Source organism: Anaerococcus lactolyticus ATCC 51172 (assembly GCF_000156575.1).
In the GTDB taxonomy this organism is placed as follows: Bacteria; Bacillota; Clostridia; order Tissierellales; family Peptoniphilaceae; genus Anaerococcus; species Anaerococcus lactolyticus.
On the sequence record NZ_GG666049.1, the window covers coordinates 53,241 to 168,583 of the forward strand.

The 115,343-nt window shown below is 36.3% G+C and carries 105 protein-coding genes, 1 tRNA gene and 1 riboswitch (1 of these 107 only partly in view); of the genes, 29 read left to right on the forward strand and 77 right to left on the reverse strand.

Annotation, left to right across the window (positions count from 1 at the left end; all coding sequences use genetic code 11):
* The first annotated feature begins 767 nt into the window (after window positions 1-767).
* The gene (locus HMPREF0072_RS08275; protein WP_004829166.1) at window positions 768-2,402 is read left to right on the forward strand and encodes a hypothetical protein; all 1,635 of its coding nucleotides are present in this window, start codon (window positions 768-770) and stop codon (window positions 2,400-2,402) included.
* A gap of 29 nt (window positions 2,403-2,431) precedes the next feature.
* Here the strand turns inward: HMPREF0072_RS08275 and HMPREF0072_RS08280 are convergent, their stop codons facing one another.
* Entirely contained in the window at window positions 2,432-3,388 is a 957-nt protein-coding gene (locus HMPREF0072_RS08280; protein ID WP_004829169.1) for a DNA cytosine methyltransferase, read from the reverse strand.
* A 1-nt stretch (window position 3,389) separates the two neighbouring features.
* The gene (gene dcm / locus HMPREF0072_RS08285; protein WP_004829170.1) at window positions 3,390-4,466 is read right to left on the reverse strand and encodes a DNA (cytosine-5-)-methyltransferase; all 1,077 of its coding nucleotides are present in this window, start codon (window positions 4,464-4,466) and stop codon (window positions 3,390-3,392) included.
* 853 nt (window positions 4,467-5,319) lie between these two features.
* On the opposite strand from dcm, the gene HMPREF0072_RS08295 reads away from it, so the two are divergent.
* The gene (locus tag HMPREF0072_RS08295) at window positions 5,320-6,489 is read left to right on the forward strand and encodes an IS110 family RNA-guided transposase (protein ID WP_004829174.1); all 1,170 of its coding nucleotides are present in this window, start codon (window positions 5,320-5,322) and stop codon (window positions 6,487-6,489) included.
* Window positions 6,490-6,765: 276 nt separating this feature from the next.
* On the opposite strand, the gene HMPREF0072_RS08300 is transcribed toward HMPREF0072_RS08295, so the two are convergent.
* The 22 genes from HMPREF0072_RS08300 to uvrB form a co-directional block, all read right to left on the reverse strand.
* Entirely contained in the window at window positions 6,766-8,163 is a 1,398-nt protein-coding gene (locus HMPREF0072_RS08300) for a S41 family peptidase (protein ID WP_004829175.1), read from the reverse strand.
* Window positions 8,150-8,497: a hypothetical protein gene (locus HMPREF0072_RS08305; protein WP_004829178.1), complete on the reverse strand. Its 348-nt coding sequence runs from the start codon at window positions 8,495-8,497 to the stop codon at window positions 8,150-8,152. Before HMPREF0072_RS08305 ends, HMPREF0072_RS08300 begins: the two co-directional genes overlap by 14 nt.
* Before the next feature lies 1 nt (window position 8,498).
* A complete protein-coding gene (gene tsaD, locus HMPREF0072_RS08310; RefSeq protein WP_004829181.1) occupies window positions 8,499-9,509 on the reverse strand; it encodes a tRNA (adenosine(37)-N6)-threonylcarbamoyltransferase complex transferase subunit TsaD in 1,011 nt (336 codons plus the stop codon).
* Window positions 9,506-9,943, reverse strand: a complete 438-nt coding sequence (gene rimI, locus HMPREF0072_RS08315; protein WP_004829184.1) for a ribosomal protein S18-alanine N-acetyltransferase — start codon at window positions 9,941-9,943, stop codon at window positions 9,506-9,508. Before rimI ends, tsaD begins: the two co-directional genes overlap by 4 nt.
* On the reverse strand, window positions 9,940-10,602 hold the full coding sequence (gene tsaB / locus HMPREF0072_RS08320) for a tRNA (adenosine(37)-N6)-threonylcarbamoyltransferase complex dimerization subunit type 1 TsaB (RefSeq protein ID WP_004829185.1): 663 nt from the start codon (window positions 10,600-10,602) through the stop codon (window positions 9,940-9,942). Before tsaB ends, rimI begins: the two co-directional genes overlap by 4 nt.
* On the reverse strand, window positions 10,583-11,029 hold the full coding sequence (gene tsaE, locus HMPREF0072_RS08325; protein WP_004829186.1) for a tRNA (adenosine(37)-N6)-threonylcarbamoyltransferase complex ATPase subunit type 1 TsaE: 447 nt from the start codon (window positions 11,027-11,029) through the stop codon (window positions 10,583-10,585). The genes tsaB and tsaE overlap by 20 nt, the downstream gene beginning before the upstream one ends.
* Window positions 11,030-11,172: 143 nt before the next feature.
* Entirely contained in the window at window positions 11,173-11,766 is a 594-nt protein-coding gene (locus tag HMPREF0072_RS08330) for an ECF transporter S component (RefSeq protein ID WP_037326266.1), read from the reverse strand.
* 56 nt (window positions 11,767-11,822) lie between these two features.
* Window positions 11,823-11,938: riboswitch (FMN riboswitch) on the reverse strand.
* Window positions 11,939-12,012: 74 nt separating this feature from the next.
* Window positions 12,013-12,672 (reverse strand): winged helix-turn-helix domain-containing protein, encoded by a 660-nt coding sequence (locus tag HMPREF0072_RS08335; RefSeq protein ID WP_004829188.1) that lies wholly within the window; start codon window positions 12,670-12,672, stop codon window positions 12,013-12,015.
* A 340-nt stretch (window positions 12,673-13,012) separates the two neighbouring features.
* On the reverse strand, window positions 13,013-13,702 hold the full coding sequence (gpmA, locus tag HMPREF0072_RS08340) for a 2,3-diphosphoglycerate-dependent phosphoglycerate mutase (protein ID WP_004829189.1): 690 nt from the start codon (window positions 13,700-13,702) through the stop codon (window positions 13,013-13,015).
* Entirely contained in the window at window positions 13,702-14,751 is a 1,050-nt protein-coding gene (locus HMPREF0072_RS08345) for a rod shape-determining protein (protein ID WP_037326258.1), read from the reverse strand. The genes gpmA and HMPREF0072_RS08345 overlap by 1 nt, the downstream gene beginning before the upstream one ends.
* Before the next feature lie 968 nt (window positions 14,752-15,719).
* A complete protein-coding gene (gene metK / locus HMPREF0072_RS08350; RefSeq protein ID WP_004829192.1) occupies window positions 15,720-16,892 on the reverse strand; it encodes a methionine adenosyltransferase in 1,173 nt (390 codons plus the stop codon).
* The gene (gene ispF, locus HMPREF0072_RS08355) at window positions 16,885-17,364 is read right to left on the reverse strand and encodes a 2-C-methyl-D-erythritol 2,4-cyclodiphosphate synthase (RefSeq protein WP_004829194.1); all 480 of its coding nucleotides are present in this window, start codon (window positions 17,362-17,364) and stop codon (window positions 16,885-16,887) included. The genes metK and ispF overlap by 8 nt, the downstream gene beginning before the upstream one ends.
* On the reverse strand, window positions 17,361-18,062 hold the full coding sequence (gene ispD / locus HMPREF0072_RS08360; RefSeq protein WP_004829196.1) for a 2-C-methyl-D-erythritol 4-phosphate cytidylyltransferase: 702 nt from the start codon (window positions 18,060-18,062) through the stop codon (window positions 17,361-17,363). The genes ispF and ispD overlap by 4 nt, the downstream gene beginning before the upstream one ends.
* Window positions 18,055-19,152: a PIN/TRAM domain-containing protein gene (locus HMPREF0072_RS08365; protein WP_004829198.1), complete on the reverse strand. Its 1,098-nt coding sequence runs from the start codon at window positions 19,150-19,152 to the stop codon at window positions 18,055-18,057. The genes ispD and HMPREF0072_RS08365 overlap by 8 nt, the downstream gene beginning before the upstream one ends.
* A 22-nt stretch (window positions 19,153-19,174) precedes the next feature.
* Window positions 19,175-19,654: a CarD family transcriptional regulator gene (locus HMPREF0072_RS08370; protein ID WP_037326245.1), complete on the reverse strand. Its 480-nt coding sequence runs from the start codon at window positions 19,652-19,654 to the stop codon at window positions 19,175-19,177.
* 92 nt (window positions 19,655-19,746) lie between these two features.
* Window positions 19,747-20,643 carry a diacylglycerol/lipid kinase family protein gene (locus tag HMPREF0072_RS08375; protein WP_004829202.1) on the reverse strand — a complete coding sequence of 299 codons (897 nt, stop codon included), beginning with the start codon at window positions 20,641-20,643 and terminating at the stop codon, window positions 19,747-19,749.
* Between the two features lie 74 nt (window positions 20,644-20,717).
* A complete protein-coding gene (locus HMPREF0072_RS08380) occupies window positions 20,718-21,350 on the reverse strand; it encodes a hypothetical protein (protein ID WP_004829205.1) in 633 nt (210 codons plus the stop codon).
* Entirely contained in the window at window positions 21,347-21,886 is a 540-nt protein-coding gene (locus tag HMPREF0072_RS08385; RefSeq protein WP_004829207.1) for a DUF4256 domain-containing protein, read from the reverse strand. The genes HMPREF0072_RS08380 and HMPREF0072_RS08385 overlap by 4 nt, the downstream gene beginning before the upstream one ends.
* Window positions 21,886-22,182: a nitrous oxide-stimulated promoter family protein gene (locus tag HMPREF0072_RS08390; RefSeq protein ID WP_004829209.1), complete on the reverse strand. Its 297-nt coding sequence runs from the start codon at window positions 22,180-22,182 to the stop codon at window positions 21,886-21,888. The genes HMPREF0072_RS08385 and HMPREF0072_RS08390 overlap by 1 nt, the downstream gene beginning before the upstream one ends.
* Window positions 22,179-22,469, reverse strand: coding sequence for a hypothetical protein (locus HMPREF0072_RS08395; RefSeq protein ID WP_004829212.1), 291 nt, complete (start codon window positions 22,467-22,469; stop codon window positions 22,179-22,181). The genes HMPREF0072_RS08390 and HMPREF0072_RS08395 overlap by 4 nt, the downstream gene beginning before the upstream one ends.
* A 102-nt stretch (window positions 22,470-22,571) precedes the next feature.
* Window positions 22,572-25,391, reverse strand: coding sequence for an excinuclease ABC subunit UvrA (gene uvrA, locus HMPREF0072_RS08400; protein ID WP_004829213.1), 2,820 nt, complete (start codon window positions 25,389-25,391; stop codon window positions 22,572-22,574).
* A 1,056-nt stretch (window positions 25,392-26,447) separates the two neighbouring features.
* Complete coding sequence (uvrB, locus tag HMPREF0072_RS08405) at window positions 26,448-28,403, reverse strand: excinuclease ABC subunit UvrB (RefSeq protein ID WP_004829217.1); 1,956 nt, start codon at window positions 28,401-28,403, stop codon at window positions 26,448-26,450.
* A gap of 268 nt (window positions 28,404-28,671) precedes the next feature.
* Between uvrB and thiT the strand changes: the two genes are divergently transcribed.
* Window positions 28,672-29,220 carry an energy-coupled thiamine transporter ThiT gene (thiT, locus tag HMPREF0072_RS08410; protein WP_004829219.1) on the forward strand — a complete coding sequence of 183 codons (549 nt, stop codon included), beginning with the start codon at window positions 28,672-28,674 and terminating at the stop codon, window positions 29,218-29,220.
* A gap of 920 nt (window positions 29,221-30,140) precedes the next feature.
* Here the strand turns inward: thiT and HMPREF0072_RS08415 are convergent.
* Together HMPREF0072_RS08415 and HMPREF0072_RS08420 are read right to left on the reverse strand one after the other, a co-directional pair.
* Complete coding sequence (locus HMPREF0072_RS08415; protein WP_004829223.1) at window positions 30,141-31,781, reverse strand: hypothetical protein; 1,641 nt, start codon at window positions 31,779-31,781, stop codon at window positions 30,141-30,143.
* Window positions 31,774-32,499 carry an ABC transporter ATP-binding protein gene (locus HMPREF0072_RS08420; RefSeq protein ID WP_004829226.1) on the reverse strand — a complete coding sequence of 242 codons (726 nt, stop codon included), beginning with the start codon at window positions 32,497-32,499 and terminating at the stop codon, window positions 31,774-31,776. The genes HMPREF0072_RS08415 and HMPREF0072_RS08420 overlap by 8 nt, the downstream gene beginning before the upstream one ends.
* Before the next feature lie 140 nt (window positions 32,500-32,639).
* On the opposite strand from HMPREF0072_RS08420, the gene HMPREF0072_RS08425 reads away from it, so the two are divergent.
* Genes HMPREF0072_RS08425 through HMPREF0072_RS08440 form a run of 4 tightly spaced genes read left to right on the forward strand, consistent with a single transcriptional unit; the run spans window position 32,640 to window position 35,107 of the window.
* Complete coding sequence (locus HMPREF0072_RS08425) at window positions 32,640-32,999, forward strand: GntR family transcriptional regulator (RefSeq protein WP_004829227.1); 360 nt, start codon at window positions 32,640-32,642, stop codon at window positions 32,997-32,999.
* The gene (locus HMPREF0072_RS08430; protein WP_004829229.1) at window positions 32,996-33,679 is read left to right on the forward strand and encodes an ABC transporter ATP-binding protein; all 684 of its coding nucleotides are present in this window, start codon (window positions 32,996-32,998) and stop codon (window positions 33,677-33,679) included. Before HMPREF0072_RS08425 ends, HMPREF0072_RS08430 begins: the two co-directional genes overlap by 4 nt.
* Window positions 33,679-34,473: a hypothetical protein gene (locus HMPREF0072_RS08435; RefSeq protein ID WP_004829231.1), complete on the forward strand. Its 795-nt coding sequence runs from the start codon at window positions 33,679-33,681 to the stop codon at window positions 34,471-34,473. Before HMPREF0072_RS08430 ends, HMPREF0072_RS08435 begins: the two co-directional genes overlap by 1 nt.
* Before the next feature lie 10 nt (window positions 34,474-34,483).
* Window positions 34,484-35,107 carry a hypothetical protein gene (locus tag HMPREF0072_RS08440; RefSeq protein ID WP_004829232.1) on the forward strand — a complete coding sequence of 208 codons (624 nt, stop codon included), beginning with the start codon at window positions 34,484-34,486 and terminating at the stop codon, window positions 35,105-35,107.
* A gap of 34 nt (window positions 35,108-35,141) precedes the next feature.
* On the opposite strand, the gene HMPREF0072_RS08445 is transcribed toward HMPREF0072_RS08440, so the two are convergent.
* The 9 genes from HMPREF0072_RS08445 to HMPREF0072_RS08490 form a co-directional block, all read right to left on the reverse strand.
* Window positions 35,142-35,471 carry a hypothetical protein gene (locus HMPREF0072_RS08445; RefSeq protein ID WP_004829235.1) on the reverse strand — a complete coding sequence of 110 codons (330 nt, stop codon included), beginning with the start codon at window positions 35,469-35,471 and terminating at the stop codon, window positions 35,142-35,144.
* Window positions 35,449-36,594 (reverse strand): YveK family protein, encoded by a 1,146-nt coding sequence (locus tag HMPREF0072_RS08450; protein ID WP_004829237.1) that lies wholly within the window; start codon window positions 36,592-36,594, stop codon window positions 35,449-35,451. The genes HMPREF0072_RS08445 and HMPREF0072_RS08450 overlap by 23 nt, the downstream gene beginning before the upstream one ends.
* Before the next feature lie 12 nt (window positions 36,595-36,606).
* A complete protein-coding gene (locus HMPREF0072_RS08455) occupies window positions 36,607-37,725 on the reverse strand; it encodes an EpsG family protein (RefSeq protein ID WP_004829238.1) in 1,119 nt (372 codons plus the stop codon).
* Window positions 37,726-38,879: 1,154 nt separating this feature from the next.
* Entirely contained in the window at window positions 38,880-39,107 is a 228-nt protein-coding gene (locus HMPREF0072_RS08465) for a hypothetical protein (RefSeq protein ID WP_004829242.1), read from the reverse strand.
* 81 nt (window positions 39,108-39,188) lie between these two features.
* Window positions 39,189-40,241 carry a DUF4097 family beta strand repeat-containing protein gene (locus HMPREF0072_RS08470; RefSeq protein WP_004829244.1) on the reverse strand — a complete coding sequence of 351 codons (1,053 nt, stop codon included), beginning with the start codon at window positions 40,239-40,241 and terminating at the stop codon, window positions 39,189-39,191.
* Window positions 40,234-40,590, reverse strand: coding sequence for a DUF2089 domain-containing protein (locus HMPREF0072_RS08475; protein ID WP_004829246.1), 357 nt, complete (start codon window positions 40,588-40,590; stop codon window positions 40,234-40,236). Before HMPREF0072_RS08475 ends, HMPREF0072_RS08470 begins: the two co-directional genes overlap by 8 nt.
* A 144-nt stretch (window positions 40,591-40,734) precedes the next feature.
* Window positions 40,735-41,427 (reverse strand): hypothetical protein, encoded by a 693-nt coding sequence (locus HMPREF0072_RS08480; protein ID WP_004829247.1) that lies wholly within the window; start codon window positions 41,425-41,427, stop codon window positions 40,735-40,737.
* Window positions 41,411-42,424, reverse strand: a complete 1,014-nt coding sequence (locus tag HMPREF0072_RS08485; protein WP_004829249.1) for an LTA glycolipid anchor biosynthesis glycosyltransferase, IagA/BgsA family — start codon at window positions 42,422-42,424, stop codon at window positions 41,411-41,413. The genes HMPREF0072_RS08480 and HMPREF0072_RS08485 overlap by 17 nt, the downstream gene beginning before the upstream one ends.
* A complete protein-coding gene (locus HMPREF0072_RS08490; RefSeq protein WP_039931296.1) occupies window positions 42,393-43,556 on the reverse strand; it encodes a glycosyltransferase in 1,164 nt (387 codons plus the stop codon). Before HMPREF0072_RS08490 ends, HMPREF0072_RS08485 begins: the two co-directional genes overlap by 32 nt.
* A 1,082-nt stretch (window positions 43,557-44,638) precedes the next feature.
* Between HMPREF0072_RS08490 and HMPREF0072_RS08495 the strand changes: the two genes are divergently transcribed.
* Together HMPREF0072_RS08495 and HMPREF0072_RS08500 are read left to right on the forward strand one after the other, a co-directional pair.
* Window positions 44,639-44,992, forward strand: a complete 354-nt coding sequence (locus HMPREF0072_RS08495) for an SdpI family protein (RefSeq protein ID WP_004829254.1) — start codon at window positions 44,639-44,641, stop codon at window positions 44,990-44,992.
* Between the two features lie 10 nt (window positions 44,993-45,002).
* On the forward strand, window positions 45,003-46,268 hold the full coding sequence (locus tag HMPREF0072_RS08500) for a MerR family transcriptional regulator (RefSeq protein WP_004829255.1): 1,266 nt from the start codon (window positions 45,003-45,005) through the stop codon (window positions 46,266-46,268).
* A gap of 40 nt (window positions 46,269-46,308) precedes the next feature.
* Here HMPREF0072_RS08500 and HMPREF0072_RS08505 read toward each other — a convergent pair whose 3' ends face one another.
* Genes HMPREF0072_RS08505 through HMPREF0072_RS08515 form a run of 3 tightly spaced genes read right to left on the reverse strand, consistent with a single transcriptional unit; the run spans window position 46,309 to window position 50,332 of the window.
* Entirely contained in the window at window positions 46,309-47,151 is an 843-nt protein-coding gene (locus tag HMPREF0072_RS08505) for an SDR family NAD(P)-dependent oxidoreductase (RefSeq protein WP_004829257.1), read from the reverse strand.
* Between the two features lie 28 nt (window positions 47,152-47,179).
* Window positions 47,180-49,099 carry an oxidoreductase gene (locus tag HMPREF0072_RS08510; RefSeq protein WP_004829259.1) on the reverse strand — a complete coding sequence of 640 codons (1,920 nt, stop codon included), beginning with the start codon at window positions 49,097-49,099 and terminating at the stop codon, window positions 47,180-47,182.
* A complete protein-coding gene (locus HMPREF0072_RS08515) occupies window positions 49,100-50,332 on the reverse strand; it encodes an MFS transporter (RefSeq protein WP_004829261.1) in 1,233 nt (410 codons plus the stop codon).
* A 618-nt stretch (window positions 50,333-50,950) separates the two neighbouring features.
* On the opposite strand from HMPREF0072_RS08515, the gene HMPREF0072_RS08520 reads away from it, so the two are divergent.
* Entirely contained in the window at window positions 50,951-53,623 is a 2,673-nt protein-coding gene (locus HMPREF0072_RS08520; protein ID WP_004829263.1) for a cation-translocating P-type ATPase, read from the forward strand.
* Between the two features lie 114 nt (window positions 53,624-53,737).
* On the opposite strand, the gene HMPREF0072_RS08525 is transcribed toward HMPREF0072_RS08520, so the two are convergent.
* The gene (locus HMPREF0072_RS08525) at window positions 53,738-54,064 is read right to left on the reverse strand and encodes a PTS sugar transporter subunit IIA (protein WP_004829265.1); all 327 of its coding nucleotides are present in this window, start codon (window positions 54,062-54,064) and stop codon (window positions 53,738-53,740) included.
* Window positions 54,065-54,255: 191 nt separating this feature from the next.
* Between HMPREF0072_RS08525 and HMPREF0072_RS08530 the strand changes: the two genes are divergently transcribed.
* From HMPREF0072_RS08530 to HMPREF0072_RS08550, 5 genes are read left to right on the forward strand one after another with little or no spacing between them, the layout of a single operon-like run.
* Window positions 54,256-56,232: a BglG family transcription antiterminator gene (locus tag HMPREF0072_RS08530; RefSeq protein ID WP_155811901.1), complete on the forward strand. Its 1,977-nt coding sequence runs from the start codon at window positions 54,256-54,258 to the stop codon at window positions 56,230-56,232.
* A gap of 16 nt (window positions 56,233-56,248) precedes the next feature.
* Window positions 56,249-56,581, forward strand: coding sequence for a PTS sugar transporter subunit IIA (locus HMPREF0072_RS08535; RefSeq protein WP_004829271.1), 333 nt, complete (start codon window positions 56,249-56,251; stop codon window positions 56,579-56,581).
* A 4-nt stretch (window positions 56,582-56,585) separates the two neighbouring features.
* Window positions 56,586-57,914, forward strand: a complete 1,329-nt coding sequence (locus HMPREF0072_RS08540) for a PTS sugar transporter subunit IIC (protein ID WP_004829272.1) — start codon at window positions 56,586-56,588, stop codon at window positions 57,912-57,914.
* Window positions 57,914-58,999, forward strand: coding sequence for a MupG family TIM beta-alpha barrel fold protein (locus HMPREF0072_RS08545; RefSeq protein ID WP_004829274.1), 1,086 nt, complete (start codon window positions 57,914-57,916; stop codon window positions 58,997-58,999). Before HMPREF0072_RS08540 ends, HMPREF0072_RS08545 begins: the two co-directional genes overlap by 1 nt.
* A gap of 10 nt (window positions 59,000-59,009) precedes the next feature.
* The gene (locus HMPREF0072_RS08550) at window positions 59,010-59,333 is read left to right on the forward strand and encodes a PTS sugar transporter subunit IIB (RefSeq protein ID WP_004829276.1); all 324 of its coding nucleotides are present in this window, start codon (window positions 59,010-59,012) and stop codon (window positions 59,331-59,333) included.
* A gap of 91 nt (window positions 59,334-59,424) precedes the next feature.
* Here the strand turns inward: HMPREF0072_RS08550 and HMPREF0072_RS08555 are convergent, their stop codons facing one another.
* Together HMPREF0072_RS08555 and HMPREF0072_RS08560 are read right to left on the reverse strand one after the other, a co-directional pair.
* On the reverse strand, window positions 59,425-59,985 hold the full coding sequence (locus HMPREF0072_RS08555; protein ID WP_004829278.1) for a chromate transporter: 561 nt from the start codon (window positions 59,983-59,985) through the stop codon (window positions 59,425-59,427).
* Window positions 59,978-60,514 (reverse strand): chromate transporter, encoded by a 537-nt coding sequence (locus HMPREF0072_RS08560; protein WP_039931299.1) that lies wholly within the window; start codon window positions 60,512-60,514, stop codon window positions 59,978-59,980. Before HMPREF0072_RS08560 ends, HMPREF0072_RS08555 begins: the two co-directional genes overlap by 8 nt.
* A 260-nt stretch (window positions 60,515-60,774) precedes the next feature.
* Here HMPREF0072_RS08560 and HMPREF0072_RS08565 point away from each other — a divergent pair, with 260 nt between their 5' ends.
* The gene (locus HMPREF0072_RS08565; RefSeq protein WP_004829281.1) at window positions 60,775-61,617 is read left to right on the forward strand and encodes a glucosaminidase domain-containing protein; all 843 of its coding nucleotides are present in this window, start codon (window positions 60,775-60,777) and stop codon (window positions 61,615-61,617) included.
* A 123-nt stretch (window positions 61,618-61,740) separates the two neighbouring features.
* Window positions 61,741-62,400 carry an HAD family hydrolase gene (locus HMPREF0072_RS08570; protein ID WP_004829283.1) on the forward strand — a complete coding sequence of 220 codons (660 nt, stop codon included), beginning with the start codon at window positions 61,741-61,743 and terminating at the stop codon, window positions 62,398-62,400.
* A gap of 169 nt (window positions 62,401-62,569) precedes the next feature.
* Here the strand turns inward: HMPREF0072_RS08570 and larA are convergent, their stop codons facing one another.
* Together larA and HMPREF0072_RS08580 are read right to left on the reverse strand one after the other, a co-directional pair.
* Entirely contained in the window at window positions 62,570-63,847 is a 1,278-nt protein-coding gene (gene larA, locus HMPREF0072_RS08575; RefSeq protein ID WP_004829285.1) for a nickel-dependent lactate racemase, read from the reverse strand.
* 100 nt (window positions 63,848-63,947) lie between these two features.
* Window positions 63,948-65,291 carry an MATE family efflux transporter gene (locus HMPREF0072_RS08580; protein WP_004829287.1) on the reverse strand — a complete coding sequence of 448 codons (1,344 nt, stop codon included), beginning with the start codon at window positions 65,289-65,291 and terminating at the stop codon, window positions 63,948-63,950.
* Window positions 65,292-65,376: 85 nt separating this feature from the next.
* On the opposite strand from HMPREF0072_RS08580, the gene HMPREF0072_RS08585 reads away from it, so the two are divergent.
* The 8 genes from HMPREF0072_RS08585 to HMPREF0072_RS08620 all read left to right on the forward strand — a co-directional run bounded on the left by HMPREF0072_RS08585 (window position 65,377) and on the right by HMPREF0072_RS08620 (window position 73,785).
* Window positions 65,377-65,979 (forward strand): sugar O-acetyltransferase, encoded by a 603-nt coding sequence (locus HMPREF0072_RS08585; protein ID WP_004829288.1) that lies wholly within the window; start codon window positions 65,377-65,379, stop codon window positions 65,977-65,979.
* Between the two features lie 161 nt (window positions 65,980-66,140).
* Window positions 66,141-68,030, forward strand: coding sequence for a BglG family transcription antiterminator (locus HMPREF0072_RS08590; protein ID WP_004829289.1), 1,890 nt, complete (start codon window positions 66,141-66,143; stop codon window positions 68,028-68,030).
* The gene (locus HMPREF0072_RS08595) at window positions 68,023-68,355 is read left to right on the forward strand and encodes a PTS lactose/cellobiose transporter subunit IIA (RefSeq protein WP_004829290.1); all 333 of its coding nucleotides are present in this window, start codon (window positions 68,023-68,025) and stop codon (window positions 68,353-68,355) included. The genes HMPREF0072_RS08590 and HMPREF0072_RS08595 overlap by 8 nt, the downstream gene beginning before the upstream one ends.
* Entirely contained in the window at window positions 68,355-68,672 is a 318-nt protein-coding gene (locus HMPREF0072_RS08600; RefSeq protein ID WP_004829293.1) for a PTS cellobiose transporter subunit IIB, read from the forward strand. Before HMPREF0072_RS08595 ends, HMPREF0072_RS08600 begins: the two co-directional genes overlap by 1 nt.
* A gap of 8 nt (window positions 68,673-68,680) precedes the next feature.
* Window positions 68,681-70,036, forward strand: a complete 1,356-nt coding sequence (locus HMPREF0072_RS08605; protein WP_004829296.1) for a glycoside hydrolase family 1 protein — start codon at window positions 68,681-68,683, stop codon at window positions 70,034-70,036.
* Window positions 70,033-71,343, forward strand: a complete 1,311-nt coding sequence (locus HMPREF0072_RS08610; protein ID WP_004829297.1) for a PTS sugar transporter subunit IIC — start codon at window positions 70,033-70,035, stop codon at window positions 71,341-71,343. The genes HMPREF0072_RS08605 and HMPREF0072_RS08610 overlap by 4 nt, the downstream gene beginning before the upstream one ends.
* Window positions 71,344-71,598: 255 nt before the next feature.
* Window positions 71,599-72,744: an MFS transporter gene (locus HMPREF0072_RS08615; protein ID WP_004829299.1), complete on the forward strand. Its 1,146-nt coding sequence runs from the start codon at window positions 71,599-71,601 to the stop codon at window positions 72,742-72,744.
* A gap of 135 nt (window positions 72,745-72,879) precedes the next feature.
* Entirely contained in the window at window positions 72,880-73,785 is a 906-nt protein-coding gene (locus tag HMPREF0072_RS08620; RefSeq protein ID WP_004829301.1) for an alpha/beta hydrolase, read from the forward strand.
* Between the two features lie 182 nt (window positions 73,786-73,967).
* Here HMPREF0072_RS08620 and sdaAA read toward each other — a convergent pair whose 3' ends face one another.
* From sdaAA to HMPREF0072_RS08750, 27 genes are all read right to left on the reverse strand, one after another.
* On the reverse strand, window positions 73,968-74,858 hold the full coding sequence (sdaAA, locus tag HMPREF0072_RS08625; protein WP_004829302.1) for an L-serine ammonia-lyase, iron-sulfur-dependent, subunit alpha: 891 nt from the start codon (window positions 74,856-74,858) through the stop codon (window positions 73,968-73,970).
* An 8-nt stretch (window positions 74,859-74,866) separates the two neighbouring features.
* Window positions 74,867-75,526, reverse strand: a complete 660-nt coding sequence (gene sdaAB, locus HMPREF0072_RS08630) for an L-serine ammonia-lyase, iron-sulfur-dependent subunit beta (protein WP_039931301.1) — start codon at window positions 75,524-75,526, stop codon at window positions 74,867-74,869.
* Between the two features lie 94 nt (window positions 75,527-75,620).
* A complete protein-coding gene (locus HMPREF0072_RS08635; RefSeq protein WP_004829306.1) occupies window positions 75,621-76,832 on the reverse strand; it encodes a dicarboxylate/amino acid:cation symporter in 1,212 nt (403 codons plus the stop codon).
* A 554-nt stretch (window positions 76,833-77,386) separates the two neighbouring features.
* Window positions 77,387-78,520: an HAD family hydrolase gene (locus HMPREF0072_RS08640; protein WP_004829308.1), complete on the reverse strand. Its 1,134-nt coding sequence runs from the start codon at window positions 78,518-78,520 to the stop codon at window positions 77,387-77,389.
* Window positions 78,521-79,885: a class II fumarate hydratase gene (locus tag HMPREF0072_RS08645; protein ID WP_004829309.1), complete on the reverse strand. Its 1,365-nt coding sequence runs from the start codon at window positions 79,883-79,885 to the stop codon at window positions 78,521-78,523. It lies immediately after the preceding gene.
* A complete protein-coding gene (locus tag HMPREF0072_RS08650) occupies window positions 79,885-81,303 on the reverse strand; it encodes an aspartate ammonia-lyase (RefSeq protein ID WP_004829311.1) in 1,419 nt (472 codons plus the stop codon). The genes HMPREF0072_RS08645 and HMPREF0072_RS08650 overlap by 1 nt, the downstream gene beginning before the upstream one ends.
* Before the next feature lie 127 nt (window positions 81,304-81,430).
* The gene (locus tag HMPREF0072_RS08655; RefSeq protein ID WP_155811902.1) at window positions 81,431-82,561 is read right to left on the reverse strand and encodes a sortase; all 1,131 of its coding nucleotides are present in this window, start codon (window positions 82,559-82,561) and stop codon (window positions 81,431-81,433) included.
* A gap of 175 nt (window positions 82,562-82,736) precedes the next feature.
* Entirely contained in the window at window positions 82,737-83,867 is a 1,131-nt protein-coding gene (nagA, locus tag HMPREF0072_RS08660) for an N-acetylglucosamine-6-phosphate deacetylase (RefSeq protein ID WP_004829316.1), read from the reverse strand.
* Between the two features lie 407 nt (window positions 83,868-84,274).
* Complete coding sequence (locus HMPREF0072_RS08665; protein ID WP_004829317.1) at window positions 84,275-86,212, reverse strand: BglG family transcription antiterminator; 1,938 nt, start codon at window positions 86,210-86,212, stop codon at window positions 84,275-84,277.
* Window positions 86,213-86,225: 13 nt separating this feature from the next.
* Entirely contained in the window at window positions 86,226-86,522 is a 297-nt protein-coding gene (locus tag HMPREF0072_RS08670; RefSeq protein WP_004829319.1) for a PTS sugar transporter subunit IIB, read from the reverse strand.
* Window positions 86,523-86,530: 8 nt separating this feature from the next.
* Window positions 86,531-87,067 carry a 6-phospho-3-hexuloisomerase gene (gene hxlB / locus HMPREF0072_RS08675; protein ID WP_004829321.1) on the reverse strand — a complete coding sequence of 179 codons (537 nt, stop codon included), beginning with the start codon at window positions 87,065-87,067 and terminating at the stop codon, window positions 86,531-86,533.
* A complete protein-coding gene (gene rpe / locus HMPREF0072_RS08680) occupies window positions 87,060-87,716 on the reverse strand; it encodes a ribulose-phosphate 3-epimerase (RefSeq protein WP_004829322.1) in 657 nt (218 codons plus the stop codon). Before rpe ends, hxlB begins: the two co-directional genes overlap by 8 nt.
* A gap of 1 nt (window position 87,717) precedes the next feature.
* Window positions 87,718-88,161, reverse strand: coding sequence for a PTS sugar transporter subunit IIA (locus tag HMPREF0072_RS08685; protein ID WP_004829325.1), 444 nt, complete (start codon window positions 88,159-88,161; stop codon window positions 87,718-87,720).
* Between the two features lie 8 nt (window positions 88,162-88,169).
* Window positions 88,170-89,429: a PTS transporter subunit IIC gene (locus HMPREF0072_RS08690; RefSeq protein WP_039931305.1), complete on the reverse strand. Its 1,260-nt coding sequence runs from the start codon at window positions 89,427-89,429 to the stop codon at window positions 88,170-88,172.
* A 12-nt stretch (window positions 89,430-89,441) separates the two neighbouring features.
* Complete coding sequence (locus HMPREF0072_RS08695; RefSeq protein ID WP_004829329.1) at window positions 89,442-90,191, reverse strand: SDR family NAD(P)-dependent oxidoreductase; 750 nt, start codon at window positions 90,189-90,191, stop codon at window positions 89,442-89,444.
* Window positions 90,192-90,413: 222 nt separating this feature from the next.
* A complete protein-coding gene (locus HMPREF0072_RS12625; protein ID WP_004829331.1) occupies window positions 90,414-90,536 on the reverse strand; it encodes a hypothetical protein in 123 nt (40 codons plus the stop codon).
* 274 nt (window positions 90,537-90,810) lie between these two features.
* Entirely contained in the window at window positions 90,811-91,794 is a 984-nt protein-coding gene (locus tag HMPREF0072_RS08700; protein ID WP_004829334.1) for a tagatose 1,6-diphosphate aldolase, read from the reverse strand.
* Window positions 91,791-92,720 carry a 1-phosphofructokinase family hexose kinase gene (locus HMPREF0072_RS08705; RefSeq protein WP_004829337.1) on the reverse strand — a complete coding sequence of 310 codons (930 nt, stop codon included), beginning with the start codon at window positions 92,718-92,720 and terminating at the stop codon, window positions 91,791-91,793. Before HMPREF0072_RS08705 ends, HMPREF0072_RS08700 begins: the two co-directional genes overlap by 4 nt.
* Window positions 92,721-92,777: 57 nt before the next feature.
* Entirely contained in the window at window positions 92,778-93,527 is a 750-nt protein-coding gene (locus HMPREF0072_RS08710) for a DeoR/GlpR family DNA-binding transcription regulator (RefSeq protein ID WP_004829339.1), read from the reverse strand.
* 36 nt (window positions 93,528-93,563) lie between these two features.
* On the reverse strand, window positions 93,564-94,970 hold the full coding sequence (gene lacG, locus HMPREF0072_RS08715) for a 6-phospho-beta-galactosidase (protein ID WP_004829341.1): 1,407 nt from the start codon (window positions 94,968-94,970) through the stop codon (window positions 93,564-93,566).
* A 172-nt stretch (window positions 94,971-95,142) separates the two neighbouring features.
* Complete coding sequence (gene lacG, locus HMPREF0072_RS08720; RefSeq protein WP_004829343.1) at window positions 95,143-96,543, reverse strand: 6-phospho-beta-galactosidase; 1,401 nt, start codon at window positions 96,541-96,543, stop codon at window positions 95,143-95,145.
* Window positions 96,544-96,566: 23 nt separating this feature from the next.
* Entirely contained in the window at window positions 96,567-98,258 is a 1,692-nt protein-coding gene (locus HMPREF0072_RS08725) for a PTS lactose transporter subunit IIBC (RefSeq protein WP_004829345.1), read from the reverse strand.
* Window positions 98,259-98,278: 20 nt separating this feature from the next.
* A complete protein-coding gene (locus tag HMPREF0072_RS08730; protein ID WP_004829347.1) occupies window positions 98,279-98,605 on the reverse strand; it encodes a PTS lactose/cellobiose transporter subunit IIA in 327 nt (108 codons plus the stop codon).
* A 15-nt stretch (window positions 98,606-98,620) separates the two neighbouring features.
* Window positions 98,621-99,151 carry a galactose-6-phosphate isomerase subunit LacB gene (lacB, locus tag HMPREF0072_RS08735; RefSeq protein ID WP_004829350.1) on the reverse strand — a complete coding sequence of 177 codons (531 nt, stop codon included), beginning with the start codon at window positions 99,149-99,151 and terminating at the stop codon, window positions 98,621-98,623.
* A gap of 11 nt (window positions 99,152-99,162) precedes the next feature.
* The gene (locus HMPREF0072_RS08740) at window positions 99,163-99,615 is read right to left on the reverse strand and encodes an RpiB/LacA/LacB family sugar-phosphate isomerase (protein ID WP_004829352.1); all 453 of its coding nucleotides are present in this window, start codon (window positions 99,613-99,615) and stop codon (window positions 99,163-99,165) included.
* A 9-nt stretch (window positions 99,616-99,624) separates the two neighbouring features.
* Window positions 99,625-101,067 (reverse strand): glycoside hydrolase family 1 protein, encoded by a 1,443-nt coding sequence (locus HMPREF0072_RS08745; RefSeq protein ID WP_004829354.1) that lies wholly within the window; start codon window positions 101,065-101,067, stop codon window positions 99,625-99,627.
* Window positions 101,068-101,174: 107 nt separating this feature from the next.
* Entirely contained in the window at window positions 101,175-102,089 is a 915-nt protein-coding gene (locus HMPREF0072_RS08750) for an N-acetylglucosamine kinase (protein WP_004829356.1), read from the reverse strand.
* 457 nt (window positions 102,090-102,546) lie between these two features.
* Here HMPREF0072_RS08750 and HMPREF0072_RS08755 point away from each other — a divergent pair, with 457 nt between their 5' ends.
* The 3 genes from HMPREF0072_RS08755 (at window position 102,547) to HMPREF0072_RS08765 (ending at window position 106,231) form a co-directional block, all read left to right on the forward strand.
* The gene (locus HMPREF0072_RS08755; protein ID WP_004829358.1) at window positions 102,547-103,629 is read left to right on the forward strand and encodes a galactose ABC transporter substrate-binding protein; all 1,083 of its coding nucleotides are present in this window, start codon (window positions 102,547-102,549) and stop codon (window positions 103,627-103,629) included.
* Between the two features lie 61 nt (window positions 103,630-103,690).
* Window positions 103,691-105,187, forward strand: coding sequence for a sugar ABC transporter ATP-binding protein (locus tag HMPREF0072_RS08760; RefSeq protein WP_004829360.1), 1,497 nt, complete (start codon window positions 103,691-103,693; stop codon window positions 105,185-105,187).
* 9 nt (window positions 105,188-105,196) lie between these two features.
* Window positions 105,197-106,231 carry an ABC transporter permease subunit gene (locus tag HMPREF0072_RS08765; protein ID WP_039931310.1) on the forward strand — a complete coding sequence of 345 codons (1,035 nt, stop codon included), beginning with the start codon at window positions 105,197-105,199 and terminating at the stop codon, window positions 106,229-106,231.
* Window positions 106,232-106,682: 451 nt separating this feature from the next.
* Here the strand turns inward: HMPREF0072_RS08765 and HMPREF0072_RS08770 are convergent, their stop codons facing one another.
* The 4 genes from HMPREF0072_RS08770 to HMPREF0072_RS08785 form a co-directional block, all read right to left on the reverse strand.
* Complete coding sequence (locus HMPREF0072_RS08770; protein ID WP_004829363.1) at window positions 106,683-107,792, reverse strand: acyltransferase; 1,110 nt, start codon at window positions 107,790-107,792, stop codon at window positions 106,683-106,685.
* 63 nt (window positions 107,793-107,855) lie between these two features.
* On the reverse strand, window positions 107,856-109,217 hold the full coding sequence (locus tag HMPREF0072_RS08775) for a citrate/2-methylcitrate synthase (protein WP_004829365.1): 1,362 nt from the start codon (window positions 109,215-109,217) through the stop codon (window positions 107,856-107,858).
* 1 nt (window position 109,218) lies between these two features.
* On the reverse strand, window positions 109,219-110,217 hold the full coding sequence (locus tag HMPREF0072_RS08780) for an isocitrate/isopropylmalate dehydrogenase family protein (RefSeq protein ID WP_004829367.1): 999 nt from the start codon (window positions 110,215-110,217) through the stop codon (window positions 109,219-109,221).
* A complete protein-coding gene (locus HMPREF0072_RS08785) occupies window positions 110,214-112,151 on the reverse strand; it encodes an aconitate hydratase (RefSeq protein ID WP_004829368.1) in 1,938 nt (645 codons plus the stop codon). The genes HMPREF0072_RS08780 and HMPREF0072_RS08785 overlap by 4 nt, the downstream gene beginning before the upstream one ends.
* 263 nt (window positions 112,152-112,414) lie before the next feature.
* Here HMPREF0072_RS08785 and HMPREF0072_RS08790 point away from each other — a divergent pair, with 263 nt between their 5' ends.
* The gene (locus HMPREF0072_RS08790) at window positions 112,415-113,569 is read left to right on the forward strand and encodes an iron-containing alcohol dehydrogenase (RefSeq protein ID WP_004829369.1); all 1,155 of its coding nucleotides are present in this window, start codon (window positions 112,415-112,417) and stop codon (window positions 113,567-113,569) included.
* Between the two features lie 155 nt (window positions 113,570-113,724).
* Here HMPREF0072_RS08790 and HMPREF0072_RS08795 read toward each other — a convergent pair.
* The 3 genes from HMPREF0072_RS08795 to HMPREF0072_RS08805 form a co-directional block, all read right to left on the reverse strand.
* Window positions 113,725-113,800 (reverse strand) — tRNA-Gln (locus tag HMPREF0072_RS08795).
* Between the two features lie 60 nt (window positions 113,801-113,860).
* Window positions 113,861-114,586: a hypothetical protein gene (locus tag HMPREF0072_RS08800; RefSeq protein WP_004829371.1), complete on the reverse strand. Its 726-nt coding sequence runs from the start codon at window positions 114,584-114,586 to the stop codon at window positions 113,861-113,863.
* A gap of 277 nt (window positions 114,587-114,863) precedes the next feature.
* Window positions 114,864-115,343 carry the 3' portion of a DUF5633 domain-containing protein gene (locus HMPREF0072_RS08805; RefSeq protein WP_004829373.1) on the reverse strand. It continues 1,908 nt past the right edge of the window, so only the last 480 of its 2,388 coding nucleotides appear in the window; the start codon falls outside the window, past its right edge; it ends in the stop codon at window positions 114,864-114,866.

The following is a 115,343-nucleotide window of genomic DNA, read 5'->3' on the forward strand; positions in this document are numbered from 1 at the left end:
TACTCTCGCTTTTTTGTGATGGGTGGCCAATCACCACCCCGGCATTGTAAGCTTATTATATCAAAAAGACCACATTTATTAAGTTTTTAAATTGTTCTATATTATAAACCATAAGCCTCGTTAAAATATTTTATTAATTTAAAAAAAGAAATTACTTTTCCTATATTCTATCAAGTAAATGGGGACTTGTCTATTAGTATTAGCTTATTTTGCCTATTTTTGCTTAAATATGATATTAAAAACCCCGGCACATTGAACTGATCTCCAAATGTTAGATCTAAAAACTAGCTAAAGGAAATCAGCTTTTTAATTGTAAAATTACGCTCATTTAGCTTCCACAAAACAAATGAAGAAGATAGAAAATACATAAAACTCCTATCCAAGAAATTTACGACTTGTTCCAGAAATTTGCTAAAAAAAGTAAAGGTAGAGGTTATGAATAACAGAAGAAGACAAGGCAAAAACAGCCGACCCATACACAAACTTAGCAAAAGTAAATCGAAAATCTTCACTATCCTATAGCATTTTAATAAATCCACCCACTATAAATTTTTAAGTTCCATTTTAATATATTAAAAACTTATTTTTTCTATAATTCTCATAAATGATATAATTGTATTATCAATCGATATTAAAAATAATCATTATTTAGTGTATATTTTATATTATACAAACTGAAATTATTTTTCTAAGATTAATTATTCTATAAATATTTATACATACATAAATATAAAATAATTATTAAAATTTAGTAATTGGAGGTAAAAATGAAAAAAGAACATATAACTGGAGATAATTCTCATGGATTTTCTAATGAAAAGGAATTGGTGAACGCATTAAATGAAAAGACATTAAAAAACCTAAATACACATTTAAAAAGATTCATACAACAAATTTGCGAAGATTACAGTATATCTAATAATAATATGACAATTAAAGCATATATAGCAACCAGACAAGTCGACCCATATACAAATAAAAAAATCAATGTTAAGCCAGATTTCTATATTGAAATAGGAAATCAACAATTTGGTATAAGTACCAAAATGGGATCAGGAAATAGTGTACATCAAGAAAGTGTAGATTCATTTATAAGCTGGATAAGGAACAACAAAAATATTATTATTGCTGATGAATCTATTTATAATTGCTTAAAATTATTGATATGGGGCGACGGAACCTTAAATGGTAGCGCCCCAGTAATTAAAGATTCTTATGGTTTTGTTATCGGTCGTTATTCTACTAGAGAATTTAAAAATTTATATCCGAAAGAGCATAAAATTATTCAAAATTTCTTAAACATTAATGCAAAAGAAATAATAAAAAGAGCATTATTTCTTGGCAAAACTAATAATGAGGTCAATTACATTTACCATGGAACCTCAATAAATGGTATATGGATTTCTCAAAAAGATATACTTGATTATAATCTAAATTATTGTTTAAATAGCAACACCTTTAATGTTGGTAGAATGTCTTTACAAATATACAATGCCGATAAAAAAGGAACAGAATCTGGAGCGAGCAAACGTGGAAACATCCAATTTAAATACGGAACCTTAGAAGAAGATATTCAAACCCTAATGTTATCAAAAACATCAAATATAGGCACCTATGAAGGTAATTTAGAAGAATTTAATTTTTCAAAAATGATGAACAAGAATAAAAATCACAAGTTCTGGAGTTTTATAAATACTAAGCTTAATTTAAAAAAATACGGAAACTACTATATCATTAAAGTTGAGGGGCATAAGTATTCTAGAAACGCTAAGAAAAAAGTAATGTGCAAATCTGACAATTACATTATAGAAACTAAAAACCCTTTAAATAAGGATTTTATGCTAAAAAACGAATACCAATTAACAGAATCTGATTTAGCAAATATTTCTAATTACAAAATTATACCAAATTCAGGAATTTCTGTAAAACAAGTTAATTCTAAAAAATATACACTTACAAAACTAACAGTACCTAATTTTATTTCCGCATTCAAAGACTATCTTGAAAATACAAGCTATTTATGCGCCACAATGATTTTTTATTGTACAGAAAATAAGGTCAATGAAAATTCTAGTATTGCAAAGAATCTGAACATAGATGAAATTAAATTTATAGAATTTGCAAAATCTAAATTTAATATAACAGTAAGGAGCTTATTAGATTATGAGTCATTAAAAATTTTAAAAAAATCCACAAAAGAATTGCTTGAGAAAACTATTGAAAATAACAAAAAATTAAAACAAGCCTTATTCACAGGTAAGGGATGGTTTGATGATCCTTATTTTATAAATTTTATTTATAGAAATGGATCATTAACCGACGAATACTATCCTCCATACAAAATTGATAATGGATCCGGACGAAGTAAGGGGAAATATACAATAATAATCAAACCAATTTAAAACAAAGGAGCACACATTACACTGTGCTCCTAATTTATTAATTTCAAAAGTCGTCCCCCTATACTCTCAACAATAGGTACCACAACACTATTTCCTATTTGCTTATAACTTTGACTATAATTAGGTTTTATTTTAAATGTATCTGGAAATCCCATTAATTTCAAACACTCTTCAGTAGTAAGTTTTCTATTTAAATCAACAATTACAGGTACATTATTTCCACCCGTGCCCATTTTTGCAGTTAAACAAGGAGATATACCACTAGAACTAAAGGATACTTTGGATGACCTTATGTTATTAGCTATAATTGGCTCTTCGTCAATAAAAGTTAATTGATTCTTTTCAAGATATAAACCTATATGTTTTTCTATATTATTACGAGCTATTTGTGATATTTGATAATCTTCCTTATATTCGCAATCAATTACATCCTTTAAAGTATATCTAAGCTCACATATACCAGGAAATACATCATCTAAGTTTAATTCTTTGTGATTTTTATCTACTCCAACGCAATACCATCTATTCCTATTTTGTGGTATTCCATAATTTTTAGCATTTAATAATTTCCAAACAACTTTATAATCCAATTCATTAAGTATATTTATAATAGTGCCTAATGTATTTCCATTATCATGACTAACTAAACCTGCAACATTTTCTAATATAAAAGCCTTTGGTCTTTTGGCTTTTAATATACGTGCAACTTCAAAAAATAATGTTCCTCTTGCATCTTCAAATCCCATCCTTTTGCCTGCAATTGAAAATGGCTGACAGGGAAATCCAGCACAAAGGATATCGTGATTAGGAATGGTCTCGGCATCTACCTTAATTATGTCACCTGCAGGATATTCTCCAAAATTATCATTGTAAGTTTCTCTAGCATAAACATCTATATCGCTAGAAAATACACATTTACATCCTAAATTTTCGAATGCTATCCTAAATCCCCCTATGCCACAAAATAAATCTATAAATTTATACATCTTACATATACTCCTCTATTAGCTTTTCTACTATTCCTGCTATCACAGGAGGACTAACAGCATTACCTGATTGCTTATACATTTGAGTATCACTTATACCAGATTTTCTAATATTTTTTATAAATTTTTTATCAAAACCTTGTATAGAAAAATTTTCATCAGGCGTCATTTTTCTTATTTTATATTCTCCATCTTTCATGACCATTATTTTAGCTGAATCAGACCTTGCTAATATAGTGGGAGATATCCCTTTTATAGAGTAAACTCTCCTTTGTCTTTCTAAATCATTATGAATTTCCCTCGGAATATCTAATATCTTAATAATTCTTTTTTCATTTTCTATACCATAATCAATATTATAATTATTGATATATTCATTTAATTTAGGATTGTCTAAATAATATTTTGTATCAACTGATTTATCTATTATATCTTCTATATAAATTTGCTTAGAATCAAATATTAATGAATTAAAAAAGTTAAAACCATTAAAATTCGATTTATTAAGTTTTTCTTTAAGCTTATTAACCTTAAAATTTCTTGAATCTGGCAGATACTTATCATTTTCAAAATTGTATATGCCACAAATATAAGTTCTTTCCCTATTTTGAGGGACACCTGATTCAACAGAATTAATAATTGTAAAATCTACAGTATAATTAAGATCATTTAAGATTTTTAACATTTGTTTAATTGTTCTGCTGCTATCATGGCTGATTAAATTCTTTACATTTTCTAATAGAAATAATTTTGGTTTTTTTTCATTAAGAATTCTTGCAACATCATAAAAAAGCGTTCCTCTTGTGTCCTCAAATCCTTTCCTTTTTCCAGCTATACTGAATGATTGACAAGGGAATCCAGCCAATAACAAATCATGATCTGGTATATTTTTCTCATTAATTTTAGTAATGTCGCCATATAAGTTATCTGTGTCAAAATTAGATGAATAGGACTTTTGAGCAAACCTATCTATTTCAGAAGCAAAAACTAAATCAAAGTCTATTTTAGCTAACCTAAGACCTTCTTCAAAACCTCCCACTCCAGAAAACAAAGATGCAATTTTGATTTCTTTATTCATAAATTTTATACCTATTAATTTTTGTTACAATCAACTTTTTTTAATATCAATTGTAAATTTTTTACATCACAATATATCTTAAATTCCGTAATACCTTCTTTTACTTGTAAATTCTCCACAATGTTTTTAGGTAATCTTATTCTCATATCCTTTTGCAGTACATATGTGTCTAGATAAATTAAATTACTATCGCATTTCATATTAGTCGCTCCTAAATACTATTTTTAGTATTATATTAGTGTATTTATAGTTTAATTTTAGGATTTATTTAGTACCATTATATTGTTGTTATACTAATTTTCAACAATAACTGATAAAATAAAAATTTCAAAGATGAAAAATCCTATAAAAAATCTAACTCGCATGTTAATAAACTATTAAATGTAATTTTTGGAACAATCGCATATCCTGACATTATTATTTATGGGTTTTGTAGCTACAACTAAGATTTACTGGTAGGAAAATTAAATCTTGTGGTTAACATACATTAATTATGCCAACTTTTAGGAATTCCCTAATAGTTCAACTCTTAAGAATTACTTAATAGTTCAGTTATTAAGAAATACTTAATAAGTGGATGGGCTCCTTTGTCCATTCTGGTCCTGAGTTTATGAGGTCCCTTGTATCATATAACCATAGTCATTCTATGGAAAAAACAATGGAATACTATACATTAAACATAGTGTTGTGGAATGTGTATGAGGTCCCTATAGCTTTGACTATTGCGACGAGACTACAACCACATAACTATGTTTTTTTGTTAATTAGTTAGATATCGCTAGACGATTTATTGTACAAGGATACGAGGCATAACTTATGTGGACGCACAACAATAATTTTTAAGGAGTTTTCTATGATCTATTTGGGTATTGATGTTTCTAAGTTTAAGCATAACTGCTATCTTGCTGATGAGAATAACTTTGATAAGGGGGGTCATTTTGAAATTAAGAATTCTAAAGATGGTTTTGAGTATTTGCTGAGAAAACTTTCTGATTTTGATAAGGATAAAATTAGAATAGGATTAGAGTCCACCGGTCACTATCATCTTAATCTTTCAAGATTTCTACTAGATTTGAATTTTAACATTCATTTCTTTAACCCTTATCAAACTAGTCTTTACAGAAAGGCTGATAGTTTTAGAAATACAAAAACCGATAAGGTTGATGCTTTCTTCATTGCAAAGCTTCTAAGAGCTACTGACTCTAATCCTACTCATAATGAATTGTATCATAATTACGAACTTAAGTCACTAACTAGATACAAATCTTCTTTAAAAAATGACAGGATTAAGCTTAAAAATGCTATTGTTGGATACATAGATTTAATATTTCCTGAATTAGCTAAAGTCTGTAAGGATGTATTCTGTAAATACACCTTAGAAGTATTAAAAGAACATCCATCAGCAGATAAGATAGCTAAGGCTAACCTCACTAGAATAACTAACCTAATTAAAAAGGCTTCTAATGGCAATAATTCTAAGGAGAGAGCCATAGAAATTAGGGAGGCTGCAAGGAAGTCTATAGGTATTAATTCACCTGCTGTATCTTTTAGATTAGTTCAAGATATCAAGGCCTTAGAATTTCTAATAGAACAAATTGATGAAGTTAATGAGCAAATCAAACTACTTTTGAATGAAATGGATAATCCAATAATGACTATGCCTGGCGTAGGTATTGAGATAGGACCTAGTCTAATAGCTGAGATAGAAAACATAGATAATTTTGTGAGCCCAAGCAAACTCTTAGCCTATGCAGGACTTGATCCATCAATTAACCAATCAGGAACAATGAATTCATCCTACAGTAGTATGAGTAAAAGAGGAAGTTCATATTTAAGGGATGCTCTATTCCTAGCAGCCTTTCTCATATGCCAAAATGATGAAACGTTTAGACTCTATTACGAGAAAAAGAAAAGCGAAGGCAAACATCATTATGTAGCCTTAACCCATGTGGCTAGGAAATTGACCAGAGTAATATTTCATCTTCTAAAGACTAATCAAAAATTTATAAGTCAAAAAAATTAATGATTTAAAAAATATTATACAATTTTTAAGCTGTCAAAAGTGATAGCTTATTTGTCATGCCCAAATTTCGTTATTCAACCTAACGGAAGTCTATTAGCGTTGAATAATTTAGGATTTTATTCAAATTATTATGTATTTTAATTTATTAATTTTTACTTGACTTCCGATAGTTAGTCTCGTCAGTCGCTTTACTCCTTCTGTCGGGACGGCGCTTGGGCTCTTTGGGTTTATTTGCCTTACTGGACCAAAAAAAGCCCCACTTTCGTGGAACTTTCTTTAATTTTCTATCATGTTTTCGATTGTTTCTATAGATTGCCTATAGGAAGCACTTTCTATGTCCGGTTTGGTTGGGTCTTCTTCGTTGATTTCACCTGATGGGTCGTAGCCTAGGGTGTTAGTGTAGGTAAAGACAAGCCCTGAGTTTGGTAGGACTGAATTTATTACCCCTAGAGTAATCCCATCGCCTCCGGTTTGAGTGCCGACTATGGTGGCAAATTCTGTATGTTTGATGAAGGATGCAAAGCCTTCCGCCGCTGAAAATACATTTTCATCTACCAAAAGAAATATTGGCCCTTCGTAGCCATTATCCCTCTTTGTTTCATCAGGATTTATCGTGATTGTATCCTTGATATAGTAGGCAAAGTCCTTTAGATCTTCGGCGTGGTCGAGCCTTATGCCTGTTATGTCAACATTTGAAAGATTTTCCATGTTGAGGGTGTTATCTTGCAAAAGAAGCCTGGTTTTAGCTGAGTCTTTGAAAAACATATGGTTTATGACTTGCTTAGGATTTTTGGTTAATTTTGGCAAGAGGAAACTCTGCCAATATTCCATGTTTCCACCAACATTGTTTCTAATATCAATGACTAGCGCCTTATACATATGTTTATTTCTCAAAAATTCATCTAGAACCTTTTGGTCCTTTTCGTTATTCATATCACCCATCTGGGAAATTTTCAAAATCGCAAGGTCCCCATGGTCTTCAAGGCTAATATTTGCCTTGCTATCGCCCTTGGACTTTTTTTCCTGCTTTCTTTTGACACTTGCCGATGCACTTTGAGATTGAACACCTTCTAACCCGTACCTATTTCTCACTACCTGCCTATTTAGGTTTAAAAATTCATAGTAGATTGATGGTTGGTTCCAATTTTGAGAATAGTATTTCAAGGTCTGATCTACATATGCCGAGTCGGCGATTTTGGCGTGGTAGTTGTGCAAGTCTGCCATCACTTCATTGAGGACTTTTATAAATTCCCCGTCATTTTTGCAAGCTCTCACCTTTTTTAAGTAGGCATCGTGGTTTTTGAGAAAGTCCACTTCATATTTACGTTTGAGAACTCCAAAAAAAGGATAAGATTCCTTTAATTCCTTAAATAGGTATTCGAAGTCGCCAACCATCTCCGCATTTGTAAGTTTTTTTGGATTTTCAAAGCTTGCTAGCTGAAGGTGGGGTGGCTCTTTGAGGTCCTTATACCATTTTAAATATTCATCAACACTAAAATCGGTGATATTTTCTGGATAAAAAACCCCTGTATGAGTGTCCATAGTCTTGCCAGTATTTTCCTTGGCAAGTTTTTTTCTTTCAAGATAGGCCATTCTTCTTTTGACGCAAGAAGTTGAGATAAGCATAAGCGCAACAAAGAATGTAGCTAGTAAGTATTTCCTAAGCCTTCTCATTGAAGTCTCTCCTCATTGCAAAGTCCCTCTTAAATATGTCAAAGATAATGGCAATATTGCCCAAAGGATTGACTAGGGAATAGATTACTAAAAGCCCTGCCAAGACAAAGAGCCTTCTGTCCTCATAGCGTTTGATTACTGTTGGTTTTTTCCTCACACTAATACTACTTATCCCAATAATGATGGCCAAAAATCCAAAGATTTTTTCGAGGATTTCCTTATAATAGAAGCCAAAACCAATAATACCTATGCCAACCAAAATCCAAATAATGGATGAGGCGAGGTTGATTTTATTATATTTTTTTAAGTCTGTGATTTTTTTCCTTTTTCTCATATCATAGGTCCAAATTTGGATAAACTTTCATAAAGGTGGTGTCACGCACGCCATCCTTGTAGTCTAGGTAGCCTGCCATGGCAATCATTGCTGCGTTGTCTGTGCAAAGGATGAGGTCTGGGTAGTAAAACTTGATGTCTCTTTTCGCTAGTTCTTCTTCCATCCTCGCCCTAAGCCTTGAATTGGCTGCAACACCACCAGATATAGCGAATTGTTTGTAGCCAGTTTCCTCTAGGAGCATGAGAGATTTTTCAACTAGGACATCTACCACTGCATCCTGAAAAGATGCCGCTAGGTCTGCCTTATTTATCTCTTCTCCCTTTTGTTCTTCGTTGTGGGCATAGTTTAAAACTGCTGTTTTAAGGCCCGAAAAAGAAAAATCGTAGGAACCTTTTTCAAGCATGACCCTTGGAAAATCAATAGCTTTTGGATTTCCTTTCTTGGCTAGCTTATCGATTTTTGGACCACCTGGGTAGCCGAGTCCGATTTTCCTTGCGACCTTGTCGAAAGATTCGCCAGCAGCATCGTCCCTGGTCGAACCCACAACTTCTATGTCATTATAGTCCTTCACCTTACACAAATATGTATGGCCTCCTGATACAACTAGGCAGACAAAGGGTGGTTTTAAGTCCTTATTTGAAAGATAGTTTGCACAAATGTGGCCCTTCATGTGGTTGGCACCCACAAGGGGAAGGCCAGTTGCAAGAGCTAGAGCCTTGGCAGCAGATATTCCTACCAAAAGTGAACCAATAAGACCTGGCCCCTTGGTTACAGTTATCAAATCTAGATCAGCATAGGTGATATTTGCCTCTTCCAAAGCCTTATCTATCAAAGGATTTATGGCTTCGAGGTGTTTTCTTGATGCGATTTCTGGCACCACACCACCAAAAAGAGCGTGGATGTCGATTTGACTTGATATTAAATTTGTTAAAACTTCTCTTTCGTTTTTCAAAATTGCCACAGAAGAATCATCGCAAGATGTCTCTATAGCAAGGGTATAAAAATCTTTCATAAAAGAGTCCTTATCATATTATAGGCGTCTTCGCCTGTTTTTTGATAGTAGTTTTTCCTTGTAGACTGGATGTTGAAACCATATTTTTGATAGAGGTTTACTGCAGCTTCATTTCTTGTTGAGGCTTCAAGCCAAATTTCTTTGGCTCCATTATCCTTCGCAACTTGTATCAAATGCTCCAAAAGCTCTGATCCAATTCCCTGGCCCCTGTAGTCCTTATCAATTGCTATGGTGAATATTTCAACCAAGTCTGATATGCAGGAAATTATGTAAAAACCAATAACCTTCCCGTCTTTTTCGTAGACAAAATGTTTGAGGAAGGAGTTTTCTTCAAATTCTTTTAGGAGTCTTTTTTTGCTCCAGGGTTCAAAAAACGATTCATTCTCAATCTGATAGACCCTGTCAGCGTCTTCAAGATTCATTTTTCTAATCATTTCTTTTTAAACTCCCTTTCTGCTTGGCTTTTTCTAAGATAGTTTGGGCTGATTTCATATAGGGGCCTCGCCTCTAAGCCTTCTTCTTGGGCAAGCCTTATAAGGTTTTTGCCTATACAGTTATTAAGGTTGATTGGTGCCTTAAAGGCCCTTTCAAACTTATCAAAATACTTATCATTTAAAAGACCAATCATTTCTATCTCAAGGCCTTTTTCGTTTACAATTTTTGCCAAATCGTCAATTTCATAAAGATTTTCTGGTATGATTTGCTCTAAATTTTGATCATATAATCCAGCATAGACCCTGGTTGCTCTCGCATCAATTAGGGCAAGCTTTGCTCTTTGGGAAATTGATCCTGCTGCCATAGCTTTTAGGGTTGAGATAGTAAGAAGGTCTTTTTTTTCGACCTGGGCTAGGGTTTTGGCAATAGTCATACCTATCCTAAGACCCGTAAAAGAGCCAGGCCCGTCAGCGATTACAAATTTATCAACGTCTGCCACCTTCATACCCAAGAGGTCTAGAAGATTTTCTATCATTGGCACCAGACTTTCTGAATGAGTCTTTGACTGGTTGACATTAAAGTCGCCTATAATTTCCTTATCATCTGCCACAGTCACAGTAGATATCATGGTTGATGTATCAATTGCCAAGTAAATCATTTATCTCTTTCGCCCTTTCTGTATCGTTGAGGATTGTTATTTCTCTAGTAGATGGCCCAAGCTTGTCTATCCTTATATTTATCATATCATCCGGCAAATAACCCTCGCCATTTTCTGCCCATTCTAGGAAAGTAATGGCGGATTCGGGATAAAAATAGGTCTCAAAGTCAATATCCAAGAGGTCATCAGGACTTTCAAACCTGTATAAGTCCAAGTGGTAGATACGTATATCTCCATCATAGATGTTGACTATGGCAAAGGTTGGCGAAGATGAATCGTATATATTAAAAAACCTTGCTAGAGAGTTTACAAGGGTGGTTTTGCCTGCACCCATGTCGCCAATTAAATTTATAACATCGCCCTCTTTTAGGAGGGGCGCTAAGCTATATGCAAATTTTTCTAAATCATTTAAGTTTTCTATTACCATAAAAAGCCTTTCGTTCTAAATATTATACCACTTTTTTCATTAATAATTGTTTTTTTCACATTTTCATGCAAATTCAAAAAGCACCCAGGAGTAGGTGCTTTTCGTTAAACAGAATATTTTGTTGGATAATAATGTAAGATTACTTATTTTAGTTTCAAAATTGGAGAGACCCTCTTGTAGATTAGGTCTGTGACAAAGGCTGCTGCAGTACCCTTAACAATATTAAATGGAACTATTGAAAATAGCATAAGGCTAACATAAGACCTTACTAATGGGTTGCCTGGTACTTGGCCTGCAAAAGCGTTTAGGTCGACGCCCATTGCCTTACCATAGGCTGGGAATACTACAAAAGCATTTGAAAGTGTAGCTATAGCTGTCATTGCTATTACTCCACAGAATAGGGCAAAGATTGCAGTTTTCTTTGTCTTTTTATTTTTATAAATAGAAGCTGCTACAAAAACGAAGCTTGCACCAACTATAAAGTTTGATAATTCACCAACGCCAACAGTTTGTGTCTTTGTTAAGTTGAGGATATTTTTAACTAATTGAATAGCAACTCCTGCCCAAGGTCCCATGGCAAAACCACCAACAAGGGCTGGCACGTCTGCGAGGTCCACTCTCATAAAAGGTGGGGCTATTGGAATTGGCACTTGGAAAAACATCAAAATAAAGGCAAGTGCTGATAAAATACCAATTTTAACTACGTTGTTCAATGAAATAGATTTTGTTTTGTTCATAATACCTCCCTTTGGGCAATAAAAAATGCCCACAAATCAGGGCACGAAAAAAGCTATAATATCTTCTTCCATCCAGACTATACTGTCGGTTTTGGAATTTCACCAAATCGGTCCTAGGACTCGCAGACTATAACTGCCGGTTAAGGAATTGCACCTTTCCCTGAAGAAGCAATGTCATTGCATTGCTAATATCTATTTAATTTCTGCTTATATTATATGAAAACTTTTGCTTTTTGTCAAATTTATTTATTTTCTGGTCAAAGATTCAAGTGCCCACCTATATCCCTTGGCTGTGATGGTGTCGATAGGCTCTAGGTCTGCCTTCTTAAATTCAACTCTAATCTTTCTAATATGTTCTCTAACAGATCTTGGTGTTGTCGCTAGGTTTCTTTTTCCCATTTCCTCGACAATGTCTTCCTTGGATAAGATTTTTGCCATATTGTGGATTAAAATTGAACAAATTTCAAGCTCTGACCTTGTAAGATCAAGAATCTTATTGCCCACTTTAAAGATACCATTCGCCTCATCTAGGGTGCATGCTCCAAGGTCTATCACTTCAGACTTGGATAGCTCCTCCACCTTATTGAAAATATCATCAATAAATTCCTCACGTGTGTAGGAATGGATAACGAAATCCTTATCATCAAGCTCCTGCTCATAAGGATTTTTCTGATATCTTTCTGTTAGGTAGATAACAGGAATATTCATTTTTTGCTTTATGTACTGGATAAATTGAAGGCACCTATTGTGAGTCATGTCCACAAGAATCAAGTCATAGATGCTACAATCCTTAAACAAAAGCTCGTCCATAGATTCAATTTTCTCAACAACAACCTCATTTTTATCAAAATGAGAATTTATTAAACTGGAAACTCCATTTTCATTTTCAATTGATGCTATTCTCATCTCTTCCTCTTTTCATATCACTGTATTAATTATCATATTACCTTAGTAAAATAAAGTCAATGATTTTTTTCGATTTTTTGTAATTATATTTATAAATAAATGAATCCAGATTAAGTTAAAGATTTAAATAGTTCATTTGCTATTTTTTTATAGATTAAGTCCGGCTATTACTGTCCTTATTAAAAATTTTTTATGTAAATTTTTTTTAAAAAAATAGATAAATTTTTGTTTGCTTATCTATAACTTATCTAGTGACAATTTATCCTAACAAAATTTTGAAAACCTGTCAAGAAAAATCTAAAAGACCTTGCAAGTATTATGCAAGGCCCTTATTTTTTTATTATAGGTAATATTTTTTGATTACATTAAGCTCATCATCAAGTTCGTAAACAAGTGGTTGACCAGTTGGGATCTCTAAGTCCATGATGTCATCATCAGAAATCTTTTCAAGGTGTTTTGCTAGGGCTCTTAGGCTGTTGCCGTGAGCTGCTACAAGCACTGTTTCGCCTTCAAGAAGTTCTGGAGCGATTGAGTCAAAATAATATGGTAGCACTCTTTCAAGAGTAACTTTTAAGTTTTCAGCTCCTGGAATAACATCTTTTGGAAGGTGGGCAAACATTGGTAAATGTGCTTGTTTTTCCTTTTCTTCTTCAGAAATTTCTGGTGGAAGAGTATCATAAGATCTTCTCCAAATATGAACTTGTTCGTCACCATATTTTTCTGCTGTTTCTGCCTTGTTTAGGCCTTGAAGAGCACCGTAGTGTCTTTCGTTAAGTCTATAAGTTTTGCTTTGTGGAACATACATTTGATCAGAATATTCTAGAACAAAGTTACAAGTCTTGATTGCTCTTTTTAGAACAGATGTATGAGCGTGGTCAAATCTAATGCCAGCTTCCTTAATTTTTCTACCAGCTTCTTTGGCTTCTTCTACACCCTTGTCAGAAAGGTCTACATCTACCCAACCTGTAAACTTGTTAGCTAGGTTCCATTCACTTTGTCCATGTCTTACTAATACTAATTTTTTTGTCATTATCTTCTCCTAAGTTTTTCAAAAGCTTCTTTTTCTTCTTGCTTCGCTTTCATCGCTTCGTTCCTATTTTCATCTAGACTATCAATCCAATTTAGGGCTTTGGCTGTGCCTTTAATCACACATTCCTGTGGGTTTTCAGCAATTTTCACCCTAATTTGAAACTTCTCTTCTATCCTATCCTTAAGGCCAATTGTATTTGATGCGCCACCAGTTAAGATTATTTCCCTATCGAAAATATCTGATGCTAGCTCTGGTGGTGTCACTTCAAGAACCTTTTTGATTCCCTCTACAACCTTGTCAATCTCGCCCCTAAGGGCATCCTTTAGTTCACTGACTGGTATATAAACCTTGGCTGGAAGAGCGTTGGTCACATTTCTACCCTTAACCTCAAAAGAATCTTCAGGGCCTAGGCTGTCAGCCGCTTCCTTAATAGCTTCTGCAGAAGTATCACCGATTAAAAGTCCATATCGAGACCTAATCATATCTTTAATAATCCTATCAAAGCTCCTACCTGCAGATTCAACTGACCTAGAGGCTATGATTTGTCCCATGGAAATAACTGCTATATCAGAGGTGCCACCACCTACATCCACAACCATAGTTCCCTTAGGATCTGTTATATCAACTCCTGCCCCAAGCGCAGCTGCAAGTGGCTCCTCAATAAGGTAAGTCCTGTGAGCTCCAGCATTTTCAGCAGCCTGGATGACGGCACGCTTCTCGACCTGGGTAGATCTTGCTGGCACACAAATTAAAAGATCAGGCTTAAAAAGAGACTTCTTAACAGACTTATTAAGGAAATAATCAAGCATCCTCTCGGTAGCCTTAAAATCTGCAATAACGCCTTCTCTCATAGGCATAATGCAAGAAACATTGCCACCAGCCCTCCCGATAAGCTTCTTAGCCTCACTACCCACAGCAAGGATTTCATCAGATAGGACATCAATAGCTATGACAGATGGTTCGTTTAAAACTATTCCTTTGTTATTAATAAAAACAAGCACACTTGCTGTACCAAGGTCTATAGCAACCGACCTTCTAAATCTTGACATCTTAATTCCTTTTCTATTATTACTTTTTGTTAGGCACTGAGCCTTATAAGTTTTTGCATTGGGCATTTGACCCTATGATTATATTATATTACTTTTTGTGAATTATTAAACTATTTTATAAAAAATTCGTCCGAGACGAAGCAATCTTTTTTTCGTTAATCCGAGATTAACTGTATCATCTATATTTTCTCAGTCATTTACATGACTGCTCCGTAACTGGGGGAACCCCAAGGGACCTTCCGCAGGTTCCCTCACTGGGTTCCCCCATGCCCCCTTTCCGCTACACCCCCGAGCGGCTCCTTATGCGGAGTGCGGATATAGAAGCTTGCTTATCGCAAGCTTTTTTATGTAGAGAGAATTACCTTGTATAAGATTACGTATTTCCCCAGATATTTCTAATTGTCGAGTTGCTAAAAATCGCAAACTCGGCTTCGCCTCAAACAAGCGATTTTCTTTACGCAACCCTTGATTAGAAATCTTTGCCCGATAAAAGGGAGAATTAGTCTCGTAGTTCTAGAATGTCCCAGGGTCGAGTATTTTAAAATCCCAAGCATCCGTTAAGAAAATTGCACTGACAGCTCTATCAAAATCAAAACACAATAGCTACTGTGAACTAATTTATAAATAAAAAGTTCAAGTCAGACTAGATTGCAATTTTTAGGATGCTTGGGATTTTAAAAAGTTAAACAAATATTATTCCTAAACAAGGGCTCCTACATATCAACAAGTTTGCCGAAGGCAAACACAATATCCCCCGAGAGGGGTCGCCCGGAGGGGGTAACGGAAGGGGTTTTAAAGGGGACCCGATGGGGGAACGTGCGAAACGTTCCCCTGGGGTCCCCTTTTTACGAAGATTCAACTGTAAATAAAATAATCACATATATGATTGATAGCTTATCTCGGATAAGAAAAAATATAATTTATCTAGGATAAAACTACTCTAATGATATTTCATCTCGGATGAATAATTAATATCTTTTAAGGTCTTGGACCTTATCCAACCTTTCCCATGAGAACCCATCTTTTTCTTCCCTACCAAAGTGGCCGTAGGCTGCGGTTTTTTTGTATATTGGGCGTCTTAGGTCTAGTTTGTCTATGATGGCTTGTGGTCTAAAGTCGAAGTTTTCTTCTATGATTTGTTTTAATTTTTCGTCGTCATATTTGCCTGTGCCAAAGCTGTCAACAAAGATTGCTAGTGGTCTTGCTACTCCTATGGCATAGGATACTCCGATTTCTAATTTTTTAGCAAGTCCTGCTGCTACCATATTTTTTGCAGCGTACCTTGCCATGTAGGCTGCTGACCTGTCTACCTTTGTTGGGTCTTTACCAGAAAAGGCTCCGCCACCTGCCTTTGAGTAGCCACCGTAGGAGTCTACGATTATTTTTCTACCTGTAAGGCCAGAATCTCCCTTTGGGCCACCGATTACAAATTTGCCGGTTGGGTTTACAAAAATTTTGGTTTTATCGTCGAGTAGTTTTGCTGGTACTACTTTCTTGATGACTTTTTCTATGACATCCTTACGGATTTGATCCATTGGGATGCCATCTTTGTGTTGGGTTGAGATTACGATTGAGTCAAGTCTTACTAGAGTATCGTCATCGTATTCTACAGTCACAAGACTCTTGCCATCTGGCCTAATGTAGTCGATTATGCCTTCCTTGCGAACTGTGGCGAGTCTTTTTGCCAAATCTTGGGCAAGTTTTACTGACATTGGCAAATATACTTCTGTTTCATCATCTGCATAACCAAAGACCATACCCTGGTCGCCTGCACCGATTTTATCGTAGTCATCATGGCTAGCATCATATTCGCTTGCCTTATCAACTCCCTGGGCAATGTCTGGTGATTGGCTATTGATTGATGTCAAAACTGCCACGTTTTCGTAGTCAAAACCAAGACTTGGGTCGCAGTAGCCGATTTCTCTGATAGTTTGTCTTACAATTTCTTCTATTGGGACGTAGGCTTCAGTGGTCATTTCACCTACAACTAAGACAAGACCTGTTGTTGTGATACATTCTGCTGCCACTCTCGCCTTTGGGTCTTGTTTTAAACATTCGTCTAAAATCGCATCTGAGATTTGATCGCAAACCTTGTCTGGATGACCCTCAGTTACTGATTCGCTTGTAATAAATTTACGCATTTATTTCCTCCAAATATACTATAGCTCTTGCTTCTATCCCTTCGCCCCTACCGGTAAAACCTAATTTCTCGCTGGTAGAAGCCTTTACTGACACATTTGCCTGATCGGTTTTTAGGTGAGAAGCAAGTAAGTTTACAATTTCTTCTCTCTTTGGGGCAACTTTTGGCATTTCACAAATGACAACTGAGTCGAGGTTGCCAATCTTATAGCCCTTTTCAAACATTTTTTCCACCACCCTATCCAAAAGGTCAATCGAATAAATATCCTTGTAGGCAGGGTCTGTATCAGGGAAAAGATTTCCAATATCAGGCAGAGCGAGGGCTCCCAAAATTGCATCCATAATAGCGTGGGTTAGGACGTCTGCATCCGAATGACCCAGGAGTCCTAAATCATAGTCAAATTTTACCCCACCTAAGATTAGGTCCCTATCTTTTACTAACTTATGCACATCGTATCCGATTCCTACTCTCATCTTTCCCCCTTTATAAAAGCCTTGGCAAAGATTATATCTTCTGTAGTTGTCATCTTGATATTAGAGTATTCTCCCTCAACTATCTTTACTGGCTCATCTCTGTCAAAAAATTCAAACAACTGACTGTCGTCAGTGATTTTTGCTTCAGATTCAAAATATTTCTTATAAAGACTTTTTATAAGTCTTGTGTCAAAGCCCTGCGGCGTTTGGATGTTGTAGACAAATTCCCTATTTGGAGTGAAGTCTACCTCGCCATTTTCATTTGCCACCTTCACCGTATCCTTTGATTTGGTTGCAGAAATCGCTGCCTTGTAGGTTTCCATTTCCTTTAAAACTCTCAAAAAAAGACCCCTAGATGCAAATGGTCTTACTCCATCGTGGCTTAAAACCAAGTCTGAATCAGGATTTAGGGCAATTAGTCCATTATAAGTTGATTCTTCTCGGCTAGCACCACCTGCGACCATTTTTATTCTAGGATCTCTAAAAAGAGATAAAATCTCAGTCGCAAGGGAGAAGTCTTCCTCCCTTATAACCAAGATTATCTCGTCAAATTCTTCTATACTTGTTACAGTTGTTAGGCTTAATTCTAGGATTTTTTTACTACCTATTTCTAGATAAGGCTTGTTTATTTCTAAACCCATCCTAGTTCCTGAACCTGCTGCTGTTATTACAGCTGATAAAAATTTTCCTTTATACATCTTCCGCCCTTACAAAAATCATCCTGCCTGCTGAGGTCTGAAGTACTGATGTGACCTTGGCTTTGATGGTCTGATCTATGAGGTCCTGACCGTCTTCAACAACAACCATAGTCCCATCTTCAAGATAGCCCACACCTTGGTTTTTACCCTTACCTTTTTTAATAACTTCTATTTCCATCTTCTCGCCTGGGATTACCACTGGTTTTAGGGAATTGGCAAGGTCATTGATATTAAGGATTGGAATACCCTGAACATCTGCTACCTTGTTTAGGTTATAGTCGTTGGTAAATACCTTGGCCCCAAGATCTAAAGCAAGTTTGAGAAGTTTTGCATCTACTTCTTTGATATCTTTGTAGTCCTTGTTTAGTACTGTAAGCTTGATTTTTTTTGATTCCTTAATCTTATTCATTATATCAAGCCCCCTCCTACCTCTTTCTCTTTTGAGGTCATCAGGAGAATCTGCTATGTGTTGGAGTTCTTCAAGGACGAATTCTGTTACGATTAGTTCCCCTTCTAGGAAGTCTGTATTTATGATATCCAAAATCCTACCGTCAATTATAACTGATGTATCAAGGACCTTAGGACTTGCTGTTAAGTTTGACCTGTCAAAAAATTCTCCGCCATCTTTTTTGATTTCCTTGGACCTAGTCACAAGGGCAAGGAGGTCTTCAGAATTTTTGTAGGCTAGCTTCCATCCTAAATAACCAAAACCAATATATAATAAAATAGATAATAGCACAAAAAATGAATTTCCCATGAATGGTAGGGATAATTTGGTTAGTGGTGTGGATACTAGGGTTGCTATCAAAAATCCTAAGATGATTCCTATAACGCCTATGACCAGGTTGGCAGCAGGTAGTTTGCTTACTCTTTTTTCAAATATCGAAAGGCTCGCTGTGGCACGTTTAGCTATAGGATCTGTTGCAAAATAAAATATTAGTGCAAATAGAGCTGATGAAATGACTTTTGCCCACAGAATTAATTTGCCGCTATTAGGGACAAACCCAAAAGCGGCGTTAACTATTCCGAAGACTACTATGCCAAGAACAGCTCCGATTAGTATAAAAACTAATCTGATTACTCTTTTCATAAAATCTCCTTATATTTATAGACTATAATCCGATTGATTCGTCTATCATTTTCTCTGCTTCTTCTTTTTCTAGAGAACCTGCCATGACAAGCTCACTAGCAAGGATACGCCTTGCCCTATTTAGAAGTTTTTTCTCAGTTGTTGAAAGTCCTTTGTCACTGTCTAGGATAGCTAGATTTCTAACCATTTTTGCTATTTCAAAGATATCGCCAGTCTTTAAAATTTCTTGGTTGTCCCTATATCTCTTGGTCCAATTAGAATTCATTTCAGTTGGCTTATCGTCAAGGATGGCTAGAACTTCTAATCCCTCTTCCTTGCTGATAATAAATCTAATATTAGCATCTTTCATGTTATCCGCAGGAATTGATATGTCCATCTCGCCTATAGGCATTTTTAGGATATAATACTCCCTTTCTTCACCCATAAATTCAATCTTTTCAACTGCATCAATAACCCCTGCACCGTGCATTGGATAAACTATCTTGTCGCCTACTTTAAACATCATAACCTCCTGGGTTTCCTACTTTTATTATACCATAACTTTGAGATTACGCTTATGCTAATCGTTTACTATATCACATTAGAAGTGGTATTTCAATCAATTATGCCAGTTTTCATGTTAATTCTTTTGCCGATTACTTCTATCGTACAGTCAGTAGTCTTGCCTCCAAATTCTCCATCAAGAGACCAAGAAACTTCTTTTTCGGTTTTTATCCTTATTTTTTTAACCTGCCTTTGGATTACCAAATCGCTAGATTCACCAGTTGTTAAGGACTGGATAATCGTATTTAGGTCAACTATGGATTCTGGTTTTTTAACCAGGGTTACCTCAAAAACTCCATCAGTAAGACCGACCTTGTCATCAAAGAGGTTAAAACCTCCTACAGATACAGAATTTGATACCATAAAGTGAATAAATTCGCCTTTGATTAGCTCATCATCAAATTCAATTTCTGCCTTATAAGATTGCATAGATTGGATTGGCAAAAGTTGTTTGATGCCTTCTACGATGTAGGCGGAACGACCCAATATATTTTTTACATCTTGGTCGGTCGAAAAACTAATGTCCGAAAGGGCACCGAAGGCTGCTACATAAACAAAATACTTATCGTCAATTTTGCCTACGTCTATCCTTTTTACCTTGCCCCTAACAGCTGTTTTTGTTGCCTTTTCTATGTCTGATGAAATATTAATTGTCTTTGAAAAATCGTTGGTTGACCCTGTTGGGATATAGGAAATAATTGGATCTATATCTGCCTTAAGGGCACCAGAAACAGCTTCATCAAGAGTTCCGTCCCCACCAGATATTAAAATTTCCTCAAAGTCCTTACCATATTTTTCGACAATTTCCCTGCAATCGCCAGATTTTTGGGTGGCGTAAACTGTAGGAAATATTGACTTTGAAGATAGGTATTCGATTATCCATGACAACTTGTCATTAATGGCCCTTTGGCCGGAGTTTGGATTGTAGATAAATAGTATTTTTTTCATACTTTCAATTCTTTCTTTTCTATTTTATATTTGAGGGTCTTAAATTCGTGTTAAATTTGAATATTTCCTCAAGTTTATGGTTTTTGACTGAAAATTTCACCATCAGTCTTATTAAATATTATAAAGCCCCTAGTTTTTTTACCATCAGGGCTTCCATTTTTTGCGATTTCTATAAGCCTATCATTTTTTTCTAGGTCTTTTATCGGGCAACCTGGCCTATAGAGCAGGTATGAAGCCTCTGGATTTAATCCTAAGGCGAAATCCACATGGTAGTAGATGTCATCATAGGCACCTAGCTTGCTTGTGATTTTAAAATCCTTAAGGCTAAGCTCATAGGTATACTCGTCTATTGCTCCAGTGATTTCAAAAGCTCCTTCAAATTCAGATGAATGGATTTCTTCGCCATGGTAATAAAGCCAAGCTTTGTCTGTTAAGCCATAGTCCTTGCCATCAGAAGCAATTTTACCAAAATAATCTCCCCTAAAAGTACCGTCATTTTCAAAGATGACCTTGGTCTGACCAGTATTTTCGCCATAGGTCCTAGTTAAGGTCTGCCCCTTTAATTTTTCGTAAAACAAATCTTTTATTTGTTTTAAATCAGAAGCTTGCTTGGTTGATTCTTGGTTTTGACTTATATCTTGATGGGGATTTGCTCCAACACAACCTGTTAATGCAAGTAAGGCTAAGATTAGTAAGCTTTTAATCATATTTGTATATAAACTCTAAATCCCCTGTCTTTATAATAAGATTCTGGGCTATTATAATATACAAAAACCCTATCAAAACGCCTACCAGCAAAGAGAGCGCCACCTTTTGCCCTGATATCTTCTGGAGTTTTTATCCACGAAGTTGTTTTTGTATCAAAAGTTGCAATTTCAGCAAGGGCGATATATTTATCTTCGCTTAAGAGTTTTATTCCAAATTCTCCGATTTCTTCCTCAACAGAAGATGCTGGAGGATTTTCCTTCCTTGCTTGTCTAGCTTTTTTATCATAGCAAAGGCTTCTTCTACCAGTTGGGCTCTTATCTGCCAAGTCAACATAGACAAGGCCCTTAAAAATTTCCAAATCTACTAGGTCTGGCTCGCCACCCGTTTCTTCCATGGCATAAATTGCATCATATAGGTCGGGATCATTTAAAATAGAAGACTTGACAAAGTCCCACTTGATAGATGGATGTCTGTCCATGTTTTCCTTAAATCTCTTTTCTAGCTTATCAATAAATTCTTTATCGTGATTTTCCACTAGTTTCTCCTTATATTTTCTAGTAAGTGCCTAAGTGCTACACCTGGTGCATAAAAAATCATGCGAGGTCCGGCGTATTTCATTACCTTCTTGATCATCGTCCTATGATTTTTGTCATAGCAATGAATTTTACACGATGAACAAAAGGGCTTGTCATCCCCATGAGGGCAAAGGGCAAGTCTTTTTGCCGCATAGGCTTTAAGACCTGCTCTTTCGTGGTCTTCATCCTTGTGTTTGTCGTAGTAGAGGTCAATCATGAAATCTACTAGACCCAGACTTCTATCAGACTTTTTCATTCATCATCAGCTTCAGCTTCTGCAAGTTTTTTAAGAGCCTCCATATCAGTTGGATTTTCAATTCCAGCTTCCTTTAAAAGGTCCATAATCGCATCAGTTGACTCGTTTAATTCCTTGGCCAAATCTCCCATCTCGTCATCTAGGCTAGGTTTTGGTGTTGGGGCTTTTTGGGGCTCATCAACATAAAAAACCCTGCCTGTTTTTGGGTCAAAACCAACTGTTCCTGCTGTGTTGTCTTTTATATCTATATCATTTCTATCTTTATTATCGTTTTTTGCTTCTAACATAAGTTCTCCTTATATAAATTATACATTTATTTTATCATTTTTTACCTATAAATTAAAGCTTTTACATTTTTATTAAGAAAATCGCCCCAGCTGGGACGACTTTTATTTTAATAATTTTTTGAGATACTTGCCGGTGTAAGATGCTTTGACCTTGGCAATTTCTTCTGGAGTGCCGGTTGCAACTAAGTTTCCGCCCCCGTCACCACCTTCAGGGCCGAGGTCTATTATATAGTCAGAAACCTTAATCACATCAAGGTTATGCTCAATTACTACTACCGTATTGTTTTGATCAACCAGCCTATTTAACACCTCTATAAGCTTGTGGACATCTGCTGTGTGAAGGCCTGTTGTCGGTTCATCTAGGATATAAAGAGTCTGACCTGTAGAAACTTTTGCAAGTTCTGTCGCAAGTTTGACCCTTTGGGCCTCGCCACCAGATAATTCTGTGGAAGGTTGGCCGATTTTGATGTAGCCAAGACCCACATCGTAGAGGGTTTGAAGTTTCCTCACGATAGCTGGATGATTTTCAAAAAATTCTATTCCTTCCTCAACAGTCATATCGAGCACTTCTGAAATATCCTTGCCCTTAAATTTCACATCCAGAGTCTCTCTGTTATACCTCTTGCCATGGCAAACTTCGCAAGGCACGTAAACATCAGGCAAAAACATCATGTCTACCTTGATTGTGCCGTCCCCCTTGCAGGCCTCGCACCTACCACCTTTAACATTGAAGGAAAATCTTCCCTTTTGGAAGCCCTTCATCTTGGCCTGGTTGGTCATGGCAAAAACGTCACGGATGGCATCAAACACCTTGGTATAGGTCGCAGGATTTGACCTTGGTGTCCTACCTATTGGGGACTGGTCGATAGCGATTACCTTATCAACTTGATCAAGGCCCTTAATTTTTTTGTGGGCTCCAGCGTGGATCTTGGACTTGTTTATTTTCCTGGTTGCCATCTTGTATAAAATCTCATTTACCAATGAAGACTTACCAGAGCCTGACACACCTGTTACGGTTGTAAGAATACCAAGTGGGAATTTTACGTCAATATCCTTAAGGTTGTTTTCAGCCGCACCTATTACTTCTATAAATTTATCAGATTTTCTTCGTTTTTTTGGAACTTCAATTTTTTTCCTACCTGCTAGGTAGTCACCAGTTAAGGAATCCTTAGAGGCCATAATATCTTCAAGACTGCCCTTGGCAACAATTTCTCCTCCATGAATACCAGCCCTTGGACCAATATCGACAATAAAATCTGCTGCCCTCATGGTATCTTCGTCATGCTCAACGATTATAAGTGTGTTCCCAATGTCTGTAAGGTTTCTGAGGGACTTGATAAGCTTGTCGTTATCCCTCTGGTGGAGGCCAATCGAAGGTTCATCCAAAACATAGGATACACCAACAAGACCTGATCCAATCTGAGTAGCTAGCCTGATTCTCTGACTCTCACCACCAGAAAGAGTTGAGGCAGTACGATTTAGGGTCAAATATGAAAGACCAACGTCATTTAAAAACCTAAGCCTTCCCTTAATTTCCTTAATAATTAGCTCTGCGATTTGTGCCTTCATTTCAGAAAGCTTAAGCTTTTCGAAAAACTCAATTGATTTAGCCACAGAAAGGCGAGTTAACTCTGAAATATTTTTATCTCCGACTTTTATTGACAAAACCTCTGGTTTTAGCCTATCACCATGGCAAACTCGGCACTCCTCTTCACCCATGTATTCTTCAAACTTTTTCTTTTGGGAATCAGAATTGGTCCTCTGATACCTATCCCAAATATTTTGGATGGCACCTTCAAATATTCCCTTGTAGCGTTTTTTGCCCGAAAAATGAGAATCAAAAACAAAAGATAAGTCATAATCAGTTCCATACAAAATATCATTAACCAAACCCTCTGGTGCATCTTCAAGAGGCTCATCATAAGAATAATTGTAATGGTCTGCTATAGCCCTAACCACCTCATAATAATAAGTTCCCTTGGCAGAACCATTATAAGGGTCAACTGCCCCAGCATTTATCGAAAGACTCCTATCAGGCAAAATCAAATCAGGGTCTACCTGGAGGTGAAAACCAAGTCCATTACACTCAGGGCACATGCCGATAGGTGCATTAAATGAAAACATATTTGGGGTAATCTCAGGCAGGGAAACGTGGCCTTCAGGGCAGGCAAGTTTTGATGATAAAAGCATCTGATCTCCTCCAATTACATCCACAACCACAAGCCCATCAGCAAGACCGATTACAGTTTCAAGCGAGTCAGCAATCCTCGATTCAATACCCTCTTTCATCTTAATCCTGTCAACAATAACAGAAATATCGTGCTTTTTATTCTTATCAAGGTCTATATCATCCTCGATTTCATACCTTTCTCCGTCGATAATCACACGAACAAAACCGTCTTTTCTAATATTAGCCAAGGCATTCTTGTGTTGGCCCTTCTTGCCCCTAATCACTGGCGCAAGAAGCTGAATTTTAGTCCCTTCAGGAAGCTCCATTATTTTATCAACCATCTGGTCAACAGACTGAGCAACAATTGGCTTGCCACAAACCGGACAAAAAGCCTCCCCAATTCTCGCATACAAAAGCCTGTAATAGTCATAAATTTCAGTAACAGTAGCCACAGTAGAACGTGGGTTCCTGTTAGTAGTCTTTTGGTCGATGGAAATAGAAGGCGACAAACCCTCAATCGAATCAACATCAGGCTTATCAATTCCACCCAAAAACTGCCTAGCATAAGAAGAAAGACTCTCCACATAACGCCTCTGACCTTCGGCATAGATAGTATCAAAGGCAAGGGTAGACTTACCAGACCCCGAAAGCCCGGTAAAAACAATCATCTTATCACGAGGGAGAGTAAGATCTATATTCTTTAAATTGTTAGTCCTTGCTCCTTTTATAATAATATTATTATTTTCTTTCATTATTACTTTTCCTCTCTTATTCAAAATAAGTTATTTTTTTAATTTATATTTTAGTATTTATTGCCATTAAGTAATTATTTTTCTAGTTAATTATTTCCTTGTAATTCTATCTTTAATTAAATTTTAGTCATTAACATGACCCCTCCGTACCAAGGGGGAGCCCAGGGGGACTTTCCGTATGTCCCCCAACCGGCTCCCCCTTAACCCCCCTTCCGCTACCCCCTCCAAACGGCCCCTTGGCGGGGAGCATAAGCAGTAGATTTCCTACGGAAATCTTTTTTAGTAGGGTTTACGTCTTTGTTTTGGTTTTTCTTTTGTCTAACTTTTTAAAATCCCAAGCCTCCTAAAAATTGCAATCTCGTCTGACCTTTGTTTTGCGTTTAAAAATAAGTTCACAGTATTTATTGTTTTGTGTGTTCATATAAAGCTGTCAGTGCAATTTTTTTGACGGATGCTTGGGATTTTAAAATACTTGGTCTTATGTTTTCAAATTAAAATAACAATAGAACTTAGATAAAAAGTAAAACCCACCACCCCTCGCTTCGACCGAAGTGGAGAAGCCTCTAGTCACTTTTATATAATTAATATGGTTTAGGAGTCTAGAAAAAATAAAACTAAAGAGTCAACCCCCGTCTAGCAATGTTTGGCGAATCCAAACGAGCCAAGCAACACTGGAACCTCGAAAAAAATCTCCCTTTTATCGAGTAAAGATTTCTAATCAAGGGTTGCGTTAAGAAAATCGCTTGTTTGAGGCTTTAGCCGAGTTTGCGATTTTTAGCAACCTGAAGATTAGAAATCTGTGTGGATATACGTAAACAATTACGAAGTCATTCCCTCTACTAAAGAGGTTTGCCGTAGGCAAACTTCCCCTTCCGCACTCCGCTTAAGGAGCCGTCTGGGGGTGTAAGGAAAGGGAGGGTTCGGGAGGGAAGCGATGAGGGACCATACGGAAGGTCCCTTAGCGTCCCTCCCGATTACGGAGCAGCCACGTAAATGGCTGAGTTTTTCTATTTTACAAAATAATTCTTATCAAAAAATAGTTTTGAAAAACTTTTTCTAAAAGTTTTCTCTCATTTTCTTTATTTGATCTCTTAATCTTGCTGCTCTTTCGAAGTCAAGTTCTTCTGCTGCCTTATACATTTCGCTTTCCATATTTATTAGGATGGTGGCGATGTCTTCTCTCTTGAATTCTTCGATTTCTTCTTCCTCGGCCTTCTTTGTTATTTGGATTATTTCGCCGATGTTTTTCTTTATTGTTGTTGGGGTTATTCCATGTTTTTTGTTGAAGTCTTCTTGGATTTTTCTCCTACGTTCTGTTTCGTCAATGGCCCTTTGCATAGATCCTGTAATGGTGTCACCGTACATTATTACGTGGCCTTCGGAGTTTCTTGCGGCACGTCCGATTGTCTGAATCAAGCTTGTTTCGCTTCTTAAAAAGCCTTCCTTGTCTGCATCTAGGATTGTGATTAAACTTACTTCCGGTATATCAAGGCCCTCTCTTAGGAGGTTGATTCCAACTAATACATCAAATTTTCCCAGCCTTAAGTCCCTTATAATTTCAGACCTCTCTATGGTTTTGATGTCGGAGTGGAGGTAGCGTACCTTGATTGATTGTTCCATCAAGTAGTCGGTCAAATCTTCTGCCATTTTCTTGGTCAAGGTTGTGACTAGGACCCTTTCACCCTTTTCTATTGTCTTGTGGACTTCTTCTATGAGGTCGTCGATTTGGTTTGCTGTTGGCCTTACTTCCACAAGTGGGTCTAAAAGTCCTGTTGGTCTTATGATTTGCTCTACAAGCTCTCCATGAGTCTTTTTCATTTCGTATGGGCCAGGAGTTGCCGATACATAGACAGTTTGGTTGATTAATTTTTCAAATTCATCAAATTTTAAGGGTCTATTGTCAAGGGCTGAAGGAAGTCTAAAGCCAAAGTCTACCAAGTTTTGCTTTCTCGACCTATCGCCTTCGTACATGCCACCAACTTGGGGGATGGATACGTGGGATTCGTCAACCATGAGGACAAAGTCTTTTGGAAAATAGTCGATAAGGGTGTATGGTCTCGAACCCCTTGGTCTTTGGGAAAGGTGGGCAGAATAGTTTTCGATTCCCGAACAAAATCCTATTTCCTTGAGCATTTCAATATCATACTTGGTTCGCTGTTCGATTCTCTGGGCTTCTAGGAGTTTATTTTCGCTTTCAAATTCCTTGATTCTTTCTTCGAGCTCTTTTTCTATGGAAATTATTGCTTTTTCAGTCTTTTCGCTGGTTGTGGCGTAGTGGCTGGCAGGATATATGTAGGCGTGAGTGATTTTTGAAATCACCTTTCCAGTAAGGGGGTCAAATTCTGAAATTTGGTCAATTTCATCGCCAAAAAATTCAATTCTGATGGCTTTTTGGTCAAAACCTGCAGGGTAAATATCTAAAACATCTCCCCTCGCTCTAAAACTTCCCCTTTCAAATTCCACATCATTACGAACATACTGGACGTCGATTAGCTTTTTCATGACCTCTTCTGGGCTGATTTCTTGGCCAGGACGGAGGGATACAACTAGCTTTTTGTATTCAATCGGGTCACCCAAACCGTAGATGCAAGAAACACTGGCAACGATAATTACATCCCTTCTTTCAAAAAGGGCCATGGTTGCAGAGTGGCGCATCTTGTCGATTTCGTCATTTATGGAAGAGTCCTTGGCTATGTAGGTGTCAGTCGCTGCCACATAGGCCTCTGGTTGGTAGTAATCGTAGTAGGAAACAAAGTATTCCACAGCATTGTCCGGAAAAAATTCCTTAAATTCAGTAAATAATTGGTAGGCTAAAGTCTTGTTGTGTGCAAGGACCAAAGTTGGCCTTTGCACATTTTGGATAATATTCGCCATGGTAAAGGTCTTGCCAGAACCAGTCACCCCCCTTAGGATTTGGTGTTTTTTGCCGGCAAGGATGCCCTCACTTAATTTTTTAATCGCCTCAGGCTGGTCGCCCTTTGGTGCGTAGTCTGATTTTAATTTAAATTCCATCTTATCCCTCAATCTCTATCTAAAAGCTTTCGCATAATTTCCTTATTTATACCCTAGTATTATACTAGAAATTAGCCACTTTTCTATTAAATAAGCCGAGGAGAAGTCTCATTATAGTTTACTTTTACAGATTTTCCTATATAGTAATAGTGTACTAGGGGTGCTAACCAAAAGGTGGCTGAGATCATACCCTTAACCTGAATCCAGGTAATGCTGGCGGAGGTAAGTTACAAGTCCTCCCAGCAGAGTGCAAAGGAGGAATTTTTTTATGAATAATAGTAAATGGTCAACTAAAATGATTGCCGAAGCTGGTGTAATGCTCGCTCTCGCCTTTATTCTAGGTCGTATAAAACTTTTTGAATTGCCTCAAGGTGGTTCTGTAACAGCAGGCCAGATGATTCCACTAATCATCTTTGCCATTAGACATGGAGCAGGCCCAGGCATAATAGTAGGCGCTGTTTACGGTGTGCTTGACATGATGTTTGGCGGATCAATCTACCACCCAGTCCAAGCCATCCTAGACTACCCTCTAGCCTACGCTTCCCTTGGTCTTGTAGGATTTTTCGCAAAGAATTTTGCATCAAACCACGAAATCGCACCTGTTATTAAGGGAACTTTCTTAGGCGTCTTCGCCAGATTCGTCTGCCACGTCCTAACAGGGGTCATCTTCTTCGGGTCTTACGCCCCAGAAGGCCAAAATGTTTGGTTATATTCAATAATTTATAACGGTACTTTCCTAGGAGTAGAATTTATAATCACAATTATAATCATCTTCCTATTAAAGAATTTAATAACCAAAGACTTGGCAAGATTATAATAAATATAGAAAAACAGGAGTTTTTATATAACTCCTGTTTTTTTAATTAATCCGAGATTAACTGCATCTTATAGATTTTTTCAGTCATTTACATGACCACTCCGTTCAAAGGGGAGGCCCGAGGGGGCGGCAGATGCCCCCTCACCCGCCTCCCCTTAAACCCCTCTCGGCTACACCCCCGACTGCTCCTTAGCGGAGTGCGAAACCAGAAGTTTGCCTACGGCAAACCTCTTTATTAGGGGGAATAACCCTGTTTATTTAAACTGTTATCCCCACTGATTTCTAATCGTCGGGTTGCTAAAAACTGATAACTCGCTATCGCTCAAACAATCAGTTTTCTTAACGCAACCCTTGATTAGAAATCATTTCCCGATAAAGGGGAGAATTAGTCTTGATGTTCCAGTATTGCTAAGCTCGTTTGGCTTCGCCAAACATTGCTGGTTGGGAGGTATTCTTATACGATGAGTATGAAAACAAAAGACCAAGTATTTTAAAATCCCAAGACTCCGTTAAAAAAATTGCACTGACAGTTCTTTTAAAATCAAAATACCATATATACTGTGAACTATTTTTTTAATAAAAAGTACAAGTCAGACGAGATTGCAATTTTTAGGAGGCTTGGGATTTTAAAAAGTTAAACAAATATTTTTTCTAAACAAGGGCTCCTACATATCAACAAGTTTGCCGAAGGAAAACTCCTTGTCCCCCGAGAGGGGTCGCCCGGAGGGGGTAGCCGAAAGGGGTCTGGGGAGTCGCGTTGGGGAACGTGCGAAACGTTCCCCTGGGACTCCCCAGTTACAAAGATTCAACTGTAAATAGAATAAAAATCTAATTTACAAAATTACAAAGATTCAATAGTAAATAACATAGAACATCATAAGATTAAAGTAAATACTAAAGCTTATTGAAAATAAGCCAATCTAATCTCTTATTTTAAAAGTCTTAGACCCAAATCTCACTATCAAAATATTCACAACAATAATAAAAGCTAAAATAAAGCTACCACTTGTCAGCAAAATCATCTTGTAATCCATATCTTTCACAATAAAGGCTCCGTAGATGCAAATATAGTAAACTACCATATTTATGACTCCTGCGATTTTACTCACACTCATTCCCTCTTGGTTGTAGGGTTGGAGGAGGTAGTATTTGGCGAGGGCTAGGCTTGTGAAAAATGTGGTCATTAGCAAAATATAAGCTAGAACGACTAAATTATTTACCCAAAAAATCCCTCCCTTATAGGCCACGGCTGCCATATAAGTCGCAAAGACTGCTGTGGCAGGAATCAGGTTGATCGCAAGCATTGATCTAAATCTTAGTCTATACATGGCAAGGAGCATGGTTCCTTTCCTATAAAAACCGTAAGGCAAAAGGCCCTGGTCGCAGTTTAGGTACATAGCAGTTATGACCTTATCCTGCCTTGATAAAGTGTACATCAGAAAAGGCATGGCTCTGATTGTTAGCTCAAAAATATCTTCCGCTCCTAAAGTTTCCTTAAAAACTGTAAAGAAAAATACTCCAAGGGCAATGGCTGGCACAGCCAAGGATTTTATTATAACTGGCTTTGTTATAAGTCTTTTGTGTCTTATAAAAAACAAGGAATTTAGGAAGGCTAGGCCCTTTTTCTGGTAAAGTCCTTTTTTATTTTTAACTTCAATATCCTTATCCTTTAGCTCGTAGTTCTTAGCTTCGCTTAGGTCAAGCTCTTCTCCACCTACTTCGTATTCTTCAATCGAATCTTCGATTACTTGGTCAAAAGATTTGAAACTCTTAAGGCTAGTCACGCCATAGATGAAAAGGGCAAGTGAAAATATAAAAATTATGCCAGTTGCAATTCTTAAATCAAAACTACCTGTAATAACAAGTCCCATAGCAAGAACAGGAATTAAAATAATAAAGGCAACCTGCAAAAGTCCATTGTCTAAGATTCCCTTTTTGTGTTTGAGTTTGTATTTCATCCAGAAAACCGAAGCCCCGATTTCTAGGAAATAGACAGCGAAACTCATCAAAATCGGATATATAAGGGGAATTTTATTTATCAAGCTAAAAAATATAGCAAAAATAAGAGTCCTTCCGATTAGCCTCATGGCTGGTTTGTAGTACAAAAACATCTTGGCAGAAGAGCTTGGGTCAATATGATATTGGTAGTAATATTTGCCAATTCCTGCCCCATTATCATAGATAAAGTTCCTAAAAATCCCAGTCGCAAAATAGAGAATTACGGGAATCATGAGGCCCATAAGATAAGATGTCAATTCAGCTTTGCTTGCCAAATCCGCCGCAAAAATCTCTCCACCAAAGATTTTATAAATCCAGCCATAGGTGATTGTTGTGTATAAATAAGCAATAAGAAAAGATAAGGCGCAGCCCAAAATTTGCTTTATAAGGACAAAAATTGGATAAAAGCTGTACATTATCTCCTTAAACTCAAAAAATCTGTACTTATCCCCTAGTTTTTTACCGATTAAGGGAAACTTTCTTATACCATAAACCATCATATTGAAAGATTCGGTAAGAGCGATTTTTTCGGCTAGGATATAGGTCCTAAAATCTTTATTCATGGATTTCTCCCAAGTTTTCTTTATTGCCTGCAAGGATTGATATTAACTTGTCCTCAAAGTCTGGATCAGCCAGGTAAGAATCATCAAGACCGGAAAGTTTTTTCTCTGATAAAAGGACGATCTTATCGCAAATATCCTTGGCAAGCTGGAGAATATGGGTTGAGAAAACCATGATGTGGTCCTTGTGGATTTCTCTGATGATTTTTTTCATCTGGAGAGACACAACCACATCAAGGCTTGTAAGTGGCTCATCCATAAGGATTATCCTTGGTTTTAAAATCAAAAACATGATCATTTGGATTTTGTTTTTCATACCTGTCGAATAGGACTGGATTAGCCTGTGGCTGTCTTCCTCGTCAAAATCAACCAAGTCTAGGTAGTAATCGATATCCTTTAAATCCTTGATATTTTCCCTATTAGCATCTATAAAAAATCTGATAAACTCGTAGCCAGTGAGAAATTTTGGCAAATCTGGCTCTGCCACCATCATAAAAACATCATCAAAAGACACAGGAGTCTTTTCCCCATTTTCCTCTATGTAAATCTCACCGGCATCTTTCTTGATAGCTTCTGTAATAAGCCTAAAAAGCGTAGTCTTACCAGCCCCATTTCTGCCAAGAAGGGCATAAACAGTACCTTTTTCAAAGTCATACGAAGCATCCTTTAAAACTTCCTTGTCGTCAAAGGATTTGGATAAATTTTCTATAACTAATTTCATATTCTTCCTCGTTTTTGTTTATTTAATAAGTAATTATTTATATTTTACCACAAATTCAAAAATAAATTTGACATTGTATTAAGGGTGTAGTACACTTGTATTAAGATAATAGTACAGTGATACAAAGAAAGAAGGTTTGTATGGATTTTGATAACAACCGACCTATCTATATCCAGCTTGTAGAGGATTTTAAGATCAAAATTTCCACAGGCGACTGGCAGGCCGGAGATAAAATCGACTCAGTAAGAAATCTCGCCACAACCTACAAGGTAAACCCAAACACCATCCAAAGAGCCCTGGCAGAGCTTGAAAGAGAAGGTCTTTGCGAGAGCCAAAGGACAATCGGCAGGTTTGTAACAAAAGATGAAAAGAAAATAAAATCACTTTCAAACAAGGCCTTTACCAGCTTTGCAGATGATTTTATAAGTGGAATGGAATCTTTAAACATCAAAAAAGATGTGGCCCTAAGTGATTTGAGAGATTATTGGGAGGAATTATGATAGAGATAAAAAATTTAAGCCTCAAATATGGAGGTAGAAAAGTCTTAGATGACTTTAATTTAAACTTAGATAAGGGCAAGATAATCGGTCTTGTAGGTGAAAATGGAACAGGTAAATCAAGTCTAATGAGAGTCATCGCAGGTCTTGAGAAAAATTATTCGGGAGAAGTTTTAATTGATGGCAATAAGCCAGGTGGAAAAACCAACGCCCTTATTTCCTACCAACCGGACCACCTACCCTTTGATGATTTCATGACTGTAATTGATATAGGAAATATCTACGAAAGATTTTATGACGACTTTGACTCAGAAAGTTATTACAAGATGATTGATTCTTTTTCTATTAAAAGAAGCCTTAAAATCAAGGAATGCTCCAAGGGAATGAAAGATAAGGTCCAAATCGCAGCCACTCTTGCGAGAAAGTCTGAGATTTACCTTCTAGATGAGCCAATGACAGGCATTGACCCAAAGGCAAGGTTTGAAATGCTAAATACAATTATAGAAAATTTCAATCTAGAATCAACCCTTATCATCTCAACCCACCTTATATCTGAGATTGAAAAAATCCTAGACGAAGTAATCATAATTTCAGACGGCAAAGTCCTCGCCCACAAGGCAGTTGATGAGATAAGAGCAGAAAAAGGCCTAAGCCTTGAAGAATATTTTAGGGAGGTTCTCTAATGGGAAAATTATTTAGACAAATTTTTAAAGAAGATATAAAAAAGGTAATTGTCTGGATGCTATCACCCCTTCTGATAGCAATCTTAGGAAACTTTGTCTATAAGTTAACGGATTTTCGCCCAATATCCCTTATAATTGTCTTAAGCGGATCAGTTATGACCTTTGCCCCACTTATTTCCCTAGCCAGCATTAATGATAGTGACAACAATAGGTTTTATGGCAAAAAAGCAGCCTTTTACACAACCCTACCATTCACTGCAAGAGAGATAACAGGAGCTAGACTAATAAACTACCTAATAATGGGACTTGTAATAGGAGTTTTCAGCATCTTTAACTTTTTGCTTATAGGCCTAACTAGCGATGGTGGACTAAAGCCATTAGATATACTTAAGTATATAGGTGAAAGTATTAACTTAAATATTTTTATCAGCTTGGTAAAATATATAATTATTATAGCCTTGTTTTATGCAATTTTCGCCCTAATAATTATGGCAGCAAATACACTTGGAGCATCAAGACCCTTTAACAAGATGGGTAGGTCAGCTAAGTTAGTCCTTTTCGTAGCCTTGATTTTATTCCAAGGATATGTATATGTGAAATTAATTAGTGGGCTTGAAAACACAAGCTTAATCAAATTTAAAGAATATTCAACTAGTGCAGGCAAATTTAGTATAAATATGCTAGATTTAAACTGGTCATCCTTTGCGATTATAGTCCTAATTTTGGCAATCTTTGCCCTAGCCTATTTCGCCCTAACAAATTATTTCCACAAGGAGAAGATCTCAGTAGAATAAGGAGGAGTTCATGTTTAAAAAATTAGTAATAGGCTTAGTTTTCTTGGTTGTTGCCTTCTTTGTCTTTATTAGATTTGCATTCTTGCCGACACCAGAATTTTTGAGAAATCAAGAGGTTGATGGGGTCAAAGTTGAAATCAGAATCTCAGACGACGAGAGAAAGCCAATCATAAGGACCTACACCAAAGAAGAATTTGACGCATTTGACCAAGCAAAAATCGAAAATATCAACGACGACGTAGACGGCAGGGTAGAAGGTGACATCCCTTGTATCCACCTTCTAGAAGATAATAAAATTTACATCACTTTCTATAAAGACGGTGAAAAAATCGAACCTGACGACGCCCATATAAAAATAACCACCTACGCCAGCGACTACAGGGATCCAACAAAAACACGCCATATCGAAGGCAAACTTACTGACGAAGGAGACAAAACCTACACTTACGCCACAAAAAGATACTCTGTTCAATATGAAAAATACTTCTTTGAATACTTAAGAATGGAAATAACCTACACAATTAATGGCAAGGACTACGTCTCAATTTTCGGTACTTTCCAAGATAACGCCCCAGTCGACACAGACTTCTTCGAAAACGAAGACCTAAAAAAACCCCTAGACCCAGAAGAATGATAAAATTAAAACCAGCTCAAATTCGAGCTGGTTTTTAAATTCCTTGTAAATTTTTAACTTCGATATAAAAGCTCTGACCCTGGTAGGTCACGTAGGCAAAGCCATTTTCCTCTTCTTGACTGGCTTGAACTACCGAGCCTTTTTCCAAAGTGTCGAAGGCTGTTTTTTCGTCGGGGTCGGTGTAGATTTTGGCATCTTTAATGACTTTGTAGGAAAGTCCGATTCCGATTTCATCCTTAAGCTTAATCCCAGTCCCAGGCCTTGTCGGAATGTCTTGTTTGGTGTATTTTTCTTCCTTGCCGCATCCAGCGAGGACTATTAATAGGCAAAAAACTATAAACTTATTTATGGTAAACCACCCCACAATAATCTATTCCAAGTTCCCTGAAGTCTGAAATCGCCTTATCTAGGGCAGATTTTTTAGTCTTTGAGTCTACTAGGATTATTTCCATGTCACAAAGTCTAGCTCCTAGGTATGGATCAGGTGTTTTTAGGGATTTTTGGTCGATTAGGATATAATTATAAGCATTCTCTCTATTGGCTATTTCAGCGAAAAACTCGTTAGTATCGAGAATTTTTTCTGACACCTTTTCTGCTAGGGCTAGGTAATCTATGTCACCCTTTCTTAGGACCTTAAAGGAATTTTCGTCACTTAAGAATTTCCCATCGGTCTCGCCAGCGTTTTTGCTGTCTACAAACAAAACGCCATTGGCTGGAGCAAGGCTTTCTGCAAGATTTTTTGCAAAATCAAAAGAGTCAACCTTGCCAAGACTTGTAATGCCAACAACTCCATTTTGAAGTCTATGGTCAATTTTTGCCTTCACCTTCAAAAGCTCATCACTAGATCCAAGGACATCCAAATCCAATTCTCTTAAGTCATCCTCGTCGGCTATATTATCAGAAAGAAGAGTCTTAATAATTACTATAGCAAGGCCTAAAATAGCCCCAGCTATACCTGCTGCAACAGAAAAAATCAAAAGTTTTTTCTTTGAAGCCTTATCCACCAGCACCTCATGCAGATATTCCAAATTATCAGCATTTAGGTAGTCTTTTGTCATTTTTCTAAAATTCTCACAAATTGACTTAAGAGCATCTGCTGCCCTATCCTTGTTATCATCATTAAAACTTAGGCTAATAAGACCTGCTTGAGGATTCACATCGAAGTCAGACTTTGCCATGATTTCCTTGAAATCGAGGTTTGAGCCCCCTTTTTTAAGCTCGTTTGCAACTCTTTTATAAAGGTCAGGTGACTTTATAATTTCAGAATAAATATTGCCAAGCTTTTCATTTAAAATTAGCTTGTTGTAGGAAATTTCTTCGCCCTCACCAGCTGTGGCAATCAAAACTGCCGAAGCCTCAAAAGACCCTCCGACTTTTTTAATGCCAAGACCAAAAACAATGCCAAAAAACACGATGGCTGGAACAATAATTAGGGCGAGATTTTTTTTTATACCGTCGATTAATTGGTAAGTTGTAACTTTTCTCATAAAAACTCCTTTTTAATTTAATGACTCGATAGCCATTGTATTTGTAAAGAAAAAATCGTACTCTGGCGCATCTACACTAATATAAATCGCATATGGTACGATAAAGACCACAATCGATAAGATTAGCAAAAAGGCCGCCAGGCTATCCTCATATTTTAATTTTTTAATCATCATTGGCAGATAAAACATCTCCAGTATTGCAAAAAATGATGAAAACCTAAAGGCAATGGCTGTCGATGACCTAAAAACAAGCATAACGCAAAGGCCAAAAACCATAGCTTTAACGCTAGCCTTCTCCATCCTGTCTCCCCCAAAAGTTTTCTCATCCAAGTACATGATGGAAACTATAAATAAAAGGAAGAAAAATATAATCCTCGGGTCAAAAAGTTGCATTCCATAGGCAAATTTACCCTCAAAGGTGTAGGTTACAATCTTTCTAGAAAGTATGCCAAGGCCTATTTTTGAAAACACAGTTGCGGCTATGCTAAATACCAGCTTTGAGAAAACCGAAACTGCCAAACTTAAAAAGACGATTAAAGATTTTATAAAATTATTAAGGTCAATTTCCAAATATAATAAAAATGGAATCAATATTACAGCCGACTTGTGAAAACTAATAGCTAGGATTAGGGTTAAAAAACTCCTAAACCTCTTTTTTTCAGTCGCTAGGTAAATAGCCAAGAGACCTAAACCCATAGCTGTTGCAGTCCTTGAAGTTTGCATATCAAATTGCAAGAAAATCGGCAAAAATATAATCGCAGACAAAAATGGATTAGCCGATTTTTTGATAACTACATAGGTCACAGGTCCGATTGACAAAAAATTCATAAGGACAATCACCCACTGACGGCTGATACCAAAAAGGTTTATGAGGTAAGAAGCCAGCCTAAAGGAAAACTCAACCGGGTAGGAAAAATTCAAAACCTTATCAAAATCCGTTCCGATATCCTTAGCGAACCACAAATAATTGTAATAATCAGCATCCCCCGACCCTCTCATTGCCGCAAAGATAAACATCAAGAAAAACATAGAAAAAGCCGCAAGGTTTTTTTGGTATGAAGTTTTAAAATCAATAAGGCTAAAGCATAGAAAAAGCAACAGCTCCAGCGTAAAAAATAACAAAAATCCCATAAAACTTTTCTATTTAGGGGGCATCCCCCTAAGACTCCCTTGTGTGATAGAAGAGAATACTTCTCTTGTACTCTTACTCATTAATATATCATTTTTTGGGGTTTTATCCATGATAAATTAATTTTATTTTTTATAAAAAATGATTTTATATTTTATTATCTCTAAATCATTTACATAACCTCTTCGTTCTAAGGGGGAGCCCCAAGGGACCTTTTCACTAGGTGAGTCTATTAATCCAAGATTATCATATTTTTTTCGTTAATCCGAGATTAACTGTATCTTATAAATTTTCTAGGTCATTTACATGACCACTCCGTATCTGGGGGAACCCCAAGGGACCTTCCGCAGGGTCCCTCACTGGGTTCCCCCAGGCCCCCTTTCTGCTACACCCCCGAGCGGCTCCTTGGCGGAGGGCGGGTAATGAAGCTTGCTTATCGCAAGCTTTTTTGGGTAGAGATGACTTGCTTGTATTAGTGTTCGTATATCCCCACTGATTTCTAATCATCGGGTCGCTAAAAATCGCAAACTCGGCTTCGCCTCAAACAAGCGATTTTCTTTACGCAACCCTTGATTAGAAATCTTTACCCGATAAAAGAGAGAATTAATCTCGATGTTCCAGTGTTTGCTGGGCTCGTTTGGCTTCGCCAAACATTGCTAAATTAGTGTTTATTTTTAAACGAAGAAATGAAAAACCTAAGGTCAAGTATTTTAAAATCCCAAGACTCCGTAAAGAAAATTGCACTGACAGCTCTTTACGAATAAAAGCAATATAAATACTGTGAACTAATTTTTAAATAAAAAGTACAAGTCAGGCTAGATTGCAATTTTTAGGAGGCTTGGGATTTTAAAAAGTTAAACAGATATTATTTCTAAACAAGGGTGCCTACATACCAACAAGTTTGCCGAAAGCAAACACATTGTCCCCCGAGAGGGGTCGCCCGGAGGGGGTAGCCGAAAGGGGTCTGGGGAGTCGCGTTGGGGAACGTGCGAAACGTTCCCCTGGGACTCCCCAGGTACGAAGATTCAATTGTAAGTAGAATGATAATCTATAATAAGATAATATTAAAAGATAAATTATCTCGGATAATAATCCTGGATTAATAGACTCACCTAGTGAAAAAATTGTTTTCTGAAAAATAAAAAAAGAACATCTTTTATAAAGACGTTCTTTTGTGGGTTTTCCACTCCATATATAAAAATACTACATTCATAATTATCATTAGGATTCCTATTCCAAATAATAGGGGATTAAATTCTTTTACGAAGCCGCCCACATTTTTTTCTAGGGATTGATAAATAAATATAGAAGCGAGTATTACTTGCAAAATATAAAATATCACTCTTTTCTTAAAGGATTTTTGCTTTTGGTTTTCTTCTTTCATAAAAAGCTCCTTTCACTTCTTTTCTTTATTATATCACATTTTAAGGGTCAAAAAAAGATGGGCTCTTGCCCACCTTTGATTTTATCTTAGGGATACTTTGCCATTGCCTGTTTTGGCTTTTATGGTTAATTTTGCCTCGTCTGTTGAGGTTGATAGGTCGTATCCTTCGTCAGTTTTAATTTTATTTTGGAACTTTTCTGTGACGTTTACAGCGGCACTATCCACAAAGGCCTTTATTTCTCCTTCGTAGTCTGTTGTGTCTACTACAATTATGCCACTTACAGTTTCTAGATCAATGTCTTTTGTGTCCTTTATATTGTATATCCTAATTGATCCAGATCTTGAGTCTGCAGTGATTTTATCGCTAGCTAGTCCATCTACCCTGATATTTCCAGAAATATTATCAACATCAACCCTATCTCCCTTAATGCCAGCAAGGTAGATTGATCCTGAAACATTGTCTATATTTAGAGGTCCTTCGATATTTCTGATGTCAATTTTACCATTTACATTATTGACATCGATGGCTGACTTGCTATTAATCACCATAATCTTACCATTTACCGAGTCGATATTTAAACTTCCAAAGTCAGTGTCAGCTATTTCAACTCTCGCATTTACAGTGTTTACATTTAATTTTTCATAGAAATCTTTGCCTACTTGCACCCTTAGTTTGACATTGGCTCCTAGATTCTTATAAGTCTCGTTTTCTTCTATATCTAAGACATTATCCCTGATTTCAACATCTATATAATCTTCAAGATTACCTTTTTTGGCAAAGATGTCAGCTGAAATTACTATTCCCTTATCTGTCGACTTTTCTAAAAGTATTTCGCCGTTGATTAGGTCAATATTTATCTCGTCAATTTCATCATCAACCCTGATATCCTTGTGGGTATTTATTTCCCCCTTAAGATTGAAATTATTGATATCAAAAGCTTGGTCAAGGTCAATTGCAGAAATAGCTTCGGTTGCCTTTTTGATAATAGAGTCAACTGTTGATGTAATCTTACCTGCAAAGTCTGTTTCCTTTGATTTTTTATCCCCAATTGCAGCAAGAAGGTCACTTGCTTCTTCGACTGTAATCTTGCCTTCTTTGAGCATATTTAGGATTAATTGTTTTTCTTCAGTCATTGTTTAGCTCCTCTAGTAATTCCTTCGCCTTTTCTGTTGTAATTTCACCATTATCTAGCATGTTTAAGATGTCTAGCCTATGAGATTTTTTGTCAATTTTACCGCCTAGTTTACTTACAATTTTATCAATCCTATTTCTAACTGTTGGGTAAGAAATGCCAATTTCTTCGCCCACATCCTTGATAGAACCTCTTTTTTGTAGAAATAGCTCAATAAATTCCTTATCTTCCTTATCTAGTCTTGAAAATGAGTCAACTTCAAATTCACCATGTACTTCTGTGTAGCAAGAATTGCATCTATATGATGTGATAATCATTTGATCACCACAGTTTGGACATTTATTTATCATAAGAACCTCCCTTTTGATTGAACTATACTGCCTACCTTTATTTTTGTAAAGTCGATATTCAATATTTTAAGTTTTTATTTTAAATATTTTAATATATGGATTTTTGTTTTAATTTTCTCACAAAAAAGATTGGCTACTGCCAATCTAAATATAGTCCTTGTCCCAATAGGATCTTAGGGTCCTTGATAACCAAATTACAGTATTTATCATGAATCCCAACCCAAATACCATTTGAAAAATATAGGCAAGTACATATAGGTCCTTGATTGTGGTAAATTTTTGAACCAAGCCTGCCCCTATTAAAATTATAAAAAATCCACCTAACCACTTGAGGCTCATCCTTAGGTTTTCCTTAAAATCTATATATACAAAACTCTTATGCTTGTATTTTTTGTTAAAATTATCACGTCTTATCTTGTATTCTTCGCGAAGGCTTGAGTCAGCATTTTTTATAAGGCCTGAGTAGTAGTGGTCCATATCAGCTGCTTTATTTGTATATCTCTTAAGCTTTGCTGCCTCTTCTTCGCTAAAACTTCTCAGCAAGATTGCCTTAGTGACGGCAGCCTTCGAATCATAGGAAATCCTCTTATCCCTTAATGTTTCTAAGTCTGCTACAGACTTTGTCCCATCAATTAGCATTAGGGTTTTAGCTTCATAAACCCTCTTGCCTCTTAAATAAAGAAGGATTGCAGCAAGACTTATACCGATTATTCCGATTTGGGAGATGAACATGCCAGATTCCCCATAAAAATCAAAACTTATTAAAAAATAATTTACAAAGAGGGGTGGAAAGATAAATAGGATTAAAATTCCAACCATTTTAATTATTGATCTCATTTTTCATAGTCCTTTCATAAAGGTCAAGGAGTCTTGCTCCGGTTTTTTCGATTGACTTTTCTTTCGCTTTTTCATAGGCGATTTCCGATAGGTCTGGCAAAGACCCTTCCAATATTCCTTTGATTTTTCTTTCAAAATCGTCAAGGCTTTTTCCCTTGTAGATATTTTCCCCGTCAACAAAGCCCTCTTCAAAAATTTCTATATCTCGAATTAAAATTTTTGCCTTAGTCGCTAGGGCCTCAAGGAGGACTATGCCTTCGGTTTCTTCGTGGGTCAAAAAAGCGTAGAGGTCAGAACCTGCGTAAGCTTCTCTTACCCCCTCGCTAGATACATAGCCAGGTGCGTGGAAATTAGCAGGTACATCTTCCATTTCCTTTTTGATTCCAGGGCTCATTAAGGCTCTGTCAAGCTTACCAAACCAAAGGAATTCATATTGAGGCATCCTCTTGGCAAGTCTTAAAAAATCGTCAATTCCCTTTCTTTTTATAGGAAGCCCCACAGAAATAATTGACTTTTTTTCCGGATTTAAACCGTATTTTTTGTAGAAATTCTCCCTATCATTCGGTTTTTTCTGCCAAAAGTCAAGGTCAATCCCATTTGAAACCACTTCTATAGGACGGCCAATATGGTAGCCTTCAAGGATTTTCTTTGAATATTCGGTCGGCGTTAAGACCAAGTCACCTTTTCTATATGCATAAACCAGCCACTTCTTAAATAGCGGTGCGATTTGATTTGAAAAAATAAAGGAGTTTTTAAAGTCCTCCATGGTGGAGTGACCGTGGTAGACAACCTTTTTACCCATCTTCTTTGCCTTAATCGCAAAATGAACAGATCCAGGAAGGATGGTGTTGATGTGAACGAGATCAAAATCGTCTTTTTCATCTAGGGTAAAGTCGCAACCTACAAGCTTTAAGGCCTTGATTTGGTGGTCAATAGCCTTGCCCACGCCAGATTCCTTGACTGTTTCATAGTCTTTTGAATATATTAATACTTTCACGTTTATATTCCTTAATCGCCTTATCATAGCAAGCTAGGCACTTAGTTCCAAAACCGTCCACCGAAAAATTTTCTCTAGCATAGGCTCTAGTATTTATTTCTAGTAATTCTTTGTATTCGCTATCTGAAAATACCCTATCTATAAACTTCTCAAATTCTTCAAAGTTTTCGTACTTAAAACCATTAAATCCATTTTTAATTACCCCATCAAGGACAGAATCGTTCCTACAAAGGGCAATAGTGCCATTAGCAAGGGCCTCATAATAGGTTAGACCCTGGGTCTCAGATGTAGATGCAGTTACAAAAATATCTGCAGCTTGGTAGTAGCGGTTTACAGAATTCGCCTCAACCATACCCGTAAAAATAACTTCCTTGGTTATCTTTGCCGCATCTTCCTTCAAGGTGTCAAGATATGGGCCTCCACCCACTATGTAAAGTTTGATTTCTGAATCCTTGAGCCTGTCGTAATATTCCATAATCTCTTGGATATTTTTCTCTTCCCCAAGCCTGCCTAAGTATAATAATACTTTTGCATCCTCTTCAATTCCCAAAGCCTTTCTCAAAAGAGTCTTATCATATAGCTCTGGAATGTGAATACCAGTTGGAATAATATCAATCTTTGCAGGGTCTATTCCATAATTTATCAAAAGATTTTCCGTCTTCGCTGTTGGCACAATTATTCTATTGCAAAGACTAGCCAAGGTCTTACTTGCTACAGATACAATCTTCTTTCCAGCTTGTTTTGATGGAATAAAATAATGGGTGTAGTCTTCATAAACCGTATGGTAGGTGTGAATAAGCGGAATTTCTTGGTCGCTTGCAATTCTTTTTGCCATCATAAAGGTAGAAAACTCACACTGGGAATGAACCACATCAGGCCCCCACGCCTTAATTTCTTTAAGATGACTCTTGGCAAGGAGGTTAGAAATCCTCGCTTGGGGATAAATTTTTTCTGCAGAAAGAGATCCAACATAATAAACCTTGCCATCCCTGTATGACTTTGTAGTATTAGAAAGGGTAAGGACCCTAACATCATGACCCTCGCCCTCTAGATATTCTATTAAATTCATAACTGAACGCACTACCCCATTAACAACAGGCCAGTACCAGTCACTTGTAATTAAAATTTTCATAATTCCTCTCTTAAAATATAATACTCTTTTTGCCAGGAATTTTACAATAAAATTCATATTAGCATAGGGTTTAATCCAAGATAAATAAATTTTTGGGAGGGTTCCCTTAAACCCTCTCTTTTTTTATCCAAGATAAATTATTCTTTTTTATATAATTTTGGTCATTTACATGACCTCTCCGTATCTGGGGGAACCCCAAGGGACCTTCCGCAGGGTCCCTCACTGGGTTCCCCCAGGCCCCCTTTCCGCTACACCCCCGAGCGGCTCCTTAAGCGGAGTGCGGAACCAGAAGTTTGCCTTTCGGCAAACCTCTTTTTTAGAGGGGATGACCTTGTATTAGTTTTTCGTATATCCTTACTATCATTCTAATCATCAAAGCCCTAAAAATCGCAAACTCGCTAACGCTCAAACAAGCGATTTTCTTTACGGGCTTCTCGATTAGAATTTAGTCCTAGGTAGATTAGAGAATTGGTCTCGAAGTACATACAGGACTTGGGCTCGTTTGGCTTCGCCAAACTTTGCTAGATGGGTTTTGTCTTTCTAAAACGAAAGAGAGAAGACTTAAGACCAAGTATTTTAAAATCCCAAGCATCCGTGAAGAAAATTGCACTGACAGTCCTTTACAATTAAGAATAAAATAATTACTGTGAATTAATTTTCAAATAAAAAGCACAAGTCAGACTAGATTGCAATTTTTAGGAGGCTTGGGATTTTAAAAAAGTAAGTAAATAGTAATCCTAAAACGAAGACACAAACCCTACCAAAAAAGATTTCCGAAGGAAATCTACTACTCATGCTCCCCGCCAAGGGGCCGTTTGGAGGGGGTAGCGTAAGTGGGTTTAAGGGGGAGCAGGTTGGGGGAACAGCCTGCCCTAGCGGCCGAGAGCGACGGAAAGTCCCCCTGGGCTCCCCCTAGGAACGGAGTGGTCATGTAAATGACTGAGAAAATATAGATGATACAGTTAATCTCGGATTAACAAAAAAAGATATTTTTATTCTCGGATAAAACCCCAAAAAATAGTATATTATAAAAAAGGGTTTTAGGGAAATATCCCTAATTTAATTTATCAAGGAGAAAAAAGATGGGACCAGTCATAGTTGGCGATTTAATGCTTTTAATTTTTTCAATTTACATAGGCATATTTTTTATATTTTTCCATACCAATCATCCTGATATGAGTGTTGGTTTTCATGTTTGGGAGGCTTGTTATTCTAAGGATACTTGGCGTTTTGCTAATCTTTTTGCTGGTGCTTTAGCTATTGGTCTTGGGGTTTTGTTTTATGGAATTATTGTGCCTATTTTGATTTACCTTGAGCTTTCTAGGGAGATTCTTTCTATAATTATTATTATTTCTCTCTTGATTTTCTTTTTGCTTTTGTTTGGTCTTGCTAAGTTGGTTTTGAGAAAAAAATTTAATCTTAAGGATAATAGTTAGGAGTTTATTTATGAAGTTCGGAGAATTTGCTAAGATTAATAATATAACAAAAGATACTTTAAGATATTACATGAAGATAGGTCTTATTTTGCCATCAAAATCTGGAGGAAATTATATTTTCACCGAATCTGACCAAAAAGATATTGAATTTATCTTAGATTGCAAAGATTTTGGGTTTTCTGTAGATGATATTAATAAACTTATTTCCCTTAAGAGGAATCTCCACCCTTTGGATCATAGATTTAATAATTTCATGGCTTCAGAATTAGACAACAAAAAAGAATTAATTAAAAACGAAATTAAGAACCTTCAAAATAAACTTGATTTTTTAAATAACAAATCAGATGAATACTTGAAAAATAGACAAATATACCAGAAGCTCGGTGTTGCTGTTGATTTTCTAAAAAATCTATCATGCCCTTCTTGTGGGTCTTCATTTAATTTTACTAATGCAGATATAGAAGATTCTTATATTATTCATGCTGACTTGCATTGCAAAAATTGCTCTTATCATCTTAAAATAGAAGATGGCATCATCATAGAGGATAATCTTCAAGATAGTCCGATCAAAATAGAAGATCTTCCTATTAAAGAAAATCATGAATACTGGCTTGATACCCATCTTGCTATGGAGTGGAAGGAGCTAAAAAACTTAAAGCCAGCCGAATTTCAAAAGGTTTTTAAGGCCTATAATTGGATGTATGAAAGAATTATAGATAGTAAACCTGTTAAAAACAATGAGGTTTCTTGTATTATGACCAGCGAAACTAACTCAGGTAGGTTCTTATTTTATCATCTTTTAAATAAAATTGGCGATGATAACCCTATCAAAAAATCTACTCTTATTGTTGCTATGGGAAATATTAGAGCAGCAAAAAAATTAAAGAACCTCCTTGAAAGTTTAGGTGTAAAATTAGATATAGCAATCATATGTGCATCTATGGACAAACTTCCTATAAGTGATGGTTCGGTTAATATATTTTTAGATGATTATTCTTCATTTTATTATCTTCTTAGGGAGAAAAAGGTCCTTTTAGATGATGATAATTTTAATAAGTATCTATCATCTGATGCAGAAGTTTTAGGGATTTTACCCAAAGACTTTTTCATCCTTCATAAACACCTTGACATGTCAATAAATAATTCTCCTTTCCTTAATAAATTGTATAATAATCCTAAATTTATAAGAACTTATGATCCAGATAATAATATTAAACAAGATGTTTGTTCGCTAGATTTTACTGCCTACCATTACGACTTTGAGGGAAGGCTTTAAAAAAGATGGGTAAAGCTAATAAGCTCCCCATCTTTTTTTCTTATCTTTGACCTTCTTTGAAAGGACCCTCTCTTGAAATTAAACTTTCTGATCTATAAGTACATCTTGGCTCTTCTGAAACACATGGACGAATTATAAATAAATCTTCATCTAGTTGTTTGAATAACTCTGGAATGTACTCTTCTACTGTAAGTCCACCAGTGGCTATAAAATGTGATATAGCTTTTTCAAGATTTTTAAATTCTTCTGTTTGGAAATACGCATCTCTCCTATCTAGCATATAATATTTTGGATGACAAATTTCTGTCGCAACTGTTCCTGGTGAGTGTACTCTTACTTTTACATTTGATTTATCATTTTCAAGTTGAATTGCCAAAGCTTCACAGAATCCTTGAGCACCGTGTTTAGATACGATATATGCAGGTATGGCACCTGTATAAAGGAAAGCTGATGATGAAATTGTAGGAATGAAGTAAGCCTCCCCTTCTTGTTCTTCCATCTTAGGTATGAAGCTTCTTGCTGCATATACAACTCCCATTGTATTTACTTCAAAGTCTCTAAAGTAATCTGTTTCCGGAATTTTTAGGGCATGTCCCATGCTTGTTACACCTGCATTGTGCATGCAATAGTCTACCCTTTTGAAATGATCAAAGGTCATTCTAGCAAATTTTTCCATTTGACCCCTATTAGATACATCAAATCTATAAGCTATTACGTCAACGCCATCGTTTTTTAGCTCTTCTTCAAGCTTTCTTAAAGTTTCGTCGTTTATATCAGATATTGCAAGTTTTGCTCCTCTTTTAGCAAATTCTTTTGCCATTCCATATCCAATTCCTGTTCCAGCTCCTGTGATAACTACTACTTTGTCTTTGTAATCTGTCATTTTTTCCTCCTTATTAATTAATGACTTACTATATTGTTCTTGCTATTTCATTTGCAGGCCAGATTGCATCTAGTATTTTGCTTGCTTTAACAGCATCTCCTGCTACATGGTATGGGATATTTAATTTATCAACCATATCTACTACGTCTTTATTTGCTCTTGATCCAACTGCAAATACAACAGCATCTGCATCTAGTTTTCTTTCTTCACCCTTTTGACTTACTATAATTCCATCTTCTACAATCTCTTTTAGGGCTGTAGATGTGAGCAAGTCTATGTTTAACCTATTAAAAGTATCAACTGTATGTTTTCTTATAAGTATATCTATTACACCTATTACATCATCTAGCATTTCTACTATAAATACATCTTTTCCATTTTCTGCTAAAACTTCTGCAATTTCTTGACCTACTAGACCACCACCTATTACAGCAATTTTTTCTTCTTTAACAAAGTCTTTGAAGTCTAAAATATCATGAGCTACATAAGTTTTAAGCTTATCCATTCCAGCAACTGGTGGAATAAATGGTGAAGAGCCTGCACATACTATGATTTCATCTGGATTAATTTCTTTGATGTTTTCTGGATTCGCTTCTGTTGCAAGTCTAATATCAACTCCTGCACTAGCAGCCTTTACTCCCATTTGACTTACAGCATCTGCTAAAATTGATTTATGAGGTGCAGCCCCAGCCAGTATATATTGGCCACCTAGTCTTCTGGTTTTTTCAAATAAAATAACTTTATGACCTCTTAAAGCCGCAACCCTACTTGCTTCAAGACCAGCAGGTCCTCCACCTATGACAAGAATTTTCTTAGGATTTGTTGTAGCTTCTATTTTCCTATCTATTTCATGACCGGTTTGTGGATTAAATATACATGATACATCACCCTTCATAATTCTTGAAAAACAAGCTTGAGTACATCCTACGCATAGGGTGATTTCGTCCGCTCTTCCTTCTTCTGCTTTTTTGACAAAATCAGGGTCGGCTAATTGAGCACGTCCCACATCTACAAAATCAGCTGCACCAGATGATATTACTTCTTCAGCAATTTCTGGTGATATTATTCTTCCCGGGCATATTACAGGAATAGATACATGTTTTTTAATTTCTCTACAGTTATCCTCATTAAAAGCTGTTTTTAGGAAGTATGGAGGTGTGGATATTGCCATGGCTGAGTTACAACCTTGGCTTATATCTAAGGCATCTGCTCCTGCTTTTTCATAAGCTATTGCAACTTTTATCCCCTCATCAAGTTTGAGTCCTCCCTCTTCAACTCCTTCTTCGGCATTCATCCTTACAAGAATAGGTGTGTCTTTTTTAAGTTTTTTCTTTATGTTTTTTATAACTTCTACACCAAATCTGACTCTATTTTCAAATGAACCACCGAACTCATCATCTCTGTTATTTGAGTATTCATTTACAAATTGATCTATAAGATAACCATGAGCTGCATGAACCCCTATTACATCGAATCCTGCTTTTTCCGCCCTCACTGCCGCATCACCAAAGGCTTCAATCATTTCATAAACCTCTTCAGTGGTCATTTTATGAGGTGGAATTTGTAATTTTGGACAAGGTATATCAGTAGATGACCAAGGTTGACCCTTCGTAAATATTTGCCTTCCACCATGCCAAAGTTGAATGGCAGCCTTTCCACCTGCTTGATGTATACCATCTACAAGCTCTCTTAGGCTTGGTATAAAAGAATCATCAAAGATACCAAGGTCAGCCCCAGTAACTCCTGAAGGGTGAACGCAAGCCACTTCAACTACATTAAGTGCACAGCCACCCTCTGCACGTCTTTTATGATAATCAATTATAACTTGGTTTACTTTTAAATCACTACCTACCCTATGAGTCCCCATAGGAGGCATAATACAACGGTTTTTAAGTTCAACTTTTCCTATCTTAGCTGGTGATAAAAAATTTGGATACAATTTTGACATTTATTTTCCTTTCTTATTTAAATTACTTTTGTATGTAACAGCCCTCAAAAACAATAGGTAAGATACCACTATAAGTATTGCTTGAATTATGAATGATATCTTAAATTCACCTGTTTTATCAAAAATCAATGATGAAAGTGGAGTTCCAATCGAAGATCCTATTGTCAAAAAAGCTGTAAGAATTCCTAGAATACTAGCATAATGCTTCATTCCAAATACTTTAGGGACAATAAGTGGCAAGGCAACTACAAGCATAGTTAAGGCAAAGCCATATGCTATAACAGCAAGATATGCTGATGTTTTTGAGTTTGAAACAATCATAATAAAATCGCAAACAAAATATCCTATGAAACCTATACTTATAGCTTTAATTAGCCCAAACTTATCATTCACATATCCCATAATTAGCTTAGCAGCTATATTAACCAAAGATACTATAGAAATTAAATTTGCTATAAATATTTGATCATAGCCTAAAGATAAGTAATGAGGAAAAAAGTTATACATAGTTGGTTGAATAGCCATTGCGAAACTGATACATGAAAATACAAGCAAAATAAATGGCAAGGACCTGTATATATCGGTCTTATTAAGTGATTCCTCTGCGCATTCATTTTCATTTATCACGCCTATTTCTCCAAGTGGCTTTTGTCCCTTATCCTTAGGATTGGCAACAATAAAAAATGCCCCAACTATACACACTATAAATATGGTAATAGCTTCTATAAATAAGGTTTTCCTATATCCTATTGACAATATAAACCTAGCTACTATCGGATTAAATATAAATCCTCCAACCCCGCTTGCTGCAAAAACCAATCCTAGAGCAAGCCCTCTCTTTTCAATAAACCATGCCGATATTATAGTTGATAGGGTAAGACTTGTGCCATAACTAATACCTGCACCCATAGCTACTCCCGCTAAATATATAAGTGGCAATGAGTTGGAAAAAGATAAGATAAGTATCGACAAAGAATATAAAAACACCCCTATGTAAACCAAATTTTTGTGCCCAAACTTCCTTATCGCATGACCAATCAGCGCTCCAAATATCGCTATAGATATCGAAGAAAATGAAACAAGCAAAGTAACCTGACTCATATTTACCGATAAATCTTTAGCAATCAATGGTAAAAACTGACTGAGACTAGCATTTCCAAGTCCTAGAGTTAGAAGCATTATGAGTGCCGATAAACCAACATTTATCCACCCATAGAATCTATTTTTCGTCATCTAAACCTCCTAAATATTTTCTAAATATTTTCTAATAGTTAATTAACTAACGAATTCATACATAGTGTATGACGTGGTTTCCGGACAATGTCAATAGCTAAAATAAGAAGTCATTTATACAAATCTGGTCTTATGACAAACTTTAGTCTAATAGCTGATTTTTTTTAGAAAAACTGGTTCTAACTCCACTTAGTTACATGTGAAATTTCGATTCAAAAAGGCATTTAATTTAGCTTCGCTAAATTTATTAGATTTTTATTAATCATTTCCTTAAAATAATGTAAATAAAAAACTTTAAATTTTTATTGGATATAAAATAATAGTTTGTAAATTTTATATGTTAATTATTAAATAAAGTTCCTTTTAGAATCCCTGTTAGAATTTTGATTTTGAAAATTATACACCCAAACTCAAGGAACATTACATATTAAATGATTGATTTTTACTTGACATTAATATATAATGTTACTAGCAAAAGGGAGTAGCCCAATTATTTAATCGTCAGAACGGTTTTTACCCGGTTAAATAAACCCTAGAAGGTGGCGAGACGGAGCTGGTGAGTATAACTCAAGTGGCCCCGCTTTTTTTATATCTTTTGCAAATTTTTAAGGAGGAATTATGGACTATAAAGGCAGTCTTAATGAAGTAATCAAAAAACACGGAGCTGATGCCAAACGTGGACTTACCTCATCAGAAGCAGCGGCAAGGCTTGAAAAATATGGACCAAATGCCATTGAGTCATCAAATAAAAAGTCTTTGCTTAGCAAAATTATCGAACAGTTAGCCGACCCTATGGTTATTCTTTTGATAATTGCTGCTATTGTGTCAGCTTTTACAGGTGATGTAATCGAATGTGTAATTATTATCGCAATTGTTGTTATTAACGCCATTATGTCTATCATCCAGGAGGGAAAGGCAGAGGACTCTGTGGCGGCTTTACAAAAGATGAGCTCACCTGAGGCTACTGTTATCCGTGATGGACAAAGAGGACATGTTAAGGCAGAGGAATTGGTGCCAGGTGATATAGTTGTCATTGAAACAGGTGATATTATCCCAGCTGATATGAGGCTTATCGAGTCATCTAACCTAAAGATAGACGAATCTTCGCTTACAGGAGAATCTGTGGCTGTTGATAAAGATAGTAACTTTGAAACTAATGAAGATGTAGGTATTGGTGATAGGGAAAATTACGTCCACTCATCTTCAATTGTTACCTACGGCCACGGCCTTGGTCTTGTGGCTGCGACTGGCGAAGAAACAGAAATTGGTAAAATTGCAGTAAGTCTAGACGAGGTTGAAGACAAGGAAACTCCTCTCCAAAAGCAACTTAAAAAGCTTTCAAAACTTTTAGCTGTCCTTGTTGTTGTGGTTTGTATGGGAGTTTTTGCCCTAGGATATTTTAGGGGCAGCCACAATCTTTTAGAGAATTTTATGGTGGCAGTTTCCCTTGCAGTTGCAGCTATTCCAGAAGGTTTGACAGCTGTTGTAACTATTGTCCTTTCTATTGGTATGAACAGGATGGCAGACAGGAAGGCTATCGTTAAAAACCTCTTATCTGTTGAAACTCTCGGATCAACTACAGTTATCTGTTCAGATAAAACTGGAACCTTGACCCAAAACGAAATGACTATTACAAAAATTTTCACCAATGATGAGGAATACGAGGTGGAAGGTACTGGTTATAAGCCTGAGGGCGATATCAGAAGGCAAAATAAAGAAGTAATTAATTCTGATGGCCAGATAGAACTATTGATGACTATAGCAAGTCTTTGTAATGATGCAAATCTCATCCGCGAAGGCGAAGAGTATAAGATAACAGGCGATCCTACCGAAGGTGCCATGCTAACTTTCGCTGAAAAATGGAACATCAACCAGGAAACTCTCAACGACAAACACCCAAGGCTCCAGGAAATCCCATTTGATTCCACAAGGAAGATGATGACTACCTTCCACGAGCTTGATGGCAAATATTACGCCATGACTAAGGGTGCACCAGATGTTGTAATGAGTCATTCTTCAAAAATTTTAATCAACGGCGAAATGCAAGATTTTACCGACGAATACCGTAAAAAACTTGCTGATAAAAACAACGACCTTGCAAGTCAGGCCCTAAGGGTAATGGCCTACGCCTTTAGACCTCTAGAGACTCTTGACCAAGACCTTACTACAGAAAATATCGAAAAAGATATGATTTTTGTTGGACTAACAGGCATGATTGATCCAGCTAGACCAGAAGCCAAGGCAGCAGTTGCCGAATGTCACGCATCAGGAATTAATGTAATTATGATAACTGGCGATTATTTTGAAACAGCCCTTGCCATTGCCAAAGATTTAGGAATCGCAACTAGTCGTGACCAAGCTATGCAAGGCTCCGAACTAAACGATAAAACCCACGAAGAAATCAGGGAAATTGTTAAAACTAAGAGAATTTTTGCCAGAGTTTCACCAGAAAATAAGGTCCAACTTGTCAAGGCCCTCGAAGCTAATGACAATGTCGTAGCCATGACAGGTGACGGTGTAAATGACGCTCCTGCCATCAAAAACGCTGACATAGGTGTAGCCATGGGTATTACAGGTACAGACGTTGCCAAAGACGCCTCAGATATGATTCTTGTTGACGATAACTTCGCAACCATAGTAAATGCAGTTGAAGAAGGAAGAGTAATCTTTTCAAATATCAAAAAATTTGTATCCTTCCTCCTATCTTGTAACATTGCAGAAGTTTTGATAGTTTTCCTATCAATATTAATGGGACTTCCTAGTCCACTTACCCCAATCCAATTGTTGTGGCTAAACCTAGTCACAGATGCCTTCCCAGCCCTAGCTTTAGGTGTTGAGCCGGCAGAGCCAGGCCTCATGGAAGAACCACCAAGGGACCCAAAAGAATCAATCGTCTCTGGCGATATCAGAACAAACCTAATTAGCCAATCAATATTTATAACACTCGCAGTCCTTGGAGCTTATATAATTGGCCTAAAATGGATATTCCCTGGCTCAATCGAAGGTGCTCACACCATGGTATTTGCAACCCTTATCACATCAGAACTTCTAAGAGCATTTTCTGTAAGGAGCACAAAATACACCCTAAAGGAATTAGGTTTTGCTTCAAACCCACACCTAATCAAGGCAGTAATCCTATCCTTCGCCCTACTTTTAGTTGTAATGTATGTGCCAATTTTGACAAAGCTCTTTGAAGTAGTTTCCCTAACATGGGAATGGATTCCAGTATTAATACTCGCCTCAATCCCACTAGTGTTCGGGGAAATAAGCAAGACTATGAGAAGAAAATAAGCAAAACTATAAGAAGAAAATAAGTTTCATAAATAAATGGATTTAGCAAGTAAATCCTAAAATTTTAGCAAAAGAAAAATCCCAGTATCCAACGACTCTGGGATTTTCTTTTGCTTATTTTTTGTAAATATCAATCAGATTATGGATTAAATCTCTAAGTAATAAGGTTGTCATGTAGTGGTCTTGGGCATGGATAGCTAAAAAATCCAAGCCTTGTCGACTTCCCTCTGCTTCATTTTCCAAAAAATCTTTTTGTGCAAGACTAGCAAGTTCCAAGTTTTCATTAGCCATAGCTACATACTGGTCAGCTTCTTCAAATTTACCTTTTTTTGCAAGGTCAAGCGCTTCTAGAAAGTTGCTCCTTGCATCGCCAGAAAAAGCTACCACCTTAAGGCCCGCATTGGTCAATTCTTCTCTAGGATTATTGTTAGTATCAGTCATAAGTCTCTCCTTTAAATTAAAACCATTCTTATAATAAAAATACCAATAATAGTTAATAATTCAAGATATCTATGCTTTTCCAAGCACAAAATCTCAAGCAAAAAACCCCACCCACCTTTACCGATGCTATAACGGAAAAAATAGAATTATTTATGATAAGGTTTTCTGGTATAATGATAGTGAGGAGAAATATGCTATCTGATAGAGAAATTAGGATTATAAAATTTTTATATAAGAACAAAGATAAGTACTGTACAAGCACAGAAATAGGTTATAATGTCGGATTTTCCGAAAAAACTATAAGGACTAATATAAATCTAATTTCTGAAAACGTTCCTAAGAATATTTTTGAAATTGTAGCAAAGAAGGGCAGCGGCTTTAAACTTGTCATTGGCGATCACGATAAGTATATCGACTATATTTACAAGTCAAAGGCTAGCATGTCAAACCTTGATCAAATTTACGATAAAAAAGGGCGCGAGAAATATATTCTAGAGAATCTCTTGCTGGAAAACAAGGCCCTAACCTTTGATGATCTGTTGGAAATCTTGTTTGTTAGCGAGTCAACTCTCCAAAGAGATATTTACAGCCTTAGAAATAAGCTTAAGGATTATGGACTGGATATAGTTAAAGATGACAATTCTTACCTATCAATATCCGGTAAGGAACTAGAGAAGAGACATTTTATTCTAGATTTTTTCTTTTCTAGTATCTACTCCAACTCCTTTATAAATGAGCTAGAAGACCTTAACTTATTTCACAAAGCTACTATTTCTCAGCTCTTGATTATTCTTCTTGATGAAATAAGAGAATATGGCATATCTGTAAATGACTATGCTATCCAAAATTTGGTAATACACTTTGCCCTAGTTATTGAAAGAGTTAAGATAAATTGCTTGATTGATAACTACGATAAGGATATTGCAAAAGGAGAAGGTGACGAATTTTTAGATTTCGCTAAGTCAGTTATTAGGAGGATTTCTAAAAGTTTCGCTATAGACTTGCCTATTGAGGAAAAGAAATACATCTACCTCCAGCTGCTTTCAAAGACCAAGCTTTCGAGCGAAAATTCTATAAAGTCTTTTAAAGACTACAACCAAGTTATAGACTTATTAAGGTACCTGTCTAAGAAGTTAAATATAAACTTGTTAGACGATAATGTTTTTATGAATAATTTTATCGAACACCTAAAAGCTCTAGAAAATAGGGTTGCATCTGGTTTATATATTTCAAATCCTCTGACAGATAAAATCAAAACCCAATATACTAGCTATTTTGATCTGGTAGTTGATAGTTTTAAAAAGTTTTCTATATTTGAAAATATGGATATAACAGACGATGAGCGGTCTTATTTGGTAATTTATATCTTATCAGCGCTTGAGAGAAATAAATTCAACAAGAAGATTAACGTCCTTGTTGTATGCGCATCTGGTTTCAGTACGGGGCTGATGCTTAAAAATAGGATTCAAAACGAATATACCAACACTATTAATATAAAAAATGTGATTGGTTACTACGAGATTACTCCCAAAAACCTAGACGACGTTGACTTGATAATATCGAGCGTTGATTTAGAGGGTTTGGTTATAGCTGTTCCTTCTGTAAAAGTTAGCGTCTTCCTTGATGAAGATGACTGCGCTTTGATTGACAAAGAAGTAGAAAAGCTAATAAAAAGTTATCAGGACTTACGGTCAGACGAACAGATAGTTCCTAACACAAACTTAACCCTATTCGAAAAATATTTCTCAGAAAAAAACTTTCTAATAAATAAAAATCCTTGCACAAAGGATGAAGTTTTGAATTTAATATACAAGTCCTTGGCTTTGACACCAGAAATGGAAGAAATTTTTAGGGACCAGACCCTACTTAGGGAAAATTTTGGTTCTATAGTTTTTAAAACCCTAGTAGCCATTCCCCATCCGATAAGTCCTATAAAGGATAAGGCGGAAATTTTTACCGTTATTTCCAAGGCAGATATTAGTTGGGGAAAAGATTCAGATAAGCTTAAGATAGTATTTTATATCTCCCCTCCTGGGAAGAATGACCCCGACTTTGAGAAAATTATAAAAGTTTTTACAAAAATTTTGAAGGATGATTCCCTAATCCAAGCATTAATTAATATAGAAAATTTCATCGACTTTAAAGAACTTATTTTGAACTTACTATAAAAGAAAGGAGGTAGTGATGGGCTTAGGCGATTTAGAAGAAACTTGCATGCAGCTAATAACCTTTGCTGGTGCGACCAAGTCGGCATATGTCGAAGCCATGTCTGAAAGAAGGGCTGGAAATGAAGAAAAAGCTCTAGAATTAATCAAAGAAGGCAAGGAAACCTATGCACAATGCCACAAAATCCACCAACAAATGTTTACTACTGAGCACAAAATGGAAAACTCCATGCAAACATTGTTGCTCATGCATGCAGAAGACCAAATGATGTCATGTGAAACAATTTATGTCTTGGCAAATGAAATTATGCAATGTTACGCCAGGATAGAAAACCTAGAAAATAAGAGGTAACAAAATGAAAAAACAAACTTTTATGGAAAAATTAGAAGAAAAACTCATGCCGCTTGCAGCAAAAATAAGTGGTAATGCCCATCTTCAATCAATCAGAGATGGTTTTGCCCTAGCTATGCCTTTATTAATTATCGGATCAATGTTTATGTTAATTTCAAACTTCCCAATCCAATCATGGATGGATTTATTGAGAAGCACAGAAATTAATGGCAACACTATCGCTTCATACTTTTCAGCAGCAACAAACGCTTCATTCACAATCATGTCTATATTCGTAGTTATAGGAATTGGTCATGCTTACGGTACAAGACTAAAAGTAGACCCACTCTTTAGTGGAGTTGTATCATTAGTAAGCTGGTTTATCCTTATGCCATTTTCTTTTGAATTTACACCAGAAGGCAGTGAAGAAGCTCTAACAATAAACGGACTTTCCTTTGATTGGTTGGGTTCTAAGGGTGTATTCATCGGTATAATTTCCGCATTTTTAGCAGTTAGAATCTACAAAATGATAGTTGATAAGGGTCTTGTAATAAAGATGCCTTCAGGTGTACCACCAACAGTAGGTCAATCTTTCGCAGCACTATTACCAGCAGCTTTCGTAATGACATCTTTTGTTTTAATCAAATTTGTCTTTACCCTAACTCCATGGGAAAATGCCTTCAACTTTGTTTATAGCGTATTGCAACTTCCACTCCAACACATAGGTGGATCACTAACAGCAATGGTTTTAGTATATCTATTTGCTCACGCCCTATGGTTCCTCGGTATCCACGGCACAAACATCACAGACTCAATGTTCATGCCTGTCCTATACGCCCTTTCTGCAGAAAACTTAGCAAAGGTTTCAGCTGGACAATTACCAGAAAATATCATCAATGTTCAATTCCAAAACCTATTTGCTACTTACGGTGGTGCAGGCTCAACCCTATCCCTACTAATAGTCGCAGTAATGATTTCTAAATCAAAGAGACTAAAACAACTTTCAAGATTATCAATCTTACCAGCAGTATTTGGTATAAATGAGCCAGTTATCTATGGTTTGCCAATAGTTTTAAACCCACTACTATTAGTACCATTTATCCTAGTTCCAACTGTAAATATAATTATCAGCTACATCACTATGAATATAGGTCTAGTTCCAATTCCAAATGGTATCATCATGCCTTGGACCACACCTCCAGTAGTTTCTGGATTCCTATCTAGTAACTGGCAAGGTGCCCTCCTACAAGTTGTCCTAATCATAATTGGCTGCATAATTTATTATCCATTCGTAGCTGCAGTTGATAGAAACAACCTAATCCAAGAAGAATCTGAAGAAAGCGTAGAAGCATAATGCGCAGACTAGGTATTTCAATATATCCAGAACACTCGACTTTCGAAAAAGATCTAGCCTATATGAAGCTAGCTTCTAAATATGGTTTTTCGAGAATTTTCACCTGTCTCCTTTCTGTAAAAGAAAGCAGGGATGAAATTATTAAAAATTTTACAAACTTTATAGATAAGGCTCATGAACTGGGCTTTAAAGTTTCGGTGGATACAAATGCAGATGTTTTTAACCTCCTTGGTGCAAGGGCAGATGATATATCTGTCTTTGACAAAATGGGTGTGGATATTATAAGACTTGACTGGCCCCTATCAGATAGGGAAAACATCTTAATTACCAATAACCCTTACAATATAACTGTAGAGTTTAATGCAAGCTCAGACATGGCTTTAGACTTGCTAATCAAAAAGGGTGCTGATAGGAACAAGATGACTACCTGCCACAATTTTTATCCACAAGAATACACCGGTCTTAGCAAGGAAAGGTTCGATTATTTCACTCAAAAATACTATGATATGGCCTTAAAAGTTCACGCTTTCATATCAAGTAATAACGACAACACTTTCGGACCTTGGCCTGTTTATAAGGGACTAGCTACCTTAGAATGTCATAGGTATAAAAATATTTCCTACCAACTTAGGTATCTTATAGCTGATAGGAGGATAAATGACATTATTATTGGCAACGCCTACGCTTCTTGTGAAGAATTAGAAGAATTGAGCAAGGTAGATTTATCAATTCCAAGCTTAAAAATCGAAGCAATTAATGATATAATAGATATAGAAAGGAAAATCCTTTACGATTTTGTTCACTTTGATAGGATAGACTCTTCAGACTTCTTTATCAGAAGCAGTGTTAGCCGAGCCTTTGCCGCTGACAAGAACATTCCTCCTAGGAAATGTGATAAAGAATTCTTTGATGAGGGAGATGTTGTAATAATCAACGACAACCTCGCCCACTACAGAGGCGAACTTGAAATCGTTAAGAAAAAAATTAAAAATACAGGTGAAAGAAATCTTGTAGGCCACTTTGATGAAGATGAACAAGCGATTGTTAATATGCTGGCTGAACAAAATCCTTTCAAAATTATATAAGGAGATTTATATGAGCGATACAATAAATATTGTACTATGCTGCTCTGCAGGTATGAGTACAAGCTTAGTAGTTGAAAAAATGCAGGAAGCAGCTAAGAATAAAGGATTAGATATAGATATCAAAGCTGTTCCAGTATCCAGCGTAGAAGAACTTGATAGTTCACACAAAATCGACATCCTCCTCCTAGGCCCTCAAGTAAAATTTAAACTAAACGAGCTTAAGGGTGTTTACAAGGATCAAAATACTCTAGTAGATGTCATAAATATGATGGACTACGGCATGATCAACGGAGAAAAAATCTTATCCGATGCCCTTAAGGCCTACAACAAATAAAAAATAAAAACCCAAGCAAGTGACATAGACACATTAATCCTCCTTAAGGATTTTAGAGTTTAAGTCAAGACTTGGGTTTTTCTTTGCCAATTTATAGGCCCAAAACAATACCTATGCCTGCCCCCGCCACGATTATCCAAAGAGGGCTGAGGTTTTTAAATTTAAACAAAATTAAAGTAAATGCTGCGAAAAGTCCGAGTGGAATCGGTCTTAGCAAGGACATAAAATTTCCTGTTTGGGCAAAGGCCTTTGTATCCACAAGGGTAAGTACTAGGACTGTGGACATAGCACCTAGGATAAGCCCTGCTGTGGCTGGCCTTAGGGTACTGAAGGCGTCTTTTACAATTTTTGAATTTTTAAAAGCCAAAATCATCCTTGCTATTATAAGGATAATTATAATTGGTCCTGTAACCAAGGCGATGGTCGCAAGGATGCCACCAAGTGGCCCATGGGCCTTGATGCCTGCATAGGTCGCCATATTAATGCCAATAGCGCCTGGTGTTGATTCGGACACTGCTATCATATCCAAGAGCTCTTCGCTGGTAAAATAACCATATTTTTCGCCCATGGCTTGGAGAAAAGGAATGGTTGCCATGCCCCCACCAACAGCAAATAAACCTGCCTTAAAAAATTCCCACATCATCCTAAGCATGTCTAAACCTCCCTAAAATAATTCCAATAAGGGCTACGACTATTACAAGCACAACGGGTGAAATATCAAAAACTGCTATCGCTAGGAAGGTCAACAAAAAAACCATGAACTTTCCAACTGAGTTGGCGTTTTTTCTAAGCATTTTTATTACTGAATATAAAACCAAGGCACACACAGCAATCCTAATGCCCCCAAAGGCGTGTTGGATGGCGCTTATGTGGGAAAAATTTTTTAAAAAACTAGCTATGAGAGTAATTATTATAATTGACGGGGTGATAAAACCGAGACTTGCAACCACTCCTCCAATATTTTTTGCCATCTTGTAGCCGCAAAAGGTCGCTGTATTTATAGCGATGATACCAGGTGTGGACTGACCAATAGCATAGTAATCTAAAATCTCTTCGTTAGTCGCCCATTTTTTCTTCTCAACAACCTCCCTTTCCAAGATGGGTAGCATGGCGTAGCCCCCACCAAAGGTCATAAAGCCGATTTTAACAAAACTTATATAAAGATCTAATAAAATGTTCATCTCTCTTCCCTTTCTTGCTTCCTTAAGGATATTATATAACAATCTAGGAAATTTATAAAGCAAACGGCTTATTATACAAATCTAACCAGTCTTTAATAAAACCATTTCTTAATTAAAGTAACAAAAGAAATACAAAGCCTCATGCTTTTTACGGTTTTAACAAGAATTTTGATGATTAAGTAACAAAAGTGTAACATTTTTATTGACAAAAGAGTAAAAATGAGTTAAAATATATATTGTTAATTGATAAAGGAGACAGAATGAATAATTTTAAATATATACTTACAGGACTTTTTGTTGCGTCGACTTTGACCTTAGCAAGCCCAGTCCTAGCAGCAGAAGATTCAACAGACGAAACTACAATACCAGAAGAAACAAAAGTAATTGAATATAAAGATTTTGATTTAGATAAGATGGTTGGTCTTAAGGAAGATACTGACCTTGTTCACGAAAAAACCCAACTAACCCAAACTTCCTACAAGGCAGAAAACGAACTTGAAGTCAAGAAAGAAAAAGGTCACCCAGATCGCGTAGAAATCAAAGGTTCTAATAGAAATGCAACAGGAACTACTAGCGAACCTGGCAGCCTATCTTGGAGAAATTACAGACGAGGCGACTTATCAAATTTTGACATAAGAACTAAAAACCCAGATCACATAACTGGCGCTTACATAGACAAGTTCCTAGAAAAACGTGGTCACTATACCCCACTTAAGGGCTATGGTGATACAATCCTTAAGTACTCAAACAAATACGGTATTAACGTAGGTATTTTTATGGGTCAAATCGCAAAGGAAACTAATTTTGGCAAGCATGCTGGAGTAGGCAAATACAACTTTGGTTGTATCCGTTATTATAGAAATGGTGTTGGTGGCCAATGGGCTCCTGCCTATTCAAGAAGAGGTTCTGCTTGGGTAAACCCACCTACAGTTGAAGACGGCATCGAAGTTGTCTTCAAGCTAATGAGAGATGCTTATGCAAATAAGGGCTGCACAACCTATAAAGCCTTCATAAACCGTTATTCTCCATCTTTTGAGAATAACCACAGATCTTTTGAGCAACTCGCAGCAGGAACTATGAACGCCTTAAATATATCTTATTAATTACAGACCAACCTAGAATTAGGTTGGTTTTTTTGTCTATTTTTTTGCCTTTGCCAGCAAAAACATATAAGATATATAGGGAAGGAAGAAAAAAGTTAAGAAAGAAGTTAAGAAAGGATAAAAATGAAAAAGCTAATATTTGACGTAGATGGAACAATTTTGGATTCCATGCACATCTGGGTAGAACCACAATCCAAACTCTTTGCCAAGTATGGATTCAACTTAGCCAACCTATCCAAAGAAGAAAAAGCGAAAATCGAAGCCCTATCCGTTGATGACATGTGCCAATACATAGCCGATGAAATAGCCACAGACATGACTTTCGATGAGGTTATGCAATACTTTGATGATATTGTCTACACCGGCTACAAGGATTTGCTCTTGCCAAAACCAGGCAACCTTGAAATCCTAAAAAAATTAAAGGATTTAGGATTTTCCATGTCGATTGCCTCCTCTACCCCATATAAATACTTGGAAATGGCTCTTAAGAGGCTAGGAATTTATGATTACTTTGATTTTTTTGCCACTCCCGAACTTCTTCATATGAAAAAATCAGACCCTGCCTACTGGCAGTATTCAATAATGAAACATGGAGCAAGACCAGAAGATTGTGTGCTTTTTGACGATGCCCTCTATGCCTTAGAAGCTGCAAAAAAAGAAGAGATTATGACTGTAGGTCTAAAAGACTTCCCTTGGAACAAAAAAGAATGGGCCCATATCGAAGAAGTGGCTGATATGACACTAGAAAAAATTTCCGATATGGACGTAAATAAGTTTATATAAAAGAAAAAAGATGTTTGACTAAAATTTTAGTTAAACATCTTTTTGTTTCTAATAGTGAATAATTTTTTAAAGGCTTTGCAATTTAGGAAATATTTGAAAAGCGCTTTCGGATATTTACCTTAAAGCCCATCTTAAAACATTCTCTTTTGCCTTCAAATAGTAGTCCTGCTTATTTTTTCTTATTAACGATTACAGATACACCATCTGGAACGAAGGCTACCTTAGCATCTTCGCCTTTGATTTCCTTTGCCATTCTTAGAGCATCTTCAAGACTTTCAGCATAGGTCATGTGCATATCTTCGATTAATTGTCTATTTTCTGGGTCAGTTACAAAGATAACTTTATGACGTACAAGGATTCTTGCTAGAATTTGGATTTCCCATTGGTCTGGAATGGTTTCTTCCATTGGAATTTGAAGAACTCTGTCTTCTACATCTTTTGGAGTTTCAGCATCTTTGAAAGTTCTATAGAAGCTTTCACCACCGTGGCCATCATTACATCTAGAAACTTCGATTATTACACCGTCATCTGCTACTGCAGCTTCTGCAGCTGTCATTGATTTTACAGATTGGTAGACGTTTTGATCTAGTGGGTAACCACCATTACTTGTTACTGCAATGTCAGCATTTACACCTTCAACAGTTGATAGGCCTCTAACAAATTCAGTTCCTTCATAGTGGGCTTTTACCCTATGACCTGCAAAGGCATTAATAATCTTCTTGTCAGCGTCAATTACAACGTTTAAGATAAAGGCTAGTTTTGCTTGTTCTGCAGCAAATTCCATGTCTTTGTGGATTGGGTTTTCTACTAGAATACCTGTTCTTGAATAATCACTTGCTATAAATTTAGAGCAGTGGTTGGCAAGAACTGTTTTTTCGCTTGCTATACCTGGAAGTACTGATTTTCTACCACCAGAGAAACCTGCGAAGAAGTGTGGCTCGATAAAGCCTTCAGCTATTAATAAGTCAGCATTTACAGCGTGCTTGTTTAATAGAAGTCTTCCACCTGATGGAAGTCTATCAAGCTCAACCATGTCTTCATCTACGCCAGATTTGTGAACAACGATGTTTTCATTGTCAACTATTTCTTGTCCATACTTAGCAACTAATTCTTCATGAGTAGTTGGTCTGTGGAAACCTGTTGCGATAAGAATTGTAATCTCTGCATCTGGGTTTGTTGACCTAATTTCCTCAAGAAGGATTGGCATGGTTATAGCAGATGGTACTGGCCTAGTGTGGTCAGATGAAATTATTGTTATTGTTTTCTTGCCTTTTACAAGGTCCGATAATTTCTCTGTCCCAATTGGGTGTGCTAGGGCATCTCTAACAAGGTCTTCTTGGCTTTTTGTCGCCTTAAAACTGTGCGCCTTGCTCTCAAGTATGGCTACATCATCGCCTACTTCCATTTCGATAAATTCTTTGCCATAAGGCAATCTTACTTGTTTCATATTTACTCTCCTTTTCTTCTCTCACTACTATTTTATAAGATAACTGTAAATAATGCAAACAATTTCATGCTAGAATTAAAAAACTCTTCCGAAGAAGAGCTTAAGCTAACATATATCTTTTTACTTTTCTATAAATCAAGCCCATTGCAAAAAGGCCTTTCATAATAGAAGTCGAACTCATAGCTATCCATACCCCATAGACGCCGACAAAAGGCATTAAAACTAGGGAAATTGGTATCCTCAAGAGGTTGTTTATTACACCAAGAGCAGCTGGAGTTTTGGTGTCGCTCATTCCATTAAAACAGCCCGCAAGGCCAATTTCTATTGACATGAAGGCTTGAGAAAGTCCTAGAATGAATAGGTAGTTCGCACCAAGTTCAATCGCCTCCTTGCTTTCTGGAGTGAAAAGTTCAAAAAGCTTGTGCCTAAAAATTATTAGAACTAGGGTTGCTATAATTCCGATAATAGCAACTAATCTAAAGGCTTCTTTAATCGATTCCTTAACTCTTTTCTTATTTTCAGCTCCATAATTTTGTGCAACTAGGGCTTGGATACCGACCTGGATACCCTCAGTTGTATTCCAAGAAATAGATTCAAGTTGACTTCCTATGGCACAGACTGCCACAGGTGTTGGACCAAAAGCTGACATAAACCTATTTAAAACCATAGAAATTGACGCATGAAAACCAGACAAAAGTGCCGCAGGTAGGCCAAGCCTAAAAATTTCTAGCTGCCAATTTTCCCTATAATCTATGTAAGTTATAGCCGACCTAATGATGCCATCTTTAGAAATAACCAGCAAAAAATAAAGCAAAACAACTACAAACTGACTTATAATTGTAGCTAGGGCAGCACCTTTTGCTCCCATATGTGGAAAGGGACCTAGACCAAAAATCAAAACTGGATCTAAAACCATATTTATAGCAAGCCCAACAGCATTAATCACGAAGGGAGTAAAAGAATCCCCAAGTGATGTGAAGGCTTGGGTAAACATAGGACCCACGAAAAAGAAAATCATACCGAGACTTACCACAAAAAAATAATCCTTGGCAGCCATTTCAGCCTCATGGCCCAAATTATAAAATTCTATAAAAACATTTTTTACAATAAGGCAAAAGGTAGTAAAAAACAAACCAATGACAATAGCTTGGATAAAACCATTATTAATAATCATCACCGTTTCCTTCTCATTTCGAGAACCAAAGGCCTGGGAAGCATAAACGCCCATGCCAACCTTAGGTATAAGGACAAGGGAATTGCCTATCCAAAAAATAAAACCAGCTATCCCAACCCCTGCCATAGCCTTAGTACCCAACCTTGCAATCCAAATAGTATCAACAAAGCCATAAGCAATCTGGATAAAGGCTGTAAGGGCCAAAGGAAAAGACAGCTTCAAAAGCGTATGCCTAATATTTCCATGTAATAAATCTATTTTCCTATTCATAAAGACTCCTATATAAGTTATAACCTTATTATCTTACTAATATTTTACGAATTGTCATTTAATTTATCAAAAGTATATTGATAGTATGAAAAACTACGAAAATTTAAAGGCCGGCAGGCTCTTTAAAACAGACGACTATCTTGTTGAAAAACTCACTGCCTGCTGGGAAAAATTAGTAAAATTAAATACGGAAACGAACAGAGAAGAAAGAAATAAAATCTGCCAAGAACTATTCGCAAGCTTTGGTAAGTCAACGGTCCTTTCCCCTTTCAGGTGTGATTATGGGGACAACATCTACATAGGAAATAATTCTTTTATAAACTTCAACGTCTCCATGGTAGACCTAGGAAAAATACAAATAGGAAACAGAGTCCTAATAGGTCCTGGCACAGGACTTTTCACAGCCATCCACCCCATAGACCCAGAAGTAAGAGCCACAGGTGTCGAGAAGGGTGCAGACATCATCCTAGAAGACGACGTCTGGATTGGAGGCAACGTCACAATCCTTCCTGGAGTCACCATAGGCAAAGGCTCAATCATAGGTGCAGGCTCAGTTGTAAGTAAGGATATACCTCAAATGTCCATAGCTGTAGGCAACCCCGCCAAGGTTGTAAGGAAAATAAATGAAGACGATAAAAAATATTGGCAAGCTGAATACGATATATATCTTCATGGAATGGGAGAATAATATCAAAATCTATTACTAAAAAGAAATCACATGTGGTTTCTTTTTTTTTAATATAATTTTACAAAGGCATTTTCAAGTAAGTAGCTTCCACAAGTTTGAGGAAAATGTTTGTGTGGAGCTTATTTCTATTCTTTACTATAATAAATATATAAGGTGGTTATATGATTGAGACAAGATTAAAGCAAATATTTGACTACCTAACTCTTGACTACGACTACCATACGTCTAAAGAGATAGGAGAAGTAATGGAGTTATCTTCTAAAACTATAAGAAAGGAGATAAACCTATTAAATTCAGTGATTAAAGATAAGGGGGCGATAATCGAATCCAAACCAAGCAAGGGCTTCATATTTACCATTAAGGATAAGGATAAGTTTAAGATTTTTTTGAAAAACGACTGGTACAAATATGCCTACTACCAGGAAGAAGATGGAGATAAGAATCTTAGATACGTTAATATCTTAAGGACCTTCCTATTCTCAAATTCCTACATTAAACAATTTGAACTAGCCGAAACCTTCCACGTAAGTGAATCCCAGATTAACAAAGACCTGCCAAACATAAGGCAAATCTTAGAAGGATATGACTTAGAACTTGTATCAAAACCCTACTACGGAATGAAAGTAGAAGGAAACGAGAAGGATATAAGGCTTGCGATAAAAAATGAAATAGGCGAAGACCCACTCCTCTTTGAAGGCGATAAAGATAGAGACCTCTTCGACAAAATTCAAGAAGTTATAGAAAAAATTGACTTCGGTGATGACTACTACATGCCCTATGTAAATTTCAAAAATCTAGTCATCCACATCTATATTTCAGTCTTAAGAATTAAGCAAGGAAAATATATAAACCTGGCAGATGAGTTTAAAAACAAAATAAAATCCTACAAGGAATATCAACTTGCTAAAAATATCGTAGATAAGCTTGAGCTTAAATTAGGAATAAAAATCCCAAACCAGGAACTAGGCTATATAACCATGCACCTTGTAGCTAAGAACACTATTAGGGACCAAAAAAATATATCAAGTGAAATACTAAAACTATCACAAGCCATAATCGACGAAATTTACAAGGTCTCCAAGTATGACTTTAGGGCAAATATAGACTTTTTCTTCGCCCTAGCCATCCACCTAGGCCCTTTAGTAAACAGGATTAGGTACGGGTTTAACATGAAAAACCCCATCCTAGATGATATAAAAGAAAATAAAATTTCCTACCTCCTAGCAACAATTGGTGCAAGCGTGGTAAACGAAAAATACAAAACAAAACTATCAGAAGACGAAATAGGCTATATAGCCCTCCACATCATGGCAGCTATAAATTCCAACACCATAAATACCAAAAACATATTGATAATATGTGGAGCCGGTAATTCTTCAGCCCAGATAATGAAAACTCAGCTAAATAGGCAGTTTGGAAATAACATCAAAGAAATAAGAACTACAGACCTTAGGAGTCTAGATCAAATAAATATGAATGACTATGACCTAATCATATCATCAGTCAAACTCGGCAACGACTTTGACCTTCCAATTGTCTATGTAGATATCATCTTCTCAAAAGTCGACTTGGACAATATTAAGATTGCCCTAGACGACACCAGGCTTGGTAAGATTTATGATATTTTTGCAAACTCAGTTCTAGTAAGGACAAGCAAATTCACAAATAAACTTGAAATTTTAAAATTTATAGCAGAAACAATCGAAGATAAGTCGAATTTTGAAAAAGAAACTGCCCTGAACCAACTCAAAAAAAGAGAAGAAATGGGACAAACGTCTTTTGATACTATAGCCATTCCCCATATCCTCGACCAGGTAAAGGGAGATTCATATTCGATTATCATAATCCTCGATAAACCTATAAAATGGAACGACAATAAGGTTGACTTAGTCTATTCACTTATAGTGGGTGATAGGCTTGGAGATATGAGTCTCTACTATGAAAAACTAGGAGAATTCTTATCAAACAAGCCAATCCAGAAAGAAGCCTTAAAAACCAAAGACCCTATGGAATTTATGAACGTATTTATGAAAGGAGGAATAAATGGATAGTATCGAAAAAGTTTACGAGTTGGCCTTCAATATAATTGCCCATGCTGGCGAAAGCAGAAGCCTATCTTCGGAAGCCATGGATGCGGCAGAATCTTATGATTTTGATAAAGCAGAGGAGCTCCTAAAGCAAGCTAACGACCAATTCCTAGCCTGCCACGAAGTTCAAACTAGTATGCTTACCAAGGAAGCCAATGGCGAAAAAAATGAAATAAACATTATCCTAATCCATGCCCAAGACCACTTAACAATGGCAACTATGGCTATGGAAAATGCAAAAAGATGGATTAGGATAAATAAAAAATTAAAAGAATTGGAGGAAAAGTAATGAAAAAAGTAATGCTTATTTGTAATGCTGGTATGAGTTCATCTCTTATGGCAAAGAAAGTCACTGAGCAATTAGAAAAAGACGGTAAGGACATTATTGTCGATGCCACAACAAGTAGCGACAGCGAGAGAGTCCTAAGTGGAAGCGACTATGACATGGTCCTTGTAAGTCCACAAATAAGAATGTATTTTGATGCTTACAAGGAAAAAGCCGATGCAAATGGCAAGGCCATAGCTCAAGTTCCATTTAATGCCTATGCCCCAACTCCTTCTGGCATAAAAAATATGGAAAATATAATCTTAGAAAGTCTTGAATAGGAGAAATGATGGATAAACAATTATTCTGGGGAAACTCCACTTCATCCATGCAAACGGAAGGTGCCTACGATTTAGACGGAAAAGGCAAGTCTGTCTATGACATTAGAGAGGCAAGTGAAAATCTTAGCGACTGGAAGGTAGCCATAGATGAATATCATAGGTATGAAGAAGACATTAAACTTATGAAAGAAATGGGAGCAAACTCTTACAGGTTCCAGATCTCATGGTCAAGAGTCTTGCCAAAAGGCTATGGGGAAGTTAATGAAAAGGGTTTGGAATTTTATGATAAGTTAATTGCGTGTCTTGAAAAATATCAAATAGAACCCATTATTTGCCTCTACCACTTCGATATGCCTCTTTATTTGAGCGAAAAATACAACGGTTTTTCTTCAAAAAAAGTAATTGACTATTTCTTTGAATTTTCAAAAATAATAATCGACAGGTACCACGAAAGAGTAAAATATTGGCTAACTTTCAATGAGCACAACCTTTACTCATCTGATTTTGCCCTAACCATAGCTGGTAGCAACCTAGAAATAAACCCTACTAATATCCACCAAGTTCAATATAACACCCTGGTTGGTCATGGAAGGGTTGCAAGGTATGTCCACGAGCATTACAAAGATTTAAAAATTGGTGGCATGTTGGCATACACTACCTACTACCCATATTCGTCAAAGCCTGAAGATAATTATATTAGAAATGCTTATGATAACTTTGATTACAACTTGTATTTGAATGTCTTCACCCAAAAGGGGTATATGAATACCTTTAAGGCCTACCTAGAGAAAAATAATATTAAAATCGAAAAAACAGATCAAGAAGAAGAAATACTCAACAATATAAAAAGTGATTTTATCGCCTTCTCCTACTACAGGTCAGCAACCCTTAAGTATCAAGGAAAAGACTACTGTCCACTAAATACGGATGTCTTTGTAAAAAATGACTATCTTGATAGGAATGAATGGAATTGGGAAATCGACCCTATGGGTTTGGAAATCGCCATGTTAGAAATTTACAATAGGACTAATTTACCAATATTCATAGTCGAAAACGGCATAGGACTCAGAGAAGAGCTTCCAGAAAATGAATTTATAGAGGATGATTTAAGAATTAAATACCTAAAAAGCCACTTTGATGCCATGGCACGCGCTATAGATAAGGGAGTCGAGTGTATGGGCTATCTTGGCTGGGGCTTTATAGATATACTTTCCTCATCAGGAAGCATGGACAAAAGGTATGGGGTGGTTTATGTAAATAGAGATAACCACGACTTGAAAGATTTAAGAAGGATAAAAAAGAAAAGTTTTGCTTATGTTAAGCAAGTATTTGAATCTAACGGAAAGGAAAGAAAAATAAAATGACAGAAAAAAATAAAAGATCATTCGTAGACAAGCTTTCAGAAGCTAGTATGAAATTTGGATCACAAATTCACCTAAAATCTCTAAGAGATGCTTTCGCAATAATGCTCCCACTATTTATAATTGCAGGTATAGCAGTGTTAATCAACGCTGTAATTCTACCAAAAATTTTAAACGAAGCTCAAATGGCTGTCGCTTCACACTGGGCAATATCAGTTGCCAATGCTACCTTGAGTATATCAGGTCTTCTAATCTGTGGTATTGTAGCTTATACCCTATCAATGAACAAGGGCTTTGAACATGCGATAACAGCTGTAATGATTGCCATAGCATCATTAATAGTAATGATGCCTCAAACAATTGATGTGACTGGAGCAAACGGAGAAGTTGTCCAAGCTGGAGGCATCCTATCTTACGGAAACCTCGGCACTAACTCTATGTTTGGTGGTATAATTATGGGTCTTCTTGCAACAGAATTATTCATCAGACTATCCAACATCAAGGCTATAAAGATAAACATAGGCGGAAACGTACCACCAGCTGTAAACAATTCATTTAATAACCTAATACCAGTAATACTTACTCTTCTTATCTTCTCAATCCTATCATTCGTGCTATTCTACTTCTTCCAAGTAGACCTAATAACACTAATAGCAACAATGATTCAAGAGCCTTTAAGAAAAGTAAATACTTCATTACTCGGAACAATCTTAATCTACAGCCTAGGTAATTTAATATTTACCTTCGGTATCCACCAAGCTGTAATTTACTCAACAATCCTAGAACCATTACTTCTTGTAAACATTAATGAAAATATGGATGCTGCAAGAGCAGGTCTTGAAATCCCACACATAATGAACCTCAGTCTTGTCCAATGCTACGGTCTTATCGGTGGATCAGGATCAACAATCTGCTTATTGATAGCAGTCTTCCTCTTCTTTAGAAAAAACAAACAATACAGACAAATTGGTGAGCTATCATTCTTGCCTGGACTATTTAACATAAACGAGCCAATCATCTTTGGTCTTCCAATAGTATTCAACCTCCCAATGATGATTCCTTTCGTGGTAGTTCCAGCTATGGGTATCCTTGTAAGTTACCTAGCAACATTAGTAGGCTTTATGAATAAGGCAAGCGTCCTAGTACCATGGACAACACCTCCACTATTAAACGCTTATCTTGCAACAGGAGCTGATTTTAGGGCAGTCTTAGTTCAATTAGTAGTAATAGCACTTGGTGTATTAATCTACCTACCATTCTTAAAAATAAGTGCTAAAACTCTTGAAAAACAAGCAGAACTAGAAAAATAAAGTTGCAAAATTAAACCTTGTGCTATCCCAGCACAAGGTTTGTTTTTTTTGTAAGAATAATTATTTTGTTACAGCCGGTAATCTTTCAAAAAATTCATATCTTTGAAGGTATAATCAATATGTAAAGCAAACTATCGCCATGACTTTTAATAAAATCATATTTTAGTTAGTTTGTATTTAATTAAATGTTTTATAGATAAGTGAGTCCTTACACCTATCTATCGAAAATAATTAAGGAAGGATTATTATTGTTTTATGCAAAAAACAACTAAAAAAGATTGGGCTGCCTTGTTTATAGCTCTCTTTCACACCACTCCCATAGCTATAAACCAGTTTGCTCCAAACATTATTGATGGCCTAGGCATTCCTATAAGCATCACCGAGCTTATCCTCAGCTTGAATGCCATTACAGGCACTATTTTTTTGTTGCTTTCAGGAAATATCAACGAAAAATTCGGCATGAGAAAGACAACTATCTTCGGTCTTAGTCTTGTTATTATAAGCGGACTTATCCCCTTATGCTTTAGGAGCGAACTAGGTATTATCTTAAATAGGTTAATCCTTGGAACTGGTATAGGTATCTACGGGGCGAACTCATCCACCTACATAAGCATCTTTAATTCGGGAAATAAAAAAGCTAAGTTACTAGGCTTTAGGAATGCTTTTGAGATGATTGGACTTATCCTTGCGATTTTCCTAGCAGGATCTTTGGGCAAAAATGATTTTTATAATTCATTTGCGGTCTATGTAATAGCCCTCCTTCCTCTCATATTTTTTGTAGCTACCATACCCGAGGTCAAGTTTGATAGCTCAGAGAGCGATGAAAAATTTAAGGCAAATAGATTTGTAAAGTATTATGCTGCCATATCCTTCATTGTCATCATGTCTACAAGTGCTATGAACTTAAGATTTCCCACTGTGCTTGCAAAAAACGGAATAATCGGCGAGTCAATCAGCCTTTATACAATGATTATCATGTTTGTTGGTATGGTTGGTGGTTTTGCCTTTGGTAAGGTGTATGAAATTTTTAAAAACCATACATTAAAAGTTGCGATCTTGATGGTAATTATAGGCAGTATTCTAATTTCAATTACAGACGAGTCTGTCAGCCTCTTGGTTATTGGTGTTGGCCTAGCCACATTTTTCCAATCAATAGTTATATCTTACTTGGTTGGAGACCTGGAAAACCAAATGATAAGCAAACACATTGCCAAGGCAACTGGAATAATCTTCGCATCTAATAACATAGGTACGCTCATTTCCCCTCTTGTCTTGTTGGCGCTTAAAAATATCACCGGTTTTACAAACTTAACTGGGGTCTTCATTGGCATTGCTGCAATTTTGACCTTGTTCTTACTGTATGAAATTTTTTTCTTAAAGAGTGATATAAATAAGATTTGAAATTTTTGCTAGACATAAAGGCCTTATATAAAGTTGATGGATTGTGAAAATCAGCTCCTTTAAAAGACCTATAGTCTAAGTCTTGATCAACCCCTTGATTTTTGTGGCTAATAAGAAGTGGAAAGTTGGAATTTTATGAATGAAAACAAAAGGGACCTCTATCCTGATTTGGGTCTTGAGGATATTATTGAAATTTTAAGAAAAAAAGACGAAAGCCGTTTGGCTTGCGCAAATTATTCTACAGGTGAGGTAAGGGTTGTTTCTGACCTTGCCTACAAGGATGACGGAGATTTTTACCATAACTTTGATATATATTATGGAAATTCTACCGGCAAAATCCTTCCTACTGTGGTTAATGTCCATGGTGGTGGCCTTGTTTATGGGACTAAGGAAATTTGCAAACAGGCTTGTGTTTGTCTGGCAAAACTTGGGTTTAATGTCGCTAATGTCAACTACAGGCTCTTGCCAAATGTCACTTTCAAAGACCAAATAAGGGATGTGGTTGATGGACTTACTTATCTTGCGGAAAATGCTAGCAAGTTAGGTCTTTATACCGAAGATTTTTTTCTTATGTCGGATTCTGCTGGTTCTTTTCTGACACTGGCTGCCTACGCCCTAATGAAAGATGAGAACTTCAGGAAAATCTTTGGCATCCCTGCCAAAAACATAAATATCTCAGCTATGGGTTTTATTTCTCCCATGACTGGACTTATGAAAACAGGATCCCTTGCTCTAATCAACGAACCTACTAGACGTGGTCTCAGTGATGAAGAAATTCCTTTTACAGATGACATCCTAAGAGCCCTAAAGCATACCACCTTGCCAAAAACTATAATCGCAACTAGCGAAGAAGATTTTATCAGGTCCCAGGCGCTCGCCCTAAAAAAATTCCTAGACGCAAAAAATATAAAAAATAAATTCCTAGATTTTAAGAAAAACGACTCCTATCCCCTAGGTCACAGCTTTGCCTTCTCCCACCCAAACCTTGACGAAAGCGAGCAAGTCTTTGAGGAAATGAGTAGATTTTTCAAAAACTTTTAAGAGGCACAAGCCTCTTTTTTTATAAAGATTAGATACTTGATAATAAACAATCAAAAATCGAGAATCATCCTGTCAAAAATTTTAAAAACTCTCAGTACAGACACTCTTACCCATCGCTCTTACATAAAAAATAGTTTGCTTAGATAAAAATAAACCAGGGCGTGTGAACCCCGGTTTATCTATTATTCTTCCTCTTCAGGAAGTTTGTCTATATATTTTCTTTTTAGTTTGAGTGATGATGGACAGACTGCTATGCCTCCTTCACCTGTTTCACGAAGTCTTTCTGGGAGGCTGTCGCCTACTCTTTTCATCGCTTCTACTGCTTCATCGAAGGTGACAAACATTTCTACTCCTGCCATTGCCATGTCGGCACTTGCTAGGGCGTTCATGATGCCATTTGCATTTCTAAGGTTGCAAGGGAACTCTACCATGCCACCAATTGGGTCGCAGATTAGACCCATGATGTTTAAGAGAGCTGCTGTTGCAGCATTTTCTTGAATTTCTACATCATAGCCTCTAAGATAGCATACTGCTGCGGCTGCCATGGCTGCAGCTGACCCTGTTTCTGCCTGGCATCCACCTTCTGCTCCTGCAAAAGTTGCATTGTCAAAGATGACCTGGCCAATTTGAGTTGATATCAATAGGGCCTCACACAGACTCCTGTCATCGCAATTATATTTGTGTTTCATGGTCATGAGGGTGGCGGGGATAATGCCTGCTGATCCTGCAGTTGGCGCTGCTACTATCCTACCCATGGCCGCATTTACTTCTGATGTTGAAAATGCCATTGCCATGGCTGTTGATGCGACTTGCCCTAATACTGCTTCGCCTTTTAGATAGTAGTCATGCATTTTTCTTGCATTGCCTCCTGTCATGCCAGTGACGCTTCTTACGTCTTCTGCAAGTGCTCTTTCGGATGAAGCTTTCATTACATCTAAAGTTTTTTGAAGTCTTTGGAAAATTTCCTCTTCGCTTTTGCCTGTATTCTCTATTTCATCTTTTATGGCCAATTGCCAAAGGTTAAGATTTTCTTCCTTGCATCTTTCCTTTAATAATTTCATTGTAGTAAGCATATCTAATCCTATCCTATATATTTCAAGAAGGTGAATTCTTTGCCTTCCCTGATTTTTTCAAGGACTCCTTCTTTTAGTGGTTCATCTAACTCACAAACTAGCATTACATTGTCGCCATCTTTGATTGTTTTCATCATATGGATGTTGTAGCCATATTCAAATAGAACCCCTGACACGTGGGCTATTACACCCTTTTGTTCGCCATAAGCCATAAAGAGAGTTGGTTTATTGGCATAGTATTCGATTGCATTGCCATTTACTTTTGTAATTACAATCGCACCCCCACCTATAGATGAGCCTTGAACTTCAAGTGGTGTTCTATCTGCGTACTTAAAGACTATCTTCACTGTGTTTGGGTGCACATCGCCAAGGTCAGTTTCAAAAAATTCGTATTTTATTCCCGCCTTGTCTGCATAGTCAAAGGAATTTATTATCCTATCATCATCTGGTTCAAATCCTAAAACTCCACCAACCAAAGCCCTATTGGTGCCATGACCCTTATAGGTTTTGGCAAAAGATCCGTGGAGGTAAAAATCAACTTCATTAAAATTTCTATCGACCATTCTTCTTGCTATATTACCAATTTTGCAAGCTCCAGCTGTATGCGAGCTTGATGGTCCGACCATAATCGGTCCCATTATATCAAATATTGAAGAATTTACTGCCATAATATCTCCTTTTAAAATTATAAAGGGGCTGTTAACCCTATTAACTTCCATTAATATTTCGTTAACATCCCCTAATATTGCAAAATTTTACGTCTTATTTAACTGGGTCTGCTGTCCAGTTTTTATCTCCTAATATATTTCTATGATAGAACTTATCTACCGCTACCGCTAAAGCTGTATCACCTGAGATGTTTGCAGCTGTACCAAATGAATCTTGGGTTAGGTATAGGGAAATTGCAAGAGAAGCCATGGCTGACTCTGGGCTAATACCTACGATTGGTAGGAATGGAAGAGCTGACATGATTGCTCCACCTGGTGCACCTGGTGCTGCTACCATTGCTATACCTAGGATAGCTATAAGTTGGATCATAAGACCATATGAGTGATTCATATTATACATTGTTAAGATAGTAAATACGCAAGCAGTTATGGTAATCATAGAGCCTGGCATATGAACTGTAGCTCCTAATGGGATTACAAAATCTCTAATTGGTTGGGATACTCCGTTTGCCTCAGCACACTGTAAGTTTACAGGAATTGTTGCTGCGGAAGATTGGGTACCAACTGCTGTGAAATATCCTCTAAGTTCATTTTTAATCATAGCAAATGGGTTTTTACCTGAATAAGCTCCTGATATCACAAACATAATTGTAATATAAATTAAGTGGAGGGCTATGATGCAGATAAAGATTTTCCAGAAGATAGAAAGTACTGCAAATACAGAACCTGTGAAGGCCATCTTAGCAAAATTACCCATGATAAAGAATGGTAGGACTGGAACTATAGCTACTGCTAATACTTGAGTGATAATCTTGTTAAATTCATCAACTACTCCATATAGATAAGCTCCTGATCCTTTTTTTCTCAACCATGAAATGCAAATACCTAGCATAAAGGCGAAGATAATACCACTTGTAACTGTGAAAAATGGTGCTATTTCAACGTTGAAATATGGTTTTAGTTCGATTTTATCTGCAGCTTGGATTGCTGCTACTTGACTATCGTTTATAAAGCTTGGGAAGATTGCTCTTGCCATAAAATATGATGCAGAACCTGCAACAAGTGTTGAGCAATAAGCTATAGCTACTGTAATACCTAATAGCTTGCCAGCACCTTCACCAAGGTCTGCTATACCCTTAGTAACGAAGGCTAGGATCATAAGTGGGATTATGAAACCTAAGAAGTTACCAAAGATAGATGAAAATGTCACAAAAATTCTTACGATTGATCCTGGTAAATATGTACCGATTAAAATACCTAAAATAATACCACAAATCATTTTTGGAATTAAACCAATTTTTTTCATTTTATTCTCCTTGTTTATAAAGCAACATGTAAACCTTTGCAACTTGACAGAAAAATATTAAAAATGATCATGCTTTAGAATTCTAGCCCTAAATTCTAAAATAAAACCAATTTATAAATTGGTTATTCCTAAGAAAACCAATCTTTTTCTATCAACTTAAATTATATATGAAAAAGGCGACTATGTCAATATTTCTATTGGTTTTTTTATAAAAACTCTCTTTTCCTAACATTCCCAATATACATAAATTTTTCATCGCAAAGCGCTTGGTTTCCCTTACCTTGCACGAGTTTTAAGGCAGACTTTTGTCTAATCTTTTTTCCTTAGATTAACGTTAAAATTTTGAATACCTTTTCCTGCCTTAGCTCAAGCTCGTTGGCTCTTTCATCTTTCATCAATTATAGGTAAAAGTAAATCCTGTTTTTCTAACCCAGCCTCACTTTTATTTTTAAAACCGCTTTTATTTTTTTCTATCGCTTTTAATTATTCTTATGAATATAAAAAGCCAAGAGCCTTGAATTAACTTAGCATTTTCAAGACATCTTGGCGCCTTCCTAATTAATAGACGTTTCGTCCCTTATAAAAGTTTTCTCATATGGATTTCTGGCTTGGAGGATGTAGCGTTCAGAGCCAGCTAGTGCCTCTTGCTTTAGGTTGTTTATCTCTCCTTTTACCCTCCTATCAATAATCAAACCCAGATCGGTTGTGGGAAATTCTGTCATCATAGAAAGGTCTCCGTCGCTGTCACCACCTACTAAGATTGGACCATAGTTTGCCTCATTCTGGATGAGCTTCCTGATAGTTTCTGACTTGCCTTCCTTTTGGGTCATAGGATAAGCTTTGTCAAGCTCTGGTATGACTTTTCCTCTCTTGTCCTTTGTCAGCCTTAGTCCGAGCACTTTCTCCTTAGGAAAATTATAAGAATTTCCAGTTGCAAAGGTCCTTACTATATCTATAAATGAGGCTGATACCACATAAACATCGATCCCTTCTTGTTCTAGGGTATGGTAGAGGTCTACCATTTCTGGGATGTTGCCCAGACCTACAAAATAAGAGACAGCTACCCTACCTGCTTGGGTTTCTATATTTGGCGAAATGAATTTTTCCCTTCTTACTTCCTCATTTTTCATAAAAGCAAAGGCTTCTTCACAAAATTTTTCGATTTCCTCTGGCTCATAATGAGTAAAAAGAAAGGCCATCCAGCAATAAGAATCTTCAGCTTCTTTGTCGTGATCTGCTGCCTTGTAGCGAAAAATCATCTTGGCTACAAATTCCTTGTAGGCGTTGGTTTCTTTGATCATTTCAAAAGGCACATCTCCCCCTAGCCTGTCGCTAGTTCCATAAAGCTTCTTATAGACATCGTAAATATCTGCAGAAATCTTATCTATATTTACCCTCTCTCCTTCTAAATTCCTATAGGGATCACGAAAATCTGACCTGTCTACATGTACCCTTATAATCTCATAAAGCTCTTCAGGATTTATTTTGAAAGCGAGATTTGTAATTAGGTAGTATAGGGTTGCCTCTTCGACATCGCCTATTATAGAAGTGTTATCCCAATCAAAAACTGCAAAGGGCTTTTTTTCTGGAGTATAGGATGGATTGTCCTTGCCATGATTAGCTATTAACTTGTTTATAGAGTCAAAGGCCCTGTCGTTCCAAGAGCCTCTTTGTATATATTCTTTCATTTAAACCATCTTTTCTGGATCAACTATCTTTAGAAAAGTTTCATCTGTCACAAAACCTAGTTCTGCATTCGCTTCTCTAAGGCTTATGCCCTTTGAGTGGGCGTATTTGGCGAGTTCACTTGCCTTGTCATAGCCGATATGTGGCGATAAGGCTGTCACTAGCATAAGGGATTTTTCAAGATTTTCCTTAATTTTTTCCTCATTTGCCACAAGGCCTCTAACGAGGTGGATATTGAAGGAATGAAGTCCCTTTGATAAAATCTTTACAGAATCCACCATCTTATAGGTTATAAATGGCATATAGGCATTTAGTTCTAGTTGGCCAAGGGAATTTGCCAAACTTATAGCCACGTCATTTGCCATCACTTCTAGGCAAATCATGGTTAGCATTTCTACCTGGGTTGGGTTTACCTTGCCCGGCATGATAGACGAGCCCGGTTCGTTTGAAGGAATTATTAACTCGCCAATACCTGTCCTTGGGCCCGATGATAAAAATCTAATATCTTCAGCAATTTTCAATAGGTCTGAGGCTAAAATTTTTATAGCTCCATGGGCCTTGGCCATGCCATGTTTGCTTGATAATTGCAAAAATTTATTTAAGTCAGCCCTTAAGTTTAAGCCAGTTAGGTCGGATAGGGTTTCTGCCATCTTTGTATCATAACCTTTTTTTGTATTTAAGCCAGTACCAACAGCTGTGCCCCCGATTGCCAAAAATTCCAGGGCCTTGGCACTTTCTCTAATATAAGCTCCGTCTCTTTTTATAAGGTCAGCGTAAGTTTTTATTTCATCTGACAAACTAAGAGGGGTTGCATCTTGGAGGTGGGTCCTGCCGGTTTTAATTATACCCTTAAAGTCTTCTGCCCTCTTGTAAAATTCTTCGGCAAGGCCATCCACTTCTGGAAGTAGTTCTTCTTTTATAAGTCTAAGGCTTGTGATGTGCATAGCTGTAGGAAAGACATCGTTAGTTGACTGACTCATATTGACATGGTCATTAGGATGGATTAGATTTTCACCCAAAGTCTCATTTGCCAAATGGGCTATTACCTCATTTACATTCATATTGGTCTGAGTGCCTGAGCCTGTTTGGTAGACTGTAAGTGGAAATTGATCCTCAAAGCTTTCATTCAAAACCTTATCACAAGCTGCGACAATGGCATCCTTATAAGAATCTTTTAGCTTTCCCTGGGAATTATTTACAAGAGCTGCCGCTTTTTTTACTAGGATAAGGGATTTGATTTGATCAAAGGGCATCCTTGCCACTCCTTGGGGGAAATTTTCGTAGGAACGTTGGGTTTGAGCACCCCAAAGCTTGTCATTTCCTACCCTGATTTCTCCCATGGAATCTTTTTCAATCCTGTAATCCATCAATCTTTCTCCATGTGTTCTTCATCTAAAATACCCGGTTGGGTCATCTTTCTATAGTCTAAAATCTTGTCAACTTCTTCGCTTGTCATTAGCCCTCTTTCAAGAATTAACTCTCTGATTGGCCTTGCTTCCCTCATAGATTGTTTGGCAATAGATGATGCCATGTCGTAACCTATGTGTGGGGCGAAGGCTGTAATGATTCCAACAGAATTTTCTACCTTAGCCCTTAATTTTTCCTTGTTGGCTGTGATGCCTTCTATACAATTTACAGTTAAGGTTTGAATAGCTCCCCTTAGGGTAGTTATGGACTGAATTAGGGCGTAAAAAATGATTGGCTCAAAGGCGTTTAGCTCTAGTTGTCCCGCCTCAACTGCCATAGTAACTGTTAGGTCATTACCTACAACCAAAAAGGCAACCTGGTTTACAACTTCTGGTATAACTGGGTTTACCTTGCCTGGCATGATTGATGATCCTGCCTGTTTGGCTGGAAGTTTGAAGTCAGAAATTCCTGTGGTTGGGCCTGAAGATAAGAGTCTTAGGTCATTTGCCACTTTTGAAAGGCTAGCTGCAAAAGTTTTTAGGACTGAAGATGCAAATAAAAACCCATCTAGGTTTTGGGTTGAGTCAATCAAGTCCTCTGCCTGCCTTAAATCTAGTCCTGTGATTTCTCTTAGAATCTTGTCAATATTTTCTACAAAATTATCATCTGCATTAAGGCCTGTGCCAACAGCTGTGCCCCCAAGATTGATTGAAGAAAGCTCTTCGATGGCTTTTTTAAACCTCATTAGCCCTCTTTCAACAACCCTTGAATAGGCCTTAAATTCCTGTCCAAGAGTGATTGGAACAGCATCTTGAAGCTGGGTTCTGCCCATTTTTACATAATCATCAAAGGCATTAGCCTTATCGTCTAAGGCCTTTATTAATTTTTCTGTATCCCTAGCAAGGTCTTCTATGTAGCGAATTATGGCGATTTTACCTGCTGTTGGTATGACATCGTTGGTTGACTGGCCAAGGTTTACGTGATCATTTGGATGGATATGTTCATAGTGGCCGAGACTTCCACCAAGAGCTACATTAGCAATATTTGCAATAACTTCATTGGCGTTCATATTAAAAGAAGTGCCAGCCCCACCTTGGATAGGATCAACTATAAAGTCTGCCAGGTATTTGCCAGCAAGGATTTCATCGCAAGCTGCCACAATAGCCGCACTCTTCCTATCCGAAAGGATGCCAACCTTGTTATTTTGGATGGCACAAGCCTTTTTTATTTCAACAATAGCTCTAATAAAATATGGGTCCATGGCCTTAGAAGTAATTTTAAAATTTTCATAAGCCCTATAAGCATTGGCTCCATAATAAGCGTCCTTTGGGATTTTGAGTTCTCCTAAAGAATCTCTTTCAATCCTATATTCTGTCATCGTTAACTCCTTTAAAAATTAAGTACCTACCCTAATTATAAACTAAGCAAACGATTTTTCCAAATATAAATTTATTTCTCCTATCAAGGTTACATCAAAAAAACAAGGCCCCTCAGGGCCTTAATTTCTATTTTCTTTTCTTGCTAGCAAAGAGGGCTGTTGAGCTTGCTCCTAGGGTTAGGATGGCTGCTATTGAAGATGCAACGCCTGTTTTTGCGTTTTTGGCTGGAGCTTTAGCCCCTGCTTTTGCTTCTTCTTTATTGTCTTTCTTTTTAGCTTCGCTTGTTGAGTCTGTCTTCTTAGCTTCCTTAGCCTTTTTGCTTGAAGTCTTTTCTTCTTTTTTCTCGCTTGCCTTTTCTCTAGCTTCGCTCTTTTGATCTACTTTTTCAGCCTTTGCTGGTGTTTTTTCGCTTTTTGCATAAACTATATCGCCGTTTTCAAAGTAGGTTCCATCAGCTAATTTTACAAGGACTATAGGTTTTATAAATTTCACATCTGCTGGTAGTTTTTTGATTTCTATTTCATAACCACCTGCTACTTCTTTAACAGTGTAGTCTTCCTTAGGTAGTTCTTGTTTATTATATTTTGGAGTTGATGAAGAAACTCCGTCCACCTTCATTGCCTTATAATCAGCTTCTGTAACATAGTTTAATTTTATAAACTTGCTGTCGCTTTCGCCTGCCTTCTTAAGACCCTTAAAGGTTGATTTAATCATAATTTTGTTTTTCTTAAGACCTGTGTAAGCTTTGTTGTTGTGAGGATTAGTATTTTCTCTCTTGCCTACAACTTTAAAATTAACTAGGGCCTTGTGGGTGTAATCTCTGAATAAACCTTTCTTCTTGCCATCTATTTTCTTGAAAGGAATCTTTTCCATTTCTTCAAGCTTAGCTTGGTCAATAGATTCATCAGCTAAAAGCTCTTTAGCTCTGGCTATTGATTTTTTGATTTCTGCCTTGGTTTGACCTTCATAGTCTATAGCTGGGTTATCAACTGATTTTTCGTCCATTGAATCCAAATATTTTTTAAGGTCTGCCTTGGCCTTAGCTACCTTTTCTTCAAAATCTTTTTTGCTTACATCTTCCTTATCTGCCATTGCTTCTTCAATAATGGCAATAGCATCGTCAACTTCCATTTTATCGCTTGCTGCTTCTTCTTTTGCTACAGCTTCATCAGCCTGACTTCTATTAATTTGTCCAGGCATAAAATTTATAGCCAACAAAAGGGCTAGAGCAAGACTTGCTTTACTTTTTACTTTCATTATTACCTCCGAAATTATATGAGCACCTGCAAAGCCACACATTTAAAACGCCAGCATGCAATGAGTTCTTACTTGTTTCAAACTAATTATAATAAAAATTCAAGGAGTTGTCAATAACGATTATCACTATCTTAGATAAAAAAGCTCCCCAATCAGGGAAGCTTAAAAATCTTTTTTACTTACTATAAACTAATTTTCCATTCAAAAATGTTTTTTTTAAGTTCTTATCATAGTCAAGAACTATGAAGTCTGCGGAGTAGCCTTCGTGGAGCTTGCCACAAACATTGTCAATACCAACTGATTTTGCAGGAATTAGACTTGCCATTTGAATAGCCTCAAAAATATCTGCGATTTCCCAATCAACTACATTTTTAACAGCCTCTTTTAGTTTAAGGATAGAACCTGCAAGCGAACCACCTTCCTTTAATCTAGCTGTTCCACCTTCTACCCTTACTGGAAATTCACCCAACATATAGTCGCCATCAGCCATACCTCCAGCGCTCATGCAGTCAGTGATTAGGGCAATCTTATCCCTGCCCTTGGCATTCATTAGGATATTAGCTGCATTTGGATTTACATGGTGCCCGTCGCAAATAAGTTCTGAGATTGCATCAGTTGACATGGCAGCACCAACCATACCAGGTTCTCTGTGGTGGAGACCACTCATACCGTTGTAGGTGTGGACAAAAATATTTGCACCAGCATCAACTGCAGCTACTGCCTGCTCAAAACTCGCATCTGAATGGCCAAGAGCAACTCTAACACCCATAGCATTGGCTTTTTTGATAAAGTCAGAGGCTCCCTCCCTTTCAGGAGCGATAGCAATTTTATTTACCAAACCATCTGATATTTCAATCCATTCCTTTAAATAATCAACCTTTGGATCTGACATATAGGCAGGGTTTTGAGCTCCCTTATACTTCTCAGTGAAAAATGGTCCTTCAAGGAAAATACCCCTAACCTTGGCACCTTCCACATCTTTATATTCTAAAGCAACTTGCTTCAAAGCTGCATCTGTCTTTTCCTTAGAATCTGTAAGAGTGGTTGGCAAAAAGCTAGTAACACCACACTCCAAAAGTCCTTTTGAAATCACATTCAAAGCGCCTTCTTCTGCGTTCATAATATCCTTGCCAGCATAACCATGAATATGGGTGTCAACCAAGCCTGGAGCTACAATTTCTCCTAAATATTCGTATTCATCTGGTTCGTTTTTAGAAAATCCAACAATGACTCCATCTTCGACTTCCATAAAATAGTCTTCGAGCATAGAGTCTTCTAATATAAAATAATCTGCCTTGTAAATCATAAACTCTCCTTAATTTTCATCTTAAACATCTACTATATTAATACCCTTTTTATAGTCTAATTACTATTATTTTAAATAGAATCTAGCGTTGCGAAATTGATAAACAATAGCCATTTAGTACAATTTTTTGACCATAAAATAAAATAGAACGCTTAAAATTACAACAAAAAAAAGTCAATAACTTGCTCATTTCTCTTCCTAATTATTATCATTTATACGATATTATTCATGATATTACTATTGATTTTTAATTAAGATTATAACTTCTAAAATATTTCTATATTTTCTTAATAATTTTCAATCCTTATAAGCCTAGTAGTCTCTTATTAGAGCGTATAAATATAATTAAGTTAATTATATCCTTTAAATACCTTGACATCAGTTTCTAGGTAAAATCAGTTTCAATTCTAATAATTAATTAACATTTCATATGCTTCCTCGGAGCTCTTTACAGCTATTGTGTCTATAAATTTTCTATCCTGCCCCATCCTTATTAATAGTTCATATAATTTTTTATAATCTTCCTCACCTTTTGTTGCGAAAAAAAATAGCAAATATACTTTTTTATTTCTTTCGAAAAATTCAATTCCTTTCCTTGATATAAGAAGACTTAGAGAATCTTTATATACATCTTTCTTCTTTCCCGCGTGAGCAATCGCTAGCCCATACCCTAATATTATATAATCACCATATTTTTCTACATTTTCGATAGATTTTAACACATAAGATTTACTAATATATTTTTTCTCTAGCAAGGGCTCTGCTGCCTCAAATATTGCTCTTTTCCATTCTAATTTATTTTCAATTATCTGAACTTCTTTTATTAATATTTCAGATAGTACATTAGGATTATAAATAGAATTCCTATCATTATTGTATTGATATTTTTGAACTAATTTATGCTTATAGCTTTGATTTTTAAGAGCTATAGATTGAATATTATTCAGATCAGCCATTTCTAATATTGGACTCACCTTAACAAAATTACTTGTTATACTGTATAAGTCAACAGTTGATATCACAAAATCAACTTCCCTTAAAATTTTAGTATCTATTATAATTTTTTCAATTGGAATTACATCTTTAATTTTAAAGTTAAAATATTTCTGAATTTGAAATTCTAATAGCCTACCAGTAGCAACACTTCCTGGACAAACTATTAAGACCTCTATATCATATTGTTGATAATTATTTCTCATCAATGAGATACAAATATGGATTATTATAGATTTTGTCATATTGGAACTCAATTTATACATTAAATAGTTTTCAATAATACATATTTTTTCAGAAATTATTTTGTGAAGATATTCAAAATTAACAACACTTTTTTCTATATCTTCTAACTTAATTTCTAAATTACCCCAATCTCGCATATTTGTTATATGCATTATTAACGATTCAATCAAAACCGAATCTGAACTGAGATCATAACCTGTTTTTTGGTCTATTGATATCAGAAAATGATTTATTACACTATATAAATTTAATTCATCAAATTCTTTTTTAATGCTATCAATTTTTTTGGCTTTTATAAATCTTCTATAATCTTCTGCATCATCATTATTTATTCGAACCCCTAGCTCTTTAGACACATAAGATATTAATAATTCTTGATTTTCTTCATTAATTATTTCGGTTGTCTTCCCATTATAACATTTTGTATTGACGACTATAAAAATATACAAAATTAATATAAATAGAGAATTTTCATCAACAACAATATTATTCTTAGAGAAATAGGAATTAACATACTTTAAAACTTCATTAAAGTTACTTTTGATATTTAATTTGCTTTGAAGATAATCATTATAAATATACTTCTCCCTCATTAATGAAACATCAATAAACTTTTCTAACAATTCATTTGTTTTTGTATATCTATCAACATCTATGAAAACTCCCTTACCTGGAACCGTCGAGATTTTTATAGATGGATTTATTTTTTTTCTTAATTTCTCAATATCATTTATTATAGTTACTCTTGAAACATTTAAAATTTCAGCAAAGGTTTTCATGCTATTGTAATAATCATTGTTCCAAAGCAACAAAATAAATATCATATCAAGTCTTTCTTTTTGACTAAATTTATAGTATTTTATATTAAAAGTCGTCAGATTGTCACTTATTATTTTTTTATTTATTTTTTTATAAGCATATATGGAGCCATCACTGTCAAAAAACAAATAATTCTGGCCTATAGAAGATAAGTAAGAATTAATTTCGTCAAGATCATTTTTAATTGTTTTTTCCGATAAAGAAAATTTTTTTGCAATTTTACTTAATTTTATATCCTCAGTATTTTGTAAAATTAATCTTAATATTTCTTCAGACCTTCTTTTCATTATGGCTCCTATGTCAATTTGATAGTTGTTTTAGAATTTTTATTATATCTTCAATATTTTTGTCTTTATTTATTCCAGACACAAGTCCGAACACACTTAAGTGTGGTGTTTCTAACTTATTTCTATAATTTGAAGTTGTGAAAATTACATCAAACTCATTTTGTTTACTTTCAACTTCCGAAATAGTAGACTTTTTAATATCAATATCTATGTTGTTTTCAATAGCGATTCTTTTTATTTCTTCTTGTACAATTGTTGATGTGACGATTCCGCTACCACAAGCAACTAATACTTTTATTTTTTTACTCATATGCCCTCCTATTCTAAATTCGCATGTTTACTTTGCAAATCTCCAATACTCTTTTCTCTTTTGAATATTTCATAAACTAAATAATCTAAAACCAGTAATATCATCTGCTCAAATAAACTACTCATAGGCTGTTTACTATTTGTATTTTGGTTAAATTTATCAGATGATCTTATTAAAATATCTGGTTTTCTTATAACAGAAAGCGCTGATTCAGTATTTGATGAAATTATATAAATATCAATCCCATTTTCGCTGCACTTTCTTGCCATTGAAACAACACTTTCTGTTGAACCTGATGCAGACGCTAATAACAAAAGATCTCCTTTTTCTATAGCTGGAGTAATGGTTTCTCCAACCACATAGCTATCATAACCTAACTGCATAAGTCTCATGGCAAATGCTTTAAGCATTAAGCCAGTTCTTCCCGCTCCATATACAAAAATTTTATTGCTCTTATTTATTATTTTAATAAGTTCAGATACTTTACCTTCGTCTATGCTTTCAAAACTTTTCTTTATCTCTTCCAATATAATATTATCATTCATTCTCTTCTAATTTCCTTTTTAAATTATTTAAATTATAAATGAAATCTCCATTAAATAAATATGAACCTACTACAAAAATATTTGCTCCTGCTTTTTTGCAATATTTTATATTATTATCATCTATACTTCCATCTACTTCTATAAGAATATCTCTATCTCCAATCATTTTTTTTGTATTTTTTATTTTTTGAATCATATTTCTATTAAATCCTAGATTGGCTTCTCCTGGATTTATAGTCATTATGAGAACTAAATCTATATTGTCTAGCATGTACTTTAATGTTTCTTCACTTGTTTGTGGACTTAAAACTAATCCAGCCTTAGAACCACTTCTTTTTATTTTTTCTAGGCAGCTATTTAATCTAACTGATGATTCGACATGTAGCGTAATTATATCAGCTCCAGCCTCAATTACAGAACCAATTATTCTTTCAGGTTTATCCACCATTAAATGTACATCAATAGGAATATCTGTCATTGACTTTATAGCCTTTATATGATCAGGACCAAAGGCCATTTTTTCAACAAAATGGCCATCCATGATATCCAAATGAATTAATTTAATTCCATTTTCTTCCATTTTTTTTATCTCTGACTTTAAATTTCCAAAATCAGCAGCAAAAATTGATGGTGCTATAATATTATTCAAATTAACCTACTTTCTCTTCTAAATACTTTATCAAATTATCTTCATTCATTGCTAGTATTTTTTTTAATGAATCTCCATCTGAAAATAACCCCATTAAATATTGTAATGTTTTTATGTGTTTATTCGAATCTTTTATCGCTAAGTTGAATACAATCTTAGCGTCTACACTTTCAGAGTTATCATCCATTCTTTTAAATTTAACTGGGGAGTTTAGTCTCATTACACAAATACAATTTTTATTAATATTTTCATAATATGCATGTGGTAAAGCTACTGGAATCTCTGTTGGTAAACCAGTCGGATATTCTTTTTCTCTTTCTATACATAGTTTTGAAAACAAATTATCTGTTATTCCATTCTCTACTAATTTTTCCACACACTTATCAATTGCTTCATTATTATCCAAAGCCGATCCATTAAAAACCAAAAAACTTATCTTTTCCATTTATGCTCCTATTTTGCAAATAAATGATAAATAATATTCACTATTAAATTACCTGGATTCCATCCAAAGTGAGATGCTGTAACCTCACCAGTAACTGCAACGCCAGTTACAGATAACATTTGAGTAGCTTCTCCAATAAACATATTCATAAATACCAATGTTATCGCCATCATTATGGTCATTGTCACTAAACTTCTAAATAAATTTCCTTTGCTTGTTAATACACACATTGGTGCTAAATAACATACCTCACCTAAAATTCCTAAAGGAAAGAATCTCATACCAGGAATTAAAAATGATAATAATATGGTTACAGGAATCATAATTGCTGTTACAGTAATACACGCAGGATCACCAAGACCTAAAGCTATATCCATACCGATATACAACTCAGAACCTTCTCCCAATTTATTTCGCATATACATACTTGCTGAGTTACTTAAAGGTGTTAATCCTTCCATCATTACACTTATCATTCTAGGTATAAGCACCATTGAAGCACCAACTCCCATAGCAACAGTTAAAGTGTTACTAAATGACTGCTTACTTATTAAAGAAAGGAAAACTCCAACTAGGACCCCTATAATAGTAGTGTCCCCAAATATTCCTAGTTTATCTCCTAATTTTGATACATTTACATCTAAATTTTTAATTCCAGGAATTTTGTCCATGATTTTATTTAAAATGAATGTTATAGGATACACCCAAGCTGCAAAAGATAAAGTTGTACATGTTGTTCCTTCTAATCCAAAAAATTCTTGCCATGCTGGAGCCAACCATTCTGCAAAGAACAATACTCCAATTCCACATATCAATGAAACCACAAATCCAACAAAAGCACTTCCAAATAACGCATAAGCTAATGCTCCTGGGACCAAAAAGTGCATAAAGTTCCAAATATCAATATTTAAAACTTTTGTTATTCTAAACCTAACTAAAATTATATTAATAAAAAATATTGCCGGTATTACAAATACTGCAAAAGGAACTGTCCAAGATGCTGCTCCTAATGGAGCAAAACCTATCTCAAGAACACTATATCCTGATCCTATAGACTTGTAATACTCCATTACGGGATTTATAGAATTAATTAATAATCCAACTGCTAGTACCAAACCTTGAAATCCAAATCCAACTAAAAGTCCTGATTTAATGGCTTTTTTTGTATCCATTTTGAAAATGATTCCTAGTATAGCAACAATGAAAGGTAATAGAACTGTTGCTCCTAAGCTCATAAATTCTTGAAAAAAATTAAGTAAAATTTGCATATTCTCCTCCATTTAAGCTATAGTTCTTCCGCCATCTAGTAAAATATTTTGTCCATGAATATAGGAATTATCTTTATCTGCTAAAAATAATGTGAGATTAGATACATCTTTACATAGGCCAAATCTTCCTACTGGTATTTTCTTTAAAACATTATCCAGACTATCTTGTGTAGGATAATTTACTCTCATCATATCTCCTGAATCAATTAATCTTGGTGATATTGAGTTAACATTCACTCCTAGTGGTCCCATTTCTTTTGCCAATCCTCTCATCAAGCCTTCTCCACCTGCCTTTGATGCTGGATATGATACACCCCCTCCAGTTCCACTTAAAGCAGATCCTGAACTTATATAAACTATAGACCCTTTAGAGTTAATTAAATCCTCATAAAATGCTTTACTAAGAGTAAATAGTCCTGTTAAATTAATATTTATTACTTTTTCCCAATCTTCAATTGTTATTTCATTAACCTTAGCCTTTTGTGCTATACCAGCACACAAAACTAGAATGTTAATCTTACCTATTTTCTTCTCCACTATTTCTTTCGCGTTTAAAATATCACTATAATTTGAAACATCTGCTTTAATAAAAATAGCATTTCCATATTCATTAATTTCATTAGCTGTTTTTACGCCCTCTTCATAATTAAAATCTAATATAACGATATTCGCACCTTCTTTTGCAAAATCTATTGCAATTTGTTTTCCAATTCCATGTGCAGAACCTGTTATTAAAACATTCTTACCTTCGAACCTACTCATAGCCCCTCCTTTATAAATTAATTTCGCATCTATTATAATTCATGAATTATTAATCTGACTATAGCCGTTATAAAAACGTTATCAAGACAAATTCATTTCTAATTTTGGAAAAGAATTTACTTACTATTTAGCCCTTACATTTCAATATAATTAAATAAAAAGTCTCTTAAATTTTCAATAAAACCAATACAAAAAACCTTGCATTAATTTGCAAGGTTCCTCTTATAACTTATCAATCTTATCATTTATTGACTTTAGTAATCTCTTCACCCTTACTATTCCAACTACAAGGATTATTCCCAAGGCTAAAGACAAAAAGGCATATAAAATTTCTCCCCTAGTCATTTTGTTTCTCCTTGTTTTTGATTAAGTTTTTTTATCAAGCTTGATCAAAGAAAAATACAAAATATTTACAGGAATTGATAAAAGGAAGAGGCCCTGAGATAAGTTTCTTAAGATGTCTTCTTATTCATTAAAGATATAGGTGTCCACTTTATAGATTCATTTATTATTTCTACTTATCATTATCAAATAGCCATTTTGGATATTTTTTTAATTTATGAATCTATCTAAATTTTCCCAACACAAAAGCCCTGGTCTTGCCAGAGCTTTTGATATTTTATTCTTCTATCTTTTCAAAGACAGAATGAGCTGTTTGTTTTAGTACTTCGTTTAGGGTTTGGATGTTTTCCTTGCCTGTTGTTTCTAGCCATTCTTTTGCTTCTTTTTGGTCTTTACCGAAGATGTCTACTGAATCTTTCCATGTTGCTCTTCCGCATAGGACACCATTGAAGTTTGCTTCTGCTTCTTTGGCTAGTTTTAGTGTTTCTTGGAAGAGGCTTGCTGTGATTCCTCCTGATAGGAAGATGTATGGTAGGTTGGTTGATTCAGATTGGGCTTTGAAGTGCTTGATTGCTTCTTCTCTGCTGTAAACTGCTTCTTCTTTGCCTAGGCCTTCTACAAAGTTCATGTTGGTTGGTGTTTCTACTTTTAGTACGTCTACTTTGTATCTTGGGTTTGAGAATTCTTTCATGGCGCTGTTTACTTTGTGTGGTCTTACTTTTGCGTATTCAGCGTTTTTTTCTGAGTCCATGTTTCTGTCGTAGGTGATGATTTCTAGGAAGTGTGGGAGGCCTAGTCCTTCACATTCATAGCCTACTCTTTCTACCCATGCTTTTTTGATGTTGTTGGTTTTTTCTTCGTCGTCGCAGTCGTAGTATAGGAGGGTTTTTATTGCGTTTGCTCCCATTTCTTTAGCTCTTAATACGCTCATGAAGTCGATTAGTCTTGGTAGTCTTCCTTCGTCGTATTCATCATAGCCTGTTTGTTCATATGATAGGATGAGACCTGCGTTTGCGTCTTTGGCTTTGATTCCTTTTTCTCCATAGATTGGGTCTAGGAGGATTGATGATGCGTATGGAGTTAGTTCTTTTGATACTAGTTCCTTGTAGCTTCCTATGCCTTCTACGTTGTTTAGGCTTGAGTTTGCTTTTTCCATCATTTTTTCCATGGATCCTCTTTGGTCTATGGCTAGGGCTGCTATGGCTCCGTCTTCATTTACTAATTTTTTTAGGTTTGCTAATTTTTCTTGTGATATTTTCATTTTATCTCCTCTACTTGAATTTTTTCAAAATACTCGTCAAACTTTTCTATTTCTATGTGGGCTATTTCCTCTGTTAAAACATTTAAAAGTCCACATGTCATTGATGTTTTAATTACTTCTTCTGGGCTTTTGTCTTTGTCTATAGCAAAAATCGCCCCTGCAAGGGATGAATCTCCACTTCCAACAGGATTGATTGCGACAACTTTTGGCACACTTGCCTTAAAGACTCTGTCTCCTGCCTTTACTACTGCTCCTTGAGAACCAAGAGATACAATTACGTATTTAATATCCTTTAGAGGAGCTTTTGTTAGAGCGTCTTTTATATTGTCTTTGCTTATTTCCTCGCCCAAAAGATCTGCAACTTCAGTTTCGTTTGGCTTGATTAAGTCTGGCTTTATTTTTGCATTTACGACGTCTTTTAAGGTCTGTCCAGATGTATCGACAGCAACAAAGATGCCGTGATTTTTTGCGTAGGCTATGATTTCTTCATAAAAACTTGAATCAAGACCCTTTGGTAGGGAACCTGACATGGAAATTACAGAGCAACCTGCGCTTATATCGTCGAGTTTTCTTATAAATTCTTCTCTTTCAGCCTGGCTAATAGTTGGACCTGCCTCAAGGATTTCTGTCTGTTTTCCCTCGTGAAGGATTGCAAGACAATTTCTAGTTGGCTCTTTTATCTTAATGAATTTTGATTTTTGACCTCTTTGTTCGAGACCTTCTTCTATAAATTCACCAAGCTTGCCTCCGACAAAACCTGAGTGGACAACATCTGCACCCAAATCATGAAGGACATAACCAACATGGATACCCTTGCCACCAGCGTGTTTGATAACCTTATCAGTCCTTGTGACACCGTCTATATTAAGCTTATCAAGCTGGTAGGACATATCTACAGAAGGATTCGCTGTAATAGTTAATATCATTTTTTCTCCTTTTTATATTAAATGGTCACTACCATTATTATAAGGCTTTTTTTAATTTTATCTAATTATTTCCGTATATTTTTCAATCTCACTGGATTGTTCCGGACTTATTTTAGAATCTGTGATAAATCTTGCATCTTCTATATTATAAAAATGATACAAGTCTTCATAGCCAAGCTTGGAGGAGTCTGCTACCAAGTACCTATCAAAGGAATTATCCAAAATCATCTTCTGCAAAATTCCTTCTTCTGGACTGTAGGTGTAGGCCTTGCCTTTATTAATACCGTTTACACCTATAAAGGCTTGGTTAAACCTCATTTTTGATACGAGATCGAGGCTAAGAGCGCCGACAAAGGCACCTGTGACCTTCCTAAACTCTCCTCCAATCAACTTGATATTCACATTATCGAGAAAGACTAATTTCCTAAAAAGATAAAGTGAATTAGTAAAAATATTAAGATTCTTATCTCCAAGAAATTCGCTTACATATTCTATAGTAGTTCCCGCTCCCAGGTAAATATTTTGCTCTGGCAATAGAAGCTCGCCAATTTTTTTGGCAATCTCTAGCTTCAATTCCCTATTTTTGAGACGTTTTTCTTCATTAGAAAACTCCCTGGGACGGGCCTTTTCGATTTTGCTAGCTCCTCCATGAATCCTCACGAGGAGATTTCTATCCTCAAGCTCCTTTAAATCACGCCTAATAGTCATGTCAGTAACATCTAGAAGGTCTGTCATCTGTGAGACTTGAATAATGTTATTCTCTTTTAGCTTGTCTAGAATTATTTTTTGTCTTTCTTCTTTTAACATTTGCTTTCCTACTTCTAGAGTCCTTAAATAATTAATTTACTTAAGCTCCTTAGTTTCTGCTAGGTCCTTATACCAGTAGGCAGATTTCTTTGGAAATCTCTCCTGGCTGTCAAAGTCTACATAAAAGAGACCATATCTTTTTTCATAGCCATTTGACCAGGAAAACACATCCATAAGCGACCATAAGAAGTATCCCTTGACAACAGCCCCATCATCTATGGCATCACAAATTGCTTCGAAATGCTTTTTAATATAATCGATTCTTGCATCATCATAGACAGTATTATCTTCAAACTTATCCTTATATCCTAGACCATTTTCTGTGATATAAATTTTTTTATAATTTGGGTAATCTCTTTTCACCCTCATTATTTGATCATAAAGACCCTTTGGATATATCATCCAATCCCAATCAGTTCTTGGAACATCTACATCAAACCTTCTTTTGCCTACTCCCTTGATTTGGTAAGACGAACCACCCTTATCGCCTTTGCCGTTGTGGGTAATTTCAGTTTCCCCATCAAAGTGTGCCATCCAATCGCTCATGTAGTAGTTGATGCCCAAGAAGTCATTTAAGTCTTTGGCTTTTGTTAGAGTTTTTATATCTTCATCCCTAATGTCAAGACTGCCACCATTTACTTCTAGTATGTGGTTAACGCCTTCCATGGTTTTTTCAGAATATTTTCCAAGATAGGTTGCATCTAGTATAAACTTGTTGTGGATAATATCTTCAAGTTCACAAGCCCTCACATCTCTTTCGTCTGTCGGATCATATGGATATTTTGTTGGAAGGGCGTGGACAATTCCTATTTCTCCATCATAGCCTTTTTCCTTGTAGGCAAGAACTGCCTTGGCGTGGGCCAACATCATATTGTGGTGAGATTGGAAAACTTTGGCTAGGTCATATTTGATACCCGGAGGGAATTTTCCTACCAAGTATTGGCCATCACCTATAGGTCCTATCTCATTAAAGGTTGTCCAGAAGTTTACTTCCTTAAATTCTTCAAAGCAGAATTTGGCATAGGCAACAAAGTGTTCGATATTCTCCCTATTTAGGAAGTCCCCGTTTGAGTGAAGGACTTCTGGTGTATCAAAATGGTGGAGGGTTACAAAAGGCTCCACTCCTCTTTTATGGCATTCTGCAAAGACCCTGTGGTAGAAGTCAACACCTTTTTTGTTGACTTCGCCAAAGCCTTTTGGAAATATCCTTGACCATGCTATAGAAATTCTTATGCCATTTATGCCAAAATCTTCGCAAAGCTTAAGGTCTACTGGATATTTGTGGTAAAAATCGCTAGCTGGTTCTGCTGTGTACCAATAGTTATCTTCCAGGTACTTATCCCAAGCAACTTCTCCCTTGCCATCTATTTTTGTTGCGCCTTCGCATTGGTAGGCTGCTGTTGCACCACCAAAAATAAAATCTTCAGGTAATTTTCTCATCATTTCATACTTTCTTTTACAAAATCAAGTGAACCTAGCCTCTTATCTAGCCTATATATTAAGATTCGAGGCACTGGTCACTTGATTTCTAGTGGGTCTGTTTACTTTTTAATTTATCTAGATTTTTTCAAATTCAATCCTTGCTTTAATAAAGTTTGAAAATCCTAACAAAAACTCAGTTAAGTTCTTTACTTTCTGTTAATTCTTTCCACCAATAAGCACTCTTTTTTGGGTACCTTTCTAGGGTATCAAAGTCTACAAAGAAGAAACCATATCTCTTATTGTATCCATTTGACCAAGAAAACATATCCATCAAACTCCATAAGAAGTAGCCTGCTACATTTGCTCCATTTTCATTGGCTTTAAGAACTGCCTTTAGGTGATCTCTTACATAGTCTATCCTTGCATCGTCGTTTACAGTTTTTTCACTATTCAATTCTTCTTTTAGACCTAGACCATTTTCAGTAATATAAATTTTCTTGCAGTTATCATAAGCTGAAACTCTCATAATCATGTCGTAGAGGCCTTGTGGGTAAATTGACCAGTCCCAATCTGTTTTTGGAATGTCATCTCTCTTAACTTCTTCTCCCATACCCTTAAGTTGGCTTTTGAATGAACCCTTATCGCCTGTACCATTGTGAATATGAAGGTTTTCACCGTTGTATTCTTTCATCCAATGGGCTTGGTAATAATTTATTCCTAAAAAGTCTATTCTTGGGGAAGCTTTTTTTATCTCTGCTAAGTCTGCTTGGTTTGGAACAAATTTGTCAAATCCATTTACTTCTAGGATGTAATTTACTCTATCAAGAGTTTCCTTGCTGTAGCCACCTGCTAGTACAGCTTCAATACATAGACCATTTGCTATGGCATCATATCTCTTAGCCGCTTCGATATTTTCTGGATTTTCATCTATTGAATAATAAGTTTCTAGGGAATGGATTACACCAAATTCTCCTTCTTTATTATTATCTTTAAAATAGTTTAGAGCCTTAGCGTGGCAAGTTAGCATGCCATGTATGTTTTCTACTGCAAGGTCAAACCTATATTTATTTCCTGGTGGGAAGGTGCCAGTAATAAATTGATTAACTGACCATGGCCAAATTTCATTAAATGACGCCCATTTTTTAACTTCACTAAATTCATCCAAGCAGAATTTTGCATAGTTTAAGTAGTCTTCTCTTACTTTTTCATCTGTAAAATCCCCATTTTTGTTTAGCTCAAAAGGAGTGTCAAAGTGGTGGAGAGTAACAAATGGCTCAACATTATTGTCAAGGCAGTATTTGAATAACTCATGGTAGTGGTCAACTCCCTTTTGGTTGACTTTTCCAGAGCCTTCTGGAAAGATCCTTGTCCAAGCTATAGAAACTCTTATTCCATTTATGCCAAATTTAACACAGTTGTCTATGTCTTGTTTGTATTCATGGTAGAATCCACTAGCCGGGTCTGGGTTATAGAGGTTGTTTTCTTCATAGAATACATCCCAACATACCAGTCCCTTTCCATCTTCTTTTGTAGCCCCTTCACATTGGTAGGCTGCTGTTGCTCCTCCGAATATAAAATCGTCTTTAAATTTCATTTTCTTCCCTTTCTAGGTCCTTCTTATTTATTCTTAGTTTTTTCAAGTATAAACTTAACTGCTCCTTGTGGATCTCTTGTTAAGGCTATATATTCTTTACCTGCTGTCTTGATTAATTGATTACCAATCCTGTCAGTATCTTGTTTGATATCTTCATAGAAAGAGCCAACTTGTGGTGCTAAAACTACTACATCATATTTTGGTAAAATGTCGTGATGAGAACCATAAGATCCTGCTGCAGCTCTTAGTTTAACTCCACTTTCAGCTGCTCCTTCGTTTAAAGCGTTAGCTAAGAGTCCACTTGTACCACCACCAGCACACAATACTAGGACTGTTGTCTCTTTGTCTGCTTGTTTGCCTTCTTCAATTAATCTTTCTTCTTCAGCTCTGTTGGCTGCATCAAGTTCTGCTTCAGATTCTACACCCGCTTCCCTTAATAGAGCTTCTTCTTCTTGCTCTTGTTTTAAAATTTGAGCGTCATAAGCCTTGAAGAATGGGAAGTAAATTATAGTATCTACTACTAAAATAATAGCCATCATTACGATTGATAATGGAGCAAAACCTGTTGAAATAAATGCTCCGATTGGGCCTGGTGTTGTCCATGGCATTTGTGCTATCATTGAGTTCATGCCTAAAACTTCTACGAAGAATTTAAAGATCCATACGTTTACAATTGGTGCAAAGATAAATGGAATCATGAACATTGGGTTTAATACTAATGGTCCACCGAAGAGAATTGGTTCATTAACACCGAAAGATGTTGGTACTACTGCTGCCCTACCTACTGCCTTGTTTTGTTTTGATTTTGATAACCACATAAACATAAATGGTACAACGAAGGTTGCTCCTGTACCACCAAGAGTTGCAATAAATTCACCAGTATTTGGTGTAACAATGTTTGTTGCGTGTTGGCCAGCTTGGAAAAGTGCTGTATTGTTAGCTAGGTTTATAAAAGCTATTGCGTTGATAGCTGGGTTTACGATTGATGGGCCATGGATTCCTATAAACCAGAAGAATGCCATTGCTCCGTAGATAATTGCTAATCCTAACCAGCTGTCTGCTGCTGAGAATAATGGTTGGATTAGTATGATTATTGCCTGTGCAAGGTTAGATCCTGTAAGATTTCTAACAAGCATATCAAATAGCCAGAAAATTACTAAACATATACCGAATGGTATTATGTCTTTAAAAGCTTGAGAAATGTTTGGTGGAACTTCCTTAGGCATCTTGATTGTAAGGTTGTTTTTAATACATACCTTGTATATGTTACCTACTACAAATGTTGAAATAAATGCTGCTATAAGTCCTGTTGATCCTAAAAATCCATTAGATAGACCACCTTCAATTTGATCTACTGATAGGAACATGAAGGATACGAGAGAAGCAAACATTACAGATGTTGCGTTGATTTGATTATCAATTGGCATCTCTCTGTTAAGACCACTTGTAAAGTGTTTAGCTGTTGTAATTGACATAACTAGACCAAGTAGACCCATTGATAAGGCGTAAGGTTTAGTTAGTATTGCTTCCATTTCTTTTGACCAATAGAAACCAAAAATATTTGGTATATAGGCTACTAGTAGGAAGATACTAGAAAATATTACTATTGGCATGGTCTCCATAAAACCATCCTTGATGGCAACCATGTATTTATTTCTGGAAAGTCTCTCGAAAAATGGGGTGATTTTTTCTATTCCCTTAATTATTGAATCCATATTTTTCTCCTAAAATTTATTTATTTTTTGTAAATCTCACAAATATCGTAAACAATATCCTTAAGAAGCATTGTTGTCATCAAATGGTCTTGGGCATGAATCATAATAAATCCGATTTCAAGCTCCTTGCCTTGAGCATCTAAAGCAAGCATTTCGGTTTGCTTAGCATGAGCAATATTCAAATTTTCTTGAGCATCCCTTACAAGTCCATCAATTTTTTCAAATTCACCTCTTTTAGCACATTTAATAGCTTCAAGTAGCGAACTTCTTGCATCTCCTGCATAGGCTACAATTTCAAAACCTATCATTCCTATATCTTGTCTTGTTAAATTTTTTTCGCTTGACATTTTTTTCTCCTTTGCTTAATCGTGATATTCGCCTCTATCCCATTTTTCAATAAATTCTGTAAAGAATTCTGGGTTGTTCACTTGTTTTGCCTTGTCATCCTTGTAGGATTCTTCGATTGCCATAATCTTTTCAATTATTTTTTCTCTATCTGGGCTAGGTTCATATTCTGTTTCCAAGAAACCATCAACTATTTCAAGAGCTAGGTCCTTGCCTACTATCATGCCGCCGAAGCCTATTACGTTGGCATTTAATTCTCTTTTAGCTGCTCTTGCTGTTTCTACATCCCTTACTAAAGCACATCTAGTGCCAAAAGCCTTGTTTACTGATGTTGTTATACCTACACCTGTACCACAAAGCACAACTCCTAGGTCACATTCGCCACTAGCTACAAGCTCTCCAACTTTTTTTCCATATATTGGATAGTGGGTCCTAGTATTATCGTAGCATCCTACATCGTAAACCTCATGTCCTAAACTCTTAAGATGGTCTGATACCTGCATCTTAAGACTTGTTACTATATGATCGCATCCTAAAGCTATTTTCATAAAAGACCCCCTTAAAGCATTTTGTTTAGCATATCAATTCTTATTTGGTGACGGCCACCGTCATAACCATGAGATAAGAATGATCTTAAGCATGATTTAGCAAGTTCTTCACCTACTATAGCAGAACCCATAACTAAGATTCTTGCACCATTGTGTCTTTTTGTCATAAGAGCTGACCTCTCCTCGCTAACTTCTGCAGCAATCATTCCCTTATGTTTAGAACAAGCCATATATGAACCTGCTCCATATTTGTCGATAACAACACCTACTGATTGGTCATCTGATCCTGATGTTAACATACCATCAACCTCAAGCAATTTTTTACAAACAGCATTTGAACTATCAACTAGATCAAAACCTTCTTGTGTTAGGTCCTCATAGTCGTAACCAAGTCTTTTAACTTCTTCGACAAGGGCGTCCTTTAGACCTTTTCCATCCATATCGGATGCTAGAAATACTTTCATACTACCTCCTTATATTTTTTCCAAATAGTCTTTTTCAAATAAAAAGTCCATATCAGTTTCAATTACTTTTTTGTACCAGTAAAAACTTTTTTTCTTATATCTATTTAAGCTTCCTGATCCGTCGTCATTTCTATCCACATAGATAAAACCCCATCTTTTTTTCATGGTGCCTGTTGTGCCTGATACGAAATCTTCTACAGCCCAATTTGTGTAGGCTAAAAACTCAACTCCATCACCCATGGCTTTGTTTAATTCCAAGAGGTGATCTCTTAAAGCTTCTATCCTGTAGTCATCTTCTACAGTCAACTCTCCATCTTTTCCCTTGGTGAGTGACTCTATTTTGGCAAAGCCATTTTCAACAACCATAAGTGGTTTTTGATAATTATCCCAAAGCATATTAGCCAAAATCCTAAGACCTACAGGGTCTACTGGCCAATCCCATTCTGTATACGAAAGGTATGGATTCTTAAGCTTAGTCATCTCATTAGAATAAGATTTTTCTCCATCGTTCACATCAGCCTTACTTAGACCTGACATATAGTAAGAAAAAGCTAAGAAATCAACTGTATTATTTTTAATGATTTCCCATTCATCTGGGCTTGCATCAAGTTTTATGCCCCTATCCTTAAGGTCTTTTAGTTTCCAAGATGGATACTCACCCTTTGCGTGAACTTCTGGATAAAAAAGCATCCTTCTATTATCAAAATAAGCACTTAGGTTGTCATTCGGATCCATTGAATATGGATAAACTGGCCCAATATATGTCGATTGCGAAACCAAAGCGTTTTCATCAATCTCCTTAATAGCCTTTATCGCTCTTGATGAGGCTAGGAAAGTATTAAAAATTAGTTGTTCCTTGGCTTGTGGGTCTTTTTTGATTAACTCGTCGCTTACACCTAGGTGGAAAAATGGTTGATTGCTAGAAATGTTTATTTCGTTAAATGTTAACCAATATTTAACCTTGGTATGGTATCTTTTCACTATGGTTTTTACGTATTTTATATAGAAATCAATTACCTTTTTATTCAAAAATCCGCCGTACTCATCAGCTAGGTAAAGAGGAGTTTCACCTGTGTGAGTGATAGTAATAATTGGCTCTATACCATTTTTGATAAGCTCATCTAGCATATCATCGTAGTGAGCTAGGGCTTTTTCATTTGGCTCTTCTTCTATGCCATTTGGAAAAATTCTAGCCCAAGATATTGATGTCCTATAGGCCCTAAGTCCCATCTCGGCAAAAAGTTTGATATCTTCCTTATACCTGTTGTAAAAATCTACCCCGAGGTGTTTGAGGTTAAAGGTGTCTGGATTGTCATCTCTACCATCAAGTGGAGAGTGTGGCAATACATCCGCAACCATCATGCCCTTTCCGTCTTGGTCGAAAGCACCTTCGTTGTGATAGGCAGCCGCCGCTGAGCCTAACAAGAAATCTTTTGGAAAATGATTTTTCAATATTTCTTCCTTTCATCTTTTGTTTACTTGTGTTTTGTTTTTATCGTTTTTGTTCGTTTTCAGTATACAAGTAATCGCTTTTTTTGTCAAGATACTTTTTACTATCTTTACTTATTTTCTTGGAAAAACTTTTTCGCCAATATCAAAGCGCCTTGGGTTGGGTCGGCGTAAGGTTTGACTAGGTCTATGTTTGAGTCTAGGTATTGTTTAATTTTTCCTATTAATGCCTCTCCTAGGTTGAATACTCCACCTGAATATGATGCTAGGACTTTTCCTTCAAAGTTTAAATTTTTTGCTAGGGTATTGATTGTAAGTGCTGCTTCATAGCCCGCCTTGTCTATGAGTTCTAGGGCACATTCATCTTTGTTTTCGATAAGTTTTCCTAAAATTTTACTAACACTTGCCAACTCGTCCCTAGTCATGCCTTCTGCCATAGGAATTATTTCAAAATCATCGGTGATTTTTAATTCTTCCTTCATTAGGTCATAGAGCATGGTTTTAGGTATTCTGCCGTCACTTTGCTTGGTGAAATAATTTATAAGTCTAAGTCCGAGGTAGTATCCACTTGATTCATCGCTTATTAGTGGACCCCAACCACCACATCTTAGAGAATTGCCCTTATCATCAAGTCCAAAGCCTATTGATCCTGTGCCTAAGATTAAGTTTATACCTGGTTTAGCATTTAAGGATCCTGCCCAAGCATTTAGGCAATCATTGCCGACCTTAAAATTGTCTGTTCCTAAAATTTCTCTTAGACTTTCATCTATAAAAGCTTCATCTTCTGGGTACTGACCATAGCCTGGCACAGATACAAAGGTGTAGGCGATCTCATCACTACTAATTCCAGCTTGTTTGGTAAGGTTTTCTACAGCGTTACCTATTCTTTTCTTAAATTCTTCTCTAGAGATCTGGCTTAGGTGAATAGTGCCTTCTTTGTGCAAAAAAACTTCTCCATCTTTTTCAAGAATAAAGGCTGTTTTTGTGCCTCCACCGTCTACTCCCAAATAAATATCCTTGCTCATATTGCCTCCTTTTTGTTTGTTTGTGTTTGCTTTTGTTCGATGTTAATATATACTCAAAACTCAGCTTGTCAATAAAAACGTTTATCTTTTTTCTCATTTAATATTTACCCATTTTTTAACAATTAAGCATTGTTTTTGTTATTTATTTCTCTTGATTTCCTTAATTTTTTTATTTGCTTTGCTGGCTTTTAAATTTATATCTCTTGTTTTTTTCTATTGTTCCTCGTATTTAATTGGTTTTTAATACTACATTTTCAAATTACTTCTTTACAAGTTTTAACTAGTTTTAGAAAAATTTCATGTTTATTATTGTCAGAAAGTGTTGACAGAAATTTGTAAATGGTATATATTTAAAATACAATAGCAAATAAAAACGTTTTGCTAGATTGGGACGATTCCATTTAACAATTTTATGACAATAGGGAAATCGTTATTATAATATTCACAGGAGGGAATTATGAATATTAGAAAATTCGCAAGTTTAGCATTAGTGATGGCTTTGTCACTTGGAGTTACAAGCTGTGGTTCTAAAAAACCAGCTGAAGAAGGCAAGGAAGAAGCTAAAGTTGAAGAAAAAGCTGAAAAAGGCAAAGAAGAAGCTAAATCAGATGGTAAGGCTAAGAAAATCGCTGTTCTTCTTTACAATGGTTCTGATACCTATATCGCTTCTGTTCGTCAACAACTAGAAAAACTTGACGAAGAAGATGATTCTATCGAACTTGTTTACCAAGATGGTCAAAATAACCAAGGTACCCAAACTGACCAACTTAACAATGTTATCGCCCAAGGCGTTGATGGAATCTTTATGAATATCGTTGATATTTCTGCAGCTCCAACAGCTATGGAAACAATCAAAGCCAGCGGTATTCCAACAGCATTCTTTAACAGAGATATGACTGCTTCTATGAAGGAAGAAGACCTAAAAGATTTCTTATTCATCGGTACAGACGCTCCAGAAGCTGGTAAGATGCAAGGTCAAATCCTTACAGATCTTTGGAAAAAAGGCGACATGGATAGAAATAAAAATGGCGTTTTAGATTACGTTATGCTTAACGGTGGTCTTGATAACCCAGAAGCTCAAGCAAGAACAGAATTTTCTGTTAAAACTCTTGAAGAAAATGGCATCAAGGTTAAAGAAGTTGCTTTCCAAGATTGTAAATGGGATACTGATAAGGCTAAAACAGCTATGGATACTTGGCTACAAACCAACCAAGATAATATCGATGCAGTTATAGCTAATAACGACGGTATGGCAATCGGTGCTATCTCAGCTCTTCAAGCAGTTGGTATGAACACTGGCTCATCAAAAGACAATATGGTAGTTGTTGGTGTAGACGCTACAGACCTTGCTGTTGCAGAAATCGACAAGGGAACAATGGCTGGTACTGTTAAACAAGACGCTGAAGGTATGGCAAAAGCACTTATCACAACAATGAAAAATAGACTAGGAAACGGCGACTTCATTGAAGGAACAGAATATAAACTTGGAGCAGATAAAAAATCAATCAGAATTGATTATCAAATCTACACAGGCAAATAATAGTTGATTATTCAGAGGCATTGGTTATTCCTTGCCTCTGAATTATTATAGAGAGGAAGATATGAGTAATTTATTAGAAATGAGAAAAATTACCAAGACCTTCCCAGGTGTCAAGGCCCTAGACGAGGTAGACTTCTCCCTAGAGAGAGGCACCGTTCATGCCTTGATGGGGGAAAATGGTGCTGGTAAATCTACCCTCATGAAGTGCCTTTTCGGCATTTATACTCCAGATTCAGGTGAAATTTACATAGACGGCAAAAAAGTTTCCTACAAGGACCCTAAGGATGCTCTAGATAGTGGGGTTGCCATGGTCCACCAAGAACTAAACCAAGTGTCTATGAGATCTGTCGCAGAAAATATCATGCTCGGCAGGTTCCCTAATAAGTATGGCATAGTTGATGCCAAGAAAATGAACCAAGAAACCCAAGACTTGTTTGATAAGCTTGGTCTAAACTTTGATCCAAAAAAGATTATTGGTAAATATTCCGTTGCTGAAAGACAGCTAATAGAAATAGCCAAGGCTGTTTCCTATGACGCCAAAATCCTAGTTTTAGATGAGCCAACCAGTTCTCTTACAGAGTCTGAGGTTGACAAATTATTTGAAATTATAAATAAACTTAGGAAACAAGGCGTAGGAATCATCTATATTTCTCACAAGATGGAAGAAATTCTTTCTATTTCTGACTTTGTAACAGTCATGCGTGATGGCAAGTTTATCGATTGTAAACCTGCTAGCGAGCTTAGCAAGGATGAAATCATAAAGCTAATGGTAGGTAGAAAAATAGATGCTTCAAACCTTAAAACTGACGAGTATATAAAAGACGAGGTCATGCTTGAAGTTAAAAATCTCACAGGCAAGTATAAACCAACAGTCACAGACATTAGTTTTGATTTGAAAAAAGGTGAAATCCTCGGTATAGCTGGTCTTGTTGGTTCAAGAAGGACAGAGCTAGTTGAAACTATCTTTGGCCTAAGACAAAAGGCGAGTGGACAAATTTTTATCCATGGCAAGGAAGTAGAAAATAAGGATCCGATCGAAGCTATAAAGAATGGTTTTGCCCTTGTTACAGAAGAAAGAAGGGCAACAGGCATCTTTCCTTATGCAGCTATAAGGCTTAATGCAACCATTGCCAACATCAAAAAATACGCCAAACATTCCATAGTTAGCGACAAGGCCCTAAAGGAAGATACAAACAGGGTTATTGAATCAATGGAAGTTAAAACTCCAAGCCAATCTACAAAGATTATGAATCTATCTGGTGGCAACCAGCAAAAAGTAATAATCGGACGTTGGTTGTTGACAGACCCAGATGTGCTCCTTTTAGATGAACCAACCCGTGGTATTGATGTTGGCGCCAAATATGAAATCTATAAGCTAATTGGACAACTCGCTAAAGAAGGCAAGTCAGTTCTCTTCATCTCATCAGAAATGGCGGAACTACAAATGGTCTGCAATAGGATTATGGTAATGAGTAACGGCAGGCTTGCTGGCATAGAAAAAAACGACGAAAACTTAACCCAAGAAAAGATAATGGCTTTACAGGCTAAGTATGTATAGGTGAAAAAAATGGAAAAAACAGAAAATAAAAAACCTTTTAATTTTAAAGAGTTTATGTTAAATAACGCTCTGATCATCATAATCGCCGCCCTTATAACCGGCATAATTATAGTTGATCCGACCTTTATAACCAACCCAAAAAACATTCTAAATATCCTATCCCAAACCTCAACCAGGCTTTTCATAGCCCTAGGAACTGGTGGTCTATTAATCCTAGCAGGTACAGACCTTTCAGCAGGTAGGATAGTAGGATTTACAGCAGCCATAGCTGGCGCTCTCTTGCAGTCACCAGGCTTTGCCCAAAAATTCTTCCCAAATATACAAAATCCATCAATTATAGTTGGACTTTTGGCAGCAATCGCAATTGGTTCTATCTGTGGAGCCATAAACGGTTTTGGAGTAGCCTATCTTAAACTCCACGCCTTTATATCATCTCTAGGTGTCCAACTTGCAATCTTTGGTATTCTCCAATTATTCATAGCAGCCAACCCATTTGGTCCTCAACCAATCGGTGGTTTTGACGAGAGATATGCCAACCTCGTAAGAGGTGGTTTCCATATACCAGGTACTGAATTACAATTTCCTTACCTCATAATCTACGCTGCCATAGCATCTGTGGCTATGTGGTTTATCTGGAATAAAACAGTCCTTGGTAAAAATATGTTTGCCGTAGGTGGCAACCCAGAGGCTGCTGAAGTTTCTGGTATCAACGTTACAAGAACAATTATGATAGTCTTCATAATCTCTGGCGTAATGTACGGTCTATCTGGTTTCCTCGAAGGACCAAGACTAGGATCTGTAACATCAACAACAGGAGACGCCTACGACCTAGACGCCATCGAAGCCTGCCTAATAGGAGGAGTATCCTTCTCCGGAGGTATAGGAACCATCCCAGGCATAGTCCTTGGTTCAATCATCCTCCAAGTTATAAACTATGGTCTTTTATACATAGGACTTAACTCCTATGTACAAATTATAATCAAGGGTATCCTAATAATCTTAACAGTAGCCCTTGACACAAGAAAGAGAATCAAGAAAAAATAACCCTCCCAAATCAAGCTTTCAAATGGTTTTATTCCTACCCCTGAAGGCTAGAAAAAAGAACGAAATATCTTCGTTCTCGGGCTATAGACAAAGTCATTTTCTGATGTCATTCAGACGAACGAAGTGAGGAAGAATCCTGCAATTTATGGGATTCCTCGTCGAATCATGATGGATTCTCTGTCGGAATGACGTATGTTTATATACTTTGTCGACATTCTGAGAACGAAATATCTTCGTTCTTTTTTGTTTGGTTTTTTAAAATCAAACATCCCAGTTACTTAGGTTCGCAAAAATATTCCTAGCTTATCTCAAAACCCACTTTCTTTTATCTCATCCCTCAAATCTCTTAGCCTTAAGACCAAAAATTTCCTTACAAAAAACCAGTCCTAATTTCCAAAGGAAATTAAAACTGGTTTATACTTGCCTAAATCGAAACAGCCTTTGCTAATTTTTATTTGCTTAAAATTTTTCCCTTGATAAATTCAACTCCTGCTGCCATAACCAAGGCTAGGGTGGCAGAGCTTAGGATAATAACAGGCATATAAACCATAGATGCTTTCACACCACCAAGATTTGTATTTACAAAACCATAAACAAACCTATCACTTGCAGCTGATACTATATAGGCTGCGAAGGTTAGTTTTGATATGTAAGCTAAAAATCTTCCACATTTTTCATTTACGCCCTCTGGTGCTATAGAGTTTATCAAAATGAATAAGCAAATGGAGCTTGCTGTATTTTGCAAACTTCCCCAAGAATTCCAAGCTCGAATTTGAAAAACTCCTCCATGTGATCTCCAAACATTGTAGGCTGCAGATGCAAAAATTATCAAAATAAGGCAAAGAAAAACTTTTACTGGTCTTACTTTTTTAAAGTCTACATAAGTCCTAAGGTAGGCTCCTAGAAAAAAATATGTGAGTGGATAAAGGTTGTACCACCAACCTGGCAAGAGATGGTTTATCCTATTGTCATCGTAGGCTGAAAAAATCGCCTTAAGGCTAGTTAGGTCATTGACGTTAAAGACCGTTGGTCCCACTGTCAAAAAGCAGAAAACTGCAAGGATGACGAGGTGAGTTTTTTTATCCCCAATACTTGTCCAAATATTTATCAAAAATGGACTTAGGAGGAAAAGACCTATATATAAATTAACATACCAAGAATATTCTTTATAACCTAATATTCCAAAAACCAACTTTTGAAATGTGTAAGACCCATCTCCCCTGAGCCTAAAAATAGCAAAGATAAGTGCCATAGCAAGAGCATAGGATAAAAGAATCGGAATAATTTTTTTATAATATTTTTTTAAACTCTTTGCTTCTAAAGGAATATTTTTCCCTGAAACCAAGTAGCCAGTTAGGAGCAAAAACAAGGGTACACAAACCATAAACCCTGTTCTTATGGTCGCTAGGATGAGCATTCGCTTGCCCCTTACAGGGATTTTATAAAAATCTGTATTTAAGAAAAAGTGCACACCAATAACAGACAAAAACGCCAAAATTCTTGTCATATCGAGGCCTATATTCCTTTGTGAATTTGTTTTTGTTTCTAAATTGCCTTTCATTTTCGCTCCCTTCTCCCCTTACTATACTTTAATCATAAAAAAAGTGTGCTGATAGACACACTTTTAAACCTCTCCACCTCGCTCATCTAAGCTTATGTAATCCTTCATTTCACTTAGGGACTTGTAGGCGGGTCTGATTATTTTTTTATCGGCAATTTGCTCTAACCTGTGAGCTGACCAGCCGACAGTCCTTGCTATAGCAAAAATTGGCAAGAATAATTCGCGAGGTATCCCCAACATATCGTAAACCAAACCCGAATACAAATCGACGTTGGCACATGGTGGGTAGGCTCGATTAAATTTTTCTTGAATCAATTTTTGCCCGATTTTTTCAATATTTTCTACAAAGGCAAAATCAGCTTCTTTGCCCTTAATTTTCGCAAGCTCTCTTGCCTTTTCCTTTAAAAGCACTGCCCTTGGGTCTGATAGGGTGTAGACTGCGTGGCCCAGGCCATAGATCAAACCTTCACCATCGAAGGCTTTTTTATCCAAAATCTTTTCCAGATATTCTTTTATCTCTTGCTTATCTTCCTTGTCTTTTACATTTGCTTTGATATTGTCAATCATCTTGGCAACTTTAATGTTAGCTCCCCCATGCCTTGGTCCCTTAAGAGAGGCAAGACCTGCTGCCATAGCCGAATAGGAATCAGTACCCGATGATGATACTACGTGAGTTGCAAAGGCAGAATTATTTCCTCCACCGTGTTCGGCGTGGATAATAAGAAGCAAGTCTAAAATTGCAGCTTCTTCGCTTGTATATTTCTGGTCTATCCTTAGCATGGCTAGGATATTTTCAGCTATTGACTTTTCTGGATCAGGATTGTGGATTATCAAAGATTTCTTGTCAAAGTTGTGGATTTTTACCTGGTAGGAATAAATGGCAATTAAAGGCATCTTAGCAATCAGTGATAGGGCCTGACTTAGGACATTTAAGGAATCTGTCCCGTCTGGATTTTCGTCATAGGTGTAGAGGGCAAGCATAGACCTCATCATCTTATTCATAATATCAGCGCCTGGCACCTTCATTATGGTATCTTCAATAAAATACGGAGGGAGCTTACGATTTTCTGCTAAGATTTTTTTAAATCTCTCAAGCTTGTTTTTTGTGGCAAGCCTATCAAATAGCAAAAGATAGATTACCTCTTCAAAACCAAGTCTTTCAGTGCTTTCTATGTCATGAACCAAACTTGTTAGAGGGTAACCCCTATAATAAAGCTCACCTTCTGCCAGCAACTTTTCCCCGTCTTTGATTTCATAACCACAAACGTCGCCCACCTTGGTCACCCCAACAAGGACGCCTGTCCCGTTTTTGTTCCTTAGTCCTCTTTTTATGGAATATTTTTCGTAAATTTCCTTATCAATCCTTGTTGCTTCCTCAATTTCCTCAGCATAGAACTTCAATTTTTCTTCTAATAACTTATCCATCTTAAATTCCTAGATTTAAAATAATGGCATCAGCCATACCAGTTGTGGTATTCTCCCCACCCAAGTCTCTGGTATAATTTTTCTTATCTACCAAAGTCTTATAGATTGCCTTTCTAATCTTTTCTGCATTTTCCTTTTCATTTATATCGTCAAGAAGGAGGCAGAGGGTCAAAATCATGGCTATAGGATTGGCTAGATTTTCGCCTGCTATATCTGGGGCAGAACCATGGATAGATTCGTAAATCGCAATATCCTTACCCTTGTTTACCCCAGGCATGAGACCAAGTCCACCAACCAAACCTGCACCCAAATCTGATAGGATATCGCCGTAAAGATTTTCTGTCACAAGGACGTCAAAGCGTCCAGGATTCATTACCATTTGCATGGCAGTATTATCAACCAAGAGCTCTTCAAAGTCTATATCTGGGAATTTTTTAGCAACTTCCCTGCCAACTTCTAGAAAGAGCCCGTCAGAAAGCTTCATGATATTGGCCTTGGTAATGATGCTAACCTTTTTCCTAGCATTTTCTCTAGCAAATTCAAAGGCTTTTTGGATAATCCTTTCAGACTTTTCTCTAGTAATAATTTTTATAGAGTGGGCCTCATCTGGGGAAATTTGTTCTTCAACTCCTGCATAGAGGTCTTCAGTATTTTCCCTAAAAATCACCATGTCGACGCCTTCAAATTTTGATTCAAGAGGACCTGGTGCCTTGATAGGTCTAATGTTGGCAAAGAGATCGAATTTTTTTCTAAGTTCCACATTTATAGACCTAAAGCCGTGGCCAATCGGTGTTGTAATAGGACCCTTAATAGCGATTTTATTTTTATTTATAGAATCAAAAAGCCTTTGAGGAATATAGACCCCTTCTTCTTCAAAAACAGAAAGACCTGCATTTATTTCTTCAAAGTCTAGGTCGATTTTTAAGGCATCGACAACTTTTTTCATAGCAGCTGTGATTTCAGGACCTATTCCATCACCTTTTATAAGTGTAATTTTCATTTTGCCTCCAAATCTAGGTTTTTCGCGTAATTTAAGTAGCCACCCTCAAGAAGAATTTCCTTTTCTCTGTCGGAAAAATCTCCCCTTAATTTTATTTTTATATTTTTTGTAAGATCTTCTAGGATAAATTCGCCAGTTTCGATTGACTTTTTCATGTTGGAAATTTTTATATGGTCGTATTCAGAAATTTTTTCGTAATCACTTTCATCTTCAAAAACCAAAGGTAGGATGGAATTGTTTATGAGGTTAGACCTGTGGATTCTCGCAAAAGACTTGGCGACAACAGCCTTAATTCCTAAATACAAAGGAAGGAGGGCAGCGTGTTCTCTTGATGAGCCTTGGCCATAATTTTCGCCAGCAACAATGATGCCCCCAGCATTTTCCTCGCACCTTTTCTTGAAATCATCAATTTTTGTTGTAAACGCAAATTCTGAAAGATAGGCAATATTAGACCTAAATGGCAAAAGATGAGCGTTTGATGGGCAAATATCGTCAGTTGTAATCCCGTCACCAGCCTTATAAACGACTTTCTTATCAATATCACAAGCTTTCTCTGCCCTTGGGAATGGCTTGATGTTTTTACCCTTGACAGTTTCCTTGATTCTCTTTGATAGGTCTTTTTCTGGTTCTATAAAATAAGCATCTGTGTGGTTGAAATTTACATTTTTTTCAAAATCCGCTTTATAATCAAGGTCAGATGGGTCGGCAATATAGCCTAAAACAGCACTTGCTGCACAAGTTTCTGGGCTTGCTAGATAAATTTGTGCATCCATAGTGCCAGACCTGCCCTTAAAGTTTCTGTTGAAAGACCTTAGGGAAACGCCTCCAGACCTTGGCGCTTGGCCCATACCTATGCATGGTCCACAACCAGATTCAAGGACTCTTGCCCCTGCCTTTATCATGGTTGCCAAGGCTCCATTTTCTGAGATTTTTTCTAGTATTGTCGCAGATCCTGGAGAAATAACTAGGGATACATCTGGGTGGACCTTTCTGCCATCGAGAATGGCTGCCACCTTCATCAAATCCATATAGGAAGAATTTGTGCAAGAACCAATGGCAACTTGATCTAGTTTTATCTTGCCAAGGTCTTTTACCTTAGAATATTGGTCTGGAAAATGTGGTTTTGCCACAGCAGGCTTTATTTCTGCCAAGTCAATTTCTATTGATTCGTCATAAAAAGCGTCAGGATCAGCTGATAATTCTAAATAATCTTCTTCCCTGCCCTGGCTTTTTAAATATGCTCTAGTATTTTCATCTGATGGGAAAATAGAAGTTGTCGCTCCAAGCTCAGCCCCCATATTACAAATGGTTGCCCTGTCTGTTACAGATAGCGACTTAACGCCCTCTCCTGTATATTCCATAATATAGCCTGTGCCACCCTTTACAGTGAGTTTGCCTAGGATATAGAGGATAACATCCTTGGCGTTGGCTGCTGGATTTAAAGAATTAATGAGCTTTACCCTGTAAATTTTTGGCACCTTCACAAAATAAAATCCTTTGGCCATTGCAACAGCCACTTCAAGACCACCTGCACCTATGGCAAGCTCTCCCATGCCCCCACCTGTTGGTGTGTGAGAATCAGAGCCTAGAAGGGTGTCGCCTGGTTTGGCGAATTGTTCGAGGTTGACCTGGTGACAAATTCCGCCACCGGCCTTAGAAAATCTAATACCAAACTTGTTGGCAGCTGACTTTATAAATTCATGGTCATCGGCATTTTCAAAACCTGCTTGCAAGATATTGTGATCAATGTAAGCCACAGAATTTTCTGTCGCTACATCTTTAATATCCATAGCCTCGAGTTGGAGATATGCCATAGTTCCAGTAGAATCTTGGGTTAAGGTCTGGTCAATTTTTATGGCAACCTCTTCGCCAGTCTTTAGCTCTCCCCTTAATAAGTGTTTTTTTAATATTTTCATAGCCAATGATGTGCCCATAAAAATCTCCTTTAATTAGTTTATGTATTAATGTAGTTATGGTTAATTATACTTTTAAATTGATTTTTTCCCATGGATAGACATGATTATTTCTTCGAGCTTTAATTTTGTTATACTTATAAGGTTTTGTATCCTAATTATATCCTTACAAAAAAAATCTTAAATCCTACCATCAGGCAAACCTTTACATTTGTAGAGATAGAAGTATATTAAAAGTAGATTGTTAATTAATTAATTAACAAAATATAGATTTGGAGGAATTTATGACTTATACAACATTTTCAGTTCCAAACACCATAGTTCATGGTGAAAACGCACTCGAATACTTATCTACCCTCAAGGGAAAAAAAGCAGTACTCGTTACTGGTGGCTCTTCTATGAAGAGATTTGGTTTTCTTGATGAAGCCAAAGAACAATTAGAAAAAGCTGGTATGGAAGTTTTGATAATCGACGGTGTAGAACCAGACCCATCTGTTAAAACCTGCCTAGCTGGTGGAGCTAAGATGGCTGAATTTGAACCAGAATGGATTATAGCTATCGGTGGTGGATCTGCAATGGATGCCGCTAAGGCTATGTGGGTATTTTATGAACACCCAGAATGGGATTTCGAAAGACTTGCAAATTTTGACAACCCACCATTAAAGAACAAGGCAAGGATGATTTGTATCCCATCTACATCTGGTACAGCAAGTGAAATCACTGCTTTCTCAGTAATTACTGACACAGAAAAAGAAATCAAATACCCACTTGTTCACCCAGACTTTGTTCCAGAAGTAGCCCTTCTTGATATGAGAATTCCAGCAACTATGCCACCAAAAATCACAGCAGCAACCGGTATGGACGTAATGACCCACGCTGTTGAGGCTTTCGTATCTACTGCATCAGATGATTTTACAGACCCATACGCTATAAGAGCCATCCAATTAGTTTTCGGTTACCTAAAGGCTGCCTACGACAAGGGTGATGATATGGTTGCTCGTGAAAAAATGCACATTGCATCTTGTATAGCAGGTATGGCATTTACAAATGCTTCCCTTGGTATAGTTCACTCTATGGCTCACAAAATCGGCGGTATCTTCCACCTAACCCACGGAGAAGCTAACGCAATCATGTTACCATACATAATCGACTACAACAGGAAAGCTTGCGATAAATACGATGAAATCGAAAGAATCCTTGGCGTTGATGACATAGCAGAAGAAATCAGAAAATTAAACGCAGCTGTAGGTATCACAGCAACCATCAAAGATGGCAAAAATACCATTATAGAAGAAAAAGACTTCTTAGAAGTATTAGATAAGATGAGTGAAAATGCCTTCAAAGACGCTTGTACTCTCACAAACCCAAGGCAAACAAGCCCAGCAGACATCAAGAAAATCTACCACGCAGCCTACTACGGAGAAAAGGTAGACTTCTAAGAAAAAAAAGAATTCCAAGCTAGGAAATCCTAGACAAAACCAATCCTTAAGAGGGTTGGTTTTTTGTTGAGAAAAACTATAAGATAAGAAATATCAATGAAATCTTGCAAAAATCTAAAAAAATCCACAGACTTCTTGTCGGTGGATTTTGAATTTGGCTGGAATAGTAGGACTCGAACCTACGCTCTCCAGAGTCAGAATCTGGTGCCTTACCAGCTTGGCTATATTCCAAAATTATTTACTCTTATAAATTACCTCTTTGGACCCATTTGTCAAGATAGGAGCCCTCTTTTATCCTTGTATTTTCTTTGATCCAGTAATGCAAAGGTTCATCTCATATCCTGCCCTTATAGAAGTGTTTATCGACTTGGTGTGGGAAAATTGGGTAGTTGTTATTGGGCTAATATCTGGATTTTCTTCTCTTATAAGCAAGGAAAGCTTCCTCAAAAGCGAAGCAGCAAGGCCTTGGTACTTATCATCACTGCTAAATTTCTCTAGGCCTATATCCCAGAGGTATTTGCCAGAATAGGATGCACCTGCAAGGGCAATCAAACTGTCCCCATCATAATAAGCAAGTCCCAACCTATCATCCTCATCAAAACAAAAGCTCATCCTTGCTAGGTCTTTAAAATTTTGGATTTCATTCCTGCCTATCCTCTTAAAATCAAAATCTCTCATCCCCACTTCCCTATCTGATAAAGTCATCAAAGGAAAGAAATTATCAATCCCCATCTCAAATTCGCCCAAAATTTTTTCAAGCTCTCTAATATTAGCTGCCTCAGCAAACCATGCCCCTTGATAAGCGATAAATTTTTCCCTTAGTTTCTTTATAAGGTCTGGATTTGCCGCCCTCATAAATACCTTACCAGATGTGCAAATTGCAGAAAAATCGGCCCTATTAAAAAATAGAAAATCACAAGAGGGATTGTTGCAGGTGAAAATATTGTTTTTTGAAAAAAATTCTTCTTCACCTATTGAAAAATCATTCATTATTTGTCTTTTAAAATTAATATCCATAAAATTTATCTCCCGATTTTCTTATAAAAAATTATACTATAAATATTTAAAAGTTACTAAGCAAATAAAAAAAGCACTTAAGTCCTATTTTAAGTGCCAGGCTATAGACAAAGTCATTTTCTGATGTCATTCAGACGAACGAAGTGAGGAAGAATCCTGCAATTTATGGGATTCCTCGTCGAATCCTAATGGATTCTCTGTCGGAATGACGTATGTTTATATACTTTGTCGACATTCTGGCACTTAAGTCCTATTAAGTGCTCTTTTCGTTCTTAGCTTACTTTAGGGTGTAGTACCATCTTCCATTTGCTCCTTGGAAGAAATTGTATGAATCTTTTGCAGGGTTATTTTCTAGGGCTTTTTTAGCAGCCTTTTCTGCTTCTTCCCTACTTGCATAACCCGATAAATCATTATTTTGATTTTCTTTCTCTTGCTCTTCTTTTTCCTTTTCTTTTTGACCATCTTCTTCTAGATTTTTTTCGTTATTTTCAGAATCTTTTTTTCCGTCATTTTTTTCGTTAGAATTTTCCTTTGATGGTTTTTCTTCTGTTTTATTATTATTTTCTTTATCCTGCTTCTCTTCCTTATCTTGCTTTTCTTCTTTTTCCTTTTCTTCTTCTTTTTTTTCTAATTCTTTATCACTGAGTATTTTAGGTAGATTTTCCTTATAGGATATTTTTCCATTTTTCTTCTCAAATTTACTTATATGAAAATGATTTGTTTCTTCTCCAGTGTATATATCAATATTTTCTCCACC

What these genes read in the sequence shown, in the direction of transcription:
- HMPREF0072_RS08455 (WP_004829238.1), bottom strand. Translation starts at nt 37,725, where the DNA reads ATGGGATTTTTGTTATTTTTTACGCTGGAGCTGTTGCTTTTTCTATGC.
- HMPREF0072_RS08490 (WP_039931296.1), bottom strand. Translation starts at nt 43,556, where the DNA reads ATGAAAATTTTAATTACAAGTGACTGGTACTGGCCTGTTGTTAATGGG.
- tsaB (WP_004829185.1), bottom strand. Translation starts at nt 10,602, where the DNA reads ATGATTTACTTGGCAATTGATACATCAACCATGATATCTACTGTGACT.
- HMPREF0072_RS08295 (WP_004829174.1), top strand. Translation starts at nt 5,320, where the DNA reads ATGATCTATTTGGGTATTGATGTTTCTAAGTTTAAGCATAACTGCTAT.
- HMPREF0072_RS08645 (WP_004829309.1), bottom strand. Translation starts at nt 79,885, where the DNA reads ATGGATTACAGGATTGAAAAAGATTCCATGGGAGAAATCAGGGTAGGA.
- lacG (WP_004829343.1), bottom strand. Translation starts at nt 96,543, where the DNA reads ATGAAATTTAAAGACGATTTTATATTCGGAGGAGCAACAGCAGCCTAC.
- HMPREF0072_RS08275 (WP_004829166.1), top strand. Translation starts at nt 768, where the DNA reads ATGAAAAAAGAACATATAACTGGAGATAATTCTCATGGATTTTCTAAT.
- HMPREF0072_RS08565 (WP_004829281.1), top strand. Translation starts at nt 60,775, where the DNA reads ATGAATAATTTTAAATATATACTTACAGGACTTTTTGTTGCGTCGACT.
- uvrA (WP_004829213.1), bottom strand. Translation starts at nt 25,391, where the DNA reads ATGAAAGAAAATAATAATATTATTATAAAAGGAGCAAGGACTAACAAT.
- sdaAB (WP_039931301.1), bottom strand. Translation starts at nt 75,526, where the DNA reads ATGGCAGTAAATTCTTCAATATTTGATATAATGGGACCGATTATGGTC.
- lacB (WP_004829350.1), bottom strand. Translation starts at nt 99,151, where the DNA reads ATGAAAATAGCTTTAGGATGCGATCATATAGTAACAAGTCTTAAGATG.
- HMPREF0072_RS08725 (WP_004829345.1), bottom strand. Translation starts at nt 98,258, where the DNA reads ATGGATTCAATAATTAAGGGAATAGAAAAAATCACCCCATTTTTCGAG.
- ispF (WP_004829194.1), bottom strand. Translation starts at nt 17,364, where the DNA reads ATGAGAGTAGGAATCGGATACGATGTGCATAAGTTAGTAAAAGATAGG.
- HMPREF0072_RS08755 (WP_004829358.1), top strand. Translation starts at nt 102,547, where the DNA reads ATGAATATTAGAAAATTCGCAAGTTTAGCATTAGTGATGGCTTTGTCA.
- HMPREF0072_RS08545 (WP_004829274.1), top strand. Translation starts at nt 57,914, where the DNA reads ATGCGCAGACTAGGTATTTCAATATATCCAGAACACTCGACTTTCGAA.
- HMPREF0072_RS08690 (WP_039931305.1), bottom strand. Translation starts at nt 89,429, where the DNA reads ATGCAAATTTTACTTAATTTTTTTCAAGAATTTATGAGCTTAGGAGCA.
- HMPREF0072_RS08610 (WP_004829297.1), top strand. Translation starts at nt 70,033, where the DNA reads ATGACAGAAAAAAATAAAAGATCATTCGTAGACAAGCTTTCAGAAGCT.
- HMPREF0072_RS08640 (WP_004829308.1), bottom strand. Translation starts at nt 78,520, where the DNA reads ATGAAAGAATATATACAAAGAGGCTCTTGGAACGACAGGGCCTTTGAC.
- HMPREF0072_RS08330 (WP_037326266.1), bottom strand. Translation starts at nt 11,766, where the DNA reads ATGAACAAAACAAAATCTATTTCATTGAACAACGTAGTTAAAATTGGT.
- HMPREF0072_RS08670 (WP_004829319.1), bottom strand. Translation starts at nt 86,522, where the DNA reads ATGAGTAAAAAAATAAAAGTATTAGTTGCTTGTGGTAGCGGAATCGTC.
- HMPREF0072_RS08605 (WP_004829296.1), top strand. Translation starts at nt 68,681, where the DNA reads ATGGATAAACAATTATTCTGGGGAAACTCCACTTCATCCATGCAAACG.
- nagA (WP_004829316.1), bottom strand. Translation starts at nt 83,867, where the DNA reads ATGATTTACAAGGCAGATTATTTTATATTAGAAGACTCTATGCTCGAA.
- HMPREF0072_RS08790 (WP_004829369.1), top strand. Translation starts at nt 112,415, where the DNA reads ATGACTTATACAACATTTTCAGTTCCAAACACCATAGTTCATGGTGAA.
- HMPREF0072_RS08435 (WP_004829231.1), top strand. Translation starts at nt 33,679, where the DNA reads ATGGGAAAATTATTTAGACAAATTTTTAAAGAAGATATAAAAAAGGTA.
- HMPREF0072_RS08395 (WP_004829212.1), bottom strand. Translation starts at nt 22,469, where the DNA reads ATGTTAGAAGCAAAAAACGATAATAAAGATAGAAATGATATAGATATA.
- HMPREF0072_RS08540 (WP_004829272.1), top strand. Translation starts at nt 56,586, where the DNA reads ATGAAAAAACAAACTTTTATGGAAAAATTAGAAGAAAAACTCATGCCG.
- HMPREF0072_RS08520 (WP_004829263.1), top strand. Translation starts at nt 50,951, where the DNA reads ATGGACTATAAAGGCAGTCTTAATGAAGTAATCAAAAAACACGGAGCT.
- HMPREF0072_RS08300 (WP_004829175.1), bottom strand. Translation starts at nt 8,163, where the DNA reads ATGAGAAGGCTTAGGAAATACTTACTAGCTACATTCTTTGTTGCGCTT.
- HMPREF0072_RS08530 (WP_155811901.1), top strand. Translation starts at nt 54,256, where the DNA reads ATGCTATCTGATAGAGAAATTAGGATTATAAAATTTTTATATAAGAAC.
- HMPREF0072_RS08370 (WP_037326245.1), bottom strand. Translation starts at nt 19,654, where the DNA reads ATGTTTAAAGTAGGCGACAAGATAGTTTATCCAATGCACGGTGCAGGG.
- HMPREF0072_RS08450 (WP_004829237.1), bottom strand. Translation starts at nt 36,594, where the DNA reads ATGAGAAAAGTTACAACTTACCAATTAATCGACGGTATAAAAAAAAAT.
- tsaE (WP_004829186.1), bottom strand. Translation starts at nt 11,029, where the DNA reads ATGGTAATAGAAAACTTAAATGATTTAGAAAAATTTGCATATAGCTTA.
- HMPREF0072_RS08785 (WP_004829368.1), bottom strand. Translation starts at nt 112,151, where the DNA reads ATGGGCACATCATTGGCTATGAAAATATTAAAAAAACACTTATTAAGG.
- HMPREF0072_RS08420 (WP_004829226.1), bottom strand. Translation starts at nt 32,499, where the DNA reads ATGAAATTAGTTATAGAAAATTTATCCAAATCCTTTGACGACAAGGAA.
- HMPREF0072_RS08580 (WP_004829287.1), bottom strand. Translation starts at nt 65,291, where the DNA reads ATGAATAGGAAAATAGATTTATTACATGGAAATATTAGGCATACGCTT.
- thiT (WP_004829219.1), top strand. Translation starts at nt 28,672, where the DNA reads ATGAATAATAGTAAATGGTCAACTAAAATGATTGCCGAAGCTGGTGTA.
- HMPREF0072_RS08495 (WP_004829254.1), top strand. Translation starts at nt 44,639, where the DNA reads ATGGGACCAGTCATAGTTGGCGATTTAATGCTTTTAATTTTTTCAATT.
- HMPREF0072_RS08570 (WP_004829283.1), top strand. Translation starts at nt 61,741, where the DNA reads ATGAAAAAGCTAATATTTGACGTAGATGGAACAATTTTGGATTCCATG.
- HMPREF0072_RS08770 (WP_004829363.1), bottom strand. Translation starts at nt 107,792, where the DNA reads ATGAAAGGCAATTTAGAAACAAAAACAAATTCACAAAGGAATATAGGC.
- HMPREF0072_RS08590 (WP_004829289.1), top strand. Translation starts at nt 66,141, where the DNA reads ATGATTGAGACAAGATTAAAGCAAATATTTGACTACCTAACTCTTGAC.
- larA (WP_004829285.1), bottom strand. Translation starts at nt 63,847, where the DNA reads ATGAAACAAGTAAGATTGCCTTATGGCAAAGAATTTATCGAAATGGAA.
- HMPREF0072_RS08425 (WP_004829227.1), top strand. Translation starts at nt 32,640, where the DNA reads ATGGATTTTGATAACAACCGACCTATCTATATCCAGCTTGTAGAGGAT.
- HMPREF0072_RS08380 (WP_004829205.1), bottom strand. Translation starts at nt 21,350, where the DNA reads ATGATTAAAAGCTTACTAATCTTAGCCTTACTTGCATTAACAGGTTGT.
- HMPREF0072_RS08525 (WP_004829265.1), bottom strand. Translation starts at nt 54,064, where the DNA reads ATGACTGATACTAACAATAATCCTAGAGAAGAATTGACCAATGCGGGC.
- HMPREF0072_RS08560 (WP_039931299.1), bottom strand. Translation starts at nt 60,514, where the DNA reads ATGAACATTTTATTAGATCTTTATATAAGTTTTGTTAAAATCGGCTTT.
- HMPREF0072_RS08665 (WP_004829317.1), bottom strand. Translation starts at nt 86,212, where the DNA reads ATGAAAAGAAGGTCTGAAGAAATATTAAGATTAATTTTACAAAATACT.
- HMPREF0072_RS08740 (WP_004829352.1), bottom strand. Translation starts at nt 99,615, where the DNA reads ATGAAAGTATTTCTAGCATCCGATATGGATGGAAAAGGTCTAAAGGAC.
- HMPREF0072_RS08705 (WP_004829337.1), bottom strand. Translation starts at nt 92,720, where the DNA reads ATGATATTAACTATTACAGCGAATCCTTCTGTAGATATGTCCTACCAG.
- uvrB (WP_004829217.1), bottom strand. Translation starts at nt 28,403, where the DNA reads ATGGAATTTAAATTAAAATCAGACTACGCACCAAAGGGCGACCAGCCT.
- HMPREF0072_RS08685 (WP_004829325.1), bottom strand. Translation starts at nt 88,161, where the DNA reads ATGGAAAAGATAAGTTTTTTGGTTTTTAATGGATCGGCTTTGGATAAT.
- HMPREF0072_RS08515 (WP_004829261.1), bottom strand. Translation starts at nt 50,332, where the DNA reads ATGACGAAAAATAGATTCTATGGGTGGATAAATGTTGGTTTATCGGCA.
- HMPREF0072_RS08585 (WP_004829288.1), top strand. Translation starts at nt 65,377, where the DNA reads ATGAAAAACTACGAAAATTTAAAGGCCGGCAGGCTCTTTAAAACAGAC.
- dcm (WP_004829170.1), bottom strand. Translation starts at nt 4,466, where the DNA reads ATGAATAAAGAAATCAAAATTGCATCTTTGTTTTCTGGAGTGGGAGGT.
- hxlB (WP_004829321.1), bottom strand. Translation starts at nt 87,067, where the DNA reads ATGAATGATAATATTATATTGGAAGAGATAAAGAAAAGTTTTGAAAGC.
- HMPREF0072_RS08760 (WP_004829360.1), top strand. Translation starts at nt 103,691, where the DNA reads ATGAGTAATTTATTAGAAATGAGAAAAATTACCAAGACCTTCCCAGGT.
- HMPREF0072_RS08700 (WP_004829334.1), bottom strand. Translation starts at nt 91,794, where the DNA reads ATGAAAATATCACAAGAAAAATTAGCAAACCTAAAAAAATTAGTAAAT.
- HMPREF0072_RS08510 (WP_004829259.1), bottom strand. Translation starts at nt 49,099, where the DNA reads ATGTCAAAATTGTATCCAAATTTTTTATCACCAGCTAAGATAGGAAAA.
- HMPREF0072_RS08305 (WP_004829178.1), bottom strand. Translation starts at nt 8,497, where the DNA reads ATGAGAAAAAGGAAAAAAATCACAGACTTAAAAAAATATAATAAAATC.
- sdaAA (WP_004829302.1), bottom strand. Translation starts at nt 74,858, where the DNA reads ATGCTTACTACAATGAAATTATTAAAGGAAAGATGCAAGGAAGAAAAT.
- HMPREF0072_RS08780 (WP_004829367.1), bottom strand. Translation starts at nt 110,217, where the DNA reads ATGAAAATTACACTTATAAAAGGTGATGGAATAGGTCCTGAAATCACA.
- HMPREF0072_RS08695 (WP_004829329.1), bottom strand. Translation starts at nt 90,191, where the DNA reads ATGAGTAGGTTCGAAGGTAAGAATGTTTTAATAACAGGTTCTGCACAT.
- ispD (WP_004829196.1), bottom strand. Translation starts at nt 18,062, where the DNA reads ATGTATAAAGGAAAATTTTTATCAGCTGTAATAACAGCAGCAGGTTCA.
- HMPREF0072_RS08730 (WP_004829347.1), bottom strand. Translation starts at nt 98,605, where the DNA reads ATGTCAAGCGAAAAAAATTTAACAAGACAAGATATAGGAATGATAGGT.
- rimI (WP_004829184.1), bottom strand. Translation starts at nt 9,943, where the DNA reads ATGATTAGAAAAATGAATCTTGAAGACGCTGACAGGGTCTATCAGATT.
- HMPREF0072_RS08650 (WP_004829311.1), bottom strand. Translation starts at nt 81,303, where the DNA reads ATGACAGAATATAGGATTGAAAGAGATTCTTTAGGAGAACTCAAAATC.
- metK (WP_004829192.1), bottom strand. Translation starts at nt 16,892, where the DNA reads ATGCGTAAATTTATTACAAGCGAATCAGTAACTGAGGGTCATCCAGAC.
- HMPREF0072_RS08345 (WP_037326258.1), bottom strand. Translation starts at nt 14,751, where the DNA reads ATGTCAAGATTTAGAAGGTCGGTTGCTATAGACCTTGGTACAGCAAGT.
- HMPREF0072_RS08615 (WP_004829299.1), top strand. Translation starts at nt 71,599, where the DNA reads ATGCAAAAAACAACTAAAAAAGATTGGGCTGCCTTGTTTATAGCTCTC.
- HMPREF0072_RS08470 (WP_004829244.1), bottom strand. Translation starts at nt 40,241, where the DNA reads ATGACTGAAGAAAAACAATTAATCCTAAATATGCTCAAAGAAGGCAAG.
- HMPREF0072_RS08595 (WP_004829290.1), top strand. Translation starts at nt 68,023, where the DNA reads ATGGATAGTATCGAAAAAGTTTACGAGTTGGCCTTCAATATAATTGCC.
- HMPREF0072_RS08440 (WP_004829232.1), top strand. Translation starts at nt 34,484, where the DNA reads ATGTTTAAAAAATTAGTAATAGGCTTAGTTTTCTTGGTTGTTGCCTTC.
- HMPREF0072_RS08535 (WP_004829271.1), top strand. Translation starts at nt 56,249, where the DNA reads ATGGGCTTAGGCGATTTAGAAGAAACTTGCATGCAGCTAATAACCTTT.
- lacG (WP_004829341.1), bottom strand. Translation starts at nt 94,970, where the DNA reads ATGATGAGAAAATTACCTGAAGATTTTATTTTTGGTGGTGCAACAGCA.
- HMPREF0072_RS08635 (WP_004829306.1), bottom strand. Translation starts at nt 76,832, where the DNA reads ATGAAAAAAATTGGTTTAATTCCAAAAATGATTTGTGGTATTATTTTA.
- HMPREF0072_RS08375 (WP_004829202.1), bottom strand. Translation starts at nt 20,643, where the DNA reads ATGAAAAAAATACTATTTATCTACAATCCAAACTCCGGCCAAAGGGCC.
- HMPREF0072_RS08465 (WP_004829242.1), bottom strand. Translation starts at nt 39,107, where the DNA reads ATGAAAGAAGAAAACCAAAAGCAAAAATCCTTTAAGAAAAGAGTGATA.
- HMPREF0072_RS08280 (WP_004829169.1), bottom strand. Translation starts at nt 3,388, where the DNA reads ATGTATAAATTTATAGATTTATTTTGTGGCATAGGGGGATTTAGGATA.
- HMPREF0072_RS08750 (WP_004829356.1), bottom strand. Translation starts at nt 102,089, where the DNA reads ATGAGCAAGGATATTTATTTGGGAGTAGACGGTGGAGGCACAAAAACA.
- HMPREF0072_RS08480 (WP_004829247.1), bottom strand. Translation starts at nt 41,427, where the DNA reads ATGAGATCAATAATTAAAATGGTTGGAATTTTAATCCTATTTATCTTT.
- HMPREF0072_RS08655 (WP_155811902.1), bottom strand. Translation starts at nt 82,561, where the DNA reads ATGAAAGTAAAAAGTAAAGCAAGTCTTGCTCTAGCCCTTTTGTTGGCT.
- HMPREF0072_RS08710 (WP_004829339.1), bottom strand. Translation starts at nt 93,527, where the DNA reads ATGTTAAAAGAAGAAAGACAAAAAATAATTCTAGACAAGCTAAAAGAG.
- HMPREF0072_RS08555 (WP_004829278.1), bottom strand. Translation starts at nt 59,985, where the DNA reads ATGCTTAGGATGATGTGGGAATTTTTTAAGGCAGGTTTATTTGCTGTT.
- HMPREF0072_RS08415 (WP_004829223.1), bottom strand. Translation starts at nt 31,781, where the DNA reads ATGAATAAAGATTTTAGGACCTATATCCTAGCCGAAAAAATCGCTCTT.
- HMPREF0072_RS08505 (WP_004829257.1), bottom strand. Translation starts at nt 47,151, where the DNA reads ATGACAGATTACAAAGACAAAGTAGTAGTTATCACAGGAGCTGGAACA.
- HMPREF0072_RS08775 (WP_004829365.1), bottom strand. Translation starts at nt 109,217, where the DNA reads ATGGATAAGTTATTAGAAGAAAAATTGAAGTTCTATGCTGAGGAAATT.
- HMPREF0072_RS08800 (WP_004829371.1), bottom strand. Translation starts at nt 114,586, where the DNA reads ATGGATATTAATTTTAAAAGACAAATAATGAATGATTTTTCAATAGGT.
- HMPREF0072_RS08620 (WP_004829301.1), top strand. Translation starts at nt 72,880, where the DNA reads ATGAATGAAAACAAAAGGGACCTCTATCCTGATTTGGGTCTTGAGGAT.
- HMPREF0072_RS12625 (WP_004829331.1), bottom strand. Translation starts at nt 90,536, where the DNA reads ATGACTAGGGGAGAAATTTTATATGCCTTTTTGTCTTTAGCCTTGGGA.
- HMPREF0072_RS08600 (WP_004829293.1), top strand. Translation starts at nt 68,355, where the DNA reads ATGAAAAAAGTAATGCTTATTTGTAATGCTGGTATGAGTTCATCTCTT.
- tsaD (WP_004829181.1), bottom strand. Translation starts at nt 9,509, where the DNA reads ATGAAAGATTTTTATACCCTTGCTATAGAGACATCTTGCGATGATTCT.
- HMPREF0072_RS08765 (WP_039931310.1), top strand. Translation starts at nt 105,197, where the DNA reads ATGGAAAAAACAGAAAATAAAAAACCTTTTAATTTTAAAGAGTTTATG.
- HMPREF0072_RS08335 (WP_004829188.1), bottom strand. Translation starts at nt 12,672, where the DNA reads ATGAGAATAGCATCAATTGAAAATGAAAATGGAGTTTCCAGTTTAATA.
- HMPREF0072_RS08475 (WP_004829246.1), bottom strand. Translation starts at nt 40,590, where the DNA reads ATGATAAATAAATGTCCAAACTGTGGTGATCAAATGATTATCACATCA.
- gpmA (WP_004829189.1), bottom strand. Translation starts at nt 13,702, where the DNA reads ATGACAAAAAAATTAGTATTAGTAAGACATGGACAAAGTGAATGGAAC.
- HMPREF0072_RS08365 (WP_004829198.1), bottom strand. Translation starts at nt 19,152, where the DNA reads ATGAAAAGAGTAATCAGATTAGTTTTTATACTAATCGGAGCTGTTCTT.
- HMPREF0072_RS08430 (WP_004829229.1), top strand. Translation starts at nt 32,996, where the DNA reads ATGATAGAGATAAAAAATTTAAGCCTCAAATATGGAGGTAGAAAAGTC.
- HMPREF0072_RS08550 (WP_004829276.1), top strand. Translation starts at nt 59,010, where the DNA reads ATGAGCGATACAATAAATATTGTACTATGCTGCTCTGCAGGTATGAGT.
- HMPREF0072_RS08500 (WP_004829255.1), top strand. Translation starts at nt 45,003, where the DNA reads ATGAAGTTCGGAGAATTTGCTAAGATTAATAATATAACAAAAGATACT.
- HMPREF0072_RS08390 (WP_004829209.1), bottom strand. Translation starts at nt 22,182, where the DNA reads ATGAAAAAGTCTGATAGAAGTCTGGGTCTAGTAGATTTCATGATTGAC.